Genomic DNA, 83156 nt, shown 5'->3' on the forward strand with positions numbered 1-83156 from the left:
TTGGGGGGTTGGTTTTTGTTTATATTCTAATGTCCCTGGGGGCGTCGGTGTGCGCCCCTCGGTGGTGGTTGTTGCGGGGGCCGGGGGGGGGGCCGCGGCCGCCGTCCGGCAGGCCGGCTATCTGGTCCCGCTGCAGGGCCAGCAAAGGCGACACCACCACGACCGGTCCGGACAGCATCAGGCCGCAGACCTGGTAGACGGCGGACTTGCCGGACCCGGTCGGCATGACGACGAGGGCGTCCTCGCCGTCCAGCACCCATTGCATGGCCGTGAGCTGCTCCGGCAGCAGGGTGTCCCAGCCGTACACGTCCGCGGCGATCTCCCGCAGGCGCGCGGCCCGGCCCTCGCGTGTCGGCGACCCTCGGCGTCCCATGGTCCGGCTCCCTCGCTGCTCGTGCGGACGCGCGCGGACGGCCGCGTCCCGGACGCCGGTTCGGCGACCGCCCTGCGAGTACCCGCGGGACCCGCGGTCGACCCCGCCGAATCCTCGGCCGCCCGGGGTGACGGGCGACCCGGCCGGCCGGGGACACGCGGACCCGGCGGCGGGCCGGCCGGTGTCCTGGACCGGGGCGGCAGGCGTCCACGGGCGTCGCCGGCCCCTTCCCCGGGCGGGGCGGGCCCTGGGGACGGCCTCCCTCAGCCCGTGTACCGGCGGGCGGTCGACCGACGTCGAGGCGCCTCCACGGGCCGTAGGCGGGATTCGGTCTCCCGCGGCGGCACCCGCCGTTCGCGCGGCACCCACGGCAACGCGGCGGCGGCCTCGGCGAAGGCCCGCGGGGACACCGTGTCGCGCGGGACCGTCCGGGCCGGCTGCACGGTACGGCGCAGCGCGGGGCCGACCGGTCGGCGAAGTCAGGTGAACCACAGGGCGTTGCGGATGCCGTGGCCGCGGCGCAGCGTGGCGTCCCGGGCGACCGACGGATGGTGATGGACCGTCAGGTGATCGGCGTAGGTGAGCCACCGGCCGGCGGCGAGGTCCGCTGCGTTGTCGACGACGACCGGCGGCCGCTCGGGGAGGTCGTGGAGGCGCCGCAGGGTGTGCGCGAGGGAGGGCGCGCGGTCGCGGGTGGCGATGACGACACCGACGCGGGCTCGGTTCATGACCGGTCGGGGAGTCGGTCGAGGGCTTCCAGGACGTCTTCGGTGCGGATGCGCAGCAGGGCCGGGTCGGTGCGGCGGCCGTGCGGATCGCCGTCCCGGCCGGGATGCCAGAGCACCTGGTGGCGGGGGTGTGCGGGCGGGCCCCAGCGACTGGGCGGCACGGGGCCGAAGAGGGTGACCGAGGCGGTGGCGTGGGCGACGGCGAGGTGGGCGATGCCGGTGTCGCCGCTGACCACCGTGCGGGCGCCGGCGACCAGCGCGCAGAGCCGGCCGAACGGAAGGCCGCCGCCGAACACGTCGGTGTCGGGCAGCCGGGCCTCCTTGGCCAGCCGGGCCACCAGATCGCCCTCGTCCGCTCCCCCGGTGACCACGACGCGGTGGCCCCGCTCGCGCAGCTCGACGGCCACGGCCGCATAGCGCTCGACGGGCCAGCACCGCGAGGGCGCTCCGGCGCCGGGGTGCACGACGATCGCGCCGGGGGCCGGGGACGGGTCCGGCGGGCGGGGCAGGCGCAGGTCGGTCGGGTCGGCGGGGATGCCGTACGCCGTGAGGAAGCGGCACCAGCGGTCCCGTTCGTGTTCCTCGGCGCACCAGGGCGGGCCGTCGATCTCGGGCATGTCGGGGTGGGCGAAGGCCAGCAGCCCGCCCGGTCGCAGGGACTGCACGAGCCGGTGGCTGGGCGGGCCGTTGCCGTGCAGGTCGACGCCGACGTCGGGCGGCGGGCCGGTCCAGTCGAGGCGGGGCGGTACGGCGCGGCCGGGGGCGGAGGCGGGGAGCAGCCGGTCCACGGCTCCCGTCGCCGCGGCCACCGGGGCGAGTTCCTCGGGGGCGGCCAGCACCAGCTCGTGCCGGGGGAAGGCCCGGCGCAGCGCGCGCAGCGCGGGGACGGCGGCGAGGAGGTCGCCGAGTCCCAGGGCGCGCAGGACGAGCAGCCGGGGGCGCGTGCTCATCGCGTCCCCTTCGCCGCCCGGGCCCGGTTCCTGGCCCGGCTCACGATCGCGGTGGAGGAGCGGCCGTCGAGGTAGGGCAGCAGGACCGCCTGTCCGCCCCATTCCCGGAGCAGCGCCGCCTCGGGCAGGTCGGCGCCGGAGTAATCGCTGCCCTTCACCCAGATGTCGGGGCGCAGGCGGGCCAGCAGCTGTTCGGGGGTGTCCTCGTCGAATACGGCGACGGCGTCGACGCAGGCGAGCGCGTCGAGCACGCGGACGCGGTCGGGCAGCGGGTTCACGGGCCGGTCGTCGCCCTTGCGACGCCGTACCGAGGCGTCGGAGTTGACGCACACGACCAGGCAGTCGCCGAGCCGGCGGGCGGCCTGGAGCAGTCCGACGTGCCCGGCGTGCAACAGGTCGAAGCAGCCGCCCGCGGCGACGACCGTGCCGCCCGCGGCGCGCACCCGCGCGGCCAGGTCGTGGGGATCGACGGCGTCGGCGAGGGCCGCCGTGGGGGCGTCGACCCCGGTGGCCGCCCGGGCGACCGCGCCCGCCCCGCCGGCGCCGACGAACTCGGTCGCCGCGGCCACGGCCGCCTCGACGGCCTCCTCGACCAGGGCTCCGTCGGCCAGCAGTCCGGCCGCCGTGGCGGCGAAGCGGTCGCCGGCGCCGCAGGCGTCCCCGTGGTGGGCGGTGGCGGCCGGCACGAGCAGCGGATGGTCCCCGTACGACAGGAGGGCCCCGTGCGGCCCCAGGGTCACCGCGACGGCGGCGACCCGCCAGCGCCGGACGAGTGCGGCGGCGTCCCGCGCGGTGTCCCGCAGGGCGTTCCCGTCGCCCTCCAGGCCGGCGAGGGCGCGTGCCTCGGACCGGGCCGGGGTGACCAGCCGGGCGCCCGGCACGGGCGGTCCGCCGCGCGGGTGCGGGTCCCAGACCAGCGGCGGCCGCTCGGCGAGGACGTCACGGAGGGAGTCCGCCGCGCCGCGCCCGTAGTCGGAGACCAGCACCGCGGGGGCCGAACGGATCGCCCGGCGCGCCTGGTCCGTGGCCTCGCGGACGCGGCCCGTGCCGCGGTCCAGGCGCACCACCGGGCTGTCCTGTGCCAGGACGCGGGTCTTCTCCGGCAGCGCTCCGGTCAGCGGCAGCGCGATCACCTGCATCTCGGACGCGAGAAGCCGGCGCAGTTCCTCGCTCGCTTCCCCGTCGTCGCCGACGCCGGTGATCAGGGTGACCTCGCGGCCGTCGCGCGCGGCGAGGCAGGCGGTGAGGGCGGCGCCGCCGGGCCGGGTCCGCTGGACGCAGTCGGCGACGACGGGGACGGGCGCGTCGGGGGCGAGGCGTTCGGCGGTGCCGGTCAGGTCGCGGTCCAGCAGCGCGTCGCCGACGACCACGAGCGGAGCCTTGCGGGACACGTCAGCTCCCCTTCCGTTCCAGGGCGGCGTCGAACGCGGCGCACACCATGTGCACCGCCACCAGATGGAGTTCCTGGACGGTCGCGGCGGAGCCGGCGCTCACGCACAGGGCCTCGTCGCTGCCCGCCAGCAGGGGGTTGGGCGCCGGCCCGGTCAGCGCCCACACCCGCAGCCCGGCGGCGCGCCCCGCGTCGGCGGCCGACAGCAGGTTGGCGCTGGCGCCGCTGGTGGACAGCAGCATCAGCACGTCGCCGGGGCGGCCGTGGGCGCACACCTGGCGGGCGAACACCGCGTCCACGCCGTAGTCGTTGGCGATGGCCGTGGTGCTGGAGGTGTCGGCGTGCAGGGCGATCGCGGAGAACGCGGGCCGGTCGTCGCGGTAGCGGCCGACGAGTTCGGCGGTCAGGTGCTGGGCCTGTGCCGCGCTGCCGCCGTTGCCCGCGGCGAGCAGCCGGCCTCCGCCGCCGAGCACGGCGGCCAGTTCCTCGCCCCAGCGTGCGGTGATGTGGGCCGACGCCCGGAACGCCCCGAGGGCGTCGAGGAGTTCGTCGCAGTGCCCGGTGACCGGGGATGCCTCGGTGCTCATGACGCCACCTCCGACGGGATCTCGTCACGTGACGTGACGCGTTGGTAGACCTCTTCGACGCCGTCCGCCACGCGCTGCCAGGTGAAGCGGGCCAGCGCCCGTTCGCGGCCGGCCGCGCCCATGGCGTGCCGCCGCCCTTCGTCGGCGAGCAGCTCGCCGACCGCCTCGGCCGTGGCCCCGGGGTCGCCCACCGGCACCAGCCGGCCGGTCACCGAGTCGGCGACGCTGTCACGGTGGCCGCCGACGTCGGTGGCGACGACGGGCACGCCGCAGGCCATCGCCTCCAGCGGCACGATGCCGAACGGCTCGTACGTGGGGGTGCACAGCACGGCGTCCGCGCTGCCGATCAGCGCGGGCATCCGGGCCGGGTCCACGGCGCCGAGCAGCCGCACGCGGTCGGCGACGCCGGCCCGCTCGGCCAGCCGCAGCAGCCGTCGGGCCTCCGGTTCGGCGTCCAGCAGTTCCGGCGGCGGTCCTCCGGCCACGAGGAGTTCCGCGTCGGGGAGCAGGGCGAGGGCCCGGACCGCCTGGTCGTAGCCCTTGCGCCGGACGAGCCGCCCGCAGGCCAGCAGGCGGCGCCGCTCCCGGCGCGGCGGAGTGCCGGCGGCCGCCGCGTGGGGGCGGAAGTGGTCCACGTCCACGCCGCACGGCACCACGGACACCCGTCGGGGCGAGATGCCCATGTCGGCCAGTTCGAGGACCTCGTCGGTGCAGGTGGCCAGGACCCGGGCGCAGCCGCGGCCGAGCTCCCGCTCCACGCGCAGGCGTTCGGGAGGGCTGGTGTCCTCGTGGCCCTGGTGGCGCCGCTTGACGGCGCCCAGGGCGTGGAAGGTCTGCACCACCGGGACGCCGTGCGGCCGGGCCCCGGCCCGGGCGGCCAGTCCGGACATCCAGAAGTGGGCGTGCACGGCGTCCGGCGGCGCGCTCTCCCAGACCCGAGCCAGGTACGCGCCGAAGGCGGACATGTGGGGGAACAGCTCGTCCTTGGGAACCGGTTCCGCCGGTCCGGCCGGCACGTGCTCCACGACGGCGCCGCCGGGCAGGGCCACGCGGTCGGGCAGCGCGGCGCCGTCACGCCGGGTGTAGACGGTGACGTCGTGGCCGCGGCGCGCCAGCTCCTCGCTGAGCCTCGCCACGTACACGTTCTGACCACCGGCGTCGACGCCGCCCAGCGCCGCCAGCGGGCTGGCGTGCTCGGAGACCATGGCGATCCTCATCGGGCCACCTCCTTCAGCAACCGCTCCCAGTCGTCCAGGAAACGGGTCAGTCCGTAGCGGGCGAGGGCCGCGGCGCGGGCCGCCTCGCCGACCGCGCGGGCGTGCGGCGGGTCGGCGAGGAAGTCCCGCACGGCTTGCGTCAGCACGTCGACGCGGTTGGAGACCACTCCGGCGCCCGGTGGCACCGCCTCCGTGGCCTCGGTGGTGGCGAGGGCCACCACCGGCATGCCGAGGTGCATCGCCTCCAGCAGGGACAGCCCCAGGGAGGTCCAGCGGACGGGGTGGAGGTAGAGGCGGCGCCGGGCCATCGCCGTGTGCAACTCGCGCTGGACGAGTTCATGGGAGCGGCAGCGGTCGGCGGGGATGCCGAGGTGGTCGGCGAGGCCTTCGGTCTTCATGCCGAAGACGTCCAGCGGGGCGGCCCGCGCGAACACGGGCAGCAGGTCGGCGCCCACCGTGCGGCCGCGCCGGACCGGCTCGTTGACGACGACGGCGGCCCGGGGCAGCTCGCCGGTCCACAGCCGGCCGGGGTCGACGACGCCGTGCTCGACGACGGTCGTCGGGGCGGGGCCGGCGTCCCACATCAGCCGGTTGAAGTGGGTGACGTGGACGAGGGTGACCCCGGGGACGTCGGCGGCCGGGTGGCGGGTGCGGGGCACGTCGCCGTCGGGGGCGTTGTGCTCCAGGTACACCAGCGGCGGCCGGCGGCCCAGCCACCGGTCGACGAGCGCGAGTTCGTGGGGGCGTTGCAGGACGACGAGGTCGACGTCCTGCTCCCGCAGCCGCTCCGACGGGATCTCGACGACGGAGTCGGGCCAGTCGAAGGTGCGTGCCCGGCCCAGGCCGTCGGGTCCGCGGTCCGGCGTGACCGGGACGACGTAGGTGTGCGGCCCCTGCACGAAGGCCGTGGTCCACGACCCGTGCACGTGCCAGAGCAGGATCCTCATGTCTGTCCCCTCAGCTTCTCCACCGCGGCCACGACGTCGTGGCCGGTCACCGATTCGAGGCAGGGGTGGCCGGGCACGGGGCACGCGCGGGCCCTGCTGTCCGCGCAGGGCGCCAGCTGGTCGCCGAGCAGCACGTACGGCACGCCGTAGGGCCGCCAGCGCTCGGCCGGCACGACCGGCGCGAAGAGGGAGACGACCGGGGCGCCGACGGCGGCGGCGAGGTGCGCGGGGCCGGTGTTGCCGGTGACGACGGCGTCGGCGCCGGCCAGCACGCCGGCCAGTTCCTCGGGGCCGGTGCGGCCCCCGAGGTCGAGGCCGTGGCCGCCGGCGACGTACGCGGTCAGATCCCGTTCGTCGGGGCCGCCGGTCACCACCACCCGGTGTCCGGCCTCCGCCAGTTCGCGCACGGCCTCGGCGCTGCGCTCGCGGCTCCAGGCGCGGGCGGGGACGCTCGCGCCCGGGTGCAGCACGACGTACGGTCCGGGGCCGGTCAGCGCGGTGGCGGCGGGCGGGGGCAGCACCCGCAGCCGCCCGTCGTCGGGCCGGGGGAATCCCGCGGCCTCCGCGAGGTCGAGCGCGGCCTGCGCCTCGTGCGCGTGCGGCGCGCGGTGGTGACGCACGTCGAGGAGGGAGCCGGGGTAGTCCTCGCTGTCCGCGGCGATGCGCCCCACCCCGGCCAGGCGCAGCAGCAGCGCGGTGGGCAGCGGGGACTGGTGGAAGGAGGTCAGGATGACGGCGATGTCGGCGTCGATCGTGTCGACGAGCAGCTCGACCTCGCCGCGGCCGACGGGCGGCGGGTCGAGGCCCACCCAGGGCGCGTCCCAGACCAGGACGTCGTCCACGCCGGGCAGCAGACGGGCGGCGGCCGCGCCGCGGGGTCCGACCAGCAGGGTCACGGTGTCGGCGCGGGCGGCGACGGCACGGACGGCGGGGCCGGCGAGGAGCACGTCACCGAAGCTGTCGAGGCGGGCGACGAGGGCTTTCACCGCGGCCCCCCGCCGGTGCCGTAGGCGTCCTTGAGGGGCCGTTCGTCGGCCAGGACGGCGCCGCGCGGCGGCCCGGTCAGCACCGCGCGCACGGCGGTCAGCAGGTCCGGCGCCACGTGGTCCGCGCCCGCCGTCTCGTGCGGCCGCGTCTGCGGGGTGGGCACGAGGATGCCGTGCGCGCCCGCCCGGCTCGCCGCCTCGACGTCCGCGCCGATGTCGCCGATGACGACGCAGTCGGCGGGATCGGCGCACAGCCGGCCGGCCGCCCACAGGACGAGGCCGGGCTCGGGCTTGCGGCAGTGACAGCCGTCGTCGGGCCCGTGCGGGCACACCGCCCACACGTCGAACGGTCCGAGGAGCTCGTCGACACGCCGGTTGACGCGGCGCACGTCGGCGACGGTGAGCAGCCCGCGCGCGATGCCGGACTGGTTGCTGACGACCGCGGTGCGGATCGCGCGCGAGCGCAGCAGGCCGAGTGCCTCGCGGGCGCCGTCCACGGGGCGGACCAGGTCGGGGTCGCCGTTGTAGGGGACGTCGTGGACGAGGGTGCCGTCGCGGTCGAACAGGACGGCTGTGACGGGCCTCATGACGCCACCTGCCGCCAGGCGGGGACGCCGCGGTGACGCCGCAGCCCGCTCAGCCGGTGCCAGGTCGCCGCGGGCGGGATCAGCGCGCTGGTCACGAGCATGGCCGTCACCTCGTCCCGGGTGCGCGGTCCCGGGGCGATGCGCGCCCACGCGAACTCCGCGGTCCCGGCCGCCCAGCCGAACGCCGCGGCGGCCGCGGCCCGGCGGCGTCCGGCGAGCGCGAGGGCGCACGCGGCTGCGCCGGCCGCGGTGATCGCCGCGTGGCCGGGCAGGCGTCCGCGCGGCGCGGCCGCCCGCTCCCACCACTCGGGACCGTGCAGGTACCGCATCAGGGCGTCATCGGCGTTGCCGCGCTGGGCGCGCAGGGACGCCCAGCGGCCGGCCGGCCGCACGGGGTGCCGGGTGGTGCGGCCGCCCTGCCGGACGCGCCACCCGGCGTCCAGGATCCGCAGCGCGATGTCCGCGTCCTCGCGGAAGGCCCGGGGGAAGCGTTCGTCGAAGCCGGCGACCTGCTTCAGCGCCTCCGTGCGGTAGGCCATGTCGGCCGTGATCCACCGGGCCCGCGCGAGAGAGGCGGTCCCCCGCTCCCAGTCGGTGGGGCGGCGTCCGGCGGGCAGCGGGACCTCGATGACGCCCTGCACGCCGGCGGTGTCGGGGGACGCGTCGGCCAGATCCGTCGCCAGTTGCTCACACCAGTGCGGGCCGACCTGGACGTCGTCGTCGAGGAAGGCCGCCCAGGGCGCGGCGACCGCGCGCCAGCCGGTGTTGCGGGCGGCCGCCGGGCCGCGTCCCCCGCTCCGCAGGACCGTCGTGCGCTCGCGCAGGTCGCCGAGGACGCTCAGCGGGCGCTCCAGCGAACCGGGGCCGGAGCCGGGGCGGTCGTCCACGAGGACGATCTCCTGCGGCCTCGGCCCGGTCGCGGCGGCGAGCGCGGCCAGGCAGTCCGTGAGGGTGTCGCGGACGAGCGTGGGGATCACGACGGCGTAGGCCGGGTCCGTGCCGGTCATGCGAACGCCCTCCCCCGGCGCACCGCGTACGGCCCGATCGCCAGCAGGTCCACGGGCGCGGAGCCGAAGCACTCCAGGGCGTCGCGCGGGTCGTCCACCATGGGCCGGCCGGCGGTGTTCAGGCTGGTGTTGACGACCACGGGCAGTCCGGTGCGCCGCTCGAAGCCGCGCAGCATGCGCGCCACCAGCGGCTCCTCCCGCTCGTCGACGGTCTGGATGCGGGCGGTCCCGTCGACGTGCACGACGGCCGGGATGCGGTCCCGCCACTGCGCCGCCACGTCGTGCACGAACAGCATGTACGGGCTCGGCAGCGGTCCGGTGAACAGCTCGTGGGCCCGGTCGGCGAGGACCATGGGCGCGACGGGCCGGAACTCCTCGCGGCCCTTGACGTGGTTGAGCCGCTCCAGGTTCTCCGCCCGGCCGGGGTGGGCCAGCAGGGAGCGGTGTCCGAGGGCGCGCGGCCCGTACTCGCTGCGGCCCTGGAACCAGGCGACGATCCCGTCCCGGGCCAGTTCCTCGGCGACCGTCTCCGCGATGTCGTCGGGCTCGTCGTAGGGGATCGCGGCCTGGTCGAGCCAGGCGCGCAGCTCCTCGTCGCTCCAGCCGCGGCCGAGGTCGGCGCCGGGCATCGCCCGCGGGTTCTCCGCGAGGTGAAGGGCTCCGCCCAGCGCGGTGCCGGCGTCACCGGCCGCGGGCTGCACCCACACGTGCCGGTACGGGCCGCGCTCGGCGATCCTGGAGTTCGCGACGCAGTTGAGGGCGACGCCCCCGGCCATCGTCAAGGCCTCGCCCCCGGCCTCGCCGTGCAGCCAGTGGACCAGTTCGAGCAGCAGCTCCTCGAGGACCGCCTGGGTGCTGGCGGCGACGTCGGCGTGCTCGCGCGTCCACTCCTCGCCCTTCGGGCGGGGCGGGCACAGGGCGGCCCAGTCGACGCCGTGGGCGCGGAAGCCGCCGTCGCCGGTCGGGTGGACGTGCTGCCGCAGCTGGGGCAGGAAGCGGGGCTTGCCGTAGGAGGCCAGCGCCATCACCTTGTACTCGTCGCTGCTGCGCAGGAAGCCCAGGTGCTCGGTGAGCTCCTCGTAGAGCAGGCCCAGGGAGTCGGGCAGCGCCTGCGCGGCCAGGGCGTCGAGCTTGCCGTCGCGATAGCGGCCGGCCAGGTGGGAGGCGGCCTCGCCGCGCCCGTCGAGGACGAGGACCGCGCTGTCGGGATGGGGCGAGGCGAGCCCGGCGGAGGCGGCGTGCGCGACGTGGTGGGGGACGAAGACCACCCGGCCGGGGTCGAGGCCGGGCAGGGCCTCGGCAAGGAACTCGGGGGCGCGGCGCGCGTAGTCCAGCCGCAGGGGGTCCCAGGGGTCGTCCAGTCCCATGTCGCGGGCGGGCCGGGCGAGCCCGGGATCGAACGAGTAGGCGACCGCGTCGAGCTCCTCCGGCCGCACGCCCGCGTGGTCCAGACACCAGCGGGCGGAGAGCTCGGGCAGTTCCCAGGCGGAGAACGGCACGGGCCGTTTGCCGTGTTTTCGTCGGCTGAACCGCTCCTCCTCGGCGGCCGCGACGGTGTGGCCGTCGATGACCAGGGCGGCGGCCGGGTCGTGGAAGAGGGCGTTGACGCCGAGGATGCGCATGGGATGGAGCTCCTTCCCTGAGGATGAGGTGCCGCCCGAGCTGCGGGTGCCTGGGGTGCCGCTGCCTCACACACTTGGAGACAGCCGGCCCCCGGGCAACCGCTGGCGCCGCCCGGCGACCCCCTCCGGCACGCCTGCGGCGTCATGGCGGCTCCGTCGCGCGGGCGGCCGGATGCGGTGCGCCGGACCGGGCCGGGGCGTCGTTTCCGCGCTGCCGGCCGGGAGCACGACGCGTCGGTTCAGGCTGCCGCCGAACGGGTGAACCAGTGGATCGTCCGTTCCAGGCCCTCGTCCCACCCGACGCGCGGCCGCCGGCCGAGCCGCTCTCGCGCGAGCCGGGTGTCGGGCCGGGGACGCGTGGGGTCGTCGACCGGGCGCTCGACGAACCGGATGCGCGTGACGGAGCCGACGAGGTCGACGATGCGGCGGGCGCGGTCGAGCACGGTGATCTCCTCGCCGCCCTCGCTTGACGGGCCCCGGTTCCTCGGAGGCGGCCAGGAGGACGACACTCCCCCCACCCCTGGTCTCCGGTGGGGGCACACGCGCCTTTCGGCCATTCGACGGACGGGTGAGACCCGGGTGCCGTGCTGGGTGCTGTGTGCTGTGTGCGGCACGGGATGGGCCGCGCGCCGCACACAGCGAGCGGTGTGCGGCGGGGATCAGAGATCGTCCGAGCCGCCCAGGCCCGTGAGCGCGCCCACCGGGTCGTAGTCGGGGGTGCCGCGCGGCCACCAGTCGTCCCGGCCCGGTTCCGACTCGTACGCGTACCACAGCCCGTCCTGCCCGTAGCGGAGCTGCACATGACCGCGTGGGTGAGTGAGGTGGTTGCGGCGCGGACGGAAGGCGGGGAGATCGGCGGCGAGGAGCAGCGGACGGGCCCGGTCGAAGCGGCCGGCCGGCGGATCCCAGGACTCCTGAAGGACGGTCAGTCCGTCCGGCCCGCCCTGCCGCCAGGCGGCCACCGCGCGCGCCAGCTCGGAGGGGGTGCGGCCGGCGGCGGAGGCGAGCGAGGCGTACAGGGCGCGGGTGGCGGCGGTGAGCCCGGAACCGGGGCGGGAAGCGGCGAGGCGTACGGCGTCCTGCCAGAGGGTCAGTGCGCCGATCTCGTCACGGCCGGTGGTCAGCAGGGCGTGCGCACGGGCCGCCGCGTCCGTCGCGAGGTGGTCCAGCGCGAAGGAGTCGGGGCCGTTCGGGGCGGACGGGTAGGTTGGGGGCTGCTCGGGATGCGCGGGCGGCGGCAGCGGGGCGGGGAGCGGGGGCAGCCGACGCTCGGCGAGGGCTTCGGCGGCCCGGACGCCCGTCAGCGGCTCCGGTCGCTGCTCCTGTTCCTGGGCGGCGCGGGCCGCGCGGACGGCGTTGCGGCGGGACAGCGCGTCGAGCACCTCCCGCTCGCCCCGGCCGCGCAGCAGGAGCAGCACGAAGGGGTCCGCGTCGAGGAGCCGCGCGGTCTGGTAGCAGAGGGCGGCCGCGTGCTTGCAGGGGTGGCCGCGGTCGGGGCAGCTGCACTGCGGTTCCAGGTCGCCGGGACCGGGCAGCAGCGGCACCCCGCAGTCGGCGAGGGACTCGGGCATCTCCTTGTCGAGCAGCGCAGCGATGTGGCCGGGGCGCTCGACGGCGGCGTCCAGGAAGCGATCCCAGTCCTCGCCGCCCAGGGTGCGCAGCCGGACCTGCACCCGGTAGGGCCGGGGGCGGCTGCCCTGCACGTACGCCAGCACCAGTCCGGGGGTGACCGTGATCGCGTCCACGTTTCCCTGCTCGGCGTAACCGCGCCCGCGAACCAGCCGCTTGACGTCCAGGGCGCCCTCTTCGAGCGCGGTGACCCAGGCGTTCCCCCACCAGGTCTCGGCGAAGGAGCCGCCGGCGCGGGGCGGGAACGGGGGGAAGGTGCGGCGGTGGTCGCCGTCCCGGGAGGGGGCGGCCATGGAGCGGGGCGCACGCGGCGGCTCGGCGGCGCGGACCGGCGCGCCTGCCCCGGCGGCGGGCGAAGCCGCGGACGGCTCGGTGTCGGGAGCGGACGTGGACGCGGCAGCGGCAGCGGCAGCGGCAGCAGACACGGGCACTGGTGCGGGCGCGGGCGCGGGCGCGAGATCGTCCGCACGCGGATCCGCGGTCTGAGGGCGCGTTTTCGCGTCCGTCGCCGGCAACGGCGCGGTCGGTTCGGGCGGTCCGGGCGGTCCGGGCACCCGGGAGGCGGTGTACAGGTCGGTGGCCGGCGGCGAGGCCTCCGTCGACGTCGAGGGGGGTCCATCAGTGGTGTCGGTCCCGGTCCTGCTCCTGGTCCCGGTATCCGTCCGGCCGTCGGTCCCGCCGCCGGTCTCGGTCCCGGTATCCGTCCGGCCGTCGGTCCCGCCGCCGGTCACGGTCCCGGTATCCGCCCGGCCGTCGGTCCCGCCGCCGGTCTCGGTCCCGGTCTCGTGACCGGCCGCCCCGTCGGACGGCATGCGGAACGCGCCCGCGAGCATGTCCCTCACCGCGCGCGCGCGTTCGCCGGCGACCGGATCGGCGGTACGCCCCGGGAGTCGGTCCCCCGGCAGTCGGGGTTCGGCGCCAGGACGGGGACGGGGACGGCTTCGCGGGCCCTTGCGCTCGGCCTCGCGGTCGGCTCGCTCACCCGTCTCCGCCGAACTCCGCCGCGCCTGCGCCCGGGCCGCGCGCAGAGCCTCACGGGCGACGTCCCCGGGACGCGGCCCGGCCGGGTCGTGCGCAACAGACGGCGTGGGCGGGCTGTCCGGCGCCGGTGCGGTGACCTCCGGCGCGGCGGGGGCCGAGCCGCGGGCGTCGGCGGCCCGGGGAGCCTCCTCGGCGGAGGGCGTGGGCGGCACCGAGGGAGACGCGGCCGGTGCGGGAGCGGGGTTCGGCGTGCGCCGCAGGGCCGCGCGGGCCGCGTCGGCCGGCCTGGGTGCGGCGCCTTCCGACGGCTGGTCGGTGCGCGCCCCCGCAGTCGCCGACGACGGCCCCTGTGCCGTCTGGTGGGCAGCGTCGTCCGGCTGCCGGACCTGCGACGGCTCGGAATTCCCTTCCCCCGTCGGCGACGTCCACGGCGACTGCCGCTTCAGCGTCCGCTCCTGTGTCTGGTCCTGTGTCCGCTCCTGTGTCTGGTCCCGCTTCACCGGTCGGCTCGGCGGTGGATCCTGTCGGCGTTCCCGGGCCTCCCTCAGTGCCCGGCGTACCTCGTCGGCCGGGCTGGACCCGTGCTCGTCGCGCACTCCGCCCGTGTCGGCCCCGCCCACGAGTTCTCCGCCCGTGACGGTCTCGTCGCCCTCTTCCGTCCCCGTTTCGGTCTCGGTATCGCGTCGCTCGCCCTCCCGTTCCGTCATCACGCCTCCCCCCGCAGCCTGACCAGGTCGGACAGTTCACGGTCCGTGAGCTCGGTGAGGGCCGACTCGCCGGAGCCGAGGATCGCGTCGGCCAGTGCGCGCTTGGCCTGCAGCATCTCGGCGATGCGGTCCTCGACCGTGCCCTCGGTGATCAGGCGGTGGACCTGGACCGGCTGGGTCTGGCCGATGCGGTAGGCGCGGTCCGTGGCCTGTTCCTCCACCGCGGGGTTCCACCAGCGGTCGAAGTGCACGACATGGCCCGCGCGGGTGAGGTTGAGGCCGGTGCCGGCGGCTTTCAGGGAGAGGACGAGGACCGGGGTCGCGCCGGCCTGGAAGCGGTCCACCATCCGTTCCCGTTCCGGTACCGGGGTGCCGCCGTGCAGCAGGTCGACCGGGACCGCCCGGGCGGCGAGGTGAGCGGTGATCAGACGGGCCATGCCGACGTACTGCGTGAAGACGAGTGCCGAGCCGTCCTCCGCGAGGAGGGTGTCCAGCAGTTCGTCCAGCAGGGCGAGTTTGCCGGAGCGGGCCGCCAGCGCGTCGCCGACCGGGGCGTCGGCCTCCTTGAGGTAGAGCGCGGGGTGGTCGCAGATCTGCTTCAGTGCGCCCAGGAGCTTCAGCACCAGGCCGCGCCGGGCGATGCCGTCCGCCGTCTCGATCGCCAGCAGGGACTCGCGCACGACCGCCTCGTACAGCGCCGCCTGTTCGCGGGTGAGCGGCACCGGGTGGTCCGTCTCGGTCTTGGGCGGCAGTTCGGGCACGATGCCGGGGTCGGACTTCTTGCGGCGCAGCAGGAACGGGCGCACCAGCCGGGCCAGGCGCTCCACGGCCTGGTCGTCCTCGCCGTTCTCGACCGCTCGGGCGTGCCGGGCGCGGAAGGACTTCAGGGGGCCGAGGAGTCCCGGCGTCGTCCAGTCGAGCAGGGCCCACAGTTCGGAGAGGTTGTTCTCCACCGGGGTCCCGGTCAGGGCCACGCGCGCGGGCGTCGCGATGGTGCGCAGCGCCTTCGCGGTGGCCGAGAAGGGGTTCTTGACGTGCTGGGCCTCGTCCGCGACGACCATGCCCCAGGGCCGGCCGGCCAGGGCCGGGGCCGCCGAGCGCATCGTGCCGTACGTGGTGAGCACGAAGCCGCCCGACAGGTCCGCCAGGCTGCGGTCGGGTCCGTGGAAGCGGCGGACGGGGACGCCGGGCGCGAAGCGGTTGATCTCGCGCTGCCAGTTGCCCAGCAGGGAGGCCGGGCACACCACCAGGGTCGGCTCGGCACGGGCCCCCTTCAGATGCAGGGCGATGACGGTGATCGTCTTGCCGAGGCCCATGTCGTCGGCGAGGCAGCCGCCGAGGCCGAGGGAGGTCATGAGGTCGAGCCAGGCCAGGCCGCGCAGTTGGTAGTCGCGGAGGGTGGCGTGCAGCCCGGCGGGCGGTTCGGCCGGGCGCACCCCGGTGGTGAGGCGGTCGCGCAGGGCCGCCAGGGCGCCGACCGGGACGGCCTCGACGCTCTCGCCGTCGACCTCGGCGGTGCCGGTGAGGGCGACGGACAGGGCGTCCACCGGGTCCAGCAGGCCCAGTTCGCGCTTGCGGGCCTTGCGCACCAGCGCCGGATCCACCAGGACCCACTGGTCGCGGAGCCGGACGACCGGGCGGTGGGCCTCCGCCAGGGTGTCCATCTCGGCCTCGCTGAGCGGATCGCCGCCGAGCGCCAGCTGCCAGCGGAACTGGAGCAGGTCCTCGCTCTCGAAGAAGCCGGTGCCGTCGGTCGACGAGCCGGGCGCGGGCCGCACCACGGCGGCCGCGCTGAGGTCCTGCGCCAGGTCCCTCGGCCAGTGCACGGCGACCCCGGCCGCGGCGAGCCGGGTGGCCGCCGGCCCGAGCAGATCGCCCAGTTCGTCCTCGGACAGGGCGAGGACGTCCGGCGCGTCCTGGTCGGCGAGCCGGGCGAGCGGCGGCCAGACGCGGGCCGCGCGCCGGACGGCGAGGGCCGCGTCTACCCGGGCGCGCGCGCCGAAGGCCGCGTCGGCCGCGCCCGCCCACAGGGCCGCCGCGTCGGTCACCAGAGTGGGGTCGGCGAGGCTGTGGACCTGGACGATCGCGGCGCCCGCGCCGCGCGTGCGCCCGCTGTCGTCGACGACGTCGAACACGTCGTACGCGGACAGGTCGAGGCGCAGCGAGATCCGCACGCCGGCGTCCATGCCGGCGGCGACCTCGGCGGCCCAGTCGTGTGCGCCCGGCAGGCGCTGGGGCCGTCGGTCGGCGAACGGCCTGCCGCAGGCGTGGGGTGCGGCGGGGGTGCGGGGCAGGGTGTCCGCGACGGCGTCCAGGAAGGACCGCATCAGGGCCTCGGGCTGCGGCAGCCGCAGGGCGCCGGCGCCGGGGAGCGGCACGGCGTGGCCTTCGGCCGGGAGCGCGGCGGCGACCGCGCGCAGGTGGGCGACGTCCTCCGGGTCGAGCGGGCCGGACCTCCAGGCGTCGTGTCCGGCGGGCGTCAGGCCGGGCAGCAGACGGCCGCGCGCGGTGAGCCGCAGCGCGTGCAGCGCGGCCGCGCCCCAGCAGGCGGTCGCCGGGTGGGCGGCGGGGTCGTGGCGGGCGCGCACGAGCAGCGGGAGGGCCGTGTCGAGGGGCAGGGACAGGGCGGACGTCAGGTGACGGCGGATCGAGGAGCCGTGGCGGCGGACGACGGTGAGTTCCGTGCGCTCCGCGTCCGCGGTGTCGGGCAGCGCGCCGTCCGCCGGGTCCCAGAACGCGACGCGGCCCTCGCGCGGCAGCGGCGCGGGCAGGAAGACGGCGGCGAGCCGCACGCAGGCGGAGCCGGGCTCCGCCGGAGCCGTGCCGTCGAGCAGGGCGCTCATGCCTGGTGTCCACCTCCCGCCGGTGTGCCGGATCAGTCGTCTTCGACTCTACGGGCGGCCTCTGACAATCGGCCCCGGCGGCCGGCCGCAGCCGATCGGACACGAGCCCGGCCGGACCGGTCGGGGGGCCGGTGCGGGAGTCGTTCCCGGGGAGCGCGGGCGGACCGGTGGCGTCCGGTCAGGGGACGGTGCGCGAGACCACGTACACGAAGGGGTAGGTGGCGTTGCCCGTGTTCACCACCACGTCCAGCGTCGGGTCGGGGTTCCTCTGCTGCAGGACGAGGCCGAAGTAGTCGCCGGGGCGGGAGCCGGGGCCGGCGAACTTCCAGCCGATGATCTGCTGGTCGCGGGCGCTGATGGCGATGTCGCCCTTCTTCAGGTCGGCCCGGCTCAGGCCGATGTCCTTGAGGAACTGGTCCAGACCGAGGTGGGTGGTCTGGAACTGCACGTAGAGACGGCTGGTCTTCCAGTTGTTCGTCTCGTAGTAGGCGACCTGGTTCGACGGGTGCGGGATCGGCACCTGGTACAGCCGGCGCTGGACGTTCGACGGCCAGCCCTCGGTGAGGCCGGTCGCCGAGTACTTGGCCTCCTTGTCCTTGCCGCTGTCGCGGCTCTGGTTGGCGGAGATCACCAGGTAGCCGGCGGGGACGCCGATGAGCAGCACGATGATCAGCAGGGTGAGCGCCCTGCGGCGGATCACGTGCCGTCGGTCCTCCGGTGGGCGGGTGGGCTCGTCCGGGGACGCGGCCTGGCGGGGCAGCGAGGGTGTCATGCGACGTCCGAGGTGGTGCGGGGCGGTGCGGCGGTCAGGCCGGCGCCGGGGCGGGGCGGCAGGGCGGTCAGGCGGTGTCCTGGGTACGGCGGGCCGCCTCCGTGAACCGTTCGAAGCGCTCGAAGCGCTCCACGCGGCGGCGCTTGGCGCGCCGGAACCGGCGGGCGACCAGCCGGGCCAGGTCGGCGGCCCCGACCATGCCGGCCTCGGGTCCGAGCTGTGCGCGCACGATCCGGGCCTCGGGGCGGTAGCCGCGGCCGGTGAGCTGGCGCTTGAAGGCGTCGCGCGCGGGGCTGATCAGCAGGTCGTCGGCGGCCGAGACGCCGCCGCCGATCACGAAGCAGGACGGGTCGAGGGCGGCGGCCAGGTTGGCGATGCCGACGCCGAGCCACTGTCCGATGTCCTGCAGCAGCTCGATGCACATGGCGTCGCCCTCACGGGCCAGCTCGGTGATCATCGGGCCGGTGATGTCCCCGATGTTGCCCTTGACGTGCTCGATGATGCCGTACGCCACCGGGGAGTCGGCGGCGGCCAGTTCGCGGGCCTCCCTGACCAGCGCGTTGCCGGAGCTGTACTGCTCCCAGCAGCCGCGGTTGCCGCACGGGCAGCGGTGGCCGCCGGGCACGACCTGCATATGGCCGAACTCGCCGGCGACACCGTACTTGCCGCGCTTGACCTGGCCGTCCTCCAGGATGGCGCCGCCGATGCCGGTGCCGAGCGTGATCATGACGAGGTGGTCCTCGCCGCGGCCGGCGCCGAAGCGCCATTCCGCCCAGGCGGCGGTGTTGGCGTCGTTGTCCACCAGGACGGGCACCGACAGCCGGCCGGAGAGCCGGTCGCGCAGCGGCTCGTTGCGCCAGGACAGGTGGGGCGCGAACAGGACGCGGTTGCGGTCGGCGTCGACCCAGCCGGCCGCGCCGATGCCCACGGCGTGCACGTCGTGCCGGTCGGACAGGTCCAGGACGAGTTCGGCGATGGTGTCCTCGACGACCTTCGGGCTCTTGGACTTGTCCGGGGTCTCCGTGCGGATCTTCTCCAGGATGTTGCCGTCGGCGTCGACCACGCCCGCCATCACCTTCGTGCCGCCGATGTCGATGCCGACGGTCGGCACACGGGGCGCGGTGAGGTGCGAACGGCGCTCCCTCGTGCCCACCGTGCGGAGTGCGGGGGCGCGGCGGGAGCCGATGGGGGCGCTGAAGTTGCCGTAGGTGCTCATCGCCGCCGATTCTGCCTCACCCGGGTGCCGGGTGCCGAGCGGGGCGGCGCCCGGGCGACGAAGCCCACGCGCGCGCCGCCCCCGTCGCGAGTGCCCGGCCCACGCCGACGCCGCCGCCGTCCACCGGGCCCGGCCCACGCCGGCGCCGCTGCCGTCTGCCGGGGCCTGATCGCGGACCGGCGCCGGCAGGGGAAAGCGGCCTATTCGGTGCGCTCCAGCTCGTGGCGCAGGTCGTCGAGCTCGTCGGCGCCCGCCATCTCCCGCGTCAGTTCGTCCAGGGTGATGGAGTCCCGCGTGCGGGTCCCGGTCATCCTGCCCCTCTTCAGGAGCACGAAGGTGTCCCCCACCAGATGGGCGTGGTGGGGGTTGTGGGTGATCAGCACGACGCCGAGGCCCTGGTCCCGGGCCGCCGCCACGTACTTCAGGACCATGCCGGACTGCTTGACGCCGAGGGCCGCCGTGGGTTCGTCCAGGACGAGGACCTTCGCGCCGAAGTACACCGCCCGCGCGATCGCCACACACTGGCGTTCGCCGCCCGAGAGGGTGCCGATGGGCTGGTCGACGTCGCGCAGGTCGATGCCCATGCGCAGGAGTTCCGCGCGGGTGGTGCGGCGCATGAGGTCGACGTCGAGGCGTTTGAAGGGGCCGGCACCCTTCCTGGGTTCCGAGCCCAGGAAGAAGTTGCGCCACACCGGCATCAGCGGGACGACCGCCAGGTTCTGGTGGACGGTGGCGATGCCCCGGTCGAGGGCCTCGCGCGGGGACGACAGTCTCGTCTCCTCGCCGTCGAGGCGCAGGACGCCGTCGTCATGCTGGTGCAGCCCGGCGATGATCTTGATCAGGGTCGACTTGCCCGCGCCGTTGTCGCCGAGCACGCAGGTGACCGCGCCCGCGTGGACCTCCAGGGAGACCCCTTCGAGGGCCCGGGCGGCGCCGTATCGCTTGCTGACGTCGGTCAGCTCGACGAGCGTCACTTCGTGGCCTCCGCGCGCTTGCGGACCCAGGCGTTGAGCAGGGTCGCGAGGAGCAGCATCGCTCCCAGGAAGAACTTGAACCAGTCCGGGTTCCACTCGGCGTAGACGATGCCCTTGCTCGTCATGCCGAAGATGAGCGCGCCGACCGCCGAGCCGACGGCACTGCCGTAGCCGCCGGTGATCAGGCAGCCGCCGATGACGGCCGCGATGATGTAGATCAGCTCGTTGCCGACGCCCTCGCCGGACTGGACGACGTCGTAGGAGAAGAGCAGGTGCTGGCCCGAGATCCAGGCGCCGAGGGCGACGCCCATGTAGAGACCGACGGTCGTCCTGGTGACGGGGACGCCGACCGCGCGGGCCGCGTCCTTGTCGCCGCCCACCGCGAAGATCCAGTTGCCGGCGCGGGTGCGCAGCAGGATCCAGGAGGCGAGCGCGACCAGGGCGAGCCACCACAGGACGGTGATCTTGAGGTCGAGCCCGCCGATCGTCAGGGTCGAGGCGAACACGTCGTGCGCGGAGGGGAAGCCCTCCATGTCGGCGACGGTCTTCGTCGACACCGTGCCGTCGACGAGTTTGGTGAGGCCGAGGTTCATGCCGGTGAGCATCAGGAAGGTGCCCAGGGTGACGATGAAGCTGGGGAGCTTCGTGCGGGTGAGCACGAGGCCGTTGAAGGCGCCGACGGCGAGGGTGACGAGCAGGGACACCCCGACGCCCACCCAGACGTTCGCCGTCGCCTGGTAGCTGAACATCGACGAGACCAGCGCCGAGGACGTGACCAGGACGCCGGCCGAGAGGTCGAACTCGCCGCCGATCATCAGCAGCGCGACCGGGACGGCCATGATGCCGATGGTCGAGGACGCGTAGGCGACGGTGCCGAGGCTGCCGGCGCGCAGGAAGCCGTCGGCGGCCAGGGCGAAGAAGACGAAGACCGCGATCGCGCCCACGACGGAGCCCAGTTCCGGGCGAGTCGCCAGTCTGCGCAGCGGCGAGACCTGAAGAAACCTTTCATCAACCGTGGAGCCGGAGAGCGCGCTCATCGGGTGCCCCGCTCGGTGTACGCCGCCAGCGCCGCCGCCTGGTCCTTGGTGACGATCTGCGGGCCGGTCAGCACCGGCTCGCCGCCGCCGAGGACGTCGCTGTTGTACTTGTACAGCCACAGCAGGTCCACCGCCTGGTAGCCCTGGAGGTACGGCTGCTGGTCGACGGCGAAGCCGAGGTCGCCCTTCTGCAGTCCCGCGGCGACCTTGGCGTCGAGGTCGAAGGTGTCGATCTCCGCCTTGCTGCCCGCACCCCGCCCGGCCTGCACGGCGGCGTCGGCGTACGGCGCGCCCAGGGTGACGACCGCGTCGATCGAAGGGTCGGCCTGGAGCTTGGCCTCGATCGCGGACTGCACGTCGGGCATGTCGGCGCCGTTGGCGTAGAGGTTCTCGACGCGTCCGGCGAACGTCTTCGCGACGCCCGCGCAGCGCTGTTCGTGGCCGACGTTGCCCTGCTCGTGCAGGACGCAGAGCGCCTTCTTGCGGCCCCGCTCGTTCAGCTCCTCGCCGACGGCCCGGCCGGCGATCGTCTCGTCCTGGCCGATGTGGGCGAGCGCGCCGAACGCCTTGGACTCGGCCGAGCCCGAGTTCACCGTGATCACCGGGATGCCGGCCTTCGCGGCGCGGGCGAGCGCGGCCTTCATCGCGGCGGGCTTGGCCAGCGTGACGATGAGGGCGTCGACCTTCTTGTCGACCGCCGCGTCGACGAGCTGGGCCTGCTGCTGCCCCTCGTCGTCGTGGGAGTAGAGGAAGTCGATGTTGTCCTTGCGGGCCGCCTGCTCGGCGCCGCTCTGCACGATGTCCCAGAACGTGTCGCCGTCCCCGGAGTGCGTGATCATCGCGAACGTCCAGCGGGGGGTGTTCACCACCGCCCCGCCCTGGGCGGCCGCCGCCTCTCGGGCGTCCTCCGCGCGCTTGCCGCCCGTCGCGCTGCATCCGGTCAGGGACACGACGAGTGCCCCCGCCAACGCGATCCCTGCCCGGGTCCGAAATCGTGCCACGAGGCCGTGCCCTTCTTGCCGTCTTGCCGTGTTCCGTCGTCCGCGCACGTCCGGTGACCGCTCACCGGACGCAAACGCCCCAGTATCGAACACGTGGATCACGCACCCCGCGGCCGGGGAGCGCCCATCCCTCACCTTGTCCGGACATCCGGTCACATTGTCAGGACAATACGACCATGAGGGCGGGTCGAAGAGATGTGCGGGGGCGTGCGGAGGCGTGCGGTGGCGTGCGGGGCCGTGCGCTCAGGGGTCGAGGTCCCCGTCAGCCGTACGCGGCCCGCCTCAGAGGTCGAGGCCCCGGCAGCCGTACGCGGCCCGCCTCAGAGGTCGAGGCCCCGACAGCCGTACGCGGCCCGCCTCAGAGGTCGAGGCCCCGGCAGCCGTACGCGGCCTCAGGGGCGCACGAGCAGCTGGAACTCGAAGGAGTAGCGGGTCGGGCGGTAGATGTGGTCGCCGAACTCGACCGCGCGGCCCGTGTCGTCGAAGGTCGTGCGCTGCATGGTCAGCAACGGGGCGCCCTCGTCCTCGGCGAGCCGCTCGGCCTCGGCGGTGGTGGCGGCGCGCGCGCCGATCGACTGCCGGGCGCTGTGCAGGGTGATCCCGGCGGCCCGCATCAGGCGGTACAACCCGGTCGTCTGCAGCTGGTCGGTGTCCAGGTCGAGCAACCCGGACGGCAGGTGGTTGCACAGATAGGCCATCGGCTCGCCGTGCGCCAGCCGCAGCCGCTCCACCCGGTGGACGTCGCTGCCCTCGGCCACCGCGAGCGCCGCCGCGATCTCGGCGGACGCCTGCACCACGGTGTTGACCAGGACCGTCGTCGCGGGCCGTTGCCCGGCCGCCTCCAGGTCGTCGTAGAGGCTGCTCAGCTCCAGCGGCCGTTTGACCTGGCTGTGCACGACCTGCGTGCCGACGCCCCGGCGGCGCACCAGCAGGCCCTTGTCGACGAGCGACTGGATCGCCTGGCGGACGGTCGGCCGGGACAGCCCGAGCCGTGCCGCCAGCTCGATCTCGTTGCCCAGCAGACTGCCGGGAGTGAGCGATCCGTGCTCGATCGCGGCCTCCAGCTGCTGCGCGAGCTGGAAGTACAACGGCACCGGAGAGGTTCGGTCCACACGCAGTTCCAGCCGCACGGTCGGGTTCACTTCTGGTTTCGGCACGGCCCGAGCGTAGCTCCGCGACCGGTTGACGGGAAGTCGTGTAGTTCGGTTGTCCGGACATACGCATTGACAGCGCGCGCCCCGCGCCTCACTTTTGTCTCATGCGCATCGGGGTCATCGGGACGGGCCGCATCGGCACCATTCATGCGAACACACTCAGCCGTCACCGTGAGGTCGGATCCCTCATCCTGACGGACGCGGACCACGCGCGGGCCCAGGAGCTCGCACTGCGGCTGGGCGAGACGGCCGCGCCCGGAGTGGACGAGATCTTCCGCTGGGGCGTGGACGCCGTGGTGATCACGACGGCGACCTCGGCCCACGCCGAACTGATCGGTCGGGCAGCACGCTCGGGCCTGCCGGTCTTCTGCGAGAAGCCGATCGCCCTCGACCTGGCGGGGACCGTACAGGCGATCGCCGAGGTCGAGGCCGCCGGAACGATCCTTCAGATGGGGTTCCAGCGTCGCTTCGACGCGGGGTACACCGGCGCCCGGGAGGCGGTGCGCTCGGGCCGGCTCGGACGGCTGCACACGATCCGGGCGCTGACGTCCGACGAGTCGGCGCCCCCGGCCGCCTGGCTGCCGGTGTCCGGCGGGATCTACCGGGACGCGCTCATCCACGACTTCGACTGCCTGCGCTGGGTGACCGGGCGCGAGGTGGTCGACGTGTACGCCGCCGGGTCCGACGCCGGGCCCGCGATGTTCCGCGAGGCGGGCGACGTCGACACGGCGGCCGTGCTCCTCACCCTCGACGACGGCGCGCTCGCCACGGCGACGGCGACCCGGCTGAACGGCGCGGGCTACGACGTCCGCATGGAGCTGGCCGGGGAGCTCGACCAGATCGTCGTGGGCCTGGACGACCGCACGCCGATCGCGTCCACCGAGCCCACCGGCCCGCCGGCCGCGGACAAGCCCTGGTCCGGGTTCCTGGAGCGTTTCGGACCCGCGTACGAGGCGGAGCTGAACGCCTTCGTGGACGTCGTCAGGGGCACGCGCCCCAATCCCTGCGACGGCCGCGAGGCCCTGCACGCCCTGCGGATCGCGGAGGCGTGCGAGGTGTCCCGGCGAGAACGCAGAGCGGTCGCTCTCGCGCAGATCCCGGCGACGTCGACGGCGGGGTGAGCGCCCGCCCCGGCCGGCCGGGCACGACGGTCCGCCTCGTCGTCTGCCCTCATGGTCGACAAATCTACGCAGGGCACGATCGCGTCACCTCCCCGTGGACGCGATCGCCTACCGAAGGACCACGACGATCGACCGAAGTCGCAACGCGGCCGACCTCCGGCCCGGGACGACCACCGGCCCCCGCACCGCCGACCGGACCCGGAGGCCGTCGCGCTCCCGCGCCCCCGCACCGCCGCACGACCGGACCCGGAGGCCACCGCGCCGCCGCGCCCCCGCGCCCCCACAGCGGGCGGGAGTCGCTGATTCGCGCCCCTCGTCTCCGCCGGGCGGCGCGCGCGGCTCATCCGCGCTCGGCCGCGGTCCCCGCTTCCCGTCCGCGGTCTCGGTCGCGCTCACGCAGGTACGCCTCCAGTTCGGCCGCCCCGGACAGCATCGCCCGGCCGAGGGCGGACACGCGGGCCCGCCAGTCGAGCAGGGCGGCCTCCAGCGGCTCGGTCCCGTCGGCCTCCCGGACCCGGGCGATCAGCGGGGCGATCTGCTCCAGCAGGTAGCCGCCCCGCCTGAGCTGATGGGCCAGCCGGGCGTCCCGGACGTCGGCCTCGTCGTAGACCCGGTAGCCGGTCCGTGCGTCGCGGTGCGGTCGCACCAGCCCCGCGCGCTCCCAGGCGCGCAGGGTCGCCGCCCGGACCCCCAGCTCCGCCGCCAGCCGCCCGATGAACCTGCCGGCCGGCCCCGACCGGGCGTCGGCCCCGGGCCCGGCGGCCGCGTCCGGGTCGCGCAGGGCCCGCTCCACCGCCTCCAGGGTCCGCCGGTCGTCACGGAGCCGGACGTGGCTCTCGTCCACGAGGTGCAACGCCTCGTCCACGGCGCCCTCGTTGACCGCTCGCATGATCGCCGCGGCCGTGCGGTGGCCGTGGCCGGGGACGAGGGCCAGGAACGCGCGCAGCGCCCCCGCGTGCAGCGGGGTGTAGGCGCGATAGCCGTGGGGCGTGCGATCCGCGGCCGGGAGGATGCCGGCGTCCTCGTAGTTCCTGACGGCCTGGGTGGACAGACCGTGCCCGCGCGCCAGGTCGATCGGCCTGAGCCGCACCCGGGTTTGAAGCTCTGACCTCATCGACCTGCCGATATCGCGTGAAAGTTTCCACCGAGTCTTCAACGATAGCGTGGCGACACATGGTCACCGACATCGAGGACATCGCCCGGCCCCTGCATCCCGCCGCCGTCATGGGACTGCTCCCGGCGCGGCCGCGGCTGCTCGCCCTGGGTGAGCCGACCCATGGCGAGGAGACGCTGCTCGGCGTGCGCAACGACGTCTTTTGCCGGCTCGTCGAGGAGGAGGGCTATCGGACCATCGCGATCGAGAGCGACTGTCTGAAGGGTCTCGTCGTGGACGACTGGGTCACCTCGGGCACGGGCCCGCTCGACGAGGTCATGGAGCACGGGTTCAGCCACCCCGACCTCGGGCTGGGCGCCTCCGCGGCCAACCGTGAACTGGTCCGCTGGATGCGGGAGTTCAACGACGGCCGGCCCACGTCCGAGCAGCTGCGCTTCGCCGGGTTCGACGGCCCGCTGGAGATCACCCACGCCGCGAGCCCCCGACAGGCCCTCACCGCGCTGCACGGTCGCCTGGCGGCCCTGGTGGACACGGACCTGCTGCCCTGCACCGCACAGACGCTCGACCGCCTGCTCGGCCCCGACGACCGCTGGACCGACCCCGCCGCGATGACGGACCCGTCCCGGTCCACGGGACGGTCGGCCGAGGCCGGCCGGCTGCGCCTGATCGCCGACGAGTTGGCGGCGCTGCTCGACGCGCGGACGCCACAGCTGATCGCGGCGACCTCGCGGGACGACTGGGAGCGGGCGCGCCTGTACGGGCGCACCGCGACCGGCCTGCTGCGCTATCACCACGCGATGGCCGACGGGTCCGCGGCCAGGATGACCCGGCTGTGCGCGCTGCGCGACGCGATGATGGCCGACAACCTGCTGGCCCTCGCCGCCCGGGGCCCGGTCCTCGTCCACGCCCACAACGCCCACCTGCAGCGCTGGAAGAGCTCGATGCGGATGTGGCAGGGGCCGGTGGAGTGGTGGAGCGCCGGCGCGCTGGTGAGCGCCCGGCTGGGTGAGGAGTACGCCGTCCTGGCGACCGCTGTGGGCACGCTCCGGCACCGAGGCGTGGAGGCGCCGCCCCCGGACACCGTCGAAGGCCTCCTGTACGCGCTCCCGCGGGACCGCTGTCTGTTCGACGCGTCCCGGCTGGCCGCCTCGCTCGCCGACCCGCGGCCCGCCGCCCGCGTCTCGTCCTGGTTCGGCTACGCCCCTCTCGATCCGGCCCACCTGGCGGCGCACGACGGGATCGTGTTCGTCAGGGACGTGACGCGCGGCTGAGGGCGGCGCCGGCGTCGTCCGCGATGACCTCGCCACGGGCGGCGCCGGCGGCCGCGCCTCGTCGGGTCACCCCGCGTCGGTGGAGAACAGCCCGCCCGTCGGCCCCTGCTTGTCGCCGCCCTGCGCCTTCCTCAGCGCGTTGGCGAGGCTCTCGATGGTGAGGGACTGCAGGATGACGCGGCCGCTGCCCTCCAGGGTCGCCAGCGACAGGCCCTCGCCGCCGAACACCGCGTTCATGATCCCCTGGCGGTTGAGGCCGCCGACGCGCTGGACGCCGTAGCGGATGCCCTCCTCGAAGGCGACCACGCAGCCGGTGTCGACCTCGATGCGGCCGCCGAAGTCGGCCGGGTCCAGATCGATGAAGTTGCCGGCGCCGGCGATGATCACCGTGCCGTGGCCGGTGAACTTCTCCAGGACGAAGCCCTCGCCGCCCTTCATGCCGGTGCGGCCGCCCTGGAAGGCGATGCCGAAGTCGACGGTGGACTCGGCGGCCACGAAGGCGTCCTTCTCGGCGAACCACGCGCGCGTGCCGTCGAGCTCCAGCGCCCGCATCTCGCCGGGGAGCACGCCCGCGAAGCCGACGGTGCCCTCGCCGCCCTGGGCGGTGAAGTACTGGAACGCCAGCGACTCGCCGGCCAGGGCGCGCTGACCGACCTGCATGGCCGTGCCCATCGCCTGGCGCAGCATGCCGCCCATGCCGCCGCTCGGGGCGCCGCCGCCCTGCGGCCGCTGACCGCCGCCGCCCGAGGGGCCGCCCAGGCGGGTCTCCATGGTCACGTTCACCGTCTTGAACAGGAACTTCCCGGCCTCGCAGTACACCGTCTGACCGGCCCGGAGGCTGACGACGGCCATCTGCATGGCGTTGCCGACGATCTCTTGCTGAAGGGTCACACCGGAAGAACGCGGGAGGCGGAGGAAAGAGTTCCGCTCGTGCCGGCCGCGTGCTGCGTGAGCGCGACGTCCGTTCGCCGCCGGTGCTCCGGGCCCCCGGGCGCTGGGATGGACCCATGACCGACGCATCGACGACGCAGGACGGACCCATGACGAAGGACGCGCCCATGACACAGGACGAAACCCTGAAGGCCGACGGCTCCGCGACGACGGTCCACGGCCCGTTGCGCGGCAGGGCGGCCCTGGTGACCGGCGGCAGCCGCGGCATCGGGGCGGCGACGGCCCTGCGGCTCGCCCGGGAGGGCGCGGACGTGGCGGTGACCTACGTGAACGGCGCGGAGGCGGCCGAGGACGTCGTGCGGGCCGTGCGGGCTCTGGGACGCCGGGCGCACGCGCTGCGCGCGGACGCGGCGGACCCCGTGGAGGCGGCGGGGGCGGTGGAGCGCGCGGCGCTGGCGCTGGGCGGCCTCGACGTGCTGGTGAACAACGCGGGCGTCGGCGTCCTGGGCCCGCTGGAGCGGCTCGCCCTGGCCGACGTCGACCGGGTGCTGGCCGTGAACGTGCGCGGGGTGTTCCTGGCCTCGCAGGCGGCCGCCGGGCGGATGACCCGGGGCGGCAGGATCATCACCATCGGCACCTGCATGACCCAGCGGGTGCCCGGGCCCGGCGGCGTCCTGTACGCGATGAGCAAGGCGGCCCTGGTGGGGCTGACCAAGGCACTCGCCAGGGAGCTGGGGCCGCGCGGCATCACCGCGAACCTGGTCCACCCCGGCCCGACCGACACGGACATGAATCCGGCGGACGGCCCCCACGCGGCCGGCCAGGCGTCGATGACCGCGCTGGGCCGCTTCGGCACGCCCGAGGAGGTGGCGGCCACGGTCGCCCACCTGGCGGACGCCGCCTATGTCACCGGGGCCGAGTTCGCCGTCGACGGCGGCCACGCGGCCTGAGGGCCGAACGGCCGCCGCCGCGCGACCCCGGGCCCGGTGCGCGGGCGCGGGCCCGGTGCGCGGGCCCGGGGCGCGGGCGCGGGCCCGGGGCGTGGTCCGCCGGACGGGCGGTCACGGTGGTGGCGGCCGGTTCAGTGGCCCAGCTCCTGGTGGCGGGCGGTCAGGGCCGCCGTGCCCGCCTCGGTGAGGGAGCCGAACAGGCGCAGCCGCGAGACGCCGCCGTCGGGGTAGATGTCCAGGCGCGCGTGGGTGCCGACGGCGGGGGCCGGCAGGACGAAGCGGTGATTGGTGTCGGGCTGCAGGCGGGTGCGCGGCAGGATCTGCGTCCACGCGCCGTCCTCGCCGTCCCGGACCGACACCGACGCCCAGCCGGCGCTGTTGCCCTTCAGGTACGCCGTGTCGATCTCCAGCGCGCGGATCCGGGCCTGGGCCGTCAGCCGGTAGCGGATCCAGTCGTTGCCCTGGTCGCGGCGGCGACGGGTCTCCCAGCCGTCGTCCATCTTGTGGGAGCGGCCCGGCTGGATGGTGTGGGACGCCGGCGAGTAGAAGAGGTTCGACGCGTCCTCGACCCGGCCGCCGTTCTCCAGGGCGACGACGTCGAAGGCGCCGAGGACCGCCAGCCACTCGGGGTCGGGGACGATCTCGCCGTGCACGCGCAGCCGGGCGATGCCCCCGTCGGGGTGCTGGTTGACCCGCAGGTGGGTGAAGCACTGCTCCACCGTCACCGGGAACCCGTTCGCCGCGTGACCGCCGACGGGCGTGCGCGCGACCAGGGTCGTCCACTTCACGTCGTCGCCGAGGAGGTCCTGCGGGGACGGGGAGCCGGGCACCCGTGCGCCCTCGATCGACACCGCCTGCGGGTAGTTGCCGCGGAAGTGGGCCGTGTCGACGACGATGCCGCGGATCACTCCGGGCGCGCCGAGGCGGACGAGCGCCCAGTCGTGGTCCTCGGGGGCGGGCCACGGGTGGTCGGCGTCGACACCGCGCCTGCGGCGCGTCTCCCAGCCGTCCATGATCTTGCCCTTGTGTCCGAAGTGCTCCGGGTCGAACGCGGCGGGTCCGGGCAGCAGCAGGTTCTCCCGCTGGGCGAAGAACTCGTCGTTGGCGGCCACGACCGCGGCGCCGAGCCGCCGGTCGGCGAGGTCGGTGTGCCGGGTGAAGGGGAAGTCGGCGGTGCGGTAGTCCGCGTACGGGTCGCCGCCGCCGTAGGGGTTCGCGTCGCCGGTGAAGCTCTGTATCGCCGTCACGGTGATCAGGTCTGCCTTTCGGAGGTCGGCCGGGGCGGGTACCGGTGGGGGCGTCGCGGTGCGCGACGTCAGGGGGTGCGGGTGAGGAGACGGCCCTTCGGTGCGGTGAACTCGCCGTCGGCGACGATGCGTTCGCCGCGCAGCCAGGTGGACTTGACGACGCCGTACAGGGTCCGGCCGGCGTACGCCGTGACCGGGTTGCGGTGCTGCAGGGCGGCCGGGTCGACGGTGAAGGACTCGTCGGGGGCGAGGACGGCGAAGTCGGCGTCGCGGCCCGCCTCGATGGCGCCCTTGCGGGAGAGGCCGGCCAGGGCGGCGGTGTGCGCCGACATCCAGCGCACGACGTCCTCCAGAGGGTGACCGCGCCTGCGCGCCTCGGTCCAGACGGCCGCGAGGCTGAGCTGGAGGCCCGAGATGCCGCCCCACGCCGTGGCGAAGTCGGCCGTCTTGAGGTCGGCCGTCGACGGGGAGTGGTCGGTGACCACGCAGTCGATCGTGCCGTCGGCGAGGGCCTGCCAGAGCAGGTCCTGGTTGGCCGCCTCGCGGATGGGCGGGCAGCACTTGAACTCGCTGGCGCCGTCCGGCACCTCCTCGGCCGTGAGGGTGAGGTAGTGCGGGCAGGTCTCGACGGTGACGCGGACGCCGTCGGCCTTGGCGGCGGCGATCAGCGGCAGCGCGTCGGCGGAGGACAGGTGCAGCACGTGGACGCGCGCGTTCAGCCGCCGGGCCTGGTCGATGAGCTGGGCGATCGCGGTGTCCTCGGCGTGGCGCGGGCGGCTGGCCAGGAAGTCCGCGTAGCGGGGACCGGCCTGCTGCGGGGCGGCGGCCAGGTGGTGCGGGTCCTCGGCGTGCACGATCAGCAGGCCGTCGAATCCGGCGATCTCGGCGAGGGAGCGGGCGAGCCCGTCCTGGTCGAGGTGCGGGAACTCCTCCACGCCCGAGGGCGAGAGGAACGCCTTGAAGCCGAAGACGCCGCTGTCGTGCAGCGGGCGAAGGTCCTTGACGTTGTCGGGCAGCGCGCCGCCCCAGAAGCCGACGTCGATGTGCGCCTTGTCGGCGGCGACCCGCTGCTTGACGCGGAGGTGGTCGACCGTCGTGGTCGGCGGGAGCGAGTTGAGGGGCATGTCGACCAGGGTGGTGATGCCCCCGGCCGCCGCCGCGCGGGTGGCGGTCCAGAAGCCTTCCCAGTGCGTGCGGCCCGGGTCGTTGACGTGGACATGAGTATCGACCAGGCCGGGCAGCAGGACGTCGTCGCCGAGGTCCTCCAGCCGGGCGCCCTCGGGGACCGGCGCGTGGTGGGGCAGGACGGCCAGGATCGTGCCCCCGGCGACCGCGACCGCGGCGGGGCGGGTCCCCTCGACGGTGACGACGCGCGTCGAGCGCAGCACCAGTTCGATCTCGGACACCCGGGCCCCTCTCTGCCGCCGTCGACTCCCCACGATGGAATTCAACGTTCTGTTGAAGGAGTCTTCACTCCCGCCCCCGCGCCGTCAAGGGCACACTGCCTCCAGGGCGCCCGACGCCGCCACCGTAGACGTTTTCATGAAGCGGAATTAGCATTCCGACAGACAGAAAGCAGCCCCGCACCAGCGAGGAGTCGACCGACCCACGGGTAGGCTTCAGCCCTTCCCGCCAGTTTCGAAAGGAACGCGCCGTGCCGACGTCCAGCGCCAGCACCACCGACTCCGCCAGGTCCGCCGGCGGAGGGGTCCAGTCCCTCGAGCGCGCCTTCGACCTGCTGGAACGGATGGCGGACGCGGGCGGCGAGGTCGGCCTGAGCGAGTTGTCCGCGAGCAGCGGGCTTCCGCTGCCCACCATCCACCGCCTGATGCGCACCCTGGTGGTCTGCGGATACGTCCGCCAGCAGCCCAACCGCCGCTACGCGCTCGGCCCCCGGCTGATCCGGCTCGGCGAGTCGGCGGCCCGGCTGCTGGGCACCTGGGCCCGCCCCTACCTGGCGCGCCTGGTCGAGGAGACCAGCGAGACGGCGAACATGGCGCTGCTCGACGGGGACGAGATCGTGTACGTGGCGCAGGTGCCGTCCAAGCACTCGATGCGGATGTTCACCGAGGTCGGCCGCCGCGTCCTGCCGCACTCCACCGGCGTCGGCAAGGCCCTCCTCGCGGGCTTCCCGGACCACGAGGTGCGCGCACTGCTCGCCCGCACCGGCATGCCCGCGGCGACGGACAAGACCATCACCACCCCCGACGGCTTCCTCGCCGCGCTCGCGGAGGTGCGCCAGGCCGGGTACGCGATCGACGACAACGAGCAGGAGATCGGCGTCCGCTGCCTGGCGGTGTCGGTGCCCGACTCCCCCACCGCCGCGGCCGTCTCCATCTCCGGTCCGGCGGGCCGGGTCACGGAGTCGGCGACGGAGAGGATCGTGCCGGTGCTGCAGCAGGTGGCGGTGGAACTGTCCCAGGCCCTGGCCAACCCGGGCTCGGGAGCACAGACCCCGTAGCGGACCGTCCGCCGGCCATCGGGCCCCCTGGCACTCGATCCGCCCTCGACCGGCCCTCGATCGGCCCTCGATCGGCCTTCGACCGTCGCCCCACGGCCCGCCCTCAGCGCCGAGGCGGCTCTCCGAACAGGTCCACCGCCGCGCGGACGTCCACCAGGCCTCGGCGCAGTGCGCTCATCGAGCCGATGGCGCCCGCGATCACCAGCAGCGAGCGCCGTAACCGGAGGACCTCCGGGACGCCGTGGGCCGTCATCGCGGCCAGTGCGGCGAGTTCGTCCTCGGCGACCACCCGGTCGGGGAACTCGGCCGGGTGCGCGGCGAGTTCGCGGCGCAGCCGGGACACCGCGGTCCGCAGCCGCGCCACCCGCTGATCCTCGCCGCCGCCGGTCACTGCCCTTCGCTCCGAGCTCCGCAGCACAGCTCTCCCCCCTCACGCGCCCGCGTGCGCGCGTGGACGCCCGCGCCTTCCCGCCCCGCGCCCCCTGACGGGCCCGACGCCGAAGGACGCGCGGGTCAGTAAACGCCACCCGGCGCCCGGCGCGCCACAGCGCGTACCGAAATTCAGCCCGGGCGGACCGCGTGGTCGACGCCCCGTCAGGTATGCAGGAGGCATGACGGACAAGGAAGAGCGGCGCGGGGACCAGGTCGTCGGGCTGCTGCTCGCCGCGGGCGGGGGGCGACGGCTCGGGGGGCGGCCCAAGGCGCTGCTCGCACACCGGGGGCGGCCGCTGGTGGAGCACGCGGTGGGAGTGCTGCGCGCGGCGGGCTGCGCGCGCGTGCACGTGGTGCTGGGCGCCGCGGCCGACCTCGTGCGGGAACGGGCGCGGCTCGACGGGTGCGTGATCGTGACGAACCCGCAGTGGGAGCAGGGCATGGGCACGTCCCTGCGGGCCGGGCTCGGGTCGCTCGCGGGGACGGGGGCGCGGGCCGCGCTGGTCTGCCTCGTCGACCAGCCCGGCATCGGACCGGAGGCGGTGGGCCGGGTTTTGGCCGCCCGGGTCGACGCGTCCTCCCTCGTCTCGGCCGCCTACGACGGCGTGCGCGGTCATCCCGTCCTGCTCGGGGCCGCCCACTGGGCGGGAGTCGCGGCGACCGCGACCGGCGACCGGGGTGCGCGCGCCTATCTGCGGGAGCACGCGGAGGCGGTCACGCTCGTCGAGTGCGCGGACGTGGCGCGGCCGTTCGACATCGACACGCCCGACGATCTCACGTACCTGGAGTGAGCGTCCTGGCACTGAGCGCCACCCGCGAGCGACCTTGCCTCCATCCGCGGAATCTCGACATCAACAAACCATTGAACTTCCACCATGAGGAAACTAGTATCCACTGATCAGAAGGATGCGGTCCCACCAGGGGGCCCTGCTCGCCGTAACCGGTTCGCCTGGCACCCGGTGCCACCGCTGAAGGAAGTGACCGCTCATGTCCGCACCAGCGCCGTCCCCGCTGGCCACCGTCGACGCCGAGCCCCTGCCGCGGCAGCAGGAGGTCCTCACCGAGGAGGCGCTCGCCTTCGTGGCCGAGCTGCACCGGCGGTTCACCCCGCGCCGTGACGAGCTGCTCGCCCGGCGCGCGAAGCGGCGCGCCGAGATCGCCCGCACCTGCACGCTGGACTTCCTCCCCGAGACCGCCGCGATCCGCGCGGACGACTCCTGGCGGGTCGCCCCGGCCCCCGCGGCCCTGGAGGACCGCCGGGTCGAGATCACCGGCCCGACCGACCGCAAGATGACGATCAACGCGCTCAACTCGGGCGCCCGCGTCTGGCTCGCCGACTTCGAGGACGCCTCGGCGCCGACCTGGGAGAACGTGGTCCTCGGTCAGCTCAACCTGTCCGACGCCTACACCCGCAGCATCGACTTCACCGACCCGGGGTCCGGCAAGTCGTACGCCCTCAAGGACGACGGCGAGCTCGCCACCGTCGTCATGCGGCCGCGCGGCTGGCACCTGAACGAGCGCCACCTCACCGACGCGGACGGCGTCGCGGTCCCGGGCGCCCTCGTCGACTTCGGCCTGTACTTCTTCCACAACGCGCGGCGCCTGCTCGACCTCGGCAAGGGCCCCTACTTCTACCTCCCGAAGACCGAGTCGCACCTGGAGGCCCGCCTCTGGAACGACGTGTTCGTCTTCGCGCAGGACCACCTCGGCATCCCGCAGGGCACCGTCCGCGCCACCGTTCTCATCGAGACGATCACGGCCGCGTACGAGATGGAGGAGATCCTCTACGAACTCCGCGACCACGCCTCCGGGTTGAACGCCGGCCGGTGGGACTACCTGTTCTCCATCGTGAAGAACTTCCGCGACGGCGGGCCGAGGTTCGTCCTCCCGGACCGCAACGCGGTCACCATGACCGCCCCGTTCATGCGCGCCTACACCGAACTGCTCGTGCGCACCTGCCACAAGCGCGGCGCGCACGCCATCGGCGGCATGGCGGCCTTCATCCCCTCCCGCCGGGACGCGGAGGTCAACAAGGTGGCCTTCGAGAAGGTCCGCGCCGACAAGGACCGCGAGGCGGCCGACGGCTTCGACGGCTCCTGGGTGGCCCACCCCGACCTGGTGCCCATCGCCATGGAGTCCTTCGACAAGGTCCTCGGCGACAGACCGCACCAGAAGGACCGCCTGCGCGAGGACGTCCGCGTCGAGGCTGCCGACCTGATCGCCGTCGACTCCCTGAAGGCCCGGCCGACCTACCCGGGCCTGGTCAACGCCGTGCAGGTGGGCATCCGGTACATCGAGGCCTGGCTGCGCGGCCTGGGCGCGGTCGCCATCTTCAACCTCATGGAGGACGCGGCCACCGCCGAGATCTCCCGCTCGCAGATCTGGCAGTGGATCAACGCCGGCGTCGAGTTCGAGCACGAGGGCGGCGCCCTGAAGGCCACGCCGGAGCTGGCCCGCAAGGTCGCCACGGAGGAACTGGCCGCGATCCGCGAGGAGATCGGCGAGGAGGCCTTCGCGGCCGGCCACTGGCAGCAGGCCCATGACCTGCTGCTGACCGTCGCCCTCGACGAGGCCTACGCGGACTTCCTCACCCTGCCGGCCTACGAGCAGCTCAGGGGCTGAACCCCGGCGGTGTCAGGAGGCAGGCCGGTCCGAGTGGCCCAGCGACTTCCCCGGGGCCACTCGGTCGCGTACGGCCTGCTTCACGGCCGTGGGTTCGGGGAAGCCCTGCTCGCGCCGGTCCCAGACCACCTCGTCGCCCACGCGGACGACGAAGACGCCGCCGGTGCCCGGCTTCAGGGACAGCTCGCTCAGTTCGGTCTCGAACGTGGTGAGCAGTTCCTGCGCCAGCCAGGCGGCGCGCGGCAGCCAGCGGCACCGGGTGCAGTACTCGATCTCGACGCGCCGCGGGTCGCTCATCCCAGGTGCACCGACCAATCCTGTTCCGCGGCCGGCTTGCCGTGCAGGTCGGGGACCCGCTTGAGCCAGTCCGGCCGTCCTCGCCGTGTCCTCGCCGCCCGGACGGCCTCCTCGGCGGCGAGCTCGTCCCGGTCGGGGAAGTCCGTGGGCAGCCAGGCCGCCGAGGAGCGCACGCGCGCGTGGAGGTAGCCGACGTACGCCTCACGGACGGCGTCCGGGCTCGCGAAGCCCTCCTCGCCGCCGGCCAGCCACGCGTCCGGGACGGCCGCGGTGATCTCCCGGAGCAGGTCGAGCGTCACCCGGCCGGCCAGCTCCGCGTCGGCCGCCCGCACGTCGGGCGCGTACCTGCCCAGCGCGTGGTGCCGGAAGTCGTAGGACTTCCCGGGTGCGGACGTGTCCCAGCGGTGGTGGAAGACGAGGGCCGCGCCGTGGTCGATCAGCCACAGCCGCGGGGGCACGGTCCCGAACGTGGGCCAGAGCATCAGGTTCGAGCTGTGGACCGTGCGGTCCACGTTCACGGTGAGGGCGTCGAGCCAGACGATCCGGCCGGCCTCCAGCGGATCCACCGGGAACTCGCCGGCGATCTCGGGGGTGAAGTCCTTCGCGCCCGGCAGGAAGTCCATGCCGAGGTTGAGGCCCGCGCTCGCGCCGTGCAGGTCGCGGACCTCCTGGTGCGGCTCGTCGTCGGCGATGGCCGGGTCGAAGTGCACGAACACCAGCTCGGGGAACCGCAGGCCCAGGGCGCGGGCCAGCTCGCCCACGATCACCTCGGCGACCAGCGCCTTGCGGCCCTGCGCGGAACCGGTGAACTTCACGACGTAGGTGCCGAGGTCGTCGGCCTCGACGACCGCGGGCACGGAGCCGCCCGACCTCAGCGGGGTCACGTAGCGGACAGCAGTCACATCGCGCAGCACACCGGTCAGCCTAGTTCAGAGCAGGGACGGGCCAGCGGGCTGGGCAGCGGAAGATAGCGGGCGTCGGCCCCGTCCGCGCCCGTCCACCGCAGCAGCAGGTTGGTCTTGCCGGGCAGGGTCGGCGAGGCCAGGAGTGCGGCGATCTCGGGGAGGTCGTGACGGGCCAGCTCCCGCCGCACGGCGGGCCACGGGTCGAACCCGGCGCGCCGCTCGGCCAGAGCCCCGGCCAGCTCCCACAGATGGTTCACGACCAGGCAGTACACCAGCCGCTCCCAGCCGGCCGCCCGCTCGACGTCCGACAGCAGCTTGACGCCCTCGGCGTCCCGGAACAGCGCCTGCACGGGCATGCCGTCGGCGTCGACCGCGACCAGGGTGTTCTGCAGGTGCGCCTCCAGGACGACGCCGTGCTCGGCGAAGGCCGCGAGTGCGGGCGGTACGACCGTGCGCAGATACGCCTCCCACCAGGCGCCCGGGTCCCGGACGGCGTCGAGCGGACTGCCGTCGAAGCCCTCCACGAGGCCCGCCGCGAGCAGCGGTGTCGCGCCGGGTGCGAGGTGGCCGTCCAGGCCGTCGCGGACCAGCACGGCGAGTTCCTCGAAGGCGAAGGCGGCGGTGCGGTAGCCGCGGTCGCTCAGCCAGGCCGCCGGGCCGCCGATCGCCTCGAAGGCGCGGGTCGCGGCCGCGTCGGTCCGCCGCAGACGCAGCAGGTCGTGCCGCCACAGCCGGCGGACGTCGTTGGTGATGCGCACGTCCAGGCTGAACTTCAGGCACAGGTCGCGTTCGGGCGCGTACACGGTGCGCACGGCGGCCGTCGGCCAGGCCTCGAAGCCGGTCGTGCCGAGCCGGACCAGCCGGCCGTCGGCGAAGGCGGGCGCGAGCCGCGGCCCGGCCAGGTCGAGCTGCCAGGGGTGGGCGGGCAGCAGCCGGTATCCCGGCGGGGCCGTGCCGAGGGCGTCCAGTGCCGAGACGTCCCCCTCCTCGACGACCGTGTCCTCGCGCAGCCCCAGCAGGACGAGCGGGAAGCGGGCGTGCGCCTCGGGGGCGTAGGGCAGCCAGCCGGCGGCCGGTCCGCCGCCACGCGCCTTGGGCGCGGGGTGATGGGGGTGACCGGTGATCAGGGACTGCTCGGAGCGCAGGTAGCCGCCGGCCGGCGCGGCGGCGCCCGCCCGGGCGGTGAGCAGCGCGGCGACCGTGTCCCTGCTGTCCGTCATCTCGGCCGGAAGGTCGGGGTTGGCCACTCCGGTGCGCCGGCGCAGCGTCTCGGCGACCAGCTCGACCAGCTCGCGGTGGCCCAGGCGGCGCCAGGAGCCCGCCGCGTACAGCTCGGGCTCGGCGGGCCGGCGCCGCCCGCGCACGCGCAGCAGACGGCCGCCGGGCAGCCGGTGGCGGAAGCGGCCGTCGTCCGAGGGCTCCGGCGGCAGCGGTTCGGCCACCTCCCGCAGCAGACAGTTGAGCAGCGGCGCGACCGCGTAGGCGTCGGCGCGCCCGGCGACGCCGCCGGCGCGCGGTGCGTCGGCGACGGGCGGTGCGGCCCCGACAGGCGGTGCTGCCTGGGCCAGGGGGGCGGCCCCGACGGGCGGGGGGATGAGGTCCACGCGATCCACTGGTTCCCTGGTTCCCTACGGTTCTTCCGGGCGGAGAAGATCAGTATCGCTGTCGTCGCGCCCCTGTCGTGACGTCGTACCCGTACCCCAGGAGCCCACCCGTGCATCGTCCCCCCACCGCCGAGGCCGAGCTGGCCGAGGAACTGGCCGTCGTGCGCCCCGCTCTCGGCCCGCGGTTCGCGGCCGCGCTGCCGGGCGCCCGGGCGGCCGTGCTGACCCGGCTGTGGCGCGCGCTGGTCCATGAGCCGCTGCCCTGGATCGCCGGACGGGAGGGGCCGGGCGGGCCGGGCGAGGAGTCGGGCGCGGCGGGCCGGGAGGAACAGTCGCTGCGACTGCGCGACGGACGCCGGCTGCACGGTCCGCGCTCGGATCCGTACGCGTGCGCCGACCAGGTGACGCAGATCCGGCTGGACGGGACGGCCTACGACGACCCCGTCCGCCTGATGACGGCGCTGGCCGTGCCGCACGGTTCGGGCTTCGCCGCCGAACTCGGTCACAGCGTCGCCTCGCTGGCGCTGTCGCGGGCCGCGCAGGAGCCCCTCGACGCGCCCGCGACGGACCCGTCGCGGTGGCCGGTGCGGGACTGGGAGTGGGAGCAGCGGGTCGTCGACGGACACCCCTACCACCCCAACTGCCGTTCCCGGCCCGGCTTCTCGGTCGCCGAGCAGCTGGCGTTCGCACCGGAGCACCGGCCGGCGGTACGGCTCGGCCTGCTGCCGGTGCCGGCCGGCGAGTGCCTGGTGTCGGGCGACTGGCCGGAGCAACTGCGGGACAGCGGGCACCTGTTGGTGCCGGTGCATCCGTGGCAGGCGGCGCACGTGCTCAAGCGCTCCTGCGCGCAGGGCGTGCAAGCCCGTCCGCTGATGTCGCTGCGCACGCTCGCCCTGCCCGGGGGCCCGCACGTCAAGACGGCGCTGAGCACCCGGCTGACCTCGTCGGTGCGGGACATCTCCGTCGGCTCCGTCGCCGCCTCCGCGATCCTGTCGGACTTCGCGCAGAGCCTCACGCCGCACACGGACAGCCTGCTGCACCTGACCCGCGCTCTGGGCGCGGCCACCGCCCACTCCCCCGACCTGGCGGCGGTGCTGCGCGAGTCGCCGGACGTGTACGGGGCGCCGGGCGAGCACGTGGTGCCGGTGGCGGCCCTCGCGGCGACCGGGCTGCCCGGATCCCCCGACTGGCTGGCGGAGTTCGCGCGGCTCGCGCTGCGCGTGGGGCTGCGGCTGCTGGAGCTGGGCGTGGCGTTGGAGGCGCACGGGCAGAACCTGCTGGTCGTGCTGTCGGCGTCGGGCGCCCCGCTGCGGCTGGTCTACCGCGACCTGGCCGACATCCGCGTCAGTGCGGACCGGCTGGCCCGGCACGGCGTCCCGCTGCCCGACGGCCTGCCCGCCCGGATCCGCACGGACGACGCGACGGCGCTGCGGCGCAAGCTGTTCGGCTCCCTGGTGGCGGGCGCGCTGGCCGCGACGGCCGGCGGCGGCCCGGCCCTGCGCGCGGCTCTGGAGACGGCGGTACGGGACCTGCCGCGCGGCCCGGACCTGGCGGCGCTGTGCGAGGAGCCGCTGCCGGCGAAGGCGCTGACGCTGATGCGGCTGTCGCCGGGGACGTCGGCGGACCAGTGGGCGCTCCTGCCCAACCCGCTGCGAGCGGACGGGGGCTGACCCCGTTTTGTGGCGGGGCGCTCCTGATCAATAGGATCCGCCGATGATCAGAACACAACGGCTGGCGGCGGGCGTCTGCGCCCTGCTCGCCGCGCTCACGGCCGGGCTCGCGTTCCCGGCCGGGGCGGTCGCCGACGAGACCACCGCCACCGCGCCCAAGGTCGACCTGGTCCTCGACGTCAGCGGTTCGATGCGGACGAAGGACATGGACGGCGGGACGCGGATGGCCGCGGCCAAGCAGGCGTTCAACGAGGTGCTGGACGCGACCCCGGAGAACGTCCTGCTCGGCATCCGCACCCTGGGCGCCGGCTACCCGGGCGACGACCGCAAGACGGGCTGCAAGGACACCGCGCAGCTCTACCCGGTCGGCCCGCTGGACCGCACCGAGGCCAAGACGGCGGTCGCCACCCTGTCCCCCACCGGCTGGACCCCCATCGGTCCCGCACTGCTGAAGGCGGCCGACGACCTCGACGGCGGCACCGGCTCCAAGCGGATCGTGCTGATCAGCGACGGCGAGGACACCTGCGCTCCGCTCGACCCGTGCGAGGTGGCCCGTGAGATAGCGGCCAAGGGCATCGGCCTGACCATCGACACCCTCGGTCTGGTGCCCAGCGTCACGATGCGCCGGCAGCTCAGCTGCATCGCCGAGGCGACCGGCGGCACGTACACGTCGGTCGAGCACACCGAGCAGCTCACCGACCGCGTCAACCAGTTGGTGGACCGCGCGGCGGACCCCGTGGTCACGCCGGTGGCCACCGAAGGCGGGGCCTCCTGCGCCAAGGCCCCCACGCTGAAGTCGGGTCTGTACACCGACCGCGAGGGGTTCGGCCAGCAGCGCTGGTACCGGGTCGACGTCGAGCCGGGCCAGGAACTGCGCGCCTCGGTGAGCGTGTCGGCGGACCGGGCCGTGAACCCCGACTACGGGGTGCTGCTGCGGGCGGTCACCGTGCACGGCCGGGAGATCGTGCGCGGCGAGGCGACCGGGACCGGCCGCACCGACGTCGTCTCCACCGGTCTGCGCTACCCGAAGGCGGACAACGACGACGAGGCTCCCCCAGCCGAGACGGTGTGCGTGCAGGTGACCAACTCCTACTCGGCGGCCGCCGGCGTGAAGACCACGCCGGGCATGCCGCTGGAGCTGACCGTGGACGTGGTCGACGGTCCCTCGCCGGCGAGCGACGTGGCCTCCTTCGGCCTCGGGCGCGGCTGGTGGCTGCTGGGAGCCCTGGTGCTGTTCGGCTTCGTGGCGGGTGTGCTGTGGGGCTGGCTGTCCCGCTGGCGGATCGCGGTCTGGAGGACCAACTGATGCGGATCACCCATGTGTTGAGCGGCGCCCTGCCGGCGCTCGGACTGACGGTCGGGCTGGCGCTCGGCCCGGCGGTCGCGCCGGCCGCGGCCGACTCCACCCCCTCGGCGAGCCCTTCGGGCGACGGCTCCGCGCCCACCGAGGCCGGCACGTCGTTCCGTACGGCGACGGAGGTCGACCAGGGGCAGCCGGCCACCGCGAGCGGTTCCGCGGGCGACTACCTGTACTGGTCGTTCCCGGCGGACTCGGGCCAGCGCCCCACCGTCAAGGCGACGGTGAAGCTGCCGCAGTCCCACACCGCGCAGACCTGGCAGGTCGACGTGTACGACGGACTGCGGCGCCGTCAGGCCTGCCAGTACGGCGCCCAGACGCGCACCGCCGTCGCGGGCGCCGCCTCCGTCGAGCTGTCCTGCGTCCTGCGCACGGTGCGCGCCTGGTCGGAGCCGTGGGCCAACGATCCGCTGCCGGGCACGTACTACGTCCGTCTGACCGCCCTCGGGCTCACGGCGGCCGACCTGGGCCTGCCGATCGACGCCCGGCTGCGGGTGGACTCCGAGGACATCGGCGGGTCCGCGGCCGTGGACGGTTCGCTGGCCGTGCCGCTGGTGCCCGGCACGGCGGCCGGGTCGAAGGCCGCGGAGGGCGACAAGGACGACTCGTCGGCCACGGCCGTCCTGTCGGACATCGAGCCCGACGACGGCTGGTCGTCCGGCTGGTGGTCCGACCGCTGGGTGTGGACCGGGATCGGCGCCGTCCTGGCCGCCCTCGCCGGCATCGGCGGCTACACGCTGACGCGGGGGTCGGGACGGCCGCGGCACGTCCCGCCGGCCGCCTGAAAAGAGACTGCACGAACGGATTCTGACGCATCGTCACCGATGCGTTCGGACCACCGACGAGGGCCCGCCACAGCACCGCGGTCGCGGCGCGGCGGGCCCTTCGCCACCTCCGGCCCGCGTCCCTCCGGCCCGCGTCCCTCCGGCCCTCGATCGCCCGGCCCTTTATCGCCCGGCTCCCGGGCGATCGGCTGTCACCTGCTCGGCTCTCAGGCCTACCGCAGCTCCTTGGCCAGGGCGCCGTCGCCGCTCACCCCGATCCGCCCGGCGCGCACCGCCTCGAGGACCGTCAGCGCCCCCTGCGCGACGGCCGTACAGGTGTCCGTGTCGAGGTCGAGCCGCGCGTCGGGCTCCACGGGCGCGGGACCGTAGCCGTACACCGGGCCGTCCTGCGCACCGACGAACAGGTGGAAGTCGCCCTCGTCCAGGCGCACTTCGACGACGCCCTCGCCCCGCAGAGCGCGCGCCAGGGGCAGCGCGAACCAGTGCGCGCGCAGCGCGTCGGTGGGCCGCCGCTCGCCCAGCTCGCCCTCGCCCCACGCCCCGAGCGCCTGCAGCACGGGCAGCAACCCCCGTCCGCGAGAGGTGAGTTCGTACACATAGGCCGCGCCCGGCGGGGGCAGCCGGCGCCTGCCGGTCAGCCCGTCGCGCTCCATGTCCCGCAGCCGCGAGGCGAGTACGTCCGTGCTCACGCCCGGCAGGTCGGCGTGCAGGTCGGTGTAGCGACGCGGGCCGGCGAGCAGCTCCCGGACGATCAGCAGGGTCCAGCGGTCGCCGACGACGTCGAGGGCGCGGGCGGCGGAACAGTACTGATCGTAGCTTCGGCGAGGTGACATGGCACGCAGTCTAGACATGTCATTGGACTTTCCAAGCTTGAACTTGGTAAAACCAAGCAACACATCAACCGGAGGGGCGAGCGCGCATGGAGTTCCGGCAGTCGAACAAGCTGAGCGAGGTCTGTTACGAGATCCGCGGCCCGGTGATCGAGCACGCCGACGCGCTGGAGGCGGCGGGCCACAGCGTCCTGCGCCTGAACACCGGCAACCCGGCGCTGTTCGGCTTCGAGGCGCCGGAGGAGATCCTCCAGGACATGATCCGCATGCTGCCCCAGGCGCACGGCTACACCGACTCGCGCGGCGTCCTCTCGGCCCGCCGCGCGGTGGCGGGGCGCTACCAGACGCTGGGCCTGGAGGTCGGCGTCGACGACGTCTTCCTCGGCAACGGCATCTCCGAGCTGATCTCGATGGCCGTGCAGGCGCTGGTCGAGGACGGCGACGAAATCCTCATCCCGGCCCCCGACTTCCCCCTCTGGACGGCCGTCACGACCCTCGCCGGCGGCAAGGCGGTCCACTACCTCTGCGACGAGCAGGCCGACTGGTACCCCGACCTCGACGACATGGCGTCGAAGATCACGGACCGCACCAAGGCCGTGGTCATCATCAACCCGAACAACCCCACCGGCGCGGTCTACCCGAAGGAGATCATCGAGGGCATCCTCGACCTCGCCCGCCGACACGGCCTGATGGTCTTCGCCGACGAGATCTACGACCGGATCCTGTACGACGACGCCGTGCACCACTCGGTCGCCGCGCTCGCCCCCGACCTGGTCGTCCTGACCTTCTGCGGCCTGTCCAAGACCTACCGGGTGGCGGGCTTCCGCTCGGGCTGGCTGGTGGTGACCGGCCCCAAGCAGCACGCGAGGAACTACCTGGAAGGCCTCACCATGCTGGCCTCCATGCGGCTGTGCGCCAACGCGCCCGCGCAGTACGCCATCCAGGCCGCGCTCGGCGGCCGCCAGTCCATCCACGAGCTGACCGCGCCCGGCGGCCGTCTGCACGAGCAGCGCACGGTGGCCTGGGAGAAGCTCAACGAGATCCCCGGCGTGTCCTGCGTGAAGCCGAAGGGCTCCCTGTACGCGTTCCCCCGCCTCGACCCCAAGGTCCACAAGATCCACGACGACGAGAGGTTCGTCCTGGACCTGCTCCTGAGGGAGAAGATCCAGGTCGTCCAGGGCACCGGCTTCAACTGGCCGACCCCGGACCACTTCCGCATCCTCACCCTGCCGCACGCGGACGACCTGGAGGCGGCGATCGGGCGGATCGGCCGATTCCTCAGCGGGTACCGGCAGTAGCGCCCGCCGGCTGTGCCAGCCTGTGCCCATGGGTGATCTCTTCCTGGTCCGGCACGGCGAGACCTCCTGGTCGCGTACCGGACGGCACACCGGATCGACGGACGTACCGCTGACCGACCGCGGCCGCGCACAGGCCCGCGCGCTCGCGCCGCTGATCCGCTCGCACCGGATCGGGGCCGCGCTCGTCAGCCCGCTGCAGCGGGCGCGGGAGACGGCGGAGCTGATCGGGCTGCACGGGTTCCGGCTCGACCCGGACCTGCGCGAGTGGGACTACGGCGGCTACGAGGGCGTCACGACCCCCGAGATCCAGCGCACCAGGCCGGACTGGTTCCTGTTCGCCGACGGGGTCGCCCCCGGCCCGCCCCAGCACCCGGGGGAGACGCCCGAGCAGGTCGGGGAGCGGGCCGACCGGGTGCTGGCCAGGGTCGACGCGGCGCACGCCGACACCGAGGGGTGCGTGGTGCTGGTGGCGCACGGGCACTTCCTGCGGGTGCTCACCGCCCGCAGGCTCGGACTGCCCCCGTCGGCGGGGGCTCTGTTCCAGCTGGCGACGGGGACGCTGTGCCGGCTCGGCACCGAACACGGGCGGCCGGTGATCGCCTCCTGGAATGTCACACCCCCGTCGTAGCCTCGGACGCACCGGGACACAGATCCGACGCCGGGAGGGAGCACGCCGTGACACGACCGCCGACCGCCGCGCAGCGGCGGGTGATCGACGCCGCCGATCCGGTCTCCGGTCGGCTGCGGGGCACGCAGGCGCAGCTCGCGGCCCTGGTCCGGCACGGGCTCGCGTTCCGGCACCCCCGGCCGCCGCACGACCACTTCCTGACGCCGGCGGGCCACCGCGTCCGGGAGGCCGCGCCCGAGCCGCCGGCCGGGGCGCCGCGGGCGAAGGCCGGGGCGGCGCAGGCCGCGGCGGCCGACGCGGACAGCGGGGTGTACGCCGCCCGCGACGGCGGCGAGGAGGCCGCCGGGGCGGCCGGCCCCGCCAGGCTCCGCGAGGTGCACAGCGCCTGGCAGGGACTGCTGGAGCTGCGCCGGATGACCAACCCGGACGGCGGGACGGACCGGCCCTGCGGCTGGGAGCGCGCGCATCTCGTGCGGGCCGCCGCCCTCGCCCTGGAGGCGGCCGGCCACCGCCCCGCCGGACCTTCGGGCGCCGACGGCTACCGGGTGCGGGCGACCCCGCAGCCGGAGGCGGTCGCCGTGCACGGGCCGGACGACGCGACGCTGCGGGCCTGCGCGGCGACACTGGGGAAGGCGGGCTGGCAGGCCGGCGAGCACACCGAGCCCCGGACGAGAGCCCGCTATCTGCTGGCTTCCCCGCGCCGGACGTGAGGAACATGCCAAGATCGACGCCCGGCGCATGGATGCCCGGAGCGCAGATGCCCGGAGCGCAGATGCCCGGAGCGCAGATGCCCGGAGCGCAGGTGTCCGGAATCCCGACGTCCCGAACGCCGGTGTCCGAGAAACCGGCGCCCGGAACGCCGCACCCGATGCTCGTCGAGGAGAAGGGGAGACCGTGAGCGATCCGTTTTCCGTCCGGGTCACCGTCCGCGGATACGAGACCGACGTGCAGGGACACCTCAACCAGAGCGTGTACCTCAACTACGCGGAGCACGCCCGCTGGTCCCTGCTGCAGGCGGCGGGCATCAGCCAGGCCGCCCTGATCGGCAAGGGCGTGGGCCCGGTCGCCCTGGAGACCACCATCCGCTACCGGCGCGAACTCCTCGCCGGGGACGAGGTCGACGTCTCCTGCGTCTTCGAGTGGAGCGGCGGCAAGACGTTCCGGATCCGGCAGACCCTCACCAAGGCGGACGGCACGGTCGCGGCGGAAGTGACCGCCGTCGGCGGGCTGCTGGACCTGACGGAACGCCGCATGGTGGCGAACCCGCAGGACGTGTTCAGGGAACTGACCTCGAACACCGGCCTGTTCGGGCTCTAGCGTCGCCTCCGGCCGCCCGCCGCTCCCCGCCCGCCGCGCTCTCCGGCGGCCGGCCCGCTCACTTCCCTCACTGCACCCCGAACGCCTCCCGGTGGTCCCGCGCCCACTCCTCCTGCGTGTCGGCCGGCCCAGCAGCCGGGGCACGTCCTCGGTGACGACCGCGTTGCCGCCCCGGCGGACGAAGGACGAGCCCGCCGCGACGCCGTCGGCGACGGCCTCGTCCTGCCACCCCTGAAAGACGTGCGCGCGGACCTCGTCCGGGGCGAGGTCACGGATCGGCACCGGACGGCCCAGGAGGCGGGCGAGGACCTCGGCCTGGCCGGGCACGCTGATCGTCTCCGGCCCGGTGCGGTCGGTGGCACGCCGGCTCCGGCGTGGGTGTCAGGGAGGTGGTGCGGCGGTCATGGGGGTCCCCTGCCCGGGCGGGCCGAGAGGGGGAGGGACCGGGGACCAGGACGGCGGGATCCGGTTCCGGGGCGCGCGGTGACGCGCGCCCCGGTCACGGCGTCCGGGCCAGGGCCGTCCCCCTGGTCCGGAGTTCCGGGGCCCGCTCAGCCCTGCGCGGCGATCCGCGCCAGCCGCTGGGCCTGCGTGCGGGTCGAGCGGGCGACGGCGTCCTCGTCGACGTGCAACAGCCGTCCCTGCTCGACGATCTGACGACCATTCACGAACGAGGCGGTGACCGGGGCGGCCGCGCCGAAGACGAGCGCGGTCACCGGGTCGGCGATCGAGGCGTGAGCGAGGGTGTCCAGCCTCCACAGCACCAGGTCGGCCAGCTTGCCCGGTTCCAGGGAGCCGATCTCCCGGGCCCGGCCGAGGACCTGGGCTCCGCCGAAGGTGCCCAGCCGCAGCGCCTGACGGGCGTTCAGGGCGGCTTCCCGGTGGGCGCCGAGGCGGTTCATGAGCAGGGCGTTGCGCAGTTCGGTGTGCAGTTCGCCGGACTCGTTGGACGCCGTGCCGTCGACGCCGAGGCCGACCGGGACGCCGGCCGCCAGCATGTCGGGAACCCGGGCGATGCCGGCGGCCAGCCGCGCGTTGGACGACGGGCAGTGGGCGACGCCCGTCCTGGTGCGGGCGAACGCCTCGATGTCGGAGTCGTTCATGTGGACGCAGTGCGCCATCCACACGTCCTCGCCGAGCCAGCCGGTGGACTCGAAGTAGTCGGTCGGGCCCATGCCGAACAGCTCGTGGCAGAACTTCTCCTCCTCGACGGTCTCCGAGCCGTGGGTGTGCAGCCGTACGCCGAGCCGGCGGGCCAACTCGGCTCCCTGGCGGAGCAGTTCGGTGGAGACCGAGAACGGCGAGCAGGGGGCGACGGCGACCTGGGTCATCGCGTCGAAGGCGGCGTCGTGGTGCCGGTGGACGGTCTCCTCGGTGGCGGCGAGGGCGCCGTCGAGGGTCTCGACCGCGAAGTCCGGGGGCAGGCCGCCGTCCTTCTCGCTGCGGTCCATGGAACCGCGGGCGAGGGTGAAGCGCACCCCCATGTCGCGAGCGGCGCCGATGATCGCGCCGGACAGGTCGCCGGAGCCCCGCGGGAAGACGTAGTGGTGGTCCATGGCGGTGGTGACGCCACCGCGGGCCATCATCGCCAGGGATCCCTCGGCGGCCGCGCGGACCATCTCCTCGTCGATGCGCGCCCAGGTCGGGTAGAGGGCGACGAGCCAGTCGAAGAGGTTGTGGTCGGTGGCCAGGCCCCGGGTGATCCACTGGTAGAAGTGGTGGTGGGTGTTGACCAGGCCGGGGGTGACCAGGTGCCCGGCGGCGTCGATGCGGCGCTCGACGTTCTCCAGCCCCTGGGGGGCGGGGCCCGGGCCGAGCGACTCGATGCGGTTGCCCGCGAGGACGACGTGTCCGTTCGCGTGCTCGGTGTCCTGGGCGTCGACGGTCGCTATCGCGCAGTTCTCGATGACGATGCGCCGGTCTGCGGCCATGGTGTCGTCCTTTTCCCTCGGTGGACTCAGCTGGAGCGGGCACGGCAGGACCCGGGAGGTTGTGAGTGCCGTGGCCGGGGGCGCGGGCCCCGGCCACGGGTGCCGAAAGAGGGGTGGAGCGGGGACCGTCAGAGGTTGGTGAGGTCCACCGGTATCCGCGCCTGGCAGCCGTCCCGCAGGACGGTGCCCTCGATCAGGCCGTACGGGCGGTCGGCGGCGAAGTAGACCTCGTTGTCGTTCTTCAGCCCGAACGGCTTCAGGTCGACGAGGAAGTGGTGCTTGTTGGGGAGCGAGAAGCGCACCTCGTCGATCTCGGCCCGGTGGTCGACGATCCGCGCGCCCATCGCGTAGAGGGTCTGCTGCAGGGAGAGCGAGTACGTCTCGGCGAAGGCCAGCAGCATGTGCTGCTTCACCTGGGCGTAGGACTCGTCCCAGTCGGGCGCCTCCTGCGCGTCGTCGGACCAGTTGAAGCGCCAGCGCGCGGCCACCTCGGTCGCCAGGATCCGGTCGTGCGCCTCGGGCAGGGTCGTGTACTCGTCCTTGACGTACCCCCAGAACTCGGAGTTCGTCGAGTTCATGACCGTGAGGTCCTTGAGCCCGGAGACGACCTCCCAGGACGTGCCGTCGTACGTGACCTGGGTCAGGCGGGTCTCCTGGCCCCGGCGGACGAACGAGTGCTCGTCCGGGCCGGGTGTCGCGATCCGCTCCCAGGCGTATTCCTCGACCCGGATCCGCGCGGTCCTGATGGGGTCCTGCGAGGTCACGAAGTGACGGGCGAGGTGTATGCCGAACTGCTCTGCCGACTCGATGCCGTACTCCTTGGCGAACGCGTACACCGTGTTCTTGGTGGTGTCGGTCGGCAGGACGTTGGCGTTGGAGCCGGAGTAGTGGACGTCGTCCATGTCGCCGCTGAGCGCGACGGACACGCTGAGGTCCTTGATGTGGTGGGTGTCGCCGTCCCGCGTGATCCGGACGACCCGGTTCTCGGCCTTGCCGTACTGGTTCTGCCCGAGCAGCACCGGGCGGGCGGGGCGTGAGGTGTCGGTCATGTGTCTGCTAGCTCCCTCGGTATACGGAGTAGCCGAACGGGTTGAGCAGCAGCGGTACGTGGTAGTGCTCGCCCGGCACGACGGCGAACGTGATCGCCACCTCCGGGAAGAACACCCCGCCGGCACCGCTGTCCCGATTCGCGGGGGCGTCCTGCTGCGCATCGGCTCGCTTGTTCTCACGGTGCTCGAAATAGGCCTCCACGGCGAAGTCGAGCCGTACGTGGGTGGCCCCCTCCGGCAGCGCCGGCAGGTCCTTGCACCGGCCGTCGGCGTCGGTCGCGGAGCCGCCGAGCGCCTGCCAGTCGGCTTCCCGGCCGCCGCGGGCCGCGAGCCGGACGGCGACGCCCTCGGCGGGGCGGCCGACGGAGGTGTCCAGGATGTGGGTGGACACCGATGCGGTGGTGCTGGTGCTCATGGCGGGTGTCAGTCCTCTTCGACGAGTCGGGCGAGGCGGATACGGTTGATCTTGCCCAGTTCGGCGCGGACGATCTCCCGTTCCCGTTCCGGCGCGTTGCCGATCCGCTCCTTGACCGCGTCGCGCATCTGCTCCCCGGTGCGACCGGTGGCGCAGATCAGGAAGACGTGGCCGAACTTCTCCTGGTAGGCCAGGTTCAGTTCCAGCATCTGCGCCTTGAGCTGTTCGGAGGCGCCGGCCATGCCGCGCTGCTCGCGCGCCGAGGCCGGGTCGCCGGGTTTCGGGCGGCCGATCGGCGGGTGGCCGGCCATCGCCTCCGCCAGGTCGGCGGCGGTGAGTTCGGCCAGGGCCGCGTCGCTGACCTCGTACAGGTCGTCGACACAGGTGTAGGGGCGAGCCGCGAGCAGCCGGCTCGCCCACGCCGTGGAGGCGCACGCCTCGCGGAGCGCGGCGCGGGCCGCGGACTCCTCGAGGTCGTTGAACCGGGCCAGGCCCGGAAGCGGGGAAGTCGAAGTCACGGGAGCCTCCGTGGCCGTGAAGCGCGGCCTTCGTGCCTGAGCGGACTGCGGCCAGCTAACGCCCCCACGCGACGCCACGTCAACACTTTGTTGAAAGATTTCCTGCGGCCGGGGCGTGGCACCGTGCGGAGCCGAGCCGCGGCCGAAGCCGCGGTCAGGTCCGCGCCCGTGGGGCGCACGGCCGGTCGAGCGGCACGCGCCGACCGGCCACCGGTCAGGCGTCCTTCTCCCGGTTGAGGTAGTTGTAGACCGTGAAGCGGCTCACCCCGAGCGCGCTCGCCACGGTCTCCACGCCGTGCCGCACGGAGAAGGCGCCCCGCGCCTCCAGTATCCGCACGACCTCCTGCTTCTCCTTGCGTTCCAGGTCGGCCAGGGGTCTGCCCTTCCTGCGCTCCATGGCGGCCAGGATGTGATCGAGGGAGTCGGCGAGCTGCGGCAGCCGCACCGCGACGGACTCCACGCCCTCCCAGGTCAGGACGACGTCCTCGGCGCCGGCCTCGTCCGGCGGGAGCATCTCGCCGCCCATGGCGTCGACCAGCGGCTTCACGGCCGCGATGAAAGCCGCGTCGCCGCCGGCGCTCACCGGCTCTCCCCGACGACGTTGACCTGGAGCGAGATACGGGTGGCGCCCGCCCCGAGGGACTTGCGCAGCAGGGCGTCCACGGCGGCGAGCACCGCGTCGGCGGCGCCCTCGACGGTGTTGCCGAAGGGGCCGACGTCCACCGCGTCCAGGTCGGCCGCCTCGATCACCTCGCGGGCGACCAGCGCGTGCGCGGGCGCCTCGTCGAGGTCGAAGGGCTCGGTGGTGAACTCCACTTTCAGTCGCATCGCGCCCACACCTTCCTGAACGGGTCCGGCCGTCGACGCCCGGACCCCGACCTTAACGGACGGGACGGGCGATCACGCGGGAGTCCGGATTCCCCCTCGACCGGACAGGACGAGCGGGATTCCGGCGTCTCAGCGGGCGGGACGACGACACGACGGCGACGGGCCGCCGGTGCGACCGCGGCGGGCAGCGGCGAGGCAGCGGTGGGCAGCAGTGGGACGGCGACACGGCGACGACCGGGCGACAACCGGGCGACAACTGGGACCGGCAAGGCCTCGGAGGCCGGAGCGGCGAGCGGCGCCGAGGCAGCGGTGGGGCAGCAGTGAGACGGCGACACGGCGACGACCGGGCGACGGCTGGGACCGGCAACGCCTGGGAGGCCGGGGCGGCGGCGAGGCAGCGGTGGGGCAGCAGCGGGACGGCGACACGGCGACGACCGGGCGACGGCTGGGACCGGCAAGGCCTCGGAGGCCGGGGCGGCGGGCGGCGGCCAAGGGCGCCGCACCCCCCTTGACAAGTCCTGACCCTCGGCGGCAATCTTCCAATAAGCAGAAACTAACTTCCGCATTATGGAAACTTGCCAGGGAAGGGAGCGCGGAAACCCCATGGGATTCGAAGACCGGCGCTTCAACGTCAACCTGTCGATCCTCTTCACGGAGCTCCCGCTCCTGGAACGCCCCGCGGCTGCCGCCGCGGCCGGTTTCGGCGCGGTCGAGCTGTGGTGGCCCTGGATCGACTCCCCCACCCCCGAACCGTCCGAGCTCGACGCCCTCAAGCGGGCGATCGACGACGCGGGCGTGCAGCTCACCGGCCTCAACTTCTACGCGGGCCGACTACCGGGCCCGGACCGCGGCGCCCTGTCGGTGCCCGGCGAGGAGTCCGAGCGGTTCCGCGCCAACATCGACGTGGCCGCCGACTTCGCCCGGTCCGTCGGCTGCCGGGCCCTCAACGCCCTCTACGGCAACCGCGTCGAGGGCGTCGACCCGGCCGAGCAGGACGCGCTCGCGCTGGAGAACCTGGTCCTCGCGGCCCGTGCCGCCCATCGGATCGGCGCCATTTTGCTGATCGAGGCGCTGAACCGGCCCGAGTCGCCGCTGTACCCCCTGGTGAGCGCGCCCGCCGCGGTCGGGATCGTCGACAAGGTCAACGCGGCGACCGGACTGGGCAACGCGTGGTTCCTGATGGACCTCTACCACCTGTCCATGAACGGCGAGGACCTGCCGTCGGTGATCGAGCGCCACGCCTCGAAGACCGGCCATGTGCAGATCGCCGACAACCCGGGCCGCGGCGCCCCGGGCACGGGAACGCTCCCGCTGGAGGATCTCCTCGATCTGCTCGCGAAGGCGGGTTACGACGGCTGGGTCGGCCTGGAGTACAAGCCGGGCGACCGGCCCAGCGCCGAGTCCTTCGCATGGCTGCCCCGCGAAGCCCGCGCCGTCCGTGGACCCCGCGGCGCCGGTGAAGCCGACGCCGCCCGTGAAGCCCGCTGACCACACCCCCGCACCGAGAGGCATCCCGACATGAGCAGTCTCCCCAAGGTCGCCTGGATAGGCCTCGGCATCATGGGCTCCCCGATGTCCGAGAACCTGATCAAGGCGGGCTACGACGTCACCGGCTTCACCCTGGAGCAGGACAAGCTGGACCGCCTCAGCGCCGCCGGCGGCACCCCGGCGGCCTCCGTCGCGGACGCCGTGCGGGACGCCGACGTCGTGATCACCATGGTGCCCGCCTCCCCCCAGGTCGAGGCGATCGCCTACGGCCCCGACGGCATCCTCGAGAACGCGAGGCCCGGCGCGCTGCTGATCGACATGTCCTCCATCACCCCGCAGACCTCGGTCGACCTGGCGAGGGCGGCGGCGGACCGCGGCATCCGGGTGCTGGACGCCCCGGTGTCCGGCGGTGAGGCCGGCGCGATCGAGGCCGTGCTGTCCATCATGGTCGGCGGCGACCAGGCCGACTTCGACCGGGCCGAGCCGATCTTCGACGCCCTCGGCAGGACCGTCGTCCTGTGCGGTCCGCACGGTTCGGGGCAGACCGTGAAGGCGGCCAACCAGTTGATCGTCGCCGTGAACATCCAGGCGTGCGCCGAGGCCGTGGTCTTCCTGGAGAAGTCGGGCGTGCACCTGAAGGCGGCGCTGGACGTCCTGAACGGCGGTCTCGCCGGCTCCACCGTGCTAACGCGCAAGAGGGACAACTTCCTCACCCGCGACTTCGAGCCCGGCTTCCGCATCGACCTGCACCACAAGGACATGGGCATCGTCACGGACGCCGCCCGCAACGTCGGCGCGGCCCTGCCCGTCGGCGCGGTGGTCGCCCAGCTGGTCGCGAGCCTGCGCGCGCAGGGTGACGGCGGGCTGGATCACTCGGCACTGCTGCGGGCCGTGGAGCGGCTCTCCGGCGCGCACGTCTGACCCGCGCCCTCCCAGACTTCCGGGCGGCGGCGTCGCCGACACCATTTCGTCGCGCCCAGGCGACGACGCCGCCCGGAACCCAAGAAGCCCGGAAACAGCAGCAGCGGCGGAACTTCTTCAACCGCCGGAAACGGCTTTCGGCGGCTTTCTGTTTCGCAAGCGGTTTCGACCGCACAAGCGGCCCGCACCACAGGGACGGCCCGGATGAGGGGTGGCCGATCCGAGGAGTGCGGGTCCGGTGAGGACCGCGGCGGCGTGTGAGCCGGTGCGGTGGTGAAGGACCCGAGCCGCCCATCTCGACCTGCGGGAAGGCGCGCCCGGTTCCGTCGTACCCGCCGCGGTCCCCGCCCCACCGAGCCCGTCCGGCGGCGCGAACGTCCTGTCGCGCCCAGCCTCGCGCCGTCGGACGGCCACGACCCTCGCAGCGCTCCCCCGTCGGCCCCACCGACGGCGGGAGCCGCACGCGTTCCGAGGTGCGGACGAGGCCCGTCCGCAGGAGGCTGGGGGCATGGCCGATCCGACGCGAGCTGAGCACATCGTGGTCCATCCCCCGGCGCTGGACGGTTCCCGCCGGGTCACCTCGGGTGACGCGGTCCTCGGGGTCGCCTCCCACCTCGACGACGTCGTGGAGATCCTGCGTCTGGCCGACCTGGACCGGATCGAGGTGGAGGAGAGCGACCTCATCGACTGGCAGGGCGGCGGCCCCGACGACTGGCCCGGCCTGTCGGAGGAGCACGACCTGCTCCCGGGGGAACGCTAGAAGCCCCGTTGCCACGGCGGCAGCACATGTGGCCACGGCAGAAGGGCGCGTCGCCACGGCAGAAGGCACGTGGCCACGACAGAAAGGCGCGTGGCCACGGCAGAAAGGCACGTCGTAACTACAGAGCAGAAAGGCGCGTCGTAACTACAGAAACGCGCGTCGTAACTGCAGAAACGCGCCTGTGACGGCAGACGCGCCGAGCCCGGTCCGCGCGCTGCGCAGAGGCCCGGTCATCGCATCCGCCGGCCCCGGGTCGGCGCCCCAACCTCAAATCAACCTCTGAACGTCGCTCAGGGGGCTCCAACCGCCCCCGGAGTAGGGCACATTGTCCTCACGCGGAGCTCGCCGGCACGGGGGCGGCGGGCCCCGCGCGGGGGATGCACAGAAACACGGAAGGGGCGGCCCGGGTGGGCCGCCCCATCCGGGCGTCAGACCCGCAGCGCCCTGAGCGACGTCGGAGCGTGTGCCGGGGCGGTGGCGAGTTCCTCGAACTCCACGACGTCGCCGATGTCGTTGGTGCCGCTCATCGAGATGTTGGTGACGCGTTCCAGGATCGCCTCGACGACCACCGGCACCCGATACTCGGCGGCCAGCTTCTTCGCCTCCTCGAAGGCCGCGCCCAGTTCGGCGGGGTCCGTCACCCGGATCGCCTTGCAGCCGAGGCCCTCGGCGACCTTGACGTGGTCGACGCCGTACACGCCCAGCTCGGGCGAGTTGATGTTCTCGAATTCCAGCTTGACCTGGAAGTCCATGTCGAACGCCCGCTGCGCCTGGCGGATCAGGCCCAGGTAGGAGTTGTTGACGAGGACGTGGACGTACGGGATCTTGTGCTGCGCGCCGACCGCCAGCTCCTCGATCATGAACTGGAAGTCGTAGTCCCCGGAAAGGGCGACGACCTGCGCCTGGGGGTCGGCCTTGGCGACGCCGAGCGCCGCCGGGATCGTCCAGCCGAGGGGCCCGGCCTGGCCGCAGTTGATCCAGTGCCGCGGCCGGTATACGTGCAGCATCTGCGCGCCGGCGATCTGCGAGAGGCCGATGGTGGTGACGTACCGGGTCTCCGGGCCGAAGGCCTTGTTCATCTCCTCGTAGACCCGCTGCGGCTTGATCGGGATGTCGTCGAAGTGCGTACGGCGCTGGAGCGTGGCCTTCTTCTCCTGGGCGGCGGCCGCCCACGCGGACCGGTCGGGAAGGACGCCGGACGCCTTCGACTCCCGCGCCGCCTCCACGAACAGCCGCAGAGCCGCCTTCGCGTCCGAGGCGATCCCGTAGTCCGGGGCGAAGATCCTGCCGATCTGGGTGGGCTCGACGTCGACGTGCACGAAGGCGCGGCCCGCGGTGTAGACGTCGACGCGGCCGGTGTGGCGGTTGGCCCAGCGGTTGCCGATGCCGAGGACGAAGTCGGACTCCAGGAACGTCGCGTTGCCGTAGCGGTGCGAGGTCTGCAGGCCCACCATGCCGGCGTTCAGCTCGTGGTCGTCGGGGATCGCGCCCCAGCCCATCAGGGTCGGGATGACCGGAATGCCCGTCAACTCGGCGAACTCCAGAAGGAGTTCCGAGGCGTCGGCCGAGATGACACCGCCGCCTGCGACGATCAGCGGCCGCTCCGAGGCGTTCAGCATGCGGATCGCCTTGTCTATCTGCGCACGCGTCGCGGCCGGCTTGTAGACGGGCAGCGGCTCGTAGGTGTCCGGGTCGAACTCGATCTCCGTCTGCTGGACGTCGACCGGGAGGTCGATCAGCACCGGTCCGGGCCGCCCCGAGCGCATCAGATGGAAGGCCTGCTGGAACACTCCGGGGACCTGCGCCGCCTCCAGGACGGTGACCGCCATCTTGGTCACCGGCCTGGCGATGGAGGCGATGTCGACGGCCTGGAAGTCCTCCTTGTGGATCACGGCGGTCGGCGCCTGGCCCGTGATGCACAGGATCGGGATCGAGTCGCCGAGGGCGGAGTACAGCCCGGTGATCATGTCGGTGCCGGCCGGCCCGGAGGTGCCGATGCAGACGCCGATGCTGCCCGGGCGCGTGCGGGTGTAGCCCTCGGCCATGTGTGAGGCGCCCTCGACATGGCGGGCGAGGGTGTGGTCGACGCCGCCGGAGGCCCCCAGCGCCGCGTAGAACGGGTTGATCGCCGCGCCGGGGACACCGAACACGCTGGTGACGCCCTCGCGCTTGAGGATCTCGACTGCCGCGCGGGCAGCGGTCATACGAGCCATGGAGTACTCCTGCTTCGACTGCTTCAGCTGTCGGATTCGCTCTCCCGTCGCGCCCCGCGGTGAGCCCTTCCTACGGATTCCACTGATTTCCGCGTTCCTGTTTCCGTATTGCGGAAAATCTTTTCTACTATCTGGAAGAAATGTAGGTGGGCGCGCAAAGGTCGTCAAGAGACGGACAGGCGGGGGCCGAAGGAGGACGATGGGGCCATGTCCGAGAGCGTGCCGGTGCGCTGCCCGGCCTGCCGGCGCGAGCGCCTCTACACCGCTCCGTCCTATCCGTGTGCGTGCGGCTCCCCCGTCACGCCGGTGCTCGACCGGCGAACGGCGCCGACGGCCGTCGCACACCGGGCGTGGGACGACGAGTGGATCGTCCTGGGCTGCCGCGCCTGCGGCCGCCGCGCCCAGTGGCCCCAGCCCGAACTGGGCTGCGCCTGCGGTCAGGTGCTGCGGGTCCCGGTGACCGACCGCCCGACCGAACCCGAACCGGAACCGGCGCCCGAAGCGGAGCGCGAGCCGGAACGCACCCCAGAGCCGGAGCACAGACATGAACCGGGGGCGGAGCCCGCCCGCGAGCGAACGTCCGACCGGGAGCAAGCGTCCGACCGGGACACGAAGGCCGAGCGGGAAACGAAGGCTGAGCGGGGGGCGGAGCCCGGACGGGCGGCGGAGCCTGAGCCGGGGTCGGATGACGAGCCGGGGTCGGTGCCCGGGCTGGAGACGGAGCCCGGGACGGAGAAAGCGGCTTCGGGCGCGGCACCGCGGCGGCGGGCCTTCCGGCCCGTCGCCATCCGTAACGCCCGGGACGCGGTGACGGACGCCGCGCTGTATCTGACCTGGCTGGGGCACGGGGACATCCGGCGGGCCGACCAGCGGCCCACCTCCGGCGTCGGTCTCGCCGCCCGAGGACTCCTCGCCCAGGTGGACCCGAGTGTGCACCCGGCCTCGCTGCGGGACGTGGAGTGCCTGTGGCTGACGGCCATGACGGAGTCGGCCGAGTGCGTCTACTTCTCCCTCGCCGGTTACGCCGACGACGCCCGGGCCCGCGCCGACCAGCTGTGCGTGCCGCTGTTCGTGCTGGACCTCACCGGCGCCCCGCAGCCGGTCAACGCGACGGCCGACGCCCTCGCCGCCGGAGACGCCCGGGAGTCCCGGGACAGCCGGGGCGACCGGGGCGGCCGGGGCATGCGCGGCACCGGACGACGGCCGCCGCGGGAGTCCTAGAGGGCGTACCTCTCGCGCAGCTCGATCTTGCGCACCTTCCCCGAGACCGTCATCGGGAAGGCGTCCAGGATCTGCAGTCTGCTCGGGATCTTGTAGTGCGCCAGCCGGCCCTCGCAGTACGCGCGCAGTTCCTCCAGGGTCAGGGGGTCCGCCGCGTCGCCCGGGATCACGCAGGCGAGGACCTCCTCTCCGTACTTCTCGTGCGGCACTCCGACGACCTGGACGTCCCTGATCTTCGGGTGGCTGTAGAGGAACTCCTCGATCTCGCGCGGGTAGACGTTCTCCCCGCCTCTGATGATCATGTCCTTGATGCGCCCGACGATCTCCACGTAACCGTCTTCCCGCATCACCGCCAGGTCCCCGGTGTGCATCCAGCGTCCGGCGTCGATCACCTCGGCGGTCTTCTCGGGCTCGTTCCAGTAACCGAGCATCACGCTGTATCCGCGGGTGCACAGTTCGCCGGGGACGCCGCGCGGCTGGGTCACCCCGTCCACGGGGTCCACGACCTTCACCTCGATGTGCGGCAGCACGCTGCCCACGGTGCCGGTGCGGTGCTCCAGGTCGTCGTCCCGGCGGGTCTGGGTGGACACGGGCGAGGTCTCGGTCATGCCGTAACAGATCGACACCTGCGCCATGTTCATCTCGGCGACCACGCGCTTCATCACCTCGGCCGGACAGGGCGAGCCCGCCATGATGCCGGTGCGCAGCGAGGAGAGGTCGTAGGCGGCGAAGTCGGGCAGGTTCAACTCCGCGATGAACATGGTCGGGACGCCGTACAGGGATGTGCACCGCTCCTGCTGCACCGCCTCCAGCGTGGCCTTCGGGTCGAAGGACGGCGCCGGGATGACGACGCAGGCTCCGTGCGAGGTGGCCGCGAGGTTTCCCATCACCATGCCGAAGCAGTGGTAGAAGGGCACCGGAACGCAGATCCGGTCGCGCTCGCTGTAGGCGATCGACTCCCCCACGAAGTAACCGTTGTTGAGAATGTTGTGGTGGGAGAGGGTGGCCCCTTTGGGGAAGCCCGTGGTTCCCGACGTGTACTGGATGTTGATGGGGTCGTCGAAGGACAGCTCGCTGTGGCGCGTCCAGAGGTCCTCGTGCAGGTCGGGCGTTCCGCGCCGGAGCAGCGCGTCCCAGCTCGGATCCCCGAAGTAAACGGTTTCGCGCAGTTGCGGGCACCTGCGGCGCACCTGCTCGACCATCGCCCGGTAGTCGCTCGACTTGTGGTTGAGCGAGGCGAACAGCACGGAGATCCCGGCCTGGTTCAGGACGTACTCGACCTCGTGGGTGCGGTAGGCGGGGTTGATGTTCACCATGATCGCGCCGATGCGGGCAGTGGCGTACTGCACGAGCACCCACTCGGGGCAGTTGACCGCCCAGATGCCCACCCGGTCGCCCTTGGCGACTCCGCTCGCGAGCAGCGCGCAGGCCAGGCGGTCGACGTCCGCGGCGAACGCGGCGTACGTCCAGCGCCGGCCGGAGACGACGTCGACCAGGGCCTCGCGGTCCGGCCAGGCGGCCACCGCCCGGTCCAGGTTGGCGCCGATGGTGTCCCCGAGCAGACAGGTCGGACTCGTCCCGTGGGCGTACGCCGAGCCGAGCCCGGGCCTGGCCGACTCGCCGGCCGCCGGGCCCGTCCCCGGCCCGGGTCCCGGCCCCGGGGCGGCAGACGCATCCGCCGCGGGGGGCGCCGACGCATCCGCTGCGGGGGTCGCGGACATCGCGGGCGTGTCCTGACCGGGGTGGGAACCGCTTTCCGGTGTGGACGGCGAGCCGCTCATCGGAAGTCCTCCTCGCGGTACTCGTTCGCCGAGCCGGCCGCCGTGGCCTCGCGCAGCTCGATCCGGCGGATCTTGCCGCTGACCGTCTTGGGCAGGGGGGCGAACTCCAGGCGTCGGAGCCGCTTGTAGGGGGCCAGGACCTCGCGCGAGTGCTCGAACAGCGCCTTAGCGGTGTCGGGACCCGGCTCCCAGCCCTCGGCGAGGACGACGTACGCCTTGGGCACGGCGAGGCGCAGCTCGTCCGGAGCGGGGACGACGGCCGCCTCGGCGACCGCCTCGTGTTCCAGCAACGCGCTCTCCAGCTCGAATGGGCTGATCTTGTAGTCGGAGGCCTTGAAGACGTCGTCGGCCCGTCCGACGTAGGTGAGGTAACCGTTTTCGTCCCGGCTGCCGATGTCCCCGGTGCGGTAATAACCGCCGGCCATGGCCTCCGCCGTACGGTCGGCGTCGCCGTGGTAGCCGGTCATCAGGCCGACCGGACGGGCGGACAGGTCCAGCGCGATCTCGCCCTCCTGCGCGCCCGGTGCGCCGGAGACGGGGTCCAGGAGTTCCACCCGGTAGCCCGGGCTCGGCCGGCCCATGGAGCCGGTCTTCAGTTCCTGGCCGGGGCTGTTGGCGATCTGGACGGCCGTCTCGGTCTGCCCGAAGCCGTCCCGGACGGTGACGCCCCAGGCGCGCCGCACCTGCTCGATGACCTCGGGATTGAGGGGCTCGCCCGCGGCGACGGCCTCGCGGGGCGGGGTGCGCAGCTGGGTGAGGTCGGCCTGGATGAGCATGCGCCAGACGGTGGGCGGGGCGCAGAACGTCGTCACGCCCGCCCGGTCCATCTCCGCCATCAGACGGGACGGGTCGAAGCGGGTGTAGTTGTGGATGAAAACGGTTGCTTCGGCGTTCCAGGGGGCGAAGAGATTGGACCAGGCGTGCTTGGCCCAGCCGGGCGAGGAGATGTTGAGGTGCACGTCGTGGGGCTTGAGCCCGATCCAGTACATGGTGGCCAGATGCCCGACCGGGTACGAGATGTGGGTGTGCTCGACCAGCTTGGGACGGGCGGTCGTGCCGGACGTGAAGTAGAGCATGAGCGGATCGTCGGCGAGGGTGGCTCCGTCGGGCGTGAAGTCGGCCGACGCGCTGTAAGCGTCTTCGTAACGGTGCCAGCCCTCGGGTGCGCCGCCGACCGCGATACGGGTGTAGTCGCCGGGGACCGCGTCGAACTTGCCGGCGTCCTGTGAGCGGACCAGGACGTGCCGGACCCGGCCGCGTTCCACGCGGTCGGCGAGGTCCGCGGGTCCCAGCAGCGGGGTGGCGGGAATGACGACGGCGCGCAGCTTCATGGCGGCCAGCGCGGTCTCCCACAGTTCCGCCTGGTTGCCGAGCATGACGAGGATCCGGTCCTCGGCGGCGACCCCGCGTGCGCGCAGCCAGTTCGCGGCCCGGTCGGAGCGCTCCGACAGCTCGGCGAAGCTGAGACGCGTTTCGCAACCGTCTTCTTCGACGATGTGCAGGGCCGTGCGCCCGTTGCCCTCGGCGATGGTGTCGAACCAGTCCAGGGCCCAGTTGAAGCGCTCCGGCCGGGGCCACTCGAAACGCTCGTAGGCGGTGGTGTAGTCCTCGCGGTGCTCCAGCAGGAAGTCGCGGGCTGCACGGAAGGACTCCGTCGCCGTCGTCATCCGTCCTCCTTGCTCTCCGGTTGCTCTCTGGTTTCTCTCTTGTTGCTGATGCTGCTCGTCTTGCTCTCTTGTTGCTGATGCTGCTCGTGTTGCTCGCTCGCTGCTGATGTTGCTCGTGTTGCTCGCTCGTTGCTGATGTTGCTCGTGTTGCTCGCTCGTTGCTGATGCTGCTCTCGGGCTCGTCGGCTTCGGTGCGGCGCTCGACAGCGGCGTGTCCCTGCGGCACACTCCCGTGGCGCCGGACCATTGCCGTGCGGCTCTCTGCCATCGTGTAATCCGTGATGCAGGTCTCACTACCCCCGAACGGGGGGGTGCGGCGCGACGCCGCGCGGAAAGGGCGACAACGTGGCAGCAGACGCGGCCGGAACGGCTCAGATCGGCGGGGCGCTGGTGCGGCTGCGGCGTGCGACCGGACTGCCGGTCGCCTTCGGCGGGCTGATGGAGCCGGGGCGGCCGAGGATGCGGATCAGCGAGTTCAGCGGGGCGGCCGGGCTCGCCCTGCGCGGGCTGGCCGTGACGTCGGGCAACGGGCTGGGCGGCAAGGCGGTCGCGCTGGCCCGCCCGTGCGCGGTGAGCGACTACTCGCTGTCCCGGCAGATCAGTCACGAGTACGACGCGGCCGTCGCCGAGGAGGGGCTGCGGTCGGTGCTGGCGATCCCGGTGGTGGTGCGGCGCCGGGTGCGCGGAGTGCTGTATGGGGCCCTGCGCACGGCCCAGCCGCTCGGTGAGCGCACGTTGACCGCGGCCGTGCAGGCCGCGCGGGACGTGGAGCACGCGCTGGTGGTCGAGGACGAGGCGCGCGAGCTGATGGCGGTGGCCGAGGCGCGCGCGGCGGCCGCCGGGAACGGCCGGGCCGGCGCGGCGACGGCCGGCTGGGAGCAGGTGCGCGAGGCGCACGCCGCGCTGCGCGCCCTCGCCCCGCGGATCGCCGACCCGGTACTGCGCGCGGAGCTGCTGGACGCCTGCGGGCTGCTCGCCCCGGGGGCGCCGCGGGAGACGGCGGGGCAGCCGGTCGTCCTGGCGCCGCGCGAGCTGGACGTGCTGGCGTGCGTGGCGGCGGGGGCGACGAACGCGGCGGCCGCCGAGCGGCTGGGGCTGCGCGCCGAGACGGTCAAGGGGTATCTCAGGTCGGCGATGCGCAGGCTGGGCGCGCGCACGCGGGGAGAGGCGGTGGTCGTGGCCCGCAGGGCGGGTCTGCTGCCGTAGCGTGCGACGGCGTCGCACCCGGCGGGAGGCGGCGTACCCCACGGGAGGCATCGCACCCCGCGGAAGGCGGCGCACCCCACGGGAGGCGGCGCTTGCCCGCCCGCGGTGTCTGCCCGGCTGGCACCGGCGAGGAGCGATCACATCAAGCCAGGGAGCCCCCTCACGACAAGCGATTATTCACTCAGCGTCGTCATGAATTTCCCTATACGTCACGTTGTTATATCCCTCACCACCCCATGCCTCCGAATTTCAATGGGTCGACGCCTAGAATTTGGCCCGGACACGACACTCGGAGGGGAGCGGTGACCGTGCGACGGGACTTCAAGGAGCCTGCCAGCTGCCGCCCCGACCTGGTCATCGGCAGGGACGAGCTGTACGCGGCCGCACGCGAGCAGCTGACGCGGGGCGGCAGTGTGCTGCTGCACGGCCCGGCCGGAATAGGAAAGTCGACCGTGCTGCGGGCATTGGCCGCGGATTACGGCGACGCGGGGCGCACCGTGCTGCGCTGCTCCGCCACCGAGTCCGAATCGCATCTCCCCTTCCTGGCCCTGGCCGATCTGCTCGGGCTGGTCCTCGACCAGATCTCGGACAAGCTGCCCGCCGCCCAGCGCACCGCCCTGGAGTCGGCGCTGACCGGCCGCGGCGAATCGACTCTGCAGCGCGACGGCCTCGCCCTGCGGCTGGCCGTCCTGTCGGCGCTGCGCGCGCTGGCCGCGACGCGCCCGGTCCTGCTCGTCGCCGACGACCTGCAGTGGCTGGACTCGGCCAGCGCCGAACTCCTCGGCTTCGCCGCGCGCCGTCTCGGCGACACCCCCGTCCAGCTGCTGTGCGCGGTGCGGACGGACGGCCAGGAGTACGACCGCCATCTACGCGCGTCCCCGCCCGACACCCTCGCCGTCCGCCTCAACCCGCTCTCCCGCGCACAGGTCTCCGCGCTGCTCGATCACCGCGGCTACACCGACCTGCCCCGCTCGACGATGCGGGAGATCCACCGCACCAGCGGCGGCAACCCCCTCTTCGCCCTGGAACTGGGCCGCGCTCTCGGCGAGAGCCCGACGCCGCCCCGGCCGGGCGAGCCGCTGCCGGTGCCGACCTCGCTGCGCGCCCTGGTCCTCAGCCGCCTCGACATGCTGTCCGCCGAGGCCCGGCGCACCCTGCTGGTGGCCAGCGCGGGCGCCCGCCCCACGCTGGCCCTGCTGCACGCGGCCGGCCGGGAGAACGCCGAGGCCGAGACCGCCCGGGCCGCCGAGCTCGGGCTGCTGACGACCGAGCCCGAGGGGCCGGCCGTGCGCTTCGCGCACCCGCTGATCTCCGCGGCGCTGTACGCCGAGGCCCCCGCGCAGGAGCGCCGGGCCGCGCACGCCGCGCTGTCCACCGCCGCCTCCGACCCGATCGAGCGGGCCCGCAACCTCGCCCTGGCCACCACCGGCACCGACCCCGAGGTCGCCGCCCGGCTCGCCGAGGCAGCCGCGCTGGCCCGCGACCGGGGCGCGCCCGCGGTCGCCGCCTCGCTCGGGCTGCTCGCCGCCCGGCACACCCCGCCGGACGGCACGCCCGCCCCCGACCGGCACCGCCTCCAGGCCGCCGAGGACGCGATCACGGCCGGCGAGGTCGACCTCGCCCGGGACATCGCGCGCGAGGTGCTGACCCGGGCCACGGTGCCAGCCGACCGGATCCGCGCCTGGGAGGTGGTCATCGAGGCCGCCGGGCAGGCGCTCGGCGACGTGGACGCCGTCTTCCCGCAGGCCCTGGCCGACGCCGGCGACGACCCTCGGCTGCTCGCCCTCGTCCACTACCACCTCGCCTGGCGCAAGCTGATCGTCGAGGGGGACTTCTCCGAGGCGCGGCAGGAGGCGGCGCACGCGGCGGAACTCGCCGCGCGCGGCGACGACCGGCGCACCGAGCTGATGGCGCTGTCCTTCCAGTCGTCCACCGAGACCCTGATGGGCCATCCGAACGCGCCCGCGACCATCAAGCAGGCGATGAAGGAGCCGCAGGACCCGTACGTGGCCTGCCATCACAACGGCGTCGGCGCGGCCAGGTTCCGCTGGCTGATGATGAGCGACCAGCTGGCCGAGGCCCGTTCGACCATCACCGCGCTGCTGCGCGAGGTGCGCCGGCGCGGCATGGTCGAGAGCGAGGTGCACTTCCAGCGTTTCCTCGCCGAGACCGAGCTGCGCTCCGGGCACTGCGGACGCGCCCTCGACCTGGCCCGCGACAGCCTGCGGCTGGCCCGCGACTCGGGCATCGGCCTGGGGGCCTCCGCGATGCTGGCCTCCCTCGCCGAGGCCTCCGGCGGCGACGTCGACCGGGCGCTGGAGCTGGCCCGGGAAGCGGCGGGGCGCGCCGAGGAGGACGGCGACCAGATGTACCTCTCGCGCGCCCTGGCCGCGTTGGGTCACGCCCAGTTGGTGGCCGGGGACGCGGCGGGCGCGGTCGGCTCGCTGCGCCGGGTGCGGGAGCTGGAGGCCGGTCTGCGCATCACCGACCCGGCGCGCGGCCGCTGGCAGGGAGACCTCGCCGAGGCGCTGGTACGGGTCGGCGAGGCGGGTGAGGCGCAGGACGTCATCGACGTGACGCGCGAGCACGCGCTGCGGCTGGACCGGGAGAGCGTGCTGGCCGTGCTGGACCGGTCGGAGGCGATGGTGCGGGCGGCGCTCGGCGACCACGAGGCGGCGCTGTCCCGGCTGACGTCCGTTCAGGACCGGCTCGGCAAGCTGGGGTACGGGCTGGAGGAGGCGCGGGCGGCGTTCGCGCTGGCCCGGCTGCGCACCCTGCGTCCCGGGACGGGACCGGGACCGACGTCGTACGACGAGGCGGCGCGGCTGTTCCGGCGGTGCCGGGCGCTGCCCTGGCTGCGTCAGGTGGACCAGGCCGCCGCGCAGGCCGCGGCAGGGCCGGTCGCCGCCGTCCGGCAGCAGCCGCCGTCCGACGTGCTGGAGGGGCTGGCCTCGATGGAGCGTCAGGTCGCCGCTCTCGTGATGGAGGGCGCGACCAACCGGGAGATCGCCGCGCGCCTGTTCATCAGCGTCAAGACGGTCGAGGCGACCCTGACCCGGGTCTACCGCAAGCTGGGGATCCGCTCGCGGGTGGACATCGTCCGTCTGGCCGCCGGACGTCACGCGAAGTGAGGAATCCGCGGGACAACGCTCCCGCAGCGGCTACCTACCCCTAGTGGGTTTCTCCTGGGGTGCGCGCCGCGTGCGGCGGTTCCACCGAGCGGTTCCGGGGCGGCGGCCGTTGCCCCGGCCGTGGGTTTCCCGGCGGGACCGAGGGTTTTCCCTGCCCCAACTCCCTTAGGGGGTTCCCTCATTGGGGGGAGCGGCAGCCGAGCCCTAGCGTAAGGGACGTGCCGCTCGCCCGGGCACACGGGGGTCGGTCCCGCGACCCTCGTGCTTCCCCCACACCCGCGCGACCCCCCACCGGCCATCTCCATCGAGGAGTTCCATGCTCGGGCTCAACCGCGTGAAGAAGACCGCCGCCGTCGTCGCGGCGACCGCCGCCGCGGCGGCGAGCGCCCTGCTCGGCGCCCCCACCGCCGTCGCGGCGCCGCAGCCGATCGTCGGGGGAACGACGACCACGACCACGGCGTACCCGTTCATGATGCAGATCACCGACGCCTCGCAGAACCAGTTCTGCGGCGGCACGCTCGTCTCGGCGACCAAGGTGGTCACGGCCGCGCACTGCATGGTGGGCGAGACCACGAGCAGCGTGCGTGTCGTCGGGGGGCGCACCTACCTGAGCGGCACCAACGGCACGGTCAGCCGGGTGAGCAGGATCTGGATCAACCCGGACTACACGGACGCCACCAACGGCGACGACGTGGCCGTCCTGACCCTGTCGACGTCGATGCCGTACACCGCGGCGTCCTACGTCTCCCCGTCCCAGACCGGGGTGTACGCGGCCGGCGCCACCGCCCGCATCCTCGGCTGGGGCACCACCTCGGAGAACGGCGGCTCCTCCAACCAGCTGCGGACCGCGACCGTCCCGATCGTGTCCGACTCCAGCTGCAAGAGCTCCTACGGTTCGGACTTCGTCCAGACCGACATGGTTTGCGCCGGATACACATCCGGCGGCACAGACACCTGCCAGGGCGACAGCGGCGGTCCCCTGCTCATCGGGGGCGTCCTGGCAGGGATCACTTCTTGGGGCGAGGGCTGCGCGGAGGCCGGTTACCCGGGTGTGTACACCCGGCTGACCACCTTCTCCAGCCTGGTGACCGCGCAGGTCACCTCCTAGCCGGCGCACGGCTGAGCCCGAAGATCTCCTGAGGAGCCCTCACCCCCGAGGGCCCTCGGGGAACGATCAGGGGGCGCTGCGAGCCTCCACGAGCGGCCCGCAGCGCCTCCTCTCCACAGCCCCCGCCGGCCCCCCGGTGGGGTCCTTCCCAAGCCCCCGCCGGCCCCGGTGGGGGCTTCGCGCGTGCCGCCCGCGCCTTCAGGAACCGGCGGCCGTCACCCGGCCGAAGCGGATGTCGCGGGACTCCCCCGGATGCATGACGGCCAGCATCCGCTCGCCCTCCGCGAGGACGTCCCGGCGCTGCGCCCGGGTCAGGGCGGTGAAGGGCTCGACGACCAGGGCGTCCGGCTCCGGCTTCCACACCCCGGCCAGGAAGCCGTCGACGAGGAGGGTCCGATGGGCCTGGTTGCCCTGGCGGCTGCGGCTCCGGTGCTCGGGCGGGATCACCCGCGCGCGGTCGGCGTGCGAGAGGAGCAGGTTGTCGAACTCGGGGAGGAAGCGCGGTGGGGCCGGGGTGTCGGGGTGGGGGCGGGGGCGTCGGGCAGGTCGAGGAGTTCGGCGCCCTGTTCGTCGCGGAAGACGAGCAGCCGGGGGCGCAGCCGTTCGAAGGCGCCGCGCAGCCGGGTCAGTCCGGCCCAGGTCTGCATGTCCTTGACGGAGGCCGGGCCGAAGGCGGCCAGGTAGCGCAGGACGACGTCGTCCGGGGCGGGGGCGGGCTCGGCCGGGCGGCCGAGCCAGCGCTCGGCGGTGGTGAGCGCCACCTGTCCGCTCCTGCCCCACAGTCCGCGCGGGGTGACCTGCACCAGGGGCAGCCGGCACCGGGCGGCGACGGCGAGGGACTGCGGGTCGGCCGCGGGCCACTCGGCGAGGAGCGCCTCGCGCAGTTGCCCCATGGTGCGCGGCTCGGCCTCCACGAGGTCGCGGGCGAGGGAGGCGAGCCGGTCCAGGTCGACTCCGGCGAGGCCCTTGCGGAACTGGGTCAGCTCACGGTCGCGGGCGCTCTGCACGAACGGGCGCAGGGTCAGGCAGTCGTCGGCGGTATGGGTGTGGATGGTGGAGCGCATGCTGACGATGCGGACGACCTCGCGGTCGGCCATGAGGGCCGACAGCGCCTCCGGGACGAAGCCGTCGAGGCGGGCGGCGAGCGCGTAGTAGGGGGGTTTGACGTTCTGCGCCTGCAGACCGAGCAGGTGCCGCACGGCGGCCCCGGCCGACAGGGCCGAGCGACGCAGCAGCAGCTGCCGGTCGAGGGTGGCACGGTTGAGTGCACGCGCGTCGAGCACGGGGGCCGCCGAGAGCGTCGTCTTCGCCATGGACGCAAACTAGCCGTCATCGGGGACAGTTCCTGGCCTACAGTGCCGCCGCGGTGGCGCGACGGCCGGCCCGGGCCTTTCGCGGCGACGCCGTATGCCCCCTATATCCTGCTTGGTGACCGGCCTGCTCGGTGATCGGCCGACGTGGGACGACCTCCGCACGACCGCAGTCTCGTCGACCGAGAGGCAGCCGCGATGCCCGAGCGACCCAGGAAGCCCGTCTGGCGCCGCACCCCGCCCGCGCCCCAGCCGGGGTCGCGGCCGCCCCGGACGCCCCGGACGCCGTCCGCGCACCGGTCCGAGGCGGCCGGCGTCGTCGAGGCCGTCCTGTACCGGGACGGCGTCCGGGTCGTCGCCCCGGCCACGCTCGCGGAGACCTACGGGGCGCTGCGCGAGCAGCCGGCGGGCATGGCCTGGATCGGGCTGGCCCGTCCCACGGCGGACGAACTGCATTCCCTGGCCGCCGAGTTCGACCTGCACCCGCTCGCCGTCGAGGACGCCAAGGAAGCCCACCAGCGGCCGAAGCTGGAGCGCTACGGCGACACCCTGTTCGTCGTCCTGCGGGCGGCCCGCTACCTGGACGCCTCCGAGGAGATCGACTTCGCCGAGCTGCACGTCTTCGTGGGCCCCGACTTCGTGATCACCGTCCGCCACGGCGCGGCGCCCGACCTGTCGGCGGTGCGCCGCCGCATGGAGGAGACCCCGGAGCTGCTCAAGCTGGGCCCCGAGGCGGTCCTGTACGCGATCCTGGACGCGGTGGTCGACGGCTACGTGCCGGTGGTGTCGGGCGTCCAGAACGACATCGACGAGATCGAGACCGAGGTCTTCCGCGGCGACCCGGAGGTCTCCCGCCGCATCTACGAACTCTCCCGCGAGATGGTCGAGTTCCAGCGCGCCACCCGCCCGCTGGTCGGCATGCTGCACGGTCTGATGGCCGGGTTCTCCAAATACGGCACGGACGACGAGCTCCAGCGCTACCTGCGCGACGTCGCCGACCACGTGACGCACACCAGCGAACGCGTCGACGGCTTCCGCCTGGCGCTCACCGAGATCCTCACGGTGAACGCGACCCTCGTCACCCAGCAGCAGAACGCGGAGATGCGGGCGCTGGCGGAGGCGGGGTTCGAACAGAACGAGGAGGTCAAGAAGATCTCGTCCTGGGCGGCGATCCTGTTCGCGCCGACGCTGGTCGGAACGATCTACGGGATGAACTTCACCCACATGCCGGAGCTGCGCTGGGTCTTCGGCTACCCCTTCGCCATCGCCCTGATGGCGGTGGTGTGCACCGGCCTGTACTTCATCTTCAAGCGGCGGGACTGGCTCTGACTCAAGCGGCGGGACTGGCTCTGAGCGACCGGGCCCGGGCAGCGGCCGGACCGACGCCCTCGGCGGATCAACCCACAGACGGGTCCGGTCCGGTCACGGGCGGGTCCGGTCACGGACGGGTCCGGTCACGGACGGGTCCGGTCACGGACGGGTCCGGTCACGGGCCGATCCGGTCACGGGCCGATCCGGTCACGGGCCGATCCGGTCACGGGGCCTCTTCGCCCTGGGCGACCTCGGACCCGTGGTGGAAGTCGACCACGCCGGCCGTTCCCGCGGCCACGGACAGGAGCGGGCGGGTCACCAGGAGGAACGCGGTGCGGCGCACGGCGCGCGAGCGCCCCCGGGACGGTTCGAGGAGCGCGGCGACCCGGCGGGGCACCGGGCCGGTCGTCGCCGCGGGCGCGAAGCCCGGGCGGGCGGCCGGTGAGGCCTGGCCCGCGAGGGCGGCACGGGCGATGGCCGTGGCGATCAGCCGCCGGTCGCCGACGGCCCTGGCGGCGGCCTCGTCGGCGCTCCGCTCGACCGCGAGCCGGATCGCGTCGAGGGTCGCGCGCAGGGCCGGGTGGCAGTGGGCGGCGAGTTCGGCCGCGGCCAGGAAGTAGTGGGGGCCGGCCCGGTCGTGGGCGCGGCGCGGCCATGACGGCGGCTTCGAGCTCGCCGGCCGGCCGCCTCGTCCCTCGCGTCGGCATCCGCGTCGACATCCGCATCGGCATCGGCATCGGCATCGGTTATGGGAACGTTCCTCATTCCGCCTTCGTCTACAGTGCAGTACACCGTCTACAGGATTGTAGTCAGTCGTCGGATGCCGGCCCGCCGCCGCTGCGCGGCGTCCGACGGTCCGAAAGAAGGACGAAGGGGCTCCCGACGATGACCATCGCCACGCAGCCATCGTCGCAGCTCGCCGTCGCCGCGCCGCAGGCCCGGTCGCCGGCGTCCTTCCGACCGCGCCCGCTGCCGGCGGTGACCTCGTGAGACGCGGCGACCTCGCCGAGCTGGCCGGCGGCTGCGGCCTCGGCGCGTGGACGGCGTTCGGCGTGCTGACCCTGGTCGTGGCGGGTCACGACGGCGCGCCCCTGTTCGCGGACGCCGGGCTCCTCTCCTGGTCCGTCGCCCACCGGCCGGACGTGGGGATCGCGTTCGCCCGCGGCGTGACCGCCACCGGGACGGGCGTCGTCCCGTACGCCCTGGCCGTGCTGGCCGGTGTCGTCGCGGGACGCACCGTCCGACGACGCGCGTGGGCTGTCGCGCTCTGCCTGGTGTGCCTGGGCGCGGGCCAGGCGTTGCGCTACGCGGTGATGACGCTCGTCGCCCGGCCCCGGCCGCCCCTGGCGGACTGGGCGACGCACGCCTCGGGATGGGCGTTCCCGTCCGGCCACACCACCACGTCGGCTCTGGCCGCGGGTGTGCTGATCATCGCCGTCCGGGTCCGCGCCCCACGCGGCGGGACCGCGCTCGTCGTGGTCATCGGCTGCTGGGGCGTACTGGTCGGCTCGAGCCGCGTCTACCTCGGGGTGCACTGGTTCACCGACGTGGTCGGCGGCTGGCTGTTCGCCCTCGGCTGGCTGGGCCTGTGTCTGGGGGCGGCGGCCCGCTGGCTGCCGAGCGAACGGCCCCACGAGGACGCCGGGCCTCTTACCCCCTAGGGGTATAGGGTAGACGACTGGGTTGACGACTGGGGCTGGCGGCTGCGGCCGGGACGGCCGAGTCGCCTGCCGCATCGCTCTCCGATGAGGGGGAAGACATGGACCACAGCGCTCACGACGCCAGAACCGCACACCAGCACGCCGTCCACATGGGCGGGGCCTCCTGGGGCACCGCGGTCAAGGCGACCCTGCACTGCCTCACCGGATGCGCCGTCGGCGAGATCGTCGGCATGGTCATCGGCACCGCCCTCACCTGGGGCAACGCTCCCACCATGGTCCTGGCGATCGCGCTGTCGTTCCTGTTCGGCTACTCCTTCACCCTGTTCGCCGTGCGCCGGGCCGGCCTCGACCTCAGGTCGGCCGTCAAGGTGGCGCTGGCCGCCGACACCGTCTCGATCGCGGTGATGGAACTGGTCGACAACGGGATCATCGTCCTGGTCCCCGGGGCCATGGACGCCCACCTGGACGACCAGCTGTTCTGGTCCACCCTCCTGGGCGGCTTCGCGATCGCCCTGCTGATCACCACCCCGGTCAACAAGTGGATGATCGGCCGCGGCAAGGGCCACGCGGTCGCCCACGCCCATCACTGAACGTCCGCCGCCTCCCCGGTCGCGCCCGCCGTCCCCTCTTGCCGAGGGCCGGCCACCGGTTCATCGACCGGCCCATCCCGGCCTGGTCGCGACGCCGCCGCGCCAGTACGCGACGAGCACGCCGAGGGCCGGCTCGCCGGGCGGCGTCTCCGGACGCCGGCGACCACGGCCCTCGCGGTCATGGCCCTCGCGTCAAGGGCCGGGGTCGCCGGCTTCGGTCGTTGTCCCTGAGTGGGTGCCGGGGCCCACGTCAGGCGTCCGTCACTCCTCCGCAGTCCTCCGTCAGTCGTCCGTCACTCGTCTTCGGAATGGCCCTCGGCCTTGGCGACGAGTGCCGCGTACGACAGTTGCAGGGCGTCCGCCCCGGCCAGGGCGGCCACAGCTCCCATGGCGGTGCGCGTGGCGCGCGGCCAGATCAGCTGGCCGGCGGTCAGGGTCGAGACCACCCACACGCTCATGCAGAACGGGCAGGTCAGCAGCTCGCCGACGGTGTCCGTGCCGTTGTCGGAGCGCGCCTCCTCGTGCAGTTCGGCCGGGCCCTGCGGCCCCACGTAGCGGGTGAAGGGAGCCCGCAGCGGGCTGGTCACGGACGCCTTGCTCAGCAGTCGGCTGAGCCGGAAGGCGGCCACGGAGGTCAGCGCCACGTCCCAGGGCGCGGGACGCTCGGGCAGTGGACGTCCGAGCAGCCGTACCGCCGTCGCCCAAGCCGAGGTGTACACCCCGAAGCCGACCACGGCCGTGAGGTAGCCCTCCAGCGGCCGCTCCTGTCCCGCCGAGTAGTCCCGCTTCGTGCGGCGCAGGAATCCGTGCAGGCCTCGTGCGAGGCGGTGCTCAGTCGCCGTGCCCATGGGCCGCCTCCGTTCCCGTCCCGCTCGACGGCCCGCCCGGCCCCGTCCCGTCGCCCACGCGGCCCGCCTGATCTGCCTGGCCGGCCTGGTCCTCGAGGACCTTCCGGTCCCCGGGGTCTTGTCGGTCTGCTGGGTCTCCGCCGTCTTCCCCGGCGTGCCGGCGCAGGCGCACCTCCAGGTGGCCGTCCACCATCCGGGTGTCGAAGGCGGGCTGGGGCGCGGTGGCCGGGCCGCGAACGTTGTAGCCGTCCGAGAGCCTGAACACGCTGCCGTGCCAGGGGCATGCGACGCAGCCGTCCGCGATCGTGCCCTCGGAGAGCGGCCCGGCCAGGTGGCTGCACCGGTCGGCCAGCGCGTGGATCTCGCCGTCCGGTTGGTGCACCACCAGGATCGGCACGTCGTCCACGCTGCGCCGCACGGCCTGTCCGACGGGGAAGTCGGCCGCGCCCCCGATCCGGTGCCAGCCCTCGCCCACGAGATGCGGGACCTCTTCGGCGTGGTTGGCCCCGGCGGCCTGCCGGTAGGCCAGATGGCCGCCCAGCATGCCGCCGACTCCCACCGCCGTCATCCCCAGGAAGCCGAACGCCCGCCCCGCCGCCGTGCGTCCCTTGAGCCGGCAGGCCAGGGAGGCCGCGTAGAGGCCGACGGCCGTCGCGTTGGCCATGGCGTGCACCAGCCCGACGCGCTGCTGCTCGCGGTGGAGTTCCGCCCAGTCGGCCGCGCCGGTCAGCGCGGCGGGCGTGGCCGCCGCCAGTCCGACGCCCACCAGGACGCCCGCCTCGCGGGAGCGGCCGGGCAGCAGATCCAGCACGGCCGCGGACAGCCAGCTGCCGACGGGCACCTGCACCAGCAGCGGGTGCACCGGGTGCCCCAGCCACGTGCCGTGCAGCACGTCCCGGCCGCGTCCCAGGGGCAGGGAGCGGACGCGCGCGGCGATCGTGTCTATCACCGCGTCCGCCCGGGGCTCCCGTTCGAGACGGTCCAGCAGCCGCAGGGTTCGGTTCTGTCCTGTGCGGGGGCGAGGAGACGTAGCGCTCATGCGCAGCCGGGTCCCCCTCAGGACCTACGGCAAACGAACCCGCAGGAGTGATCGACGCGACCGACTAGGCCGGCGCCGGCGTCTCGGGTCACGGAACCCCCCCTCGGGGGGTGGGCGGGGCTCTCACCGCCACTCGGCCTCCCGAGTACCCGAGGTCGACCGGTCTCCACGCCCTCGCCCGGACGGCTCGGAACGTCCGGGCCGGCGAAGCGGACCCATGATCGCGAGGTGCGTACCGCGCTTCGCGTGGCACCCGCTCCTCATGGAGTGGATACGAAACGCGACCCGGCCGGTCCGCCGCGTCACCGGCGTGGTCGTGCCGGCGGTGCGTCGGGCGTGGTCGGAACCGGGTCGTGAGCGGGATCTGGTGGTACAGGCGAGCAAGGCGGCGCTGGCCGCCTGGCTGGCGTGGGCGGTCGTGGGCTGGTGGCTGGCGGCGCCGATGGCGTTCGTGGCGCCGTGGGTGGCGGTGGTGCTGGTGGAGTCGACGGTGTACCGGTCGATCGCGCACGGTCTGCAGCAGCTCGCCGCGATCGCGGTGGGAACGGTGGTCGCGACGGCGGTGGCGCTGCTGCTGGACAGCACGATGACCGCGATGGCCCTGGTCCTTCCGGCCGTGCTGCTGCTGGGCCAGTGGCGGCGCCTGGGCAGCCAGGGCGCGTACGCCGCGACCGGCGCGCTCTTCGTGCTGACCAATGGTCCGGTGACGGTCGCCGCGTCGGCCGCGCGCATCGCGGAGGCGGTCTTCGGCGCGGTGGTCGGCGTGGCGGTGAACGTGCTGATCCGGCCTCCGGTGTATCTGCGCGACGCCCGTGCCGCGCTGGAGGACGCGGCCGGCGAGGCGCAGGAGATCCTGGACGCGGTGGCCGACGGTCTGGCCGGCGGCGAGTGGGACGACCTGCCGGTCGGAGAATGGCACGAGCGCGCCCTGCGTCTGGGCCGTCTGGTGGACCAGGCGCGGTCGGCGATCGGCTGGAGCCGGGAGAGCATGCGCGGCAATCCGCGGGGGCGCCGCACCCGTCCGCGTCTCCCGGGTGACGAGGCGTATTCCGACGCGCTCGGCGTGCTCGACTACGTCGCCCTGCACACGTCGGGCGTCACGCGGACCGTGCGGGAGATCGCGGAGAGCGGGAGGGCGGCCCGGCCCGGGCCGGAGCTCACCCGGGCGTACGCCGAGTTCCTGCGCCAGACCGCGCGCGCCGTGCGGCTGTACGGCCGCACCCTGTTCGGCCCCGACGCCGCGGGCGCGCCCGGGGGGCACGGCGACGCCGCCGGGGAGGAGCTGCGCGAGGCCGTCTCGGAGCTGCAGCGCACCCTCGACGACTTCCGCCGCGGGCTGCCGGGAGCCGTGCCCGACGACCCGGACGCGCTGGTGACGTACGGATCCCTGCTGGCCCAGGCGAACCGCCTGGCCGACCTGCTCGCGCAGGACTGACCCGGCCGCTCTCGGCCTCGGAGATCCTGACCCGGCCGGCCGCTCCCGACCGCGCAACCCCGGGCCCGGGCTCGGGCTCGGGCTCGGGCTCGGGCTCGGGCTCGGGCTCGGGCTCGGGCTCGGGCACCCGGTCGATGCCCCAAGCTCGCGGCCCGGTCAAGGTCCCCGCTCGGGGCCCGGTCAAGGTTTCGGCTTGGGGCCCGGTCAGGTCCCGGCTCGGGCCCGGGTTCGCCGAGGGCGCGGCCTGCCCGCGCGGCCGCCAGGTCCTGACCTCGGTGGTCGAGGCGTTGGTCTGCACGGCCCTCGACGCGCTCGACGACGCCGATCCGCGCGCCCGGGCGTGGGACCGGCATCGCGCCGCCCCCTCCTCCCGCTCGCCCCCGGCGTCAGGGGGCGAGCAGCAGGCTGTCTCCGCGGTCCTTGGCGGCGGCGTACCGCCGGGCGACGTCCTGCCAGTTGACGACGGCCCACATGGCGTCGATGAAGTCGACCTTCTGGTTCTTGTACTGCAGGTAGAAGGCGTGCTCCCAGGCGTCGAAGACGAGGATCGGGGTGGAGCCCTGACCGACGTTGCCCTGATGGTCGTAGACCTGTTCGACGATGAGGCGGCCGCTCAGCGGCTCGTGGGCGAGGACGCCCCAGCCGGACCCCTGGGTGGTCGCGGCGGCCTTGGTGAGCTGGGCCTTGAAGCCCGCGAACGACCCGAAGGACTCGGCGATCGCGTCCGCGAGCTCGCCCACGCCGTCCTGCTCCAGCGGCTCGCCGCCGCCGTCGCCGGCCATGTTGTGCCAGTAGACGGAGTGCAGGATGTGCCCCGAGAGGTGGAAGGCCAGGCTCTTCTCCAGGCCGTTGACCGAGCCCCACGACCCCTTGTCCCTGGCCTCCGCGAGCTGCTCCAGGGTGTCGTTGGCGCCCTTCACGTAGGCCGCGTGGTGCTTGTCGTGGTGCAGTTCGATGATCTCGGGGCTGATCACCGGGGCGAGCGCGGTGTAGTCGTACGGGAGCTCCGGGAGCGTGTAGACCGCCATGTCCGACGTCCTCCGAGGTGTGTGACGTGTGTGTCGAGTTGCCGCAAGGGGCAGCCGCCACCAGGGACAGCTATTGCAAGTAATGTGCAACTGCACGCTAGCAGCAGGAGTGATCACTCGTGGATCAGGCCCGGGATCGCGGGCCGGGCGAGGGTCGGTATGCTCGCCGCCATGTCCACGGCAGCCACGCCGGCCGCCGCGCCGACGGCCGCCGGGTGAGCCGCCCGACCACCACCGAGAGCAGCGAGACGAGCACCGTGACCAGCTACGACTACGAGAAGGACGGCGCGGCCATCTATCGCGAGTCCTTCGCCACCATCCGCGCGGAGGCGGACCTCGCCGGCCTCCCCGCCGACGTCGGCCAGGTCGCGGTCCGGATGATCCACGCCTGCGGGATGGTCGACCTCGTCCGCGATCTCGCCTACACGCCCGACGTGGTGGCCCGCGCCCGCGAGGCCCTGCGCGCCGGCGCGCCCGTCCTCACGGACGTCCGGATGGTGGCCAGCGGCGTGACCCGCGGACGGCTGCCCGCCGGCAACGACGTGCTCTGCACGCTCTCCGACCCGGCCGTCCCCGAACTGGCGGCGCGGCTCGGCACCACGCGCAGCGCCGCCGCGCTGGAGCTGTGGCGGGACCGCCTGGACGGTGCGGTCGTCGCCGTCGGCAACGCGCCGACCGCTCTCTTCCGGCTGCTGGAGATGATCGAGGAGGGCGCGCCCCGGCCCGCCGCCGTGATCGGCGTGCCGGTCGGGTTCGTCGGGGCGGCCGAGTCCAAGGAGGCGCTGGTCCTCAACCCGCACGGGCTGGAGTACCTGGCGGTGCGCGGACGTCGGGGCGGCAGCGCCATCGCCGCCGCAGCGGTGAACGCGCTCGCGAGCGAGCAGGAGTGAGCGGCGAGGCGCGGCGCCAACGCTGTCCGCTCAGCGGGTCCGTCGCCGACCCTTGCGGTCCAGACGTGCTTCGATCCAGCGCGTCGCCTCCTGCGGATCCGGGACGACGGGGAGACCCGCGGGCGCCGGCGGCCGGCGCACCACGACCACGGGCAGCCCGGCCTCCCGGGCGGCGGTCAGCTTCGGCGCGGTGGCCGTTCCCCCGCTGTCCTTGGTCACCAGGACGTCGACACGATGGCGGCGCAGCAGCTCGCGCTCTCCGTCGAGGGTGAAGGGGCCCCGGTCGAGCAGCACCTCCATGGCGGCCGGGCAGGGCGGCTCGGGCGCTTCGACCGACCGTGCCAGGAACCACAGGTCGTCCAGGCCGGCGAAGGCGGCCAGGCCCATCCGGCCGGTGGTGAGGAAGATCCGCCGCCCGAGCCTCGGCAGCAGCGCGGCGGCCTCCGCCAACGAGTGCGCGTCGTACCAGCGGTCGCCCTCGACGGGCGACCAGCCAGGGCGGCGCAGGGCGAGCAGCGGGACGCGCGCGGCGGCGGCGGCCGCGACCGCGTGGAAGCCGATCGTCCCGGCGAAGGGGTGGGTGGCGTCGACGACCGCGTCGACCGCGTGCTCGCGCAGCCACGTCGTGAGCGCCCCGGCGCCCCCGAACCCGCCCACCCGCACCTCCCCGGGAGGCAGACGGGGAGCGGCCACCCGTCCGGCGAGGGAGCTGGTCACCTTCAGGCCGGGCGTGCCGTGCAGCAGTTCGGCGAGCCGACGGGCCTCCGCGGTCCCGCCGAGTATCAGTACGTGCACGAGAGTCCGGATCCGATCATGAGCGGCGACGGGTCGGGGGGAGCGGCGGAGCCAGGAGCGATCGGGGTGGAGGCGTGATCGCGGGGTGATCGCGTCGGACGGGGCATGGGGTGACGTGGGGGGGGGCGGTCCGCACGCGTCCCACTCAAGCACACCGGCCCGCGGGCGCGGTCCGTGACCGGGGATCAGCGGCCCGTCACCGGGCGTTCACGCCGCGTCGCTCTCCGGGGAAACACACGGTTCCTGGCGTGTCCGCTCATGGTGCTGGAGCGCTGGTTCGCGATGGCCGAGCGGCCCCCGGCCGGTCGGCGTCGTCGCCTTCCTCGCCGCGTCCGGACTGTCCATCGCGATGTACTTCCACGCCCTCGGCGACAGCCTCCAGCCGTACTCGCCGGTCGCCGCCGTCATCGCGTTCGTCGCGTTCGTCCTCACGCCGCTGATGGCCGTCGCCACCCGGGGCCGGTACTACCCGCGCCGCGCGGACGACGGCATCGCCGAGCCGATGCTCGACGCGGAGGGCAACCCCGTGCGACGACGTACGACTGCCACGTCTGCCACCTGCCCCACGAGCGTCCCGACGTGGCCGCCTGCCGGACGCACGACGCGATGGTCTGCTCACTGTGCCCGAGCACGGACGCGGCCGGCGACCACGTGCGCCCGCCCGGCCGACGACCCTCTGAACCCGGTCCCGGGCGGCCGGACCGGGCCCGCCGGCCGGCCGGGAACGGGGAACGCCTGTGGTAGCTTGCCGACGCCGATCGCACCCCTGTGCGCACCGATGTACGCCCTGGTGGACGTGGGTTGACGCGCAGCGGTGAGGGCGGCGGGCGGAGACGAACGGTCTCCGGCCGCGGGCTGCCGACCACCGGTCGCCCGACCGCCGGCCGGCGGCGACCGGTCGCGCGAGCGGACTCGCGGTCCGTCGACCCCGCACACCTGCGGGCCCCAGAAGGAGCACCACCACGTGACGAGCCGTGTCACCTTCCTCTCCCCCGCCATGAACGCGGCGCTGCGTCAGGCCCGTTTCGACGACGGCGGCTCGATCGACGCCGGCGGGGCGGCGCGGGCGCGCGCCATGGCCGGCGCGCTGCCCACCGGCGCGCGTGTCGTGACGTCCCCCACCGTGCGCTGCCGGGAGACGGCCGCCGCGCTCGGTCTCCACACGGCCCGGACGGCGGCATCGGTCACGACGGCGGAGTCGGCGGAGTCGGGGGCGCTGACGGAGCCGGAGGAGTTGGCGGGGCTGGACGTGGGGCGGTGGCGGGGGCTGACCCTGGCCGAGGTCGGCGCCGCCGAGCCGGAGGCGGTGGCGCGCTGGCTGGCCGATCCCGGATCCGCCCCGCACGGCGGGGAGTCCGTCGAGGCGCTGTGCGCGCGGGTGGCGCGTTGGCTGGAGTCGTCGCGGGCGGACGGCCGTACCCTCGCCGTGGTCGAGCCGGAGATCGTGCGGGCGGCGGTCGTCCATGTGCTGGGGACGCCCGCGACGGCCTTCTGGCGGCTCGACGTGCCGCCGCTCACGGCCACCTCGATCAGCGGACGCGGCGGCCGCTGGAATGTGCGGCTCGGACATCCGCCGGACGCGGCCGAGGGCCTTCCCGACGCCTCATGACGTCGCGTCACGGTGCGGGGCTCGTCGCCGGGGTGCCGGGCTCCTCGGTGCGGGCCGTCGCCGCCCGGCGAACGCGAGAGGGCCCGCGGAGGTTCCGCGGGCCCTCTCGTCGTGTCCCGGCGAGGCCGCCGTCCCGGTCAAGTCGCCTTGTCGTCAACGCGCCTTGCCGTCAACGCGCCTTGCCGGGCGGTTCGCTCCTCGATCGACTCGCTTGTCGGTGGGCTCAGTTCGGGGCGGGGGCCGCCGTCGTGCTCGCGGGCGCCGTCGTCGGCCGGGGATTCAGCAGCCGCTCGGCCAGTTCGCCGAAGCCGAGGCCGAAGGCCGCCCACATCGTCACCTGCAGGGCGAGCGAGGAGAGGCGGAACCGCCACAGCAGCGTGGCCGGGAAGTCCCCCGGCACCTCGTTGACGGCGGGCAGGAACCCGTACGCCAGCCCGATCGCGAGCACGAAGCCGCCCACGGCGACGACGGTGGCGTGCCACGCGCCGAGCCTCGGCGCGAGCCGCTTGCCGACGATCACCGCGGCGATCGCGAGGAGCACGCCCAGCACCATCATCAGGAAGAACAGGGTGGTGCGCTTGGCGATGGTGTCGTGGTCGCCGACGGCGGGCGGGTTGGCCGGGTACTTCAGGAACGGCACGACGTACACGGTGAGCAGCGCGGCCCCGGACAACAGCAGCGCCGTGGCCCGGGGGCCGAAGCGGCCGACACGGCCCAGGGCGAAGCAGTAGGCCAGAGCGGCGATGCCGCCGAAGGCCACCCCGTAGACCAGAACGCCGGTGGCCAGACCGGCGGTGGACTGCAGGCTGCGGGAGACGAGTTCGACCTCGTGCTCGTGCGCGGGGGCGTGGGACTCCTCGAAGCCGATCGCGCCGTCGACGTTCGGCTCACCGAGGAAGTACGCCACGACCAGGGCGAGCACGCCGGCCGCCAGGCCGGCGAGCATGCCACGGACGAGCAGGTTTCTCACTGTTGCGGAGTTCATGGAGGTGCGGCGCCCCTTGTCAGTGGCAGGGGAAGCCGAGGAGGTGACGGGCGTCGTGCACCCACTCGTGGACGCCCTCGCCGGAGACCACGGACGTGGCGCCCTGCTCGGCGCCGACGAAGTAGAGCAGGACCAGCATCAGGACGCCGAAGAAGACGGCCCAGGGGGCGATGTCCCTCAGCGGCAGCTTGGCGGGTACGACGGGGGTGGTGGCGGTCGGCTGGGCGACAGGCTGCGCCATGGCAGGGCCTCCTCTGGGAGTTCGCGTCCCATCTCGGTGGTGCACAGGACGACGGCCCCGGGTCTGACTCGCGATGCGCCGCCCGTTGCGGGGCGGCACGTCGATCACAGTGGCGCGACCGTGCCGGATTTGCACCGGCTTCCGTGTCACCGTCGTCGATATCAGAGTGACGGTACCGTGTGTCGCGTTCATGGCCAATACCGCACCACCTCGCGTGATGCCGCTCTCGGCCGTCGCGTGGCCCGGATCACCCGCCGACGACGGGGGTCACGGGACGAAAACGGAGCCGGTGCGCCTCTCGCGCGGGAGCGGGCCGACCACCCGACGGGACGGCACGAGCCCGTGCGACGCGGTGTCGTACGGTGCCGCGTCGCGTCGAGGCGCGGGAATCCACTGGTGGGCGCGGGCCGCCGGTGCCAGAGTCGGGGGCATGGCCATAGACGTCGCAGCCCTGCGGGCCCACTTCCCCTCCCTCTCACAGGGATTCGAACTCTTCGACGGCCCGGGCGGGGCGCAGACTCCCGCGCCGGTCGCCGAGGCGGTCGCCGCGACCATGACCGGCCCGCTGTCCAACCGCGGGACGGTCAGCGCCTCCGAGCGCAACGCCGAGCAGGCCGTGGCCGCGTTCCGGGCCGCCCACGCGGACCTCCTGGGGATGCAGGCCGGCCGGACCCGTCGCTGCGGGCGGGGCTCGCGCCGTACAACGACGCCGAGTACGTCGTGCGACTGCTCGACGGCCACTCCTCGTTCCCCTGACCGCCCGACCCGCGGCCATCGGTCGCCTGAACACGTTCGGTTCGCCGCGACGCACACCGTTCACCAGACTTGCAGCGTTCGTTTTCTTGAATCGTTCGTGTTTATGGCGTAGGTTCGACCGCATGACAGCACCCCGTACACCGACCACCGCCGAGGAGCTGCGCGGTGTCGGCCTGCGGGTGACGGCTGCCCGTGTCGCGCTGCTCGAGACCGTCCGCGCGGGCGACCACCTGGACGTCGAGGCGATCGCCTCCGGGGTCCGTGACCGGGTGGGTCACATCTCCGTGCAGGCCGTCTACGAGGCCCTGCACGCGCTGACCACGGCAGGCCTGGTGCGCCGTCTGGAGCCGCCGGGCAGCCCGGCCCGCTTCGAGGGGCGCGTCGGGGACAACCACCACCACCTCGTGTGCCGCTCGTGCGGCGTCGTCGTCGACGTCGACTGCGCGGTCGGTCACGCCCCCTGTCTCACCGCCGTCGACGACCGCGGCTTCTCCATAGACGAGGCCGAGGTCATCTACTGGGGCCTGTGCCCCGACTGTTCGTCCGCCCGCAGCACCTGACCCACCCGCAGCGACCGACCTGCGGTTCGTGAGCATGTGATCCGACCAGTCCAGAAGGATTCCTCCATGACCGAGAACCATGACGCGATCGTGACCGAACCGAAGGATGCGGAGGCAGGTGGCTGCCCGGTCGCGCACGGCGGTCGCGCCCTGCACCCGACCCAGGGCGGCGGCAACCGCCAGTGGTGGCCGGAGCGGCTCAACCTGAAGATCCTCGCGAAGAACCCGGCCGTGGCGAACCCGCTCGGCGAGGACTTCGACTACGCCGCGGCGTTCGAGGCGCTCGACCTCGCGGCCGTCAAGCGGGACATCGCCGAGGTGCTCACCACCTCGCAGGACTGGTGGCCCGCCGACTTCGGCAACTACGGCCCGCTGATGATCCGCATGGCCTGGCACAGCGCGGGCACCTACCGCATCAGCGACGGCCGCGGCGGCGCCGGCGCCGGCCAGCAGCGCTTCGCCCCGCTCAACAGCTGGCCGGACAACGCCAACCTGGACAAGGCCCGCCGTCTGCTGTGGCCGGTCAAGAAGAAGTACGGCCAGTCGATCTCCTGGGCCGACCTCATGATCCTCACCGGCAACGTCGCGCTGGAGCAGATGGGCTTCACCACCTTCGGCTTCGCCGGCGGCCGCAAGGACGTCTGGGAGGCGGAGGAGGACGTCTACTGGGGTCCCGAGACCACCTGGCTGGACGACCAGCGCTACAGCGGCGACCGCGAGCTGGAGAACCCGCTCGGCGCCGTCCAGATGGGCCTCATCTACGTCAACCCCGAGGGCCCCAACGGCAACCCGGACCCGCTGGCCTCGGCCCGCGACATCCGTGAGACGTTCCGCCGGATGGCGATGAACGACGAGGAGACGGTCGCCCTGATCGCGGGCGGTCACACCTTCGGCAAGACGCACGGCGCGGGCCCCGCGGACCACGTCGGCGACGACCCCGAGGCCGCCTCGCTGGCCGAGCAGGGCCTCGGCTGGAAGAGCAGCTTCGGCACCGGCAAGGGCGGCGACACCATCACCAGCGGCCTGGAGGTCACCTGGACCTCCACGCCGACGCAGTGGAGCAACGGCTTCTTCGACAACCTGTTCGGCTTCGAGTGGGAGCTGACCGAGAGCCCCGCCGGCGCCAAGCAGTGGGTCGCCAAGGACGGCGCGGGCGCCGGCACCGTCCCCGACGCGCACGACCCGTCCAAGCGCCACGCGCCGACGATGCTGACCACCGACCTGGCGCTGCGCTTCGACCCGGTCTACGAGCAGATCTCGCGTCGCTTCCACGAGAACCCCGACCAGTTCGCCGACGCCTTCGCCCGCGCCTGGTACAAGCTGACCCACCGTGACCTGGGCCCGAAGTCCCTGTACCTCGGCCCGGAGGTCCCGGCGGAGACCCTGCTGTGGCAGGACCCGCTGCCGGAGGCCGAGGGCGAGGTCATCGGCGCCGAGGACGTCACGGCCCTCAAGGCCAAGATCCTCGCCTCGGGGCTGACCGTCTCGCAGCTGGTGTCCACGGCGTGGGCCTCGGCGTCCTCCTTCCGCGGCAGCGACAAGCGCGGCGGCGCCAACGGCGCCCGCATCCGCCTGGAGCCGCAGCGCGGCTGGGAGGTCAACAACCCGGACGAGCTGGCGCAGGTGCTGCGCATCCTGGAGGGCGTGCAGGCCGAGTTCAACGCCGGCGCCAAGAAGGTCTCGCTGGCCGACCTGATCGTCCTCGGCGGCGCCGCCGCCGTCGAGAAGGCCGCCCGGGACGCCGGCCACGACGTGGAGGTGCCCTTCACGCCGGGCCGGGTGGACGCCACGCAGGAGCAGACGGACGTCGAGTCGTTCGCCGCGCTCGAGCCGACCGCCGACGGGTTCCGCAACTACGTCGGCAAGGGCAACCGCCTGCCGGCCGAGTTCCTGCTGCTCGACAAGGCGAACCTGCTGAACCTGAGCGCACCCGAGACCACGGTCCTCGTCGGCGGCCTGCGCGTGCTGGGCGCCAACCACGCCCAGTCCTCGCACGGCGTCTTCACCGACACCCCCGGCAAGCTGACGAACGACTTCTTCGTCAACCTGCTCGACCTCGGCACGACCTGGTCGTCGACGTCCTCGGACCAGACCGTCTTCGAGGGCCGTGACGCCGCCACGGGCGAGGTCAAGTGGACGGGCACCCGCGCCGACCTGGTCTTCGGCTCGAACTCCGAGCTGCGCGCGCTCGCGGAGGTCTACGCGAGCGACGACGCGAAGGAGAAGTTCGTGAACGACTTCGTCGCGGCCTGGGTCAAGGTCTCCGACCTGGACCGCTTCGACCTGGTCTGATCCCGCCACACCCGCACGGCGGACACCGCACACCCGGGGCGTCCGGCTCGGTCCACAGGGC

Annotated in this window: 71 protein-coding genes, 5 pseudogenes and 1 riboswitch; of the genes and pseudogenes, 30 read left to right on the forward strand and 46 right to left on the reverse strand. The window is 73.9% G+C overall.

What is annotated here, in order from left to right; genetic code table 11:
- Positions 1 to 105: 105 nt before the first annotated feature.
- The 20 genes and pseudogenes from ACFVYK_RS17015 to ACFVYK_RS17110 all read right to left on the reverse strand — a co-directional run.
- A pseudogene (locus ACFVYK_RS17015) lies at positions 106 to 373 on the reverse strand (DEAD/DEAH box helicase); the annotation flags it as partial.
- 263 nt (positions 374 to 636) lie between these two features.
- Positions 637 to 984 (reverse strand): annotated as a pseudogene (locus tag ACFVYK_RS17020) (glycosyltransferase family 2 protein); the annotation flags it as partial.
- Positions 985 to 1097: 113 nt separating this feature from the next.
- Positions 1098 to 2051 carry a glycosyltransferase family 9 protein gene (locus ACFVYK_RS17025; RefSeq protein ID WP_389774232.1) on the reverse strand — a complete coding sequence of 318 codons (954 nt, stop codon included), beginning with the start codon at positions 2049 to 2051 and terminating at the stop codon, positions 1098 to 1100.
- On the reverse strand, positions 2048 to 3442 hold the full coding sequence (gene rfaE2, locus ACFVYK_RS17030; RefSeq protein ID WP_389774234.1) for a D-glycero-beta-D-manno-heptose 1-phosphate adenylyltransferase: 1395 nt from the start codon (positions 3440 to 3442) through the stop codon (positions 2048 to 2050). The genes ACFVYK_RS17025 and rfaE2 overlap by 4 nt, the downstream gene beginning before the upstream one ends.
- Position 3443: 1 nt before the next feature.
- Positions 3444 to 4028 carry an SIS domain-containing protein gene (locus ACFVYK_RS17035; RefSeq protein ID WP_389774237.1) on the reverse strand — a complete coding sequence of 195 codons (585 nt, stop codon included), beginning with the start codon at positions 4026 to 4028 and terminating at the stop codon, positions 3444 to 3446.
- Positions 4025 to 5245: a glycosyltransferase gene (locus tag ACFVYK_RS17040; protein WP_389774239.1), complete on the reverse strand. Its 1221-nt coding sequence runs from the start codon at positions 5243 to 5245 to the stop codon at positions 4025 to 4027. Before ACFVYK_RS17040 ends, ACFVYK_RS17035 begins: the two co-directional genes overlap by 4 nt.
- Complete coding sequence (locus tag ACFVYK_RS17045) at positions 5242 to 6192, reverse strand: glycosyltransferase (protein WP_389774242.1); 951 nt, start codon at positions 6190 to 6192, stop codon at positions 5242 to 5244. Before ACFVYK_RS17045 ends, ACFVYK_RS17040 begins: the two co-directional genes overlap by 4 nt.
- Positions 6189 to 7178 carry a glycosyltransferase family 9 protein gene (locus ACFVYK_RS17050; RefSeq protein ID WP_389774244.1) on the reverse strand — a complete coding sequence of 330 codons (990 nt, stop codon included), beginning with the start codon at positions 7176 to 7178 and terminating at the stop codon, positions 6189 to 6191. The genes ACFVYK_RS17045 and ACFVYK_RS17050 overlap by 4 nt, the downstream gene beginning before the upstream one ends.
- Positions 7175 to 7765: a D-glycero-alpha-D-manno-heptose-1,7-bisphosphate 7-phosphatase gene (locus ACFVYK_RS17055; protein WP_389774247.1), complete on the reverse strand. Its 591-nt coding sequence runs from the start codon at positions 7763 to 7765 to the stop codon at positions 7175 to 7177. The genes ACFVYK_RS17050 and ACFVYK_RS17055 overlap by 4 nt, the downstream gene beginning before the upstream one ends.
- On the reverse strand, positions 7762 to 8772 hold the full coding sequence (locus tag ACFVYK_RS17060; RefSeq protein WP_389774250.1) for a glycosyltransferase family 2 protein: 1011 nt from the start codon (positions 8770 to 8772) through the stop codon (positions 7762 to 7764). The genes ACFVYK_RS17055 and ACFVYK_RS17060 overlap by 4 nt, the downstream gene beginning before the upstream one ends.
- Positions 8769 to 10394, reverse strand: coding sequence for a carbamoyltransferase (locus tag ACFVYK_RS17065; protein ID WP_389774252.1), 1626 nt, complete (start codon positions 10392 to 10394; stop codon positions 8769 to 8771). Before ACFVYK_RS17065 ends, ACFVYK_RS17060 begins: the two co-directional genes overlap by 4 nt.
- Positions 10395 to 10633: 239 nt before the next feature.
- Entirely contained in the window at positions 10634 to 10837 is a 204-nt protein-coding gene (locus tag ACFVYK_RS17070; RefSeq protein WP_389774255.1) for a hypothetical protein, read from the reverse strand.
- 216 nt (positions 10838 to 11053) lie between these two features.
- Entirely contained in the window at positions 11054 to 13264 is a 2211-nt protein-coding gene (locus ACFVYK_RS17075) for an SWIM zinc finger family protein (RefSeq protein WP_389774400.1), read from the reverse strand.
- 446 nt (positions 13265 to 13710) lie between these two features.
- Positions 13711 to 16554 carry a DEAD/DEAH box helicase gene (locus ACFVYK_RS17080; protein WP_389774258.1) on the reverse strand — a complete coding sequence of 948 codons (2844 nt, stop codon included), beginning with the start codon at positions 16552 to 16554 and terminating at the stop codon, positions 13711 to 13713.
- A gap of 178 nt (positions 16555 to 16732) precedes the next feature.
- On the reverse strand, positions 16733 to 17326 hold the full coding sequence (locus ACFVYK_RS17085) for a sugar kinase (protein WP_389774261.1): 594 nt from the start codon (positions 17324 to 17326) through the stop codon (positions 16733 to 16735).
- A gap of 67 nt (positions 17327 to 17393) precedes the next feature.
- Positions 17394 to 18542 (reverse strand): ROK family glucokinase, encoded by a 1149-nt coding sequence (locus ACFVYK_RS17090; RefSeq protein ID WP_389774264.1) that lies wholly within the window; start codon positions 18540 to 18542, stop codon positions 17394 to 17396.
- Between the two features lie 200 nt (positions 18543 to 18742).
- Positions 18743 to 19516: an ATP-binding cassette domain-containing protein gene (locus tag ACFVYK_RS17095; protein WP_389774266.1), complete on the reverse strand. Its 774-nt coding sequence runs from the start codon at positions 19514 to 19516 to the stop codon at positions 18743 to 18745.
- Positions 19513 to 20553 carry an ABC transporter permease gene (locus ACFVYK_RS17100; protein ID WP_389774268.1) on the reverse strand — a complete coding sequence of 347 codons (1041 nt, stop codon included), beginning with the start codon at positions 20551 to 20553 and terminating at the stop codon, positions 19513 to 19515. Before ACFVYK_RS17100 ends, ACFVYK_RS17095 begins: the two co-directional genes overlap by 4 nt.
- A complete protein-coding gene (locus ACFVYK_RS17105) occupies positions 20550 to 21554 on the reverse strand; it encodes a sugar ABC transporter substrate-binding protein (RefSeq protein ID WP_389774270.1) in 1005 nt (334 codons plus the stop codon). Before ACFVYK_RS17105 ends, ACFVYK_RS17100 begins: the two co-directional genes overlap by 4 nt.
- Before the next feature lie 392 nt (positions 21555 to 21946).
- The gene (locus ACFVYK_RS17110) at positions 21947 to 22684 is read right to left on the reverse strand and encodes a GntR family transcriptional regulator (RefSeq protein ID WP_389774403.1); all 738 of its coding nucleotides are present in this window, start codon (positions 22682 to 22684) and stop codon (positions 21947 to 21949) included.
- A gap of 128 nt (positions 22685 to 22812) precedes the next feature.
- On the opposite strand from ACFVYK_RS17110, the gene ACFVYK_RS17115 reads away from it, so the two are divergent.
- Positions 22813 to 23829 (forward strand): Gfo/Idh/MocA family oxidoreductase, encoded by a 1017-nt coding sequence (locus ACFVYK_RS17115; RefSeq protein WP_389774272.1) that lies wholly within the window; start codon positions 22813 to 22815, stop codon positions 23827 to 23829.
- 340 nt (positions 23830 to 24169) lie between these two features.
- Here the strand turns inward: ACFVYK_RS17115 and ACFVYK_RS17120 are convergent, their stop codons facing one another.
- Positions 24170 to 24943 (reverse strand): MerR family transcriptional regulator, encoded by a 774-nt coding sequence (locus ACFVYK_RS17120; RefSeq protein WP_389774274.1) that lies wholly within the window; start codon positions 24941 to 24943, stop codon positions 24170 to 24172.
- A gap of 59 nt (positions 24944 to 25002) precedes the next feature.
- On the opposite strand from ACFVYK_RS17120, the gene ACFVYK_RS17125 reads away from it, so the two are divergent.
- Positions 25003 to 26214, forward strand: a complete 1212-nt coding sequence (locus tag ACFVYK_RS17125; RefSeq protein ID WP_389774277.1) for an erythromycin esterase family protein — start codon at positions 25003 to 25005, stop codon at positions 26212 to 26214.
- Positions 26215 to 26280: 66 nt separating this feature from the next.
- Here the strand turns inward: ACFVYK_RS17125 and ACFVYK_RS17130 are convergent, their stop codons facing one another.
- On the reverse strand, positions 26281 to 27105 hold the full coding sequence (locus tag ACFVYK_RS17130; protein ID WP_389774279.1) for an AIM24 family protein: 825 nt from the start codon (positions 27103 to 27105) through the stop codon (positions 26281 to 26283).
- A 167-nt stretch (positions 27106 to 27272) separates the two neighbouring features.
- Between ACFVYK_RS17130 and ACFVYK_RS17135 the strand changes: the two genes are divergently transcribed.
- Positions 27273 to 28055, forward strand: a complete 783-nt coding sequence (locus tag ACFVYK_RS17135) for a 3-oxoacyl-ACP reductase family protein (protein WP_389774281.1) — start codon at positions 27273 to 27275, stop codon at positions 28053 to 28055.
- A 131-nt stretch (positions 28056 to 28186) separates the two neighbouring features.
- Here the strand turns inward: ACFVYK_RS17135 and alc are convergent, their stop codons facing one another.
- Both alc and allB read right to left on the reverse strand, forming a co-directional pair.
- A complete protein-coding gene (gene alc, locus ACFVYK_RS17140) occupies positions 28187 to 29302 on the reverse strand; it encodes an allantoicase (protein WP_389774283.1) in 1116 nt (371 codons plus the stop codon).
- Between the two features lie 68 nt (positions 29303 to 29370).
- Positions 29371 to 30708 carry an allantoinase AllB gene (gene allB, locus ACFVYK_RS17145; protein ID WP_389774286.1) on the reverse strand — a complete coding sequence of 446 codons (1338 nt, stop codon included), beginning with the start codon at positions 30706 to 30708 and terminating at the stop codon, positions 29371 to 29373.
- A 248-nt stretch (positions 30709 to 30956) separates the two neighbouring features.
- Between allB and ACFVYK_RS17150 the strand changes: the two genes are divergently transcribed.
- Entirely contained in the window at positions 30957 to 31763 is an 807-nt protein-coding gene (locus ACFVYK_RS17150; protein ID WP_389774288.1) for an IclR family transcriptional regulator, read from the forward strand.
- Positions 31764 to 31866: 103 nt separating this feature from the next.
- Here ACFVYK_RS17150 and ACFVYK_RS17155 read toward each other — a convergent pair whose 3' ends face one another.
- Positions 31867 to 32181 carry a DUF5955 family protein gene (locus ACFVYK_RS17155; RefSeq protein ID WP_389774291.1) on the reverse strand — a complete coding sequence of 105 codons (315 nt, stop codon included), beginning with the start codon at positions 32179 to 32181 and terminating at the stop codon, positions 31867 to 31869.
- A 193-nt stretch (positions 32182 to 32374) separates the two neighbouring features.
- On the opposite strand from ACFVYK_RS17155, the gene ACFVYK_RS17160 reads away from it, so the two are divergent.
- Positions 32375 to 32986 carry an NTP transferase domain-containing protein gene (locus ACFVYK_RS17160; protein WP_389774292.1) on the forward strand — a complete coding sequence of 204 codons (612 nt, stop codon included), beginning with the start codon at positions 32375 to 32377 and terminating at the stop codon, positions 32984 to 32986.
- Positions 32987 to 33182: 196 nt separating this feature from the next.
- Complete coding sequence (gene aceB / locus ACFVYK_RS17165) at positions 33183 to 34817, forward strand: malate synthase A (protein ID WP_389774295.1); 1635 nt, start codon at positions 33183 to 33185, stop codon at positions 34815 to 34817.
- A gap of 12 nt (positions 34818 to 34829) precedes the next feature.
- Here aceB and ACFVYK_RS17170 read toward each other — a convergent pair whose 3' ends face one another.
- The 3 genes from ACFVYK_RS17170 to ACFVYK_RS17180 are packed head-to-tail and all read right to left on the reverse strand — an operon-like array spanning position 34830 to position 37632.
- A complete protein-coding gene (locus ACFVYK_RS17170) occupies positions 34830 to 35114 on the reverse strand; it encodes a SelT/SelW/SelH family protein (protein WP_389774297.1) in 285 nt (94 codons plus the stop codon).
- The gene (locus ACFVYK_RS17175; RefSeq protein ID WP_389774300.1) at positions 35111 to 36028 is read right to left on the reverse strand and encodes a HipA family kinase; all 918 of its coding nucleotides are present in this window, start codon (positions 36026 to 36028) and stop codon (positions 35111 to 35113) included. The genes ACFVYK_RS17170 and ACFVYK_RS17175 overlap by 4 nt, the downstream gene beginning before the upstream one ends.
- 5 nt (positions 36029 to 36033) lie before the next feature.
- Positions 36034 to 37632, reverse strand: a complete 1599-nt coding sequence (locus tag ACFVYK_RS17180) for an IucA/IucC family protein (RefSeq protein WP_389774303.1) — start codon at positions 37630 to 37632, stop codon at positions 36034 to 36036.
- Between the two features lie 101 nt (positions 37633 to 37733).
- On the opposite strand from ACFVYK_RS17180, the gene ACFVYK_RS17185 reads away from it, so the two are divergent.
- From ACFVYK_RS17185 to ACFVYK_RS17195, 3 genes are read left to right on the forward strand one after another with little or no spacing between them, the layout of a single operon-like run.
- Entirely contained in the window at positions 37734 to 39293 is a 1560-nt protein-coding gene (locus tag ACFVYK_RS17185) for an IucA/IucC family protein (RefSeq protein WP_389774305.1), read from the forward strand.
- A 43-nt stretch (positions 39294 to 39336) separates the two neighbouring features.
- Positions 39337 to 40599 (forward strand): VWA domain-containing protein, encoded by a 1263-nt coding sequence (locus ACFVYK_RS17190; RefSeq protein ID WP_389774308.1) that lies wholly within the window; start codon positions 39337 to 39339, stop codon positions 40597 to 40599.
- Positions 40599 to 41435 carry a hypothetical protein gene (locus tag ACFVYK_RS17195; RefSeq protein ID WP_389774311.1) on the forward strand — a complete coding sequence of 279 codons (837 nt, stop codon included), beginning with the start codon at positions 40599 to 40601 and terminating at the stop codon, positions 41433 to 41435. The genes ACFVYK_RS17190 and ACFVYK_RS17195 overlap by 1 nt, the downstream gene beginning before the upstream one ends.
- A gap of 212 nt (positions 41436 to 41647) precedes the next feature.
- Here ACFVYK_RS17195 and ACFVYK_RS17200 read toward each other — a convergent pair whose 3' ends face one another.
- Positions 41648 to 42268: a winged helix-turn-helix transcriptional regulator gene (locus ACFVYK_RS17200; protein ID WP_389774314.1), complete on the reverse strand. Its 621-nt coding sequence runs from the start codon at positions 42266 to 42268 to the stop codon at positions 41648 to 41650.
- An 86-nt stretch (positions 42269 to 42354) separates the two neighbouring features.
- Between ACFVYK_RS17200 and ACFVYK_RS17205 the strand changes: the two genes are divergently transcribed.
- From ACFVYK_RS17205 to ACFVYK_RS17220, 4 genes are all read left to right on the forward strand, one after another.
- Positions 42355 to 43563: a pyridoxal phosphate-dependent aminotransferase gene (locus ACFVYK_RS17205; protein WP_389774317.1), complete on the forward strand. Its 1209-nt coding sequence runs from the start codon at positions 42355 to 42357 to the stop codon at positions 43561 to 43563.
- A gap of 28 nt (positions 43564 to 43591) precedes the next feature.
- On the forward strand, positions 43592 to 44191 hold the full coding sequence (locus ACFVYK_RS17210; protein WP_389774320.1) for a histidine phosphatase family protein: 600 nt from the start codon (positions 43592 to 43594) through the stop codon (positions 44189 to 44191).
- A 47-nt stretch (positions 44192 to 44238) separates the two neighbouring features.
- Complete coding sequence (locus tag ACFVYK_RS17215; protein ID WP_389774323.1) at positions 44239 to 44901, forward strand: hypothetical protein; 663 nt, start codon at positions 44239 to 44241, stop codon at positions 44899 to 44901.
- Between the two features lie 184 nt (positions 44902 to 45085).
- Positions 45086 to 45508, forward strand: a complete 423-nt coding sequence (locus tag ACFVYK_RS17220) for an acyl-CoA thioesterase (RefSeq protein WP_389774325.1) — start codon at positions 45086 to 45088, stop codon at positions 45506 to 45508.
- Between the two features lie 551 nt (positions 45509 to 46059).
- Here ACFVYK_RS17220 and ACFVYK_RS17225 read toward each other — a convergent pair.
- From ACFVYK_RS17225 to ACFVYK_RS17250, 6 genes are all read right to left on the reverse strand, one after another.
- Entirely contained in the window at positions 46060 to 47439 is a 1380-nt protein-coding gene (locus ACFVYK_RS17225) for an 8-oxoguanine deaminase (protein WP_389774327.1), read from the reverse strand.
- A 128-nt stretch (positions 47440 to 47567) separates the two neighbouring features.
- The gene (pucL, locus tag ACFVYK_RS17230) at positions 47568 to 48488 is read right to left on the reverse strand and encodes a factor-independent urate hydroxylase (RefSeq protein ID WP_389774329.1); all 921 of its coding nucleotides are present in this window, start codon (positions 48486 to 48488) and stop codon (positions 47568 to 47570) included.
- Between the two features lie 7 nt (positions 48489 to 48495).
- Positions 48496 to 48903, reverse strand: a complete 408-nt coding sequence (gene uraH, locus ACFVYK_RS17235) for a hydroxyisourate hydrolase (protein ID WP_389774332.1) — start codon at positions 48901 to 48903, stop codon at positions 48496 to 48498.
- Between the two features lie 8 nt (positions 48904 to 48911).
- Positions 48912 to 49421, reverse strand: coding sequence for a 2-oxo-4-hydroxy-4-carboxy-5-ureidoimidazoline decarboxylase (gene uraD / locus ACFVYK_RS17240; RefSeq protein ID WP_389774335.1), 510 nt, complete (start codon positions 49419 to 49421; stop codon positions 48912 to 48914).
- 214 nt (positions 49422 to 49635) lie between these two features.
- Positions 49636 to 50004 carry a helix-turn-helix domain-containing protein gene (locus ACFVYK_RS17245; protein ID WP_389774338.1) on the reverse strand — a complete coding sequence of 123 codons (369 nt, stop codon included), beginning with the start codon at positions 50002 to 50004 and terminating at the stop codon, positions 49636 to 49638.
- A complete protein-coding gene (locus tag ACFVYK_RS17250) occupies positions 50001 to 50249 on the reverse strand; it encodes a thiamine-binding protein (protein ID WP_389774341.1) in 249 nt (82 codons plus the stop codon). The genes ACFVYK_RS17245 and ACFVYK_RS17250 overlap by 4 nt, the downstream gene beginning before the upstream one ends.
- Positions 50250 to 50852: 603 nt before the next feature.
- On the opposite strand from ACFVYK_RS17250, the gene ACFVYK_RS17255 reads away from it, so the two are divergent.
- From ACFVYK_RS17255 to ACFVYK_RS17265, 3 genes are all read left to right on the forward strand, one after another.
- Positions 50853 to 51737: a TIM barrel protein gene (locus ACFVYK_RS17255; RefSeq protein ID WP_389774343.1), complete on the forward strand. Its 885-nt coding sequence runs from the start codon at positions 50853 to 50855 to the stop codon at positions 51735 to 51737.
- Positions 51738 to 51767: 30 nt separating this feature from the next.
- Positions 51768 to 52658, forward strand: a complete 891-nt coding sequence (locus tag ACFVYK_RS17260; protein ID WP_389774345.1) for a 2-hydroxy-3-oxopropionate reductase — start codon at positions 51768 to 51770, stop codon at positions 52656 to 52658.
- Positions 52659 to 53166: 508 nt separating this feature from the next.
- Complete coding sequence (locus tag ACFVYK_RS17265) at positions 53167 to 53418, forward strand: hypothetical protein (protein ID WP_389774347.1); 252 nt, start codon at positions 53167 to 53169, stop codon at positions 53416 to 53418.
- A 428-nt stretch (positions 53419 to 53846) separates the two neighbouring features.
- On the opposite strand, the gene gcl is transcribed toward ACFVYK_RS17265, so the two are convergent.
- Positions 53847 to 55631: a glyoxylate carboligase gene (gene gcl, locus ACFVYK_RS17270; RefSeq protein WP_389774348.1), complete on the reverse strand. Its 1785-nt coding sequence runs from the start codon at positions 55629 to 55631 to the stop codon at positions 53847 to 53849.
- A 207-nt stretch (positions 55632 to 55838) separates the two neighbouring features.
- Here gcl and ACFVYK_RS17275 point away from each other — a divergent pair, with 207 nt between their 5' ends.
- Positions 55839 to 56852, forward strand: a complete 1014-nt coding sequence (locus tag ACFVYK_RS17275) for a hypothetical protein (RefSeq protein WP_389774350.1) — start codon at positions 55839 to 55841, stop codon at positions 56850 to 56852.
- Here the strand turns inward: ACFVYK_RS17275 and ACFVYK_RS17280 are convergent.
- Positions 56849 to 58633 carry an AMP-binding protein gene (locus tag ACFVYK_RS17280; protein WP_389774352.1) on the reverse strand — a complete coding sequence of 595 codons (1785 nt, stop codon included), beginning with the start codon at positions 58631 to 58633 and terminating at the stop codon, positions 56849 to 56851. The two genes, ACFVYK_RS17275 and ACFVYK_RS17280, sit on opposite strands and share 4 nt — an antisense overlap.
- Entirely contained in the window at positions 58630 to 60300 is a 1671-nt protein-coding gene (locus ACFVYK_RS17285; RefSeq protein WP_389774354.1) for an AMP-binding protein, read from the reverse strand. The genes ACFVYK_RS17280 and ACFVYK_RS17285 overlap by 4 nt, the downstream gene beginning before the upstream one ends.
- Before the next feature lie 345 nt (positions 60301 to 60645).
- On the opposite strand from ACFVYK_RS17285, the gene ACFVYK_RS17290 reads away from it, so the two are divergent.
- The 3 genes from ACFVYK_RS17290 (at position 60646) to ACFVYK_RS17300 (ending at position 65745) form a co-directional block, all read left to right on the forward strand.
- Complete coding sequence (locus tag ACFVYK_RS17290; RefSeq protein WP_389774356.1) at positions 60646 to 61506, forward strand: response regulator transcription factor; 861 nt, start codon at positions 60646 to 60648, stop codon at positions 61504 to 61506.
- 302 nt (positions 61507 to 61808) lie between these two features.
- Positions 61809 to 64637: an AAA family ATPase gene (locus ACFVYK_RS17295; protein ID WP_389774359.1), complete on the forward strand. Its 2829-nt coding sequence runs from the start codon at positions 61809 to 61811 to the stop codon at positions 64635 to 64637.
- 316 nt (positions 64638 to 64953) lie between these two features.
- Positions 64954 to 65745 (forward strand): S1 family peptidase, encoded by a 792-nt coding sequence (locus ACFVYK_RS17300; RefSeq protein WP_389774362.1) that lies wholly within the window; start codon positions 64954 to 64956, stop codon positions 65743 to 65745.
- Between the two features lie 198 nt (positions 65746 to 65943).
- Here ACFVYK_RS17300 and ACFVYK_RS17305 read toward each other — a convergent pair.
- A pseudogene (locus ACFVYK_RS17305) lies at positions 65944 to 67058 on the reverse strand (winged helix DNA-binding domain-containing protein).
- Between the two features lie 195 nt (positions 67059 to 67253).
- Here ACFVYK_RS17305 and ACFVYK_RS17310 point away from each other — a divergent pair.
- Entirely contained in the window at positions 67254 to 68384 is a 1131-nt protein-coding gene (locus ACFVYK_RS17310; RefSeq protein ID WP_389774365.1) for a magnesium and cobalt transport protein CorA, read from the forward strand.
- 205 nt (positions 68385 to 68589) lie between these two features.
- Here ACFVYK_RS17310 and ACFVYK_RS17315 read toward each other — a convergent pair.
- Positions 68590 to 69012, reverse strand: a pseudogene (locus ACFVYK_RS17315) (M56 family peptidase); the annotation flags it as partial.
- Positions 69013 to 69020: 8 nt separating this feature from the next.
- Here ACFVYK_RS17315 and ACFVYK_RS17320 point away from each other — a divergent pair.
- The 3 genes from ACFVYK_RS17320 to ACFVYK_RS17330 all read left to right on the forward strand — a co-directional run bounded on the left by ACFVYK_RS17320 (position 69021) and on the right by ACFVYK_RS17330 (position 70617).
- Complete coding sequence (locus ACFVYK_RS17320; protein WP_389774409.1) at positions 69021 to 69356, forward strand: hypothetical protein; 336 nt, start codon at positions 69021 to 69023, stop codon at positions 69354 to 69356.
- On the forward strand, positions 69353 to 70027 hold the full coding sequence (locus tag ACFVYK_RS17325; RefSeq protein ID WP_389774368.1) for a phosphatase PAP2 family protein: 675 nt from the start codon (positions 69353 to 69355) through the stop codon (positions 70025 to 70027). Before ACFVYK_RS17320 ends, ACFVYK_RS17325 begins: the two co-directional genes overlap by 4 nt.
- A gap of 98 nt (positions 70028 to 70125) precedes the next feature.
- On the forward strand, positions 70126 to 70617 hold the full coding sequence (locus tag ACFVYK_RS17330; protein ID WP_389774370.1) for a DUF4396 domain-containing protein: 492 nt from the start codon (positions 70126 to 70128) through the stop codon (positions 70615 to 70617).
- 293 nt (positions 70618 to 70910) lie between these two features.
- Here ACFVYK_RS17330 and ACFVYK_RS17335 read toward each other — a convergent pair whose 3' ends face one another.
- The gene (locus ACFVYK_RS17335) at positions 70911 to 71465 is read right to left on the reverse strand and encodes a DUF1360 domain-containing protein (RefSeq protein WP_389774373.1); all 555 of its coding nucleotides are present in this window, start codon (positions 71463 to 71465) and stop codon (positions 70911 to 70913) included.
- The gene (locus ACFVYK_RS17340; protein ID WP_389774376.1) at positions 71449 to 72504 is read right to left on the reverse strand and encodes a Rieske 2Fe-2S domain-containing protein; all 1056 of its coding nucleotides are present in this window, start codon (positions 72502 to 72504) and stop codon (positions 71449 to 71451) included. The genes ACFVYK_RS17335 and ACFVYK_RS17340 overlap by 17 nt, the downstream gene beginning before the upstream one ends.
- A gap of 262 nt (positions 72505 to 72766) precedes the next feature.
- Here ACFVYK_RS17340 and ACFVYK_RS17345 point away from each other — a divergent pair, with 262 nt between their 5' ends.
- Positions 72767 to 73939, forward strand: a complete 1173-nt coding sequence (locus ACFVYK_RS17345) for an aromatic acid exporter family protein (protein WP_389774378.1) — start codon at positions 72767 to 72769, stop codon at positions 73937 to 73939.
- Positions 73940 to 74325: 386 nt separating this feature from the next.
- Here ACFVYK_RS17345 and ACFVYK_RS17350 read toward each other — a convergent pair whose 3' ends face one another.
- Positions 74326 to 74967: a superoxide dismutase gene (locus ACFVYK_RS17350; protein ID WP_389774381.1), complete on the reverse strand. Its 642-nt coding sequence runs from the start codon at positions 74965 to 74967 to the stop codon at positions 74326 to 74328.
- A gap of 257 nt (positions 74968 to 75224) precedes the next feature.
- Between ACFVYK_RS17350 and ACFVYK_RS17355 the strand changes: the two genes are divergently transcribed.
- Positions 75225 to 75857: a precorrin-8X methylmutase gene (locus ACFVYK_RS17355; RefSeq protein WP_389774406.1), complete on the forward strand. Its 633-nt coding sequence runs from the start codon at positions 75225 to 75227 to the stop codon at positions 75855 to 75857.
- Positions 75858 to 75887: 30 nt separating this feature from the next.
- Here the strand turns inward: ACFVYK_RS17355 and ACFVYK_RS17360 are convergent, their stop codons facing one another.
- Positions 75888 to 76652, reverse strand: a complete 765-nt coding sequence (locus tag ACFVYK_RS17360; protein ID WP_389774384.1) for a cobalt-precorrin-6A reductase — start codon at positions 76650 to 76652, stop codon at positions 75888 to 75890.
- Positions 76653 to 76953: 301 nt separating this feature from the next.
- On the opposite strand from ACFVYK_RS17360, the pseudogene ACFVYK_RS17365 reads away from it, so the two are divergent.
- Positions 76954 to 77396, forward strand: a pseudogene (locus ACFVYK_RS17365) (hypothetical protein); the annotation flags it as partial.
- Between the two features lie 220 nt (positions 77397 to 77616).
- Positions 77617 to 78261: a histidine phosphatase family protein gene (locus ACFVYK_RS17370; protein WP_389774386.1), complete on the forward strand. Its 645-nt coding sequence runs from the start codon at positions 77617 to 77619 to the stop codon at positions 78259 to 78261.
- 223 nt (positions 78262 to 78484) lie between these two features.
- Here the strand turns inward: ACFVYK_RS17370 and ACFVYK_RS17375 are convergent, their stop codons facing one another.
- Positions 78485 to 79246 (reverse strand): CbtA family protein, encoded by a 762-nt coding sequence (locus ACFVYK_RS17375; protein WP_389774389.1) that lies wholly within the window; start codon positions 79244 to 79246, stop codon positions 78485 to 78487.
- 19 nt (positions 79247 to 79265) lie between these two features.
- The gene (locus ACFVYK_RS17380; protein WP_389774391.1) at positions 79266 to 79487 is read right to left on the reverse strand and encodes a CbtB-domain containing protein; all 222 of its coding nucleotides are present in this window, start codon (positions 79485 to 79487) and stop codon (positions 79266 to 79268) included.
- A gap of 35 nt (positions 79488 to 79522) precedes the next feature.
- A riboswitch (cobalamin riboswitch) is annotated at positions 79523 to 79682 on the reverse strand.
- Between the two features lie 683 nt (positions 79683 to 80365).
- Between ACFVYK_RS17380 and ACFVYK_RS17385 the strand changes: the two genes are divergently transcribed.
- Complete coding sequence (locus ACFVYK_RS17385) at positions 80366 to 80803, forward strand: Fur family transcriptional regulator (RefSeq protein ID WP_389774394.1); 438 nt, start codon at positions 80366 to 80368, stop codon at positions 80801 to 80803.
- A 66-nt stretch (positions 80804 to 80869) separates the two neighbouring features.
- Entirely contained in the window at positions 80870 to 83095 is a 2226-nt protein-coding gene (gene katG, locus ACFVYK_RS17390) for a catalase/peroxidase HPI (protein WP_389774397.1), read from the forward strand.
- Positions 83096 to 83156 lie beyond the last annotated feature (61 nt).

The sequence above is a fragment of the Streptomyces sp. NPDC058291 genome, from assembly GCF_042880855.1.
Lineage (GTDB): Bacteria > Actinomycetota > Actinomycetes > Streptomycetales > Streptomycetaceae > Streptomyces.

Excerpts from the sequence above, each read along its gene's own strand:
- ACFVYK_RS17025 (WP_389774232.1), bottom strand. The coding sequence starts at position 2,051 with ATGAGCACGCGCCCCCGGCTGCTCGTCCTGCGCGCCCTGGGACTCGGC.
- ACFVYK_RS17035 (WP_389774237.1), bottom strand. The coding sequence starts at position 4,028 with ATGAGCACCGAGGCATCCCCGGTCACCGGGCACTGCGACGAACTCCTC.
- ACFVYK_RS17040 (WP_389774239.1), bottom strand. The coding sequence starts at position 5,245 with ATGAGGATCGCCATGGTCTCCGAGCACGCCAGCCCGCTGGCGGCGCTG.
- ACFVYK_RS17045 (WP_389774242.1), bottom strand. The coding sequence starts at position 6,192 with ATGAGGATCCTGCTCTGGCACGTGCACGGGTCGTGGACCACGGCCTTC.
- ACFVYK_RS17055 (WP_389774247.1), bottom strand. The coding sequence starts at position 7,765 with ATGAGGCCCGTCACAGCCGTCCTGTTCGACCGCGACGGCACCCTCGTC.
- ACFVYK_RS17060 (WP_389774250.1), bottom strand. The coding sequence starts at position 8,772 with ATGACCGGCACGGACCCGGCCTACGCCGTCGTGATCCCCACGCTCGTC.
- ACFVYK_RS17065 (WP_389774252.1), bottom strand. The coding sequence starts at position 10,394 with ATGCGCATCCTCGGCGTCAACGCCCTCTTCCACGACCCGGCCGCCGCC.
- ACFVYK_RS17080 (WP_389774258.1), bottom strand. The coding sequence starts at position 16,554 with ATGAGCGCCCTGCTCGACGGCACGGCTCCGGCGGAGCCCGGCTCCGCC.
- ACFVYK_RS17085 (WP_389774261.1), bottom strand. The coding sequence starts at position 17,326 with ATGACACCCTCGCTGCCCCGCCAGGCCGCGTCCCCGGACGAGCCCACC.
- ACFVYK_RS17090 (WP_389774264.1), bottom strand. The coding sequence starts at position 18,542 with ATGAGCACCTACGGCAACTTCAGCGCCCCCATCGGCTCCCGCCGCGCC.
- ACFVYK_RS17100 (WP_389774268.1), bottom strand. The coding sequence starts at position 20,553 with ATGAGCGCGCTCTCCGGCTCCACGGTTGATGAAAGGTTTCTTCAGGTC.
- ACFVYK_RS17115 (WP_389774272.1), top strand. The coding sequence starts at position 22,813 with ATGCGCATCGGGGTCATCGGGACGGGCCGCATCGGCACCATTCATGCG.
- ACFVYK_RS17120 (WP_389774274.1), bottom strand. The coding sequence starts at position 24,943 with ATGAGGTCAGAGCTTCAAACCCGGGTGCGGCTCAGGCCGATCGACCTG.
- ACFVYK_RS17125 (WP_389774277.1), top strand. The coding sequence starts at position 25,003 with ATGGTCACCGACATCGAGGACATCGCCCGGCCCCTGCATCCCGCCGCC.
- ACFVYK_RS17135 (WP_389774281.1), top strand. The coding sequence starts at position 27,273 with ATGACACAGGACGAAACCCTGAAGGCCGACGGCTCCGCGACGACGGTC.
- ACFVYK_RS17160 (WP_389774292.1), top strand. The coding sequence starts at position 32,375 with ATGACGGACAAGGAAGAGCGGCGCGGGGACCAGGTCGTCGGGCTGCTG.
- aceB (WP_389774295.1), top strand. The coding sequence starts at position 33,183 with ATGTCCGCACCAGCGCCGTCCCCGCTGGCCACCGTCGACGCCGAGCCC.
- ACFVYK_RS17170 (WP_389774297.1), bottom strand. The coding sequence starts at position 35,114 with ATGAGCGACCCGCGGCGCGTCGAGATCGAGTACTGCACCCGGTGCCGC.
- ACFVYK_RS17190 (WP_389774308.1), top strand. The coding sequence starts at position 39,337 with ATGATCAGAACACAACGGCTGGCGGCGGGCGTCTGCGCCCTGCTCGCC.
- ACFVYK_RS17195 (WP_389774311.1), top strand. The coding sequence starts at position 40,599 with ATGCGGATCACCCATGTGTTGAGCGGCGCCCTGCCGGCGCTCGGACTG.
- ACFVYK_RS17200 (WP_389774314.1), bottom strand. The coding sequence starts at position 42,268 with ATGTCACCTCGCCGAAGCTACGATCAGTACTGTTCCGCCGCCCGCGCC.
- ACFVYK_RS17205 (WP_389774317.1), top strand. The coding sequence starts at position 42,355 with ATGGAGTTCCGGCAGTCGAACAAGCTGAGCGAGGTCTGTTACGAGATC.
- ACFVYK_RS17210 (WP_389774320.1), top strand. The coding sequence starts at position 43,592 with ATGGGTGATCTCTTCCTGGTCCGGCACGGCGAGACCTCCTGGTCGCGT.
- ACFVYK_RS17225 (WP_389774327.1), bottom strand. The coding sequence starts at position 47,439 with ATGGCCGCAGACCGGCGCATCGTCATCGAGAACTGCGCGATAGCGACC.
- pucL (WP_389774329.1), bottom strand. The coding sequence starts at position 48,488 with ATGACCGACACCTCACGCCCCGCCCGCCCGGTGCTGCTCGGGCAGAAC.
- uraH (WP_389774332.1), bottom strand. The coding sequence starts at position 48,903 with ATGAGCACCAGCACCACCGCATCGGTGTCCACCCACATCCTGGACACC.
- ACFVYK_RS17250 (WP_389774341.1), bottom strand. The coding sequence starts at position 50,249 with ATGCGACTGAAAGTGGAGTTCACCACCGAGCCCTTCGACCTCGACGAG.
- ACFVYK_RS17255 (WP_389774343.1), top strand. The coding sequence starts at position 50,853 with ATGGGATTCGAAGACCGGCGCTTCAACGTCAACCTGTCGATCCTCTTC.
- ACFVYK_RS17260 (WP_389774345.1), top strand. The coding sequence starts at position 51,768 with ATGAGCAGTCTCCCCAAGGTCGCCTGGATAGGCCTCGGCATCATGGGC.
- ACFVYK_RS17265 (WP_389774347.1), top strand. The coding sequence starts at position 53,167 with ATGGCCGATCCGACGCGAGCTGAGCACATCGTGGTCCATCCCCCGGCG.
- gcl (WP_389774348.1), bottom strand. The coding sequence starts at position 55,631 with ATGGCTCGTATGACCGCTGCCCGCGCGGCAGTCGAGATCCTCAAGCGC.
- ACFVYK_RS17275 (WP_389774350.1), top strand. The coding sequence starts at position 55,839 with ATGTCCGAGAGCGTGCCGGTGCGCTGCCCGGCCTGCCGGCGCGAGCGC.
- ACFVYK_RS17280 (WP_389774352.1), bottom strand. The coding sequence starts at position 58,633 with ATGAGCGGCTCGCCGTCCACACCGGAAAGCGGTTCCCACCCCGGTCAG.
- ACFVYK_RS17285 (WP_389774354.1), bottom strand. The coding sequence starts at position 60,300 with ATGACGACGGCGACGGAGTCCTTCCGTGCAGCCCGCGACTTCCTGCTG.
- ACFVYK_RS17300 (WP_389774362.1), top strand. The coding sequence starts at position 64,954 with ATGCTCGGGCTCAACCGCGTGAAGAAGACCGCCGCCGTCGTCGCGGCG.
- ACFVYK_RS17310 (WP_389774365.1), top strand. The coding sequence starts at position 67,254 with ATGCCCGAGCGACCCAGGAAGCCCGTCTGGCGCCGCACCCCGCCCGCG.
- ACFVYK_RS17320 (WP_389774409.1), top strand. The coding sequence starts at position 69,021 with ATGACGGCGGCTTCGAGCTCGCCGGCCGGCCGCCTCGTCCCTCGCGTC.
- ACFVYK_RS17330 (WP_389774370.1), top strand. The coding sequence starts at position 70,126 with ATGGACCACAGCGCTCACGACGCCAGAACCGCACACCAGCACGCCGTC.
- ACFVYK_RS17335 (WP_389774373.1), bottom strand. The coding sequence starts at position 71,465 with ATGGGCACGGCGACTGAGCACCGCCTCGCACGAGGCCTGCACGGATTC.
- ACFVYK_RS17340 (WP_389774376.1), bottom strand. The coding sequence starts at position 72,504 with ATGAGCGCTACGTCTCCTCGCCCCCGCACAGGACAGAACCGAACCCTG.
- ACFVYK_RS17345 (WP_389774378.1), top strand. The coding sequence starts at position 72,767 with ATGGAGTGGATACGAAACGCGACCCGGCCGGTCCGCCGCGTCACCGGC.
- ACFVYK_RS17350 (WP_389774381.1), bottom strand. The coding sequence starts at position 74,967 with ATGGCGGTCTACACGCTCCCGGAGCTCCCGTACGACTACACCGCGCTC.
- ACFVYK_RS17375 (WP_389774389.1), bottom strand. The coding sequence starts at position 79,246 with ATGAACTCCGCAACAGTGAGAAACCTGCTCGTCCGTGGCATGCTCGCC.
- ACFVYK_RS17380 (WP_389774391.1), bottom strand. The coding sequence starts at position 79,487 with ATGGCGCAGCCTGTCGCCCAGCCGACCGCCACCACCCCCGTCGTACCC.
- ACFVYK_RS17385 (WP_389774394.1), top strand. The coding sequence starts at position 80,366 with ATGACAGCACCCCGTACACCGACCACCGCCGAGGAGCTGCGCGGTGTC.
- katG (WP_389774397.1), top strand. The coding sequence starts at position 80,870 with ATGACCGAGAACCATGACGCGATCGTGACCGAACCGAAGGATGCGGAG.